The 109,352-nt window shown below is 73.6% G+C and carries 95 protein-coding genes and 1 pseudogene (1 of these 96 running past the window's edge); 38 read left to right on the plus strand and 58 right to left on the minus strand.

What is annotated here, in order from left to right:
* Nucleotides 1-764: the 3' portion of a sirohydrochlorin chelatase gene (locus BMY40_RS16270; RefSeq protein ID WP_093660148.1), read on the plus strand. Its footprint begins 31 nt before the window's first position; the window shows 764 of its 795 coding nt (coding positions 32-795); its start codon lies off the left edge, out of view; the stop codon is at nt 762-764.
* 22 nt (nt 765-786) lie between these two features.
* Here the strand turns inward: BMY40_RS16270 and BMY40_RS16275 are convergent, their stop codons facing one another.
* From BMY40_RS16275 to BMY40_RS16285, 3 genes are all read right to left on the minus strand, one after another.
* Entirely contained in the window at nt 787-1,452 is a 666-nt protein-coding gene (locus BMY40_RS16275) for a GPR1/FUN34/YaaH family transporter (protein ID WP_093660150.1), read from the minus strand.
* A gap of 114 nt (nt 1,453-1,566) precedes the next feature.
* Nucleotides 1,567-2,115 (minus strand): DUF1697 domain-containing protein, encoded by a 549-nt coding sequence (locus BMY40_RS16280; RefSeq protein WP_093660346.1) that lies wholly within the window; start codon nt 2,113-2,115, stop codon nt 1,567-1,569.
* A 41-nt stretch (nt 2,116-2,156) separates the two neighbouring features.
* Complete coding sequence (locus BMY40_RS16285) at nt 2,157-3,425, minus strand: SAV2148 family HEPN domain-containing protein (protein WP_093660152.1); 1,269 nt, start codon at nt 3,423-3,425, stop codon at nt 2,157-2,159.
* A 217-nt stretch (nt 3,426-3,642) separates the two neighbouring features.
* Here BMY40_RS16285 and glgX point away from each other — a divergent pair, with 217 nt between their 5' ends.
* The 3 genes from glgX to BMY40_RS16300 all read left to right on the plus strand — a co-directional run bounded on the left by glgX (nt 3,643) and on the right by BMY40_RS16300 (nt 9,714).
* Nucleotides 3,643-5,757, plus strand: a complete 2,115-nt coding sequence (gene glgX / locus BMY40_RS16290) for a glycogen debranching protein GlgX (RefSeq protein ID WP_093660154.1) — start codon at nt 3,643-3,645, stop codon at nt 5,755-5,757.
* A 120-nt stretch (nt 5,758-5,877) separates the two neighbouring features.
* On the plus strand, nt 5,878-8,370 hold the full coding sequence (gene treY, locus BMY40_RS16295) for a malto-oligosyltrehalose synthase (protein ID WP_093660156.1): 2,493 nt from the start codon (nt 5,878-5,880) through the stop codon (nt 8,368-8,370).
* A gap of 240 nt (nt 8,371-8,610) precedes the next feature.
* Nucleotides 8,611-9,714: a lytic polysaccharide monooxygenase gene (locus BMY40_RS16300; protein ID WP_093660158.1), complete on the plus strand. Its 1,104-nt coding sequence runs from the start codon at nt 8,611-8,613 to the stop codon at nt 9,712-9,714.
* 40 nt (nt 9,715-9,754) lie between these two features.
* On the opposite strand, the gene BMY40_RS16305 is transcribed toward BMY40_RS16300, so the two are convergent.
* Nucleotides 9,755-10,297, minus strand: coding sequence for an FHA domain-containing protein (locus BMY40_RS16305; RefSeq protein ID WP_093660160.1), 543 nt, complete (start codon nt 10,295-10,297; stop codon nt 9,755-9,757).
* A 241-nt stretch (nt 10,298-10,538) separates the two neighbouring features.
* Between BMY40_RS16305 and treZ the strand changes: the two genes are divergently transcribed.
* Nucleotides 10,539-12,278 carry a malto-oligosyltrehalose trehalohydrolase gene (gene treZ, locus BMY40_RS16310; protein ID WP_093660162.1) on the plus strand — a complete coding sequence of 580 codons (1,740 nt, stop codon included), beginning with the start codon at nt 10,539-10,541 and terminating at the stop codon, nt 12,276-12,278.
* Between the two features lie 73 nt (nt 12,279-12,351).
* Here treZ and BMY40_RS16315 read toward each other — a convergent pair whose 3' ends face one another.
* The 5 genes from BMY40_RS16315 to BMY40_RS16335 all read right to left on the minus strand — a co-directional run bounded on the left by BMY40_RS16315 (nt 12,352) and on the right by BMY40_RS16335 (nt 16,700).
* Complete coding sequence (locus tag BMY40_RS16315) at nt 12,352-12,993, minus strand: LysE family translocator (protein WP_093660348.1); 642 nt, start codon at nt 12,991-12,993, stop codon at nt 12,352-12,354.
* A gap of 138 nt (nt 12,994-13,131) precedes the next feature.
* Nucleotides 13,132-13,539, minus strand: coding sequence for a peptide-methionine (R)-S-oxide reductase MsrB (gene msrB, locus BMY40_RS16320; RefSeq protein WP_093660164.1), 408 nt, complete (start codon nt 13,537-13,539; stop codon nt 13,132-13,134).
* A gap of 10 nt (nt 13,540-13,549) precedes the next feature.
* Complete coding sequence (gene murC, locus BMY40_RS16325; RefSeq protein ID WP_093660166.1) at nt 13,550-14,962, minus strand: UDP-N-acetylmuramate--L-alanine ligase; 1,413 nt, start codon at nt 14,960-14,962, stop codon at nt 13,550-13,552.
* Between the two features lie 275 nt (nt 14,963-15,237).
* Nucleotides 15,238-15,723 (minus strand): indole-3-glycerol phosphate synthase, encoded by a 486-nt coding sequence (locus BMY40_RS16330; protein ID WP_093660168.1) that lies wholly within the window; start codon nt 15,721-15,723, stop codon nt 15,238-15,240.
* A gap of 140 nt (nt 15,724-15,863) precedes the next feature.
* Nucleotides 15,864-16,700, minus strand: a complete 837-nt coding sequence (locus BMY40_RS16335; protein WP_093660170.1) for a pyrimidine reductase family protein — start codon at nt 16,698-16,700, stop codon at nt 15,864-15,866.
* 141 nt (nt 16,701-16,841) lie between these two features.
* Here BMY40_RS16335 and zapE point away from each other — a divergent pair, with 141 nt between their 5' ends.
* Together zapE and BMY40_RS16345 are read left to right on the plus strand one after the other, a co-directional pair.
* Entirely contained in the window at nt 16,842-17,909 is a 1,068-nt protein-coding gene (zapE, locus tag BMY40_RS16340) for a cell division protein ZapE (RefSeq protein WP_245770141.1), read from the plus strand.
* A gap of 233 nt (nt 17,910-18,142) precedes the next feature.
* Nucleotides 18,143-19,534 carry an alkaline phosphatase PhoX gene (locus tag BMY40_RS16345; protein ID WP_093660174.1) on the plus strand — a complete coding sequence of 464 codons (1,392 nt, stop codon included), beginning with the start codon at nt 18,143-18,145 and terminating at the stop codon, nt 19,532-19,534.
* A gap of 27 nt (nt 19,535-19,561) precedes the next feature.
* Here the strand turns inward: BMY40_RS16345 and BMY40_RS16350 are convergent, their stop codons facing one another.
* Nucleotides 19,562-20,203, minus strand: a complete 642-nt coding sequence (locus BMY40_RS16350) for a GNAT family N-acetyltransferase (RefSeq protein ID WP_245770135.1) — start codon at nt 20,201-20,203, stop codon at nt 19,562-19,564.
* A 136-nt stretch (nt 20,204-20,339) separates the two neighbouring features.
* On the opposite strand from BMY40_RS16350, the gene BMY40_RS16355 reads away from it, so the two are divergent.
* Together BMY40_RS16355 and BMY40_RS16360 are read left to right on the plus strand one after the other, a co-directional pair.
* Nucleotides 20,340-21,065 carry a siderophore-interacting protein gene (locus tag BMY40_RS16355; RefSeq protein ID WP_093660178.1) on the plus strand — a complete coding sequence of 242 codons (726 nt, stop codon included), beginning with the start codon at nt 20,340-20,342 and terminating at the stop codon, nt 21,063-21,065.
* A 150-nt stretch (nt 21,066-21,215) separates the two neighbouring features.
* Nucleotides 21,216-22,355: a polysaccharide deacetylase family protein gene (locus BMY40_RS16360; protein WP_218158304.1), complete on the plus strand. Its 1,140-nt coding sequence runs from the start codon at nt 21,216-21,218 to the stop codon at nt 22,353-22,355.
* Nucleotides 22,356-22,389: 34 nt separating this feature from the next.
* On the opposite strand, the gene BMY40_RS16365 is transcribed toward BMY40_RS16360, so the two are convergent.
* Entirely contained in the window at nt 22,390-22,608 is a 219-nt protein-coding gene (locus BMY40_RS16365) for a hypothetical protein (protein WP_093660180.1), read from the minus strand.
* Between the two features lie 89 nt (nt 22,609-22,697).
* On the opposite strand from BMY40_RS16365, the gene BMY40_RS16370 reads away from it, so the two are divergent.
* Nucleotides 22,698-23,474, plus strand: coding sequence for a peptidyl-tRNA hydrolase (locus BMY40_RS16370; protein ID WP_093660182.1), 777 nt, complete (start codon nt 22,698-22,700; stop codon nt 23,472-23,474).
* Between the two features lie 4 nt (nt 23,475-23,478).
* On the opposite strand, the gene BMY40_RS16375 is transcribed toward BMY40_RS16370, so the two are convergent.
* The gene (locus tag BMY40_RS16375) at nt 23,479-25,200 is read right to left on the minus strand and encodes a BCCT family transporter (protein ID WP_177214029.1); all 1,722 of its coding nucleotides are present in this window, start codon (nt 25,198-25,200) and stop codon (nt 23,479-23,481) included.
* Between the two features lie 205 nt (nt 25,201-25,405).
* On the opposite strand from BMY40_RS16375, the pseudogene BMY40_RS16380 reads away from it, so the two are divergent.
* Nucleotides 25,406-26,810, plus strand: a pseudogene (locus tag BMY40_RS16380) (MbnB/TglH/ChrH family RiPP precursor modification enzyme).
* Nucleotides 26,811-26,878: 68 nt separating this feature from the next.
* On the opposite strand, the gene BMY40_RS16385 reads toward BMY40_RS16380, so the two are convergent.
* Together BMY40_RS16385 and BMY40_RS16390 are read right to left on the minus strand one after the other, a co-directional pair.
* A complete protein-coding gene (locus BMY40_RS16385; RefSeq protein WP_093660184.1) occupies nt 26,879-27,091 on the minus strand; it encodes a DUF397 domain-containing protein in 213 nt (70 codons plus the stop codon).
* The gene (locus tag BMY40_RS16390; RefSeq protein WP_093660354.1) at nt 27,088-27,936 is read right to left on the minus strand and encodes a helix-turn-helix domain-containing protein; all 849 of its coding nucleotides are present in this window, start codon (nt 27,934-27,936) and stop codon (nt 27,088-27,090) included. The genes BMY40_RS16385 and BMY40_RS16390 overlap by 4 nt, the downstream gene beginning before the upstream one ends.
* Nucleotides 27,937-28,352: 416 nt before the next feature.
* On the opposite strand from BMY40_RS16390, the gene BMY40_RS16395 reads away from it, so the two are divergent.
* Entirely contained in the window at nt 28,353-29,531 is a 1,179-nt protein-coding gene (locus BMY40_RS16395) for a hypothetical protein (RefSeq protein WP_093660186.1), read from the plus strand.
* 63 nt (nt 29,532-29,594) lie between these two features.
* On the opposite strand, the gene BMY40_RS16400 is transcribed toward BMY40_RS16395, so the two are convergent.
* Nucleotides 29,595-29,804 carry a DUF397 domain-containing protein gene (locus BMY40_RS16400; RefSeq protein WP_093660188.1) on the minus strand — a complete coding sequence of 70 codons (210 nt, stop codon included), beginning with the start codon at nt 29,802-29,804 and terminating at the stop codon, nt 29,595-29,597.
* Entirely contained in the window at nt 29,801-30,649 is an 849-nt protein-coding gene (locus BMY40_RS16405; protein WP_245770136.1) for a helix-turn-helix domain-containing protein, read from the minus strand. The genes BMY40_RS16400 and BMY40_RS16405 overlap by 4 nt, the downstream gene beginning before the upstream one ends.
* Before the next feature lie 164 nt (nt 30,650-30,813).
* On the opposite strand from BMY40_RS16405, the gene BMY40_RS27550 reads away from it, so the two are divergent.
* Entirely contained in the window at nt 30,814-31,404 is a 591-nt protein-coding gene (locus BMY40_RS27550) for an ATP-binding protein (protein ID WP_177214030.1), read from the plus strand.
* 88 nt (nt 31,405-31,492) lie between these two features.
* On the opposite strand, the gene BMY40_RS16415 is transcribed toward BMY40_RS27550, so the two are convergent.
* The gene (locus tag BMY40_RS16415) at nt 31,493-31,888 is read right to left on the minus strand and encodes a hypothetical protein (protein WP_245770142.1); all 396 of its coding nucleotides are present in this window, start codon (nt 31,886-31,888) and stop codon (nt 31,493-31,495) included.
* A 222-nt stretch (nt 31,889-32,110) separates the two neighbouring features.
* Between BMY40_RS16415 and BMY40_RS16420 the strand changes: the two genes are divergently transcribed.
* The 6 genes from BMY40_RS16420 to BMY40_RS16440 all read left to right on the plus strand — a co-directional run bounded on the left by BMY40_RS16420 (nt 32,111) and on the right by BMY40_RS16440 (nt 40,078).
* Entirely contained in the window at nt 32,111-32,551 is a 441-nt protein-coding gene (locus BMY40_RS16420) for a hypothetical protein (RefSeq protein WP_093660194.1), read from the plus strand.
* Entirely contained in the window at nt 32,548-33,216 is a 669-nt protein-coding gene (locus BMY40_RS16425) for a hypothetical protein (protein WP_093660196.1), read from the plus strand. Before BMY40_RS16420 ends, BMY40_RS16425 begins: the two co-directional genes overlap by 4 nt.
* On the plus strand, nt 33,216-37,958 hold the full coding sequence (locus BMY40_RS16430) for a putative T7SS-secreted protein (protein WP_093660198.1): 4,743 nt from the start codon (nt 33,216-33,218) through the stop codon (nt 37,956-37,958). The genes BMY40_RS16425 and BMY40_RS16430 overlap by 1 nt, the downstream gene beginning before the upstream one ends.
* Nucleotides 37,940-38,275, plus strand: a complete 336-nt coding sequence (locus BMY40_RS27765; RefSeq protein ID WP_143071779.1) for a hypothetical protein — start codon at nt 37,940-37,942, stop codon at nt 38,273-38,275. The genes BMY40_RS16430 and BMY40_RS27765 overlap by 19 nt, the downstream gene beginning before the upstream one ends.
* Before the next feature lie 168 nt (nt 38,276-38,443).
* A complete protein-coding gene (locus BMY40_RS16435) occupies nt 38,444-38,866 on the plus strand; it encodes a hypothetical protein (RefSeq protein WP_093660200.1) in 423 nt (140 codons plus the stop codon).
* Between the two features lie 519 nt (nt 38,867-39,385).
* Complete coding sequence (locus BMY40_RS16440; RefSeq protein ID WP_093660202.1) at nt 39,386-40,078, plus strand: glycoside hydrolase family 11 protein; 693 nt, start codon at nt 39,386-39,388, stop codon at nt 40,076-40,078.
* A 93-nt stretch (nt 40,079-40,171) separates the two neighbouring features.
* Here BMY40_RS16440 and hemQ read toward each other — a convergent pair whose 3' ends face one another.
* On the minus strand, nt 40,172-40,888 hold the full coding sequence (gene hemQ, locus BMY40_RS16445; RefSeq protein WP_093660204.1) for a hydrogen peroxide-dependent heme synthase: 717 nt from the start codon (nt 40,886-40,888) through the stop codon (nt 40,172-40,174).
* A gap of 4 nt (nt 40,889-40,892) precedes the next feature.
* Nucleotides 40,893-42,311 (minus strand): protoporphyrinogen oxidase, encoded by a 1,419-nt coding sequence (gene hemG / locus BMY40_RS16450; protein ID WP_093660206.1) that lies wholly within the window; start codon nt 42,309-42,311, stop codon nt 40,893-40,895.
* Between the two features lie 202 nt (nt 42,312-42,513).
* Here hemG and BMY40_RS16455 point away from each other — a divergent pair, with 202 nt between their 5' ends.
* Nucleotides 42,514-43,680: a DUF4349 domain-containing protein gene (locus BMY40_RS16455; RefSeq protein WP_093660208.1), complete on the plus strand. Its 1,167-nt coding sequence runs from the start codon at nt 42,514-42,516 to the stop codon at nt 43,678-43,680.
* Between the two features lie 74 nt (nt 43,681-43,754).
* Here the strand turns inward: BMY40_RS16455 and hemE are convergent, their stop codons facing one another.
* Nucleotides 43,755-44,762, minus strand: a complete 1,008-nt coding sequence (gene hemE / locus BMY40_RS16460) for a uroporphyrinogen decarboxylase (protein WP_245770143.1) — start codon at nt 44,760-44,762, stop codon at nt 43,755-43,757.
* Nucleotides 44,763-44,921: 159 nt separating this feature from the next.
* Here hemE and BMY40_RS16465 point away from each other — a divergent pair, with 159 nt between their 5' ends.
* From BMY40_RS16465 to BMY40_RS16495, 7 genes are all read left to right on the plus strand, one after another.
* Entirely contained in the window at nt 44,922-45,557 is a 636-nt protein-coding gene (locus BMY40_RS16465; RefSeq protein WP_093660212.1) for a DUF3000 domain-containing protein, read from the plus strand.
* A gap of 181 nt (nt 45,558-45,738) precedes the next feature.
* Nucleotides 45,739-46,401: a helix-turn-helix transcriptional regulator gene (locus BMY40_RS16470; RefSeq protein ID WP_093660214.1), complete on the plus strand. Its 663-nt coding sequence runs from the start codon at nt 45,739-45,741 to the stop codon at nt 46,399-46,401.
* A gap of 194 nt (nt 46,402-46,595) precedes the next feature.
* Entirely contained in the window at nt 46,596-47,867 is a 1,272-nt protein-coding gene (locus BMY40_RS16475; protein WP_093660216.1) for an HRDC domain-containing protein, read from the plus strand.
* 126 nt (nt 47,868-47,993) lie between these two features.
* Nucleotides 47,994-48,266, plus strand: a complete 273-nt coding sequence (locus BMY40_RS16480; protein ID WP_093660218.1) for a hypothetical protein — start codon at nt 47,994-47,996, stop codon at nt 48,264-48,266.
* Nucleotides 48,267-48,500: 234 nt separating this feature from the next.
* Complete coding sequence (locus tag BMY40_RS16485; RefSeq protein WP_093660220.1) at nt 48,501-49,745, plus strand: thiolase family protein; 1,245 nt, start codon at nt 48,501-48,503, stop codon at nt 49,743-49,745.
* Nucleotides 49,742-51,871 carry a 3-hydroxyacyl-CoA dehydrogenase NAD-binding domain-containing protein gene (locus BMY40_RS16490; RefSeq protein ID WP_093660222.1) on the plus strand — a complete coding sequence of 710 codons (2,130 nt, stop codon included), beginning with the start codon at nt 49,742-49,744 and terminating at the stop codon, nt 51,869-51,871. Before BMY40_RS16485 ends, BMY40_RS16490 begins: the two co-directional genes overlap by 4 nt.
* Nucleotides 51,872-52,039: 168 nt before the next feature.
* Complete coding sequence (locus BMY40_RS16495) at nt 52,040-52,435, plus strand: PIN domain-containing protein (protein ID WP_093660224.1); 396 nt, start codon at nt 52,040-52,042, stop codon at nt 52,433-52,435.
* A gap of 13 nt (nt 52,436-52,448) precedes the next feature.
* On the opposite strand, the gene BMY40_RS16500 is transcribed toward BMY40_RS16495, so the two are convergent.
* The 10 genes from BMY40_RS16500 to BMY40_RS16545 form a co-directional block, all read right to left on the minus strand.
* Nucleotides 52,449-54,053 carry an ArnT family glycosyltransferase gene (locus BMY40_RS16500; protein WP_093660226.1) on the minus strand — a complete coding sequence of 535 codons (1,605 nt, stop codon included), beginning with the start codon at nt 54,051-54,053 and terminating at the stop codon, nt 52,449-52,451.
* Between the two features lie 86 nt (nt 54,054-54,139).
* Nucleotides 54,140-56,080 (minus strand): 1-deoxy-D-xylulose-5-phosphate synthase, encoded by a 1,941-nt coding sequence (gene dxs, locus BMY40_RS16505; RefSeq protein WP_093660228.1) that lies wholly within the window; start codon nt 56,078-56,080, stop codon nt 54,140-54,142.
* Between the two features lie 254 nt (nt 56,081-56,334).
* Nucleotides 56,335-57,633, minus strand: coding sequence for a sugar ABC transporter permease (locus tag BMY40_RS16510; RefSeq protein WP_245770137.1), 1,299 nt, complete (start codon nt 57,631-57,633; stop codon nt 56,335-56,337).
* Nucleotides 57,630-58,418, minus strand: a complete 789-nt coding sequence (locus BMY40_RS16515; RefSeq protein ID WP_177214031.1) for an ATP-binding cassette domain-containing protein — start codon at nt 58,416-58,418, stop codon at nt 57,630-57,632. The genes BMY40_RS16510 and BMY40_RS16515 overlap by 4 nt, the downstream gene beginning before the upstream one ends.
* 96 nt (nt 58,419-58,514) lie before the next feature.
* Nucleotides 58,515-59,621 carry an ABC transporter substrate-binding protein gene (locus tag BMY40_RS16520; RefSeq protein WP_093660232.1) on the minus strand — a complete coding sequence of 369 codons (1,107 nt, stop codon included), beginning with the start codon at nt 59,619-59,621 and terminating at the stop codon, nt 58,515-58,517.
* 290 nt (nt 59,622-59,911) lie between these two features.
* The gene (locus BMY40_RS16525; RefSeq protein WP_093660234.1) at nt 59,912-61,132 is read right to left on the minus strand and encodes an ROK family transcriptional regulator; all 1,221 of its coding nucleotides are present in this window, start codon (nt 61,130-61,132) and stop codon (nt 59,912-59,914) included.
* A 350-nt stretch (nt 61,133-61,482) separates the two neighbouring features.
* Complete coding sequence (locus tag BMY40_RS16530; protein WP_093660236.1) at nt 61,483-62,451, minus strand: carbohydrate ABC transporter permease; 969 nt, start codon at nt 62,449-62,451, stop codon at nt 61,483-61,485.
* Nucleotides 62,452-62,473: 22 nt separating this feature from the next.
* Nucleotides 62,474-63,499 carry a carbohydrate ABC transporter permease gene (locus BMY40_RS16535; protein WP_093660238.1) on the minus strand — a complete coding sequence of 342 codons (1,026 nt, stop codon included), beginning with the start codon at nt 63,497-63,499 and terminating at the stop codon, nt 62,474-62,476.
* An 83-nt stretch (nt 63,500-63,582) separates the two neighbouring features.
* Entirely contained in the window at nt 63,583-65,001 is a 1,419-nt protein-coding gene (gene ngcE, locus BMY40_RS16540; protein WP_093660240.1) for an N-acetylglucosamine/diacetylchitobiose ABC transporter substrate-binding protein, read from the minus strand.
* Between the two features lie 403 nt (nt 65,002-65,404).
* Nucleotides 65,405-68,260: an aconitate hydratase gene (locus BMY40_RS16545; RefSeq protein ID WP_177214032.1), complete on the minus strand. Its 2,856-nt coding sequence runs from the start codon at nt 68,258-68,260 to the stop codon at nt 65,405-65,407.
* A gap of 343 nt (nt 68,261-68,603) precedes the next feature.
* On the opposite strand from BMY40_RS16545, the gene BMY40_RS16550 reads away from it, so the two are divergent.
* Nucleotides 68,604-70,133, plus strand: coding sequence for a helix-turn-helix domain-containing protein (locus tag BMY40_RS16550; RefSeq protein ID WP_093660244.1), 1,530 nt, complete (start codon nt 68,604-68,606; stop codon nt 70,131-70,133).
* 99 nt (nt 70,134-70,232) lie between these two features.
* Here the strand turns inward: BMY40_RS16550 and BMY40_RS16555 are convergent, their stop codons facing one another.
* The 5 genes from BMY40_RS16555 to BMY40_RS16575 form a co-directional block, all read right to left on the minus strand.
* On the minus strand, nt 70,233-70,805 hold the full coding sequence (locus BMY40_RS16555) for a hypothetical protein (RefSeq protein WP_093660246.1): 573 nt from the start codon (nt 70,803-70,805) through the stop codon (nt 70,233-70,235).
* Nucleotides 70,806-71,006: 201 nt separating this feature from the next.
* Nucleotides 71,007-71,828 (minus strand): hypothetical protein, encoded by an 822-nt coding sequence (locus BMY40_RS16560; RefSeq protein WP_093660248.1) that lies wholly within the window; start codon nt 71,826-71,828, stop codon nt 71,007-71,009.
* A gap of 280 nt (nt 71,829-72,108) precedes the next feature.
* Nucleotides 72,109-73,707: a CAP domain-containing protein gene (locus BMY40_RS16565; RefSeq protein ID WP_143071780.1), complete on the minus strand. Its 1,599-nt coding sequence runs from the start codon at nt 73,705-73,707 to the stop codon at nt 72,109-72,111.
* 126 nt (nt 73,708-73,833) lie between these two features.
* Nucleotides 73,834-75,291, minus strand: coding sequence for a sensor histidine kinase (locus BMY40_RS16570; RefSeq protein WP_093660252.1), 1,458 nt, complete (start codon nt 75,289-75,291; stop codon nt 73,834-73,836).
* Nucleotides 75,288-75,995, minus strand: a complete 708-nt coding sequence (locus tag BMY40_RS16575) for a response regulator transcription factor (protein ID WP_093660254.1) — start codon at nt 75,993-75,995, stop codon at nt 75,288-75,290. Before BMY40_RS16575 ends, BMY40_RS16570 begins: the two co-directional genes overlap by 4 nt.
* A 110-nt stretch (nt 75,996-76,105) precedes the next feature.
* Here BMY40_RS16575 and BMY40_RS27770 point away from each other — a divergent pair, with 110 nt between their 5' ends.
* Nucleotides 76,106-76,675, plus strand: coding sequence for a hypothetical protein (locus tag BMY40_RS27770; RefSeq protein ID WP_143071781.1), 570 nt, complete (start codon nt 76,106-76,108; stop codon nt 76,673-76,675).
* Between the two features lie 172 nt (nt 76,676-76,847).
* Here BMY40_RS27770 and BMY40_RS16590 read toward each other — a convergent pair whose 3' ends face one another.
* The 13 genes from BMY40_RS16590 to BMY40_RS16650 all read right to left on the minus strand — a co-directional run bounded on the left by BMY40_RS16590 (nt 76,848) and on the right by BMY40_RS16650 (nt 91,176).
* Nucleotides 76,848-77,720: an ABC transporter permease gene (locus BMY40_RS16590; RefSeq protein WP_093660260.1), complete on the minus strand. Its 873-nt coding sequence runs from the start codon at nt 77,718-77,720 to the stop codon at nt 76,848-76,850.
* Entirely contained in the window at nt 77,717-78,733 is a 1,017-nt protein-coding gene (locus tag BMY40_RS16595) for an ATP-binding cassette domain-containing protein (protein WP_093660262.1), read from the minus strand. Before BMY40_RS16595 ends, BMY40_RS16590 begins: the two co-directional genes overlap by 4 nt.
* Before the next feature lie 179 nt (nt 78,734-78,912).
* Nucleotides 78,913-79,617, minus strand: coding sequence for a pentapeptide repeat-containing protein (locus tag BMY40_RS16600; RefSeq protein ID WP_093660264.1), 705 nt, complete (start codon nt 79,615-79,617; stop codon nt 78,913-78,915).
* A gap of 126 nt (nt 79,618-79,743) precedes the next feature.
* Entirely contained in the window at nt 79,744-80,748 is a 1,005-nt protein-coding gene (argF, locus tag BMY40_RS16605; RefSeq protein ID WP_093660266.1) for an ornithine carbamoyltransferase, read from the minus strand.
* 202 nt (nt 80,749-80,950) lie between these two features.
* Nucleotides 80,951-82,207: an arginine deiminase gene (locus BMY40_RS16610; protein ID WP_093660268.1), complete on the minus strand. Its 1,257-nt coding sequence runs from the start codon at nt 82,205-82,207 to the stop codon at nt 80,951-80,953.
* Between the two features lie 46 nt (nt 82,208-82,253).
* A complete protein-coding gene (locus tag BMY40_RS16615) occupies nt 82,254-84,866 on the minus strand; it encodes a polynucleotide kinase-phosphatase (protein ID WP_093660357.1) in 2,613 nt (870 codons plus the stop codon).
* 8 nt (nt 84,867-84,874) lie between these two features.
* Nucleotides 84,875-86,392, minus strand: a complete 1,518-nt coding sequence (locus BMY40_RS16620; protein ID WP_093660270.1) for a 3' terminal RNA ribose 2'-O-methyltransferase Hen1 — start codon at nt 86,390-86,392, stop codon at nt 84,875-84,877.
* A 70-nt stretch (nt 86,393-86,462) separates the two neighbouring features.
* Complete coding sequence (gene mmuM / locus BMY40_RS16625; RefSeq protein ID WP_093660272.1) at nt 86,463-87,443, minus strand: homocysteine S-methyltransferase; 981 nt, start codon at nt 87,441-87,443, stop codon at nt 86,463-86,465.
* 7 nt (nt 87,444-87,450) lie between these two features.
* Entirely contained in the window at nt 87,451-88,374 is a 924-nt protein-coding gene (locus BMY40_RS16630; protein WP_093660358.1) for an LLM class F420-dependent oxidoreductase, read from the minus strand.
* A gap of 21 nt (nt 88,375-88,395) precedes the next feature.
* A complete protein-coding gene (locus tag BMY40_RS16635; protein ID WP_342745077.1) occupies nt 88,396-89,133 on the minus strand; it encodes a DUF6099 family protein in 738 nt (245 codons plus the stop codon).
* Complete coding sequence (locus BMY40_RS16640) at nt 89,063-89,458, minus strand: nucleotide pyrophosphohydrolase (RefSeq protein ID WP_093660276.1); 396 nt, start codon at nt 89,456-89,458, stop codon at nt 89,063-89,065. The genes BMY40_RS16635 and BMY40_RS16640 overlap by 71 nt, the downstream gene beginning before the upstream one ends.
* A 256-nt stretch (nt 89,459-89,714) precedes the next feature.
* On the minus strand, nt 89,715-90,257 hold the full coding sequence (locus tag BMY40_RS16645) for a hypothetical protein (protein WP_143071782.1): 543 nt from the start codon (nt 90,255-90,257) through the stop codon (nt 89,715-89,717).
* 295 nt (nt 90,258-90,552) lie between these two features.
* Nucleotides 90,553-91,176, minus strand: coding sequence for a DUF4352 domain-containing protein (locus BMY40_RS16650; protein WP_093660280.1), 624 nt, complete (start codon nt 91,174-91,176; stop codon nt 90,553-90,555).
* A gap of 291 nt (nt 91,177-91,467) precedes the next feature.
* Between BMY40_RS16650 and BMY40_RS16655 the strand changes: the two genes are divergently transcribed.
* Both BMY40_RS16655 and BMY40_RS16660 read left to right on the plus strand, forming a co-directional pair.
* The gene (locus BMY40_RS16655) at nt 91,468-92,298 is read left to right on the plus strand and encodes an inositol monophosphatase family protein (RefSeq protein WP_093660282.1); all 831 of its coding nucleotides are present in this window, start codon (nt 91,468-91,470) and stop codon (nt 92,296-92,298) included.
* A gap of 121 nt (nt 92,299-92,419) precedes the next feature.
* The gene (locus tag BMY40_RS16660) at nt 92,420-92,809 is read left to right on the plus strand and encodes a hypothetical protein (RefSeq protein WP_143071783.1); all 390 of its coding nucleotides are present in this window, start codon (nt 92,420-92,422) and stop codon (nt 92,807-92,809) included.
* A 59-nt stretch (nt 92,810-92,868) separates the two neighbouring features.
* On the opposite strand, the gene BMY40_RS16665 is transcribed toward BMY40_RS16660, so the two are convergent.
* On the minus strand, nt 92,869-93,891 hold the full coding sequence (locus tag BMY40_RS16665) for a hemolysin family protein (protein ID WP_093660286.1): 1,023 nt from the start codon (nt 93,889-93,891) through the stop codon (nt 92,869-92,871).
* Nucleotides 93,888-95,240, minus strand: coding sequence for a hemolysin family protein (locus tag BMY40_RS16670; RefSeq protein WP_093660288.1), 1,353 nt, complete (start codon nt 95,238-95,240; stop codon nt 93,888-93,890). The genes BMY40_RS16665 and BMY40_RS16670 overlap by 4 nt, the downstream gene beginning before the upstream one ends.
* A gap of 406 nt (nt 95,241-95,646) precedes the next feature.
* Between BMY40_RS16670 and BMY40_RS16675 the strand changes: the two genes are divergently transcribed.
* Entirely contained in the window at nt 95,647-96,102 is a 456-nt protein-coding gene (locus BMY40_RS16675) for a tellurite resistance TerB family protein (RefSeq protein ID WP_093660290.1), read from the plus strand.
* 46 nt (nt 96,103-96,148) lie between these two features.
* Here the strand turns inward: BMY40_RS16675 and BMY40_RS16680 are convergent, their stop codons facing one another.
* The 3 genes from BMY40_RS16680 to BMY40_RS16690 form a co-directional block, all read right to left on the minus strand.
* Complete coding sequence (locus BMY40_RS16680; protein WP_093660292.1) at nt 96,149-96,796, minus strand: hypothetical protein; 648 nt, start codon at nt 96,794-96,796, stop codon at nt 96,149-96,151.
* Nucleotides 96,797-97,008: 212 nt separating this feature from the next.
* Entirely contained in the window at nt 97,009-97,401 is a 393-nt protein-coding gene (locus BMY40_RS16685) for a DUF2267 domain-containing protein (RefSeq protein WP_093660294.1), read from the minus strand.
* Between the two features lie 113 nt (nt 97,402-97,514).
* The gene (locus tag BMY40_RS16690; RefSeq protein WP_093660296.1) at nt 97,515-98,864 is read right to left on the minus strand and encodes a wax ester/triacylglycerol synthase domain-containing protein; all 1,350 of its coding nucleotides are present in this window, start codon (nt 98,862-98,864) and stop codon (nt 97,515-97,517) included.
* Nucleotides 98,865-99,209: 345 nt separating this feature from the next.
* Between BMY40_RS16690 and BMY40_RS16695 the strand changes: the two genes are divergently transcribed.
* Genes BMY40_RS16695 through BMY40_RS16710 form a run of 4 tightly spaced genes read left to right on the plus strand, consistent with a single transcriptional unit; the run spans nt 99,210 to nt 103,415 of the window.
* Nucleotides 99,210-100,430, plus strand: a complete 1,221-nt coding sequence (locus tag BMY40_RS16695) for an aminotransferase class I/II-fold pyridoxal phosphate-dependent enzyme (RefSeq protein ID WP_093660298.1) — start codon at nt 99,210-99,212, stop codon at nt 100,428-100,430.
* The gene (locus BMY40_RS16700) at nt 100,427-101,674 is read left to right on the plus strand and encodes a GNAT family N-acetyltransferase (protein WP_093660300.1); all 1,248 of its coding nucleotides are present in this window, start codon (nt 100,427-100,429) and stop codon (nt 101,672-101,674) included. The genes BMY40_RS16695 and BMY40_RS16700 overlap by 4 nt, the downstream gene beginning before the upstream one ends.
* Nucleotides 101,671-102,738, plus strand: coding sequence for an NAD-dependent epimerase/dehydratase family protein (locus BMY40_RS16705; protein WP_093660302.1), 1,068 nt, complete (start codon nt 101,671-101,673; stop codon nt 102,736-102,738). The genes BMY40_RS16700 and BMY40_RS16705 overlap by 4 nt, the downstream gene beginning before the upstream one ends.
* Nucleotides 102,735-103,415 (plus strand): sterol desaturase family protein, encoded by a 681-nt coding sequence (locus BMY40_RS16710; protein WP_093660304.1) that lies wholly within the window; start codon nt 102,735-102,737, stop codon nt 103,413-103,415. Before BMY40_RS16705 ends, BMY40_RS16710 begins: the two co-directional genes overlap by 4 nt.
* Nucleotides 103,416-103,487: 72 nt before the next feature.
* Here BMY40_RS16710 and BMY40_RS16715 read toward each other — a convergent pair whose 3' ends face one another.
* From BMY40_RS16715 to BMY40_RS29070, 3 genes are all read right to left on the minus strand, one after another.
* Nucleotides 103,488-104,711 carry a beta-ketoacyl-[acyl-carrier-protein] synthase family protein gene (locus BMY40_RS16715; RefSeq protein ID WP_093660360.1) on the minus strand — a complete coding sequence of 408 codons (1,224 nt, stop codon included), beginning with the start codon at nt 104,709-104,711 and terminating at the stop codon, nt 103,488-103,490.
* Entirely contained in the window at nt 104,708-104,965 is a 258-nt protein-coding gene (locus BMY40_RS16720) for an acyl carrier protein (protein ID WP_177214033.1), read from the minus strand. Before BMY40_RS16720 ends, BMY40_RS16715 begins: the two co-directional genes overlap by 4 nt.
* 231 nt (nt 104,966-105,196) lie before the next feature.
* A complete protein-coding gene (locus tag BMY40_RS29070) occupies nt 105,197-105,505 on the minus strand; it encodes a con-10 family general stress protein (protein WP_093660308.1) in 309 nt (102 codons plus the stop codon).
* A 246-nt stretch (nt 105,506-105,751) separates the two neighbouring features.
* On the opposite strand from BMY40_RS29070, the gene BMY40_RS16730 reads away from it, so the two are divergent.
* Nucleotides 105,752-106,441, plus strand: a complete 690-nt coding sequence (locus BMY40_RS16730; RefSeq protein ID WP_093660310.1) for a formylglycine-generating enzyme family protein — start codon at nt 105,752-105,754, stop codon at nt 106,439-106,441.
* Between the two features lie 130 nt (nt 106,442-106,571).
* On the plus strand, nt 106,572-106,943 hold the full coding sequence (locus tag BMY40_RS16735; RefSeq protein ID WP_093660312.1) for a cupin domain-containing protein: 372 nt from the start codon (nt 106,572-106,574) through the stop codon (nt 106,941-106,943).
* Nucleotides 106,944-106,989: 46 nt separating this feature from the next.
* On the opposite strand, the gene BMY40_RS16740 is transcribed toward BMY40_RS16735, so the two are convergent.
* Entirely contained in the window at nt 106,990-108,108 is a 1,119-nt protein-coding gene (locus BMY40_RS16740) for an NADH:flavin oxidoreductase (protein WP_177214034.1), read from the minus strand.
* A 343-nt stretch (nt 108,109-108,451) separates the two neighbouring features.
* The coding region (locus BMY40_RS16745) for an Hsp70 family protein (protein ID WP_177214035.1) at nt 108,452-109,352 on the minus strand (901 nt) is incomplete at its 5' end.

A 109,352-nucleotide genomic window follows, 5' to 3' on the forward strand; every position in this document is an offset into this window, starting at 1 on the left:
ACCGTCCCGCCCTGCTGGTCGTCGCACACGGCAGCCGCGACCCGCGCCACGCGGCGACCGTGGCCGCGCTGTGCGCGCGGCTGCGCGGGCTGCGCCCGGAGCTGCGGGTCGAGGTGGGCCATCTGGACTTCAACGCCCCCTCGGTGCCGCAGGTGCTCGCCCGTCTCCACGCCGACGGCGTACGGCGTGTGGTGGCCCTGCCGCTGCTGCTCACCCGCGCCTTCCACGCCAAGGCCGACATCCCCGCGGTGCTGGGCGAGGCGGTGTCGCGGCTGCCGCGGCTGGCGGTGCACCAGGCCGACGTCCTGGGCCCGGACCGGCTGCTGACGGCCGCCCTGGAGCGGCGGCTGCGCGAGGCCGGGCTGCGGCCCGGCGACGAACGCTCGACCGGGGTCGTCCTGGCCTCGGCGGGCTCCTCCGACCCGGAGGCGATCGCGGTGATCGCAGATATCGCGCGGGAGTGGCGGCACATCTCCGGTTGGTGTGCCGTGCGGCCCGCGTTCGCCTCCGCATCCCTTCCCCGCACCGCCGACGCGGTGCGGGAGCTGCGCGCGCGGGGGGCGCGGCGGGTGGCCGTCGCCCCGTACGTCGTCGCGCCCGGCTTCCTCCCGGACCGCATCGCCGCCGGCGCCCGCGAGGCGGGTGCGGACCTGCTGGCGCCGGTGCTGGGCGACGCCCCGGAGCTGGCCCGCCTGATGGCGCGGCGCTACGACGAGGCACTGGTCCGGTGGGCCGGGCGCGCGAGCGTGCCCGTCGGCGCGTGAGCGCGGCCGGGATCCCGCGGCCTCACAGCCGCGGGCGCACCCCCGGCTCCTCGCCGGCCGGCTCCTTGCGCAGCACCGGCAGCACCGCACGTCCCAGGGAGTTCTCCAGCAGGAAGGCGAGCGCGGCGTAGCAGGCCAGCGCCGCCAGGACGAGACCGGTGACCCCGGCTGCGCTCTCCCATGCGGAGGACGCGGTCAGCTCGGCGATCCCGGTGACGGCGAAGCGGACCGCCGAGAGCGTGACCACCGCCGCCGCCAGGAGTTTCCCGGTGTCCGCCGCGGCCGCCACCAGCAGGGCGACGGCGGAGGCCAGCAGCGCCAGGCCCAGCGCGTCGCTGTGCGAGCCGGGGGGTGTCAGGGCGGTGGCGCCCGCGGCGGCGGCCCAGGTGCCCGCCAGCAGCCCCATCGCCGTCCCCGCGCCGGGGTCCCGGCACAGGAAGCCGAGCACCGACGCCAGCAGTTGCAGCGGCACCGTCAGCAGCAGGACGGCCAGGGCCACCAGGCGCCCCTCGTACGGCTGGAGCCAGCCGAGCTGGAGCCCGGCGAAGAGGAAGGTGGCGAAGCCCAGGGCGAGGAAGCCCAGGGGCAGCGGGGTGGCGGTGGGCCGCAGGAAGACCCGGGTGCTCCGCTCCTTCCCCGTCAGCCCCGCTCCCGTCCGCCCGGCCCCGGTCTCCTCCGTGTCCTCCACGGTCGTACCTCCGGTCGGTGTACTCCGCGACCGGGGGCGGGTGCCCGGACCGGCGCCGTTCACACCGCCCGCACGGGTGCACCGGGAGGCATCGGGAGGCACCGGCCGAAGGTGTCAGGGCACCATCTCCACAAGCCTGGTGACCGTGCGCCAGTTGCGGCCGGTGACGGTCGTGCCCCGGCAGGCCGTCTCCAGCGCGCCGGGCAGCCTGCTGCGCCCCATGCCGTCCGGAAACCAGCAGTACAGCTCGCGCTCCCCCACCCGGAACTCGTCGGGCGCGTACGCCGCCGCGTCCACCGCCGCCAGGCGCCCGCGGTCCGGTTCGCGGCCGAGGAAGAGGACCAGCAGCCTGGCCGGGTCGGTGCCGGCGGCCGGGTACGGGCAGGCGCCGACCACCGCGCGCAGTTCGCCGGCGGTGCGGACCAGGCAGGGGACGGTGAAGCCGAAGCGGCCGGCGATCGCCGCCTCCAGCTCGGCCGCCAGCTCGCCGGTGTCCCGGCGGCCGGCGGTGAAGACGGCGTTCCCGCTGTTGACGTAGGTGCGCACGTCCTCCCAGCCGAGCCCCGCCATCACCTCGCGCAGCTCGGCCATGGGCACCTTCTTGTTCCCGCCGACGTTGATCCCGCGCAGCAGCGCCGCGTACCTCTCCGGCCGTCCCGTCATGCCCGGCAGCCTAGCGGCGGGGTGTGACAGCACCTGCCGGGTCAGGACACCGGCCGGGAGTCGGCCCACACCGACTCCATCTCCTCGCGGTAGAGGTGGAACAGCCCGCCCTCGGCGCCCTCCCCCGGCGGGCCTCCCTGGACGGTCCCGTCCTGGACGATGTCCCGGCCGCCGCCGCGCAGCACGAAGACCGGGGCCTCCATCCCCCGGATGCGGCGCAGGTAGGACTGGACCACCGCTATGCCGTCCGGCCCGTCGCCGTCCACGAGGTAGGCGGTGAAGCGCGGGGTCTCGTCGAAGACGTGGATCTGGAAGGCGCCGACGTCCCGCAGCCGGGAGCGCACCCGCCGCATGTGGAGGATGTTCATCTCCACCGAACGGCTCAGCTCGCCCTTCTTCAGCCCCAGCTCCCGCTCCCGGCGGCGCACCGCGCTGCTGGCCGGGTTGAGGAAGAGCAGCCGCACCCGGCAGCCGGACTCGGCCAGCCGCACCAGGCGGCGCCCGGAGTAGTTCTGGACCAGCAGGTTCAGGCCTATGCCGATGGCGTCCAGCCGGCGCGCTCCGCCGAACAGGTCCTCGGCCGGGAGCTGGCGCTGCAGGCGCACCCGGTCCGGGTGGACGCCGACGACGTCGGCGAAGCGGTCGCCGACCAGCTCCTCCACCGCGTCCACCGGCAGCCGGTGGGCGGAGGGGATGTCGCGGCCGGCGCCCAGCAGGTCCAGCAGCCTGGCCGAGATCCGCTCGGCCTGGGCGAGGACGGCCGGGGACAGCGCGCGGTTGCGGGCCACCGCGCTGCGGGCGACCTCCAGCTCGTCCAGGGCCAGCTCCAGCTCGCGCCGCCCGTCGAAGTAGGGCTCGAAGCAGGGCCAGTGCTGCACCACCAGCTCGCGCAGCTGCGGCAGGGTGAGGAAGGACAGCAGGGTGTCGTCGGCCGGATCGAGCAGATAGCCCTTGCGGCGGCTGACCTCGCGTACGGCCGCGGCCCGCTGGACCCACTCCTGCCCGGTCGGGCCGGCCGCCGCCACGACCCACTCCTCGCCGTGCACCGGCTCGTAGATCGGCCGCAGCACCGCCGCGACCACGGCGCGCAGCCGCTGCTCGACGAGGTTGAGCCAGATGTAGGCCCGTCCCGCCCGCTGGGCGCGCAGCCGCACCTCGGCCCACTCCTCCGCGCCCCAGGCCAGATCGGCGCCGATCTCCATCGGCCGGGCCAGGGAGACCGTGCCGGGCGGCACCGCTCCGGGCGCCCCGGCGGCACCGCTCTCGCCGCCCCCGTCCCCCGAGGGGAGCTCAAGCCCTCCCGAGCCCACCTGTGCACCGCCTTCCGGACCTGCTGTTCGATCAAGGAGCCTACTGCCCTCCCGGGAGGGGATGCAGCAGTATCCCGCCACCAAGTTCCTTTGCCCGTACGCTCATCCGGGGGAAGATGGATGCTGTGCCCAGCCGGTGGCCGCCTCCCGCACCAGTACTGCGCAAGGATGCAGCGAAAACGGGTAACGGGTAGAGACCGCGACAGGAAGAGTCGACATGCAGGTCTGGCCTGGACGGGCTTATCCCCTCGGCGCCACGTACGACGGGGCCGGGACGAACTTCGCCGTGTTCTCGGAGGCGGCGGAGCGCATCGAACTGTGCCTGCTGCACGACGACGGGTCGGAGACGGCGATCGAGCTGCGCGAGTCCGACGCGTTCGTGCGGCACGCCTACCTGCCGGGCGTCATGCCCGGCCAGCGCTACGGCTTCCGCGTGCACGGGCCGTACGAGCCGGAGAAGGGCAAGCGCTGCAACAGCGCCAAGCTGCTGCTGGACCCCTACGCCAGGGCGATGAGCGGCGCCATCGACTGGGACGAGGCGGTCTACGGCTACCACTTCGACGAACCCGAACGGCGCAACGACCTGGACTCCGCCCCGCACACCATGGCGTCGGTGGTGGTCAACCCCTACTTCGACTGGGGCGACGACCGGCCCCCGCGCACCGACTACCACCAGACGGTCATCTACGAGGCGCACGTCAAGGGCCTGACCATGCTCCATCCGGAGCTGCCCGAGGACCTGCGCGGCACCTACGCGGCACTGGGCCACCCGGCGATCATCGAGCACCTGACGAAGCTGGGGGTGACCGCGCTGGAGCTGATGCCGGTCCACCAGTTCGTCACCGACCACCGGCTGGCCGACGCCGGGCTGGCGAACTACTGGGGCTACAACACCATCGGCTTCTTCGCCCCGCACAACGCCTACGCCTCCTGGGGCGACCGGGGCCAGCAGGTGCTGGAGTTCAAGCAGGCGGTCAAGGCGCTGCACCAGGCCGGGATCGAGGTCATCCTCGACGTGGTCTACAACCACACCGCCGAGGGCAACCACCTGGGGCCGACCCTGTCCTTCCGGGGCCTGGACAACGCCTCGTACTACCGGCTCACCGACGACCCCCGGTACTACATGGACACCACCGGCACCGGCAACTCGCTGCTGATGCGCTCCCCGCACGTCCTGCAGCTGATCATGGACTCGCTGCGCTACTGGGTCACCGAGATGCACGTGGACGGCTTCCGCTTCGACCTGGCGGCCACCCTGGCCCGCCAGTTCCACGAGGTGGACCGGCTGTCGTCGTTCTTCGACCTGGTGCAGCAGGACCCGGTGGTCAGCCAGGTGAAGCTGATCGCCGAGCCCTGGGACGTGGGCGAGGGCGGCTACCAGGTGGGGAACTTCCCGCCGCTGTGGACGGAGTGGAACGGCCGCTACCGCGACACCGTGCGGGACCTGTGGCGGGGCGAGCCGCGCACGCTCGCGGAGTTCGCCTCCCGGCTGACCGGCTCCTCCGACCTGTACCAGGACGACGGGCGCCGCCCGCTGGCCTCGATCAACTTCGTCACCTGCCACGACGGCTTCACCCTGCACGACCTGGTGTCGTACAACGACAAGCACAACGAGGCCAACGGCGAGGGCAACCGGGACGGCGAGAGCCACAACCGCTCGTGGAACTGCGGGGTGGAGGGGGCCACGGACGACGAGGACGTCCTGGCCCTGCGGGGCCGGCAGATGCGCAACTTCATCGCCACCCTGCTGCTCTCCCAGGGCGTGCCGATGCTCTCCCACGGCGACGAGTTCGCCCGCACCCAGAAGGGCAACAACAACGCCTACTGCCAGGACGGCGAACTGTCGTGGGTGCACTGGCCCAAGGCGGGCGAGAAGCATCCGCTGTGCGAGTTCGTGCAGGCCATGGTGGGGCTGCGGCGCGACCACCCGGCCTTCCGCCGGCGCCGCTTCTTCCACGGGCGGCCGGTGGAGGGCACCCACGACGAGCTGTCCGACATCGCCTGGTTCACGCCCGAGGGCGAGGAGATGACCCAGCGGGACTGGCAGGAGGCCCAGGCCAGGGCGCTGACGGTGTTCCTCAACGGCAACGCGATCTCCGAGCCCGGCGAGCGCGGCGAGCGGATCACCGACGACTCCTTCCTGCTGATGTTCAACGCGCAGCCGACCCCGCGCAAGTTCACCGTGCCGGCGGACCACGGGCGGGAGTGGCAGGTCGTGGTGGACACCTCGCGGGAGGACGGGGTGCCGCCGGGCACCGGCCCCATGGTGAGGGCGGGTTCCCGGATCACCCTGGTGGACCGCAGTCTGACGGTGCTCCAGCGCCCCGCCTGAACCGCCTGACCGCCTGACCCGCCCGGTACGCCCGCGGCCGGCCCGGCACGCGTCCCCTGGGCGGGGGCGTCGCCCGACAGGCGGCGGGTTCGGCGGGCACCCGGAGGGAACATGCACCACATGTCCCCTCAGTCCCCTTCCGCGTCCGCCGCGCCCGCCACGTCCGCCGCGCCGTCGGCGCCGCCCCCGCCCGCCGTGCCGACCGCCACCTACCGGCTCCAGCTCCAGCCCGGCTTCCCGTTCTCCGCCGCCGAGAGGGCCGTGCCGTACCTGGCCTCGCTCGGCATCTCGCACCTGCACCTGTCCCCGGTGCTGGAGGCCGCCCCCGGCTCCGCCCACGGCTACGACGTGACCGGGCACGCCCGGGTCCGCGAGGAGCTGGGCGGCGAGGAGGGGCTGCGGTCGCTGTCGCGCGCCGCACGGGAGCACGGCATGGGCATCGTGGTGGACATCGTCCCCAACCACATGGGCGTCCCCGTCCCCGAACGGCTCAACGAGGCGCTGTGGGAGGTGCTGCGCGAGGGCCCCGCCTCGCCGTACGCGCGCTGGTTCGACATCGACTGGGAGGCGGGCGTCGGTCGCCTGCTGCTGCCGGTGCTGGGCGGGCGGCTGGGCGAGGAGCTGGGGGCGCTGTCGGTCAAGGGCGGCGTCCTGGCGTACCACGACCACCGCTTCCCGCTGCGCGAGGGCACCGAGCACCTGCCGCTGCCCGAGCTGCTGGACGCCCAGCACTACCGGCTGGCCTGGTGGCGGCTGGCCCGCACCGAGCTGAACTACCGGCGCTTCTTCACCATCGCCGATCTGATCGGGGTGCGCGTGGAGGAGCCGGAGGTCTTCGCCGCCACCCACGCGTGCGTGCTGCGGCTGCTGCGCGAGGGCGTGGTCCACGGCCTGCGGATCGACCACCCGGACGGGCTGGCCGATCCGGGCGCGTACCTGCTGCGGCTGGAGGAGGAGACCGGCGGCGCCTGGACGGTGGTGGAGAAGATCCTCGGCCCCCGCGAGCGGCTGCCGGTGTCCTGGCCGGTGGCCGGGACGACCGGGTACGACGCCCTGCACCACGTCGACGGCCTCTTCGTCGACCCGGACGGGCTGGCGGAGCTGGCCGCCGTCTACCGCGGCTTCACCGGCGCCGCGCCGGACCTGGGCGGCGAGTGGGGGCCGACCGTGCGGCGGGCCGCCCGGGAGGTGGTCGCCCACGACCTGGCCGCCGAGGTCGGGCGGCTGACCCGCACCGCCGCCGCCGTGTGCGAGGCCGCCCCCGGTCTGGCGCTGCGCGACCATGCGCCCTGGGCGCTGCGCACCGCGATCGAGGAGGTGCTGGTGCGGGTGCCGGTGTACCGGCCGTACGTCACCGCGGGCGGCCCGGTGGGCGCGGAGGACCGGGCGATGCTGGAGGAGGCGGCCGAGGGCGCGCGGGCGGCGTTCGCGGTGCCGGAGGAGGCCGCGGCGGTGGCCGTGGTGCGGGACCTGGCGCTGGGCCGGCTGGGGGACGGCGGGGCCCAGCGGGACTTCTGCGCGCGGTTCGCGCAGGTCTGCGCGGCTCTGCGGGCCAAGTCGGAGGAGGACACCGCCTTCTACCGCTACGCGCCGCTGCTGTCGGCCGCCGAGGTGGGCGGGGACCCGGGGAGCCCGCAGGTGGCCCCGGAGGAGTTCCACGCGTACTGCGCCCGCCTCCAGCGCGACTGGCCGGCCACCGGCACCGTGCTGTCCACGCACGACACCAAGCGCAGCGCGGACGTGCGGGCGGCACTGGCGGTGCTGACCGAGTGCCCGGAGCGGTGGGCGGAGCTGCTGGAGCGGGTGACGCACGAGACGCTGCGCGCCTCCGGCGTGGAGGCCCCGGACCGCCATGTGGCGTGGGTGGCCTGGCAGACGGCGTACGGCATGGGCTTCCCCTACCAGGAGCGGCTGGTGCCCGCGCTGCTGAAGGCGGTGCGGGAGGCGGGTCTGCGCACGACGTGGACGGAGCGGGACGCGGCGTACGAGGAGGCCGTCGAGCGCTTCGCGGTGGCGGGACCGGGCGGGCCGCCGCTGTACACGGTGGCCGCCTTCGCGCGGGAGCTGGCCCGGCCGGTGCGGGCCAACGTGCTCGGCGCGGCGCTGCTGCACCTGACCATGCCGGGTGTGCCGGACCTCTACATGGGCACCGAGCGGGTGTACACCGCGCTGGTCGATCCGGACAACCGGCGGCTGCCGGACTTCCCGCCCTTCCGCACGGGCGTGCCGGAGGAGACCGCGGAGGCGCGGGAGGAGGCCGCCGCCTGGCTGCCGGAGTCCCTGCCCGAGGAGAAGCGGGCCCTGACCGAGGCGGCGCTGCGGCTGCGGCGGGAGCACCCGGCGTGGTTCGGCGCGTCGGCGTCGTACGAGCCGCTGCGGGCCGCCGGTCCGGCGGCCGGGCACTGCGTGGCGTACGCGCGCTCGGGTGCGGTGGTCTGCGTCGCGACGCGGCTCTCCCTGCGGCTGGCCGGTGCGGGCGGCTGGCGGGAGACCGCTCTGGAGCTGCCGCCGGGGCAGTGGCGGGACCTGCTGGGCGGCCGGGAGGCGGAGGGGAGCGTGAAGCTGGCGGAGCTGCTGGCCGAGCGGCCGGTGGCGCTGCTGGTGCGCGGCTGAGGGCACACCGCGAGGCGCCGGGCTTCGCGGCGGCGGTGCGCCGCTCCCTCGGCCGCGCGGCCCCCTCGGTAGGGAATTTCCGTCGTGATGTGAACAGAGCATTTACACACGTCGGGCCCCGCGCTACCTTCACCGGAGATGGGAGCGCTCCCATCGGTTGCGGACCCACCCCCCCACGTGCTTGAAGGGACCTCCGGCACGATGACATCACGCTTAGACGGCACGCCTGCCACGAATGGCATGCCCACGCCAAATACGAGCCGCCCCCGCAGAGGCGTCCTGCTGACGCTGCTGGCCGCGCTGCCGGCCCTGTGCCTGGTGTTCTTCCTCCCCGCGGGCAAGGCACAGGCGCACGGCGCCCCCATGAACCCGGGCAGCCGCACCTACCTGTGCTGGGAGAACGCGCACACCTCCTCCGGCGCGCTCCAGCCGGACAACCCGGCCTGCAGGGCCGCCCTCGACCAGGGCGGGTCCACCCCGTTCTACAACTGGTTCGCCGTGCTCCGCTCCGACGGTGCCGGGCGCACCGAGGGCTTCATCCCCGACGGCCAGCTGTGCAGCGGCGGCACCGGCGGCCCGTACGACTTCACCGCCTTCAACCAGGCGCGCTCCGACTGGCCGTACACCCGGCTGACCTCCGGTGCCCAGATGCGGTTCGCCTACAACGCGTGGGCCGCCCACCCGGGCACCTTCCACCTCTACGTCACCAAGGACGGCTACGACCCGAACCAGCCGCTGGGCTGGGACGACCTGGAGGACCGGCCCTTCGCCTCGGTGACCGACCCGCAGCTGTCCGGCTCGGTCGGCACGATCGACGGCAAGTACACCTGGACCAGCGCCCTCCCGGCGAACAAGAGCGGCCGCCACATCATCTACATGGTGTGGTCGCGCTCCGACAGCAACGAGACCTTCTACAGCTGCTCCGACGTCGTCTTCGACGGCGGCAACGGCGAGGTGGTCTTCCCCGGCACGGACGGCGGCGAGGGCCCGGGCGACCCGGGCGAGGAGCCGACCGACCCCGGTGAGGAGCCCACCGACCCGGGCACGGCCTCCTGCGCCGCCGTCATCCGCAAGGTCAACGACTGGGGCAGCGGCCACCAGGGCGAGGTGACCGTCACCAACCGCGGTGACACCGTCCTGCGCGGCTGGACCGTCCACTTCGAACTGGCCTCCGGCCAGCGGGTGGACAGCCTGTGGAACGCCACACCCACCTACGACGGCGCCAACGTCTACACCCAGAGCCAGCAGGGCTCGACCCTGGAACCGGGCAAGTCGGCGACCTTCGGCTACGTGGTGAACGGCGGAGCGGGCAACCCGTCCGCACCGCACTGCATGCCGCGCTGAGCACGGCACCCGCCCTCCACGGGCATCCGGTGAGGGCGGGTCAGCGACTGCCGAGGCGGAAGCTGACCTGCCCGAACCGCACATGATCCCCCGGACGCACGCTCACCGATCCGGTCACCCGGCGGCCGTTGACCCAGGTGCCGTTGGAGGAACCCAGATCGCGCAGTGTCCAACCCCGCGCCGAGCTGTGCAGCTGGGCGTGCGTCCGGGACACCGTCTCGTCGTTCAGCCGCAGCACCGAACCGGGCGCGCGGCCGATGCTCATCGGGTGCGGGCCGGGCGCGGGCAGCATCAGCTCCGGCAGCCGGGCCGTCTGCCAGGCCCGCCGCAGCCGGCCGGGCAGCGCCGAGACCGCGCCGACGAACCTGATGAGAACCGGCTCCGGCGGCCGGGGGCGCAGATCGTGCACTGCCGCCTCGATCTCGTCGAAGCGGCGCGCGGTGAGGAGCAGCTCCATCCGGTGCTCGAACGTCCGGTGCGACACGCGGCCGGCGACCGCGCTCTCGCGCAGCAGCTCCATGGCCCGTTCCCGGTCCTCGTCCGACGGACGCGGCGGGACCGCCCGGGACTCCGCAGATGCCATGACCCGTCATTCTCCGGACCCGCGCCGGGGCTGTCCAGCCCGCTCCGGGCGAGGGCCCCGGGCGGGGCCGCGCGAGGGCCGGGGCGGTCGCGGCGGCCACCGATGCGGGCAACACCCCGATGGCCGCCCACTTCGCCCGAGCCGGGTACCCGATGGTGCAGCGCCGCGTCTGCATGGGCTGACACGCACCGGAGCGGGCATGCTGGAGCCCTGAGGTGCCGTCGGCCGAAGGAGATCCCCGGTGTTGTTCGAGGTGTGGGCGCCACAGGCGCGACGGGTCGCGCTGCACGCGGGGGACGAGGAGCATCCCATGCACCGCGACCCGGAGCGCGAGGGGTGGTGGCGGGCCGAGGCGTCCGCCGGGCACGGGACCCGCTACGGCTTCTCCGTCGACGACGGGCCCGTGCTGCCCGACCCCCGCGCCCGCCGGCTGCCCGACGGCCCCGACGGGCTCGCCGCGGTGGTGGACCAGGGGGCGTACGCCTGGCGGCACGACTGGGAGGGGCGCGGCCTGGACGGCGCGGTCCTGTACGAGCTGCACGTCGGCACCTTCACCGAGGCCGGGACCTTCGACGCGGCGGCCGGCCGGCTGGGCCATCTGGCCGACCTCGGCGTCACCCACGTCGAACTGATGCCCGTCAGCCCCTTCCCCGGCACCCACGGCTGGGGCTACGACGGTGTGGCGCCCTGGGCGGTGCACGAGCCCTACGGCGGGCCCGAGGGTCTCAAGCGCTTCGTGGACGCCGCGCACGGCCACGGGCTGGGCGTGGTCCTGGACGTGGTCCACAACCACCTGGGCCCGTCGGGCAACCGGCTGCCGGAGTTCGGCCCGTACTTCACCGAGCGGCACCACACCCCGTGGGGCTCGGCGGTCAACCTGGACGCGCCCGGCTCGGACGAGGTGCGCGCGTACTTCATCGGCAGCGCGCTGGCCCTCCTGCGCGACCACCGGCTGGACGGGCTGCGGCTGGACGCGGTGCACGCGCTGATCGACGAGCGGGCCGAGCACTTCCTGGCCGAGCTGTCGGCGGCCGTGGACGCCCTGTCGGCCGAGCTGGAGCGTCCGCTGTTCCTGATCGCAGAGTCCGACCGCAACGACCCGCGCACCACCGCGCCGCGCGGGGAGCACGGGCTGGGCCTGGACGCCCAGTGGGACGACGACATCCACCACGCCCTGCACACCGCGCTGACCGGTGAGGCGCAGGGCTACTACGCCGACTTCGCCCGCGCCCCGCTGGCGGCCCTGGCCAAGTCGCTGACCGGGGCGTTCTTCCACGACGGCACCTACTCCTCCTTCCGGGGCCGCCGCCACGGCCTGGCGGTGGACCGCACCGCCACCGAGGCGCACCGCTTCGTCGCCTACGCCCAGACGCACGACCAGATCGGCAACCGGGCCCGGGGCGACCGGCTGGCCTCCCACCTCTCCCCCGGCCTGGCGGCCTGCGCGGCGGCGCTGGTGCTGTGCGGGCCGTACACGCCGATGCTGTTCATGGGCGAGGAGTGGGGGGCGCGCACCCCCTGGCAGTACTTCACCGACCACCAGGACCCGGAGCTGGCCGAGGCGGTACGGCGGGGGCGGCGGCGGGAGTTCGCCGCGCACGGCTGGTCGGAGGCGGACGTGCCGGATCCGCAGGACCCCGCCACCCGGCTGCGCTCCTGCCTGGACTGGGACGAGCCGCACCGCGAGCCGCACGCCGACCTGCTCGCCTGGCACCGCGCGCTCATCGCGCTGCGCCGCGCCCATGTCTCGCCCCGCACCCGGCTGGTGGACGTCCATGTCGCCTACGACGAGGAGCGGCGCTGGCTGTGCATGCGCCACGGCGGGCTGCACGTGGCGGTGAACCTGGCCGAGGAGGGCACCGCCGAGATCCCCCTGTCGGTGCACACCGCCGCCGAGCTGGCCTCCTGGGGCGAGTGCGAGGCCCCCGAGGGCGACGGCCTGCTGCGGCTGGGCCCGCACTCGGCGGCGGTGCTGCGGTAGTCCGGCAGGTGGCCCGGCCGATGGTCCGGCCCGTGGCCCGGCTCCCGCTCGGGGCCGGGCGCGGGAGGCGCGGTCAGCCCTCCAGTGCCATCCGCAGGCCCAGGGCTATCAGCACGCCGCCGGAGACCTGCTCCAGGCGGCGGCGTACGGCCGCGCGGTCGATCAGGCGCCGCATCCGGCCCACGCCCCACACGTAACAGGCGTAGTAGCCGGTCTCGAAGAGCGCCCACACCGCCGCCAGCGCCACCATCGCGGGCAGTTGCGGGGCCCCGGCGGGGACGAACTGCGGCAGGAAGGACAGGGCGAAGACCGCGGCCTTGGGGTTGGCGAGGTTGAGGGCGAGGCCGGCCCGGTACGACCGCCACGCCGACTCCCGTACGGGCGCGGGTGCGGACGCGGGCTCGTCGCCGTCCGCCACCGCCGCGCCCCGCGTCCGCCGGGCGGCGCGCAGCGCCTGGAGGCCGAGGACCACCAGGACCACCGCGCCCACCAGGCGCAGCGCGTCGTAGGCGAGCTGGGAGGCGGCCAGCAGCGCGGTGAGGCCGAAGGCGGCCACCACGCCCCACACGAAGACCCCGGTCTCGTTGCCGAGGACCGTCGCCATGCCGTGCCGGTGGCCGGTCAGCGACCGGCGGATGATCAGGACGGTGCTCGGTCCCGGGGAGGCGGCGATCAGCAGGCAGGCGCCCAGGAAGGGCAGCAGCGTCTGGTACATGGCCGCCATCATCCGCCCGTCCGCGCCGGGCGCGGCGGCGGGGTGCCGCGTTCGGCCCTCCGGACCTCGCGGGGGCCCGGAGGGCGGGCGCGGCGGGGTGCCGGAGGGCGGTGCGGGGTGCCGGTGGTGCCGGCGCGGTCAGCCCTCCTCGGGCACGAGCTTCAGGGAGACGGAGTTGATGCAGTAGCGCTCGTCCGTCGGGGTCGGGTAGCCCTCGCCGCGGAAGACGTGGCCCAGGTGGGAGCCGCAGCGCGCACAGCGCACCTCGGTGCGGACCATGCCGTGGGAGCGGTCCTCCAGCAGCTCGACGGCCGAGGAGTCGGCCGGGTCGAAGAAGCTGGGCCAGCCGCAGTGGGACTCGAACTTGGTGTCGGAGCGGAACAGTTCGGCCCCGCAGGCGCGGCACTGGTAGACGCCGGTGGTCTTGGTGTGGTTGTACTCACCGGTGAAGGCCGGCTCGGTGCCCGCCTCGCGCAGCACGTGGTACTCGGCGGGGCTGAGCTCCCGCCGCCACTGCTCCTCGCTCTTGTCGATCTCGTAACCCATGGGTGCCTCCTCAGTTCGCCGGGCGGGCGGCCAGCCGCTCCAGCACCGTCGCGCCGAGTTCGGTGACGTCGCCCGCTCCCATGGTGAGAACGAGATCACCGGGCTCGGCCATTCCGGCGATCAGGGCCGCGGCTGCCCCCTTGTCGGACTCGGGCCGCACCTGCGCGCCCGCGGCCAGGGCCGCGTCGGTGATGACGGCGCTGGTGACGCCCGGGATCGGATCCTCGCGCGCCGGGTAGATGTCCAGGACGACCGAGGCGTCGGCCAGCGCCAGCGCCTGCCCCATCTCCGCTCCCAGCTCCCGGGTGCGGCTGAACAGGTGCGGCTGGAAGAGGACCAGCACCCGGCCGCCCGCCGCGGCGCCCCGGATGGCCTCGATGTCGGCGGTCATCTCGGTGGGGTGGTGGGCGTAGGAGTCGATGACCCGCACCCCGCGCGCCTCGCCCTTGGGCTGGAGTCGGCGGTTGACGCCGGTGTAGGAGGCCAGCGCCGCGGCCAGGGCGTCGGCCGGCACGCCCAGCGCCGCTCCGGCGGCCAGGGCGGCGACGGCGTTGTGGGCGTAGTGGCGGCCGGGGACGGAGACGGTGAAGGTGTGCTGCGTGCCGTCGAGGACGGCGGTGACCTCGCTGGTCAGCCCCTGCGGGAGGACCTTGGCGATCCGTACGTCGGCGTCCTCGGCCTCGCCGTAGGTGGTGATCCGCAGGTCCCCGGCGCCGCGGGCGCGCAGGCGGGTGGTGAACTCGCGGGCGCCCCGGTGGTCGGCGCCGACCACCAGGGTGCCGCCGGGGCGGACGCGGCCGGCGAAGGTCAGGAACGACTCGTGGATCTCCTCCATCGAGGCGTAGTTGGCGTGGTGGTCCAGCTCCACGTTGAGGACGATCGCCACCTCGGGGGCGTACTTGTGGAAGCTGCGGTCGCTCTCGTCGGCCTCGGCGACGAAGATCTCCCCGCCGCCGTGGTGGGCGTTGGTGCCGGGGCCGTCGAGGTCGCCGCCGATGGCGTACGAGGGGTCCAGGCCCATCGCGTCCAGGGCGACGGCGAGCATCGAGGTGGTGGTCGTCTTGCCGTGGGTGCCGGCGACGGCGATGGGGCGCAGGCCCTCCATGAGGGCGGCCAGCGCGTCGGAGCGGTGCACCACGGGCACGCCGCGCTCGCGGGCGGCGGCCAGCTCGGGGTTGTCGTCGCGGATGGCGCTGGAGACGACGACGGCGGTGGCGTCGGCGGCGAGGTGGCCGGCGGCGTGGCCGATGTGGACGGTGGCCCCGAGGGCGCGCAGCGCCTCGGCGGTGGCGGACTCCCTGGCGTCGCTGCCCGCGACCTTCGCGCCGCGCTGGGCGAGGATCTTCGCGATGCCGGACATTCCGGCTCCGCCGATGCCGATGAAGTGCGGTCGTTCCATCGCGGTCGGCAGGCCGGGCGCCATGCGGTGTCCTTTCGAAGGGTGCTCCGGGCGGTGTGTCCGCCGGTGTCGTGTCCTGGAGGGCCCCGGGGTCCCGGGGGACCTGGGAGCCCGGAGGGTTGCGGGGTGTCCGTACGGCGGTGCGGCCGGGCCGCGCACGCCGTCCGCGGGCACCCGGCCCCAGCCTATGCGAGCGGGCCGGGTGACCGCGGACCGCGTGCGGCGGCGCAACGGGGCCGGCGCGCCCGGAGGCTGCCCCCGGCCCCCCGCCCGCTCCTTCACCGCCCGGTCTGCTCGCCCTACTCGCCGTGGGCGAACAGCTTGAGCACGGGGACGCCGACCTTGTGGCGGGCGCGGGAGGCCCAGTCGCGGTGGAAGAACTCCTCCACCAGGTGCGGCGCGGTCAGCACGATCACCTCGTCGGCACCCGTCTCCTCCACCACCGAGGTGAGCAGGTCCAGGGGGTGGTCCTGGACGATCTGGCCGACGGCCTCCGCCCCAGCCGCGCGCAGCGCGCCCAGCGAGTGCTCCAGTGCCCGTTCGGCCGGGGAGACCGGGCTGTCGGAACGGTCCTCCTCCTCGTCGTCGCGCCCGGTGGCCTCGCGGACGGCGTCGTCCAGCTCGCCGAGCGCCACGTCGTCCAGGGCGCGCAGCAGCCGGTCCTGGTCGCCGCGCGGCTGCATGAGCACGACGAACGAGACGGGCTCGTCGCCGTGGAGCGTGGTGACGAGTTCGACGTCGGTGGGCACCAGCGGCTTCTCGATCATCAGTACGGACGTGAACACGGCAGGTGCCCTTCCTCCTGACGGGTCGGCGACCCGTACGACGACTATCCCGTCCCGCCCTGATGCGGGACTGCACATTTCACTCTGCGCATCTCATTCTGTGCACGTCACACCTTGTTGGCGCAGACAAACAGATCCGGTCATTTCCGAACCGCCTCGCGGGGGCGGCGGTAGCGCGAGAAGAGGAACCCGTCCTCCTCCAGCAGGGAGGCCAGCTCGTACTCCACGGGGGTCTCGAAGCCGGGGCCGTCCAGGATCCGCGCCGCGTTCCCCGCCGTGATCCGGGGGGAGACGGTCAGGCACAACTCGTCCAGGACGCCGGCGGCCGCGAAACGGCCCAGCAGGCGCGGCCCGCCCTCGGTGAGCAGACGGGTGTGGCCGTGCCCGGCCAGCAGGCCCGGCACCCGCGCCGGATCCACCTCGGCGCCCTCCCCCGCGTGCACCACCACCGCGCCCGCCTCGCGCGCCGCCTCCTGGCGGCCGGCCGGGGCGGCGGCGCCGGTGAGCACGAGGGTGGGCACCAGCGGCTCGGTGAACAGCGGCAGGGAGAAGTCCAGGTCCAGGCTCGCGCTGACGACCGCGATGGCAGGGGCCGGCCCCTGCCCGGCGGCCTCGCGCCGGGCGGCGAACGCCTCGCGGCGGCGGGCCGGCCGGTACCCCTCCCGGCGTACCGTCTCGGCGCCGACGACCACGGCGTCCGCCAGGGCGCGCAGCACCCCGAAGATCCGCATGTCGGCGTCCGAGGACAGCGGCTGGGAGCGTCCGCCGTGGTGGGCGGCGCCGTCGAGGGAGGCGACCATGTTGCCGCGCAGCCAGGGCCGCCCGGCCTCCCCCGCCTCCCCCGCCGTCGCGGCGGGGTAGGCGTACGCGTCGGCGATCTCCTCGAGCGTCCAGGGTCGGTCGGCGGACGGCGGCTCCCGCCGTCCGGGGGCCGTGGGCGCCGCGGGGTACTCGAAAGGGGGGAACAGGCGTCGCATACGGCGCAGTGTGGCACGTGCCACCGGCGTGTTCCGTGCCCCGCCACGCCACGTACAGTGATAAGGGTGTCGTCCTCTCCCGCCCAGAAGCCCGACCCGAACGCCGGACCGAAGCGTCCGGCGGCCGGCGACGCCGCCCCGCTGTCCCTGTGCGCCCGCGAGCCGCACGTCCCCGCAGACCGGCTGGTCGCGGAGATGGTGCCGCCGCCGCGCTTCGACTCGGTGCGCTTCGACAACTACATCCCCGACCCGTCCCAGCCCAGCCAGTCCGAGGCGGTGAAGGTGCTGAGCGGCTTCGCGGACGGGCTCGGCGGGGAGCGGGCGGACGGCGAGGGCGGCGGCATCCGGCGCTGGTTCCGCCGCGGCGGGCGGCAGACGGCGCCGTCCGGGCCGCGCGGGGTGTACCTCGACGGCGGCTACGGCGTCGGCAAGACCCATCTGCTGGCCTCTCTGTGGCACGCCACCGACGCCCCGCCCGAGCGCAAGGCGTTCGGCACGTTCGTGGAGCTGACCAATCTGGTGGGCGCTCTCGGCTTCCAGCAGACGGTGGCCACGCTCGGCGGGCACCGGCTGCTGTGCATCGACGAGTTCGAGCTGGACGACCCGGGCGACACCGTGCTGGTCTCCACCCTGCTGGGCCGTCTGGTCGAGGAGGGCGTGGCGCTGGCGGCCACCTCCAACACCCTGCCCGGCAAGCTCGGCGAGGGCCGGTTCGCCGCCGCCGACTTCCTGCGGGAGATCCAGGGCCTGTCGGCGCACTTCCGCACGCTGCGCATCGACGGCGAGGACTACCGCCACCGCGGCCTGCCCGAGGCCCCGCCGCCGGCCGGCGACGACGCGGTGACCGCCGCCGCGCACCGCACGCCCGGCGCGTCCCTCGACCACTTCCCCTCCCTCCTGGACCACCTCTCCCGGGTGCACCCCAGCCGCTACGGCGCGCTGTGCGACGGCGTGGAGGCGGTCTGCCTCACGGATGTCCAGCCGGTGCCCGATCAATCCACCGCGCTTCGCCTGGTGGTCCTGGCCGACCGGCTCTACGACCGCGAGGTGCCGGTGCTCGCCTCCGGGGTGCCGTTCGACCGGCTCTTCGGGGAGGACATGCTCAGGGGTGGCTACCGCAAGAAGTACTTCCGGGCGATATCCCGGCTCACCGCGCTCGCCCGCGACGCGCGGCGCCTGACCGGGGAGAGCGGCGGCGGGGACGGCTGACGGGGGCGGCGCCCCACCGCGCCGGGGCCCGGCGGAAGCAGGGCCGGCGGCGGTGGGGTGCGACGGTGAAGTGCGGTGGCGGAGCCGGTCTCCCGGAAACGGCCGGATCCGTACGCCGGGAGGGTCGCGGCGCGGCACGGGCGGGTCCCCTCCGTGCCGCGCCTGGTTCCCGCTGAGCGGACAGCGTGGTACACAACCGGGTCATCAACCTGTCCGCCAGCAGGGAGTTGCCCATGTCAGCAACGCGACGCCGGATCCTGGGAAGTGCCGCCGCCGTCGGGGCGGGGATCGCCTTCGCCGGTTCCCTCTCCGAACTGTTCGCCGTTAAGGACGCCGCCCACGCCGCCCCGGCCGGCGGCCGGGACGGGTACGGCCCCCTCGTGCCCGACCCCGACGGCCTGCTCGACCTGCCGAAAGGTTTCCGCTACCGGGTGCTGTCGCGCGAGGGCGAACCCATGCTCTCCGGCCAGGGTCCGGTCCCCGGCAACCACGACGGCATGACCGCCCTGCCCGGTCCGCGCCCCGGGCACGTACAGCTGGTGCGCAACCACGAGAACCGCCACAACGCCCCCCGCCGCGTCCCCGCCGTGCGCGGGCTGACGTACGACCCGCAGGGCATGGGCGGCTGCACCGTGCTGGAGCTCTCCGGCAGCGACCGCGTACTGGACGAGCGGGTGGGCATCGCGGGCACCGCGGTGAACTGCGCGGGCGGCCCGACCCCCTGGGGCACCTGGCTGACCTGTGAGGAGACCGAGGACAAGGCCGGCACCAACGGGTACACCAGGGACCACGGCTTCATCTTCGAGGTCGGCCTGCGGCCCGGCCACCGCACCGTTCCCGAACCGCTGACCGCGATGGGCCGCTTCCAGCACGAGGCCATCGCCGTCGATCCGCGCGAGGGCGTGGTCTACGAGACCGAGGACGCCTTCGACCATCCCTTCGGCCTGTTCTACCGCTTCCTGCCGCACCGGCCCCGCGGCGGCTTCGACTCGCTGCGCGCGGGCGGGAGACTGGAGGCCATGCGGGTGCCCGGCGTCCCCGACCTGTCGGCCGTGACCGAGCCGGGCACGCACTTCGACGGCGTCGAGTGGCTGCCGGTGCCCGACCCGCTGGCGAAGCGGACGCCCATCCGCCTGCAGGACTTCGGCCGCGGCGGCGTCACCCACGCGCAGAAGCTGGAGGGCTGCTACTGGGGCAGCCACCGGGGCGAGGGAGCGGTGTACTTCGTCTCCAGCTACGCGCGCAGCTCCGAGGGCTCGGCGGCCGACCACTTCGGCCAGGTGTGGCGGTACGAGCCGGGCCGCCGCCGGCTGACGCTGGCGGTGATCTTCGGGCCGGACACCGGTGTGGACACCCCCGGCGAGTCGCCCGACAACATCTGCCTCGCCCCGGGCGGCGGTCTGATGGTCTGCGAGGACGGCGGCGGCGCCCAGCACGTCTACGGCCTCACGCGCCACGGTGAGATCTACGCCCTGGCGCGCAACGCCCAGAACACCGGCACCGCGCGGGAGCCGGAGTACGGCGAGTTCGCGGGCGTCACCTTCTCGCCCGACCGCCGCACCATGTACGTCAACTGCTACGAGCCGGGGACCACGTTCGCCGTCACCGGGCCGTGGCGCCACTGAGGCCGGCGGGACCGCGCCGGCCAGGGGTCAGCCGGCTACCGCCTCCCGCGGCAGGAAGGCCAGCCGGGCGCGCTTCTCGGGGAGGTTGACCTCCGGCAGCTCGACCGCGGGGAGCACCACCTCGGGCCCCTGCTCGAACCCGGTGCGCAGCATGCGCGCGATCGCCTTCCCGTTGCGGGCGTCCGGCTCGACGACGATCCGGCGGCAGTCCGGGTCGGTCAGCAGGTACTCCAGGATCGCGGACGCCAGGCGGCCGGTGAACCCCGGCTCGCCGGCGTCCGCGGCGGGGGCGAGCAGCAGGTGTGCCCCGACGTCACCGGGCCGGACCTCGTAGCACAGCCCCACCCGGTCCTCGGCGGGGTCGTACGTCTGGAGAAGCGCGACGGGCTCTCCGTCGCGGTGGACGAGGAAGGCGTGGTGGGTGGTGAGGGCGTCCATGTGGGCGTAGACCTCGCGGACCTCCCGGACGTCCATCCCGCCCATCCCCCAGAACGCGGCGCGCTCCCCGGTGACCCAGCCGTGGATCACGACGGCGTCGTGCTCGGGGTCCACGGGGGTGATCCGCAGGGTCCCGAAGCCCTCGACGGTCCGCTCGTGGACAGACCCGCGCGGGGCGTCGGGGGTGCCGGGGGCGGTCGGGACGGCGGTGGCGCCGGTGGGTCTGGACACGTTCTCTCCGAAGGGGGAGGGCGGGGTCGGGCAGGCCGGAGCAGGGGTGCCGCGAGCACCCCCGACCATTAGGTTAGGCTAACCTAACCAAAACGGCGGCTGTCCGGGGGCACCCCGGGACCGGGGAGGAGAGACCGTGGGGCATGGCTGGGAGGGCGTGGTCCTCAGACTGCTGCGGGGCAGGGACTTCGAGTTCACCGTGACCGGGACCGAACAGGTCACCGAGCACTATCGGAGGGTCCGGATGACGGACGGCGGGATGCTCGCCTCGACCGGCGTCCACCCGACGATGTGGGTCCGCCTCTGGTTCGAGAGCGGGGGCAAACCGCACCAGCGCGCCTACACCCTGGTCGATCCCGACCCCGCGGCCGGGACGTTCGCCCTGGAGTTCGCACTGCACGAGGGCATCGCCTGCGACTGGGCGCGCGGCGCGCGGCCGGGCGACACGATCGAGGCCACCGTCCAGGGCACGGGGTTCACCGCGCCGTCGCCCGAGCCCTCCCGGCTCCTGGCCGTCGGCGACCCGGCGTCCCTGCCGGCGGTCAACTCGCTGCTGGACGCCTTCCCCGGCACGCCCGCGACCGTCTGGCTCGAAACCGCGCATCCGCAGGACGCCGAACTGCCGCTGCGGCTCGGGCCCGGCCCGCACGAGGTGCGGTGGATCCCGCGCCGGGACTCCGGCGCCCACCTGGTGACCGAGGTGACCACGGCCCTGCCGAAGCTGCTGGAGGACGAGCCGGACCCCTACGTCTGGATCGCCTGCGACACCGCCACGACCCGCGCCCTCGCCTCGTACGCGCGCAAGGAGCTCGGCGTGCCGAAGGACAGGGTGCACGCGCTGGGCTACTGGCGCGCGACCTGACGCGCGGGCCGGCGTACGGGCCGGTGCGCGGGCCGGGGGCGAAGCCGACGCGCCGCCACCCGGCCGGGCGTCACCCGGGCCGGGGGTGGCGGTAGTCCGACAAGAGCAGCATCCCGCGCAATCGCCCCGGAACGTCGTTACGTTCCGATCATGACCGTCTCCGTGCGCCGTACCGCCCGTCCCCTGACCGCTCTCGCCCTGGTCGCCGCCGCGGCGGCGGGCTGCGCGGGCCCGGGTGGCGATACCACCCGGGCCGGCGCCTCCCCGGCCGCGCCCTCCTCACCGGCCGCTCCGGAGGAAGCCGGTGAGGGATCGGGGGAGGAGCCGGAGGAGAAGACCTCCGGGAAGGGCGACTTCTCCGCCTCCCCCCGCTCCTCCGTCTCCCGCCCCGAGGGCGACGACCGGGACGCGTCGTCCTCCGGCCGGTACGCCACCCTGCCCGCCTCCATCAGCGGCCGTGTGCCCGTCTTCCGGCACGGCCCGCGCGCCGAGGCTCCGCGGGACGCCCGCGGGGAGGAGAAGGCCGAGGAGGACGGCGAGAACCGCGAGAAGCGGGAGAAGAGCGAGAACGCCGAGAAGACGGAGAAAACCGAGAAGGCGGAGAAGGCAGAGAAGGCGGAGAAGAGCGGCGACAAGGGGGACAAGGTGGTGGCGCTGACCTTCGACGCCGCCCTGTCCGCCGAGGACCGCGAGCGCGCCGAGGAGGACGGCAAGCGCCACGACAACCCCGGGCTGATCGCCGCGCTGCGCCGCGAGAAGGTCCCCGCGACCGTCTTCATGTCGGGCCTGTGGGCGCAGACCTACAAGCACCAGGCGCGCTCCATCGGCCGTGACGACCTGTTCGAGGTCGGCAACCTCTCCTACTCCCACCGCGCCTTCACCCGCGACTGCCGCGACCTCCCCGCGCTCGCGCCCGGCAAGCAGCTCGCGGACGTGCGCAAGGGGCAGAAAGCCATCCGTGCGGCGGGGGTGAAGAACCTGACGCCCTACTTCCGCTTCCCCGGGGGCTGCTTCGACGACCGCTCCCGGCGGGCCGTCGCCCCGGCGAGGGTGACGGTGGTGGCCGGCGACGTCGTGGCACCGGACGCCGAGGAGAAGGATCCCGGGAAGGTGGCCGAGCGGGTGCTGAAGGACATCAGGCCCGGTTCGGTGGTGGTGCTGCACTGCGACCGCGAGAAGGCGCCGGCCACGGAGAAGGCCGTCCGCCGGATCGTCCCGGAGCTGCGGGAGCGCGGATACCGCATCGTGCACGTCTCGGACATGATCGCCTCGGCCATGGGCCGGGACTGAGTCCCGGCCCCCGGGCGGTCCTGTTCGGCTCCGTTCAGCAGGAGCAGGCCACGCGCTCGGCCTCTTGCCACTCGCACACCGGGCACAGCGTCGCGCCGCGCGTGCTCGCCGGGTACTCGGTCGGCTCGCCGCACTGCACACACACGGCCCGCTCCTCGCGCCCGGCGCCGTCGAGGGTGCCCTCGGCGCGCTCCTCGCCCCCGTCGCGGGCGGCCGCCGTCTCGGGTGGGGTCCAGCCGGATACGAACTCCATGGGGCCGAGGGTACTCCCGGCCCCGCACGCCCGGGACCTCGTACGGAAGCGGGCGCGGACGCCGGTGCGCCGGCTGGCACACTGGCCCCGTGAGCACCTCCGACTCCTCCTCCGACGCCTTCTCCGAGCCCGCCGCCACCCGTGGGGCGACCGCCCGGGACGCGGCCCCGCAGTACGTCCTGCCGCTCGTCGTCCGGATCGAGCGGTCCGCTCCCCCCGGCCCGCCCGCCCGCACCGACGCCCTCCGGACGGCGGCGCGCGCGGTGCTGGTGATGCTGTCGGACGAGCGCGCGACGGACCCCGGCGGCCCCTGGCACCAGGCAGTGCGCGACTGGCAGGACGGGCGCATCCGCAAGGTGGTGCGCCGGGCGCGCGGCGCGGAGTGGCGGCGGGCCTGCGCGCTGCCGGGTGTCACGGTGACCGGCGATGGCGGGCATCCGGCCGAGGTGCGGGTGTTCCCGCCCGTACCGCTGGACGGCTGGCCGAAGGACCTGGCCCGCCTCCAGGTCTCCGGCACCGAACTGGAGGACCCCGTACCGCCCGTAGCGCCGGAACCCGGCACGCCCGTGCTGTGGCTCAATCCGGAACTGGAGATGTCCGCAGGCAAGGCGATGGCCCAGGCCGGTCACGGCGCCCAGCTCGCCTGGTGGGCGCTGGACGGCGCGGCGCGGGCCGCCTGGCGCGCGGCCGGCTTCCCGCTCGCGGTCCGTACCGCCCCGCGCGGGCGGTGGGAGCGGCTGACGGAGTCGGGCCTGCCGGTGGTGCGCGACGCCGGCTTCACCGAGATCGCCCCGGGCTCGGCCACGGTCGTGGCCGAGCACCCGGCGCTCCCGGCGCGCCCGGTCCGTCCGGCGCCGCGCGGCTGAGGGACTACCGCCCGCCCTCGGAGGCCCCTCCCCCGGCGCCCTCCGAGGTCTCTCCCCCGGCACGCCCGGCACGCCCGGCGCCCCCGGTGCCTTCGATGCCTTCCGCGTTCTCACCGTCCCGCTTCCCCGCGCCCCACTCCCGCGTCCTGCGCTCGCGCTCCATCCGCCGCCGCAGCGCGGCGGGCGGGCCGGTGAGCTCGGGGAAGTCCGTCCGCAGCGCGCGGACCAGCGAGTACATCATCAGGAACGCCAGGACGAAGAACGGCAGGCCGAGCACCGTGATCACCTCGGCGAGCGCGTCCAGGCCGCTCTTGCCCGTCGCCGCGATGAGCGTCCCCGCGACCACGCCCTCGGTGATCGCCCAGAACACCCGCTGCCGCGTCGGCCCGCCCTCCTCCCGCTGCCCGGCGCTGAGCATGTCCACCACCAGGGACGCCGAGTCCGAGGAGGTGGTGAAGAAGATGACCACGATCAGCACCGAGAGGGCCGAGGCGAGTGTCGTGAGCGGGTAGTTCTCCAGGAAGGTGAAGAGCGCGCCGGGGATGTCGCCTTCCTCCACCACCTCCCGCACCAGCCCCCCCGGGCCGTTCAGCTCGATGTCGATGGCGGACATCCCGAAGACGCTGAACCAGACGATGGTGAAGGCCGTGGGCAGCGCGAGGACGCCCAGGACGAACTCCCGGATCGTGCGGCCCTTGGAGATACGGGCGATGAAGATGCCCACGAACGGCGACCAGGTGATCGTCCAGGCCCAGTAGAACACCGTCCAGGTGCCCTGCCAGCCGGTGTCGGCGAAGGTGTCGTTCCAGAAGGCCAGCGACACCAGCGAGGACAGGTAGACGCCGACGTTCTCGATGATCCCCTTGGCCAGGAACAGCGTCGCCCCGGTGGCGAAGACGAAGAGCATCAGCCCGATGGCCATGACGATGTTGATGTTCGACAGCCGCCTGATGCCCTTGTCCAGGCCGTAGACCACCGAGGTGGTGGCGATGGCGGTGATCACGGTGATCAGCAGCACCTGGACCAGCGAGTTCTCCGGCAGGCCGAACAGCCGCGCCAGTCCGCTGTTGATCTGCATCGTCCCCAGGCCGATCGAGACCGCGACGCCGAAGAGCGTTCCCATCACCGCCGCGATGTCCACGATCCGGCCCGCCGTGCCGTACACCCGGTCCCCCAGCAGGGGGTACAGGACCGAGCTGACCCGGAACGGCATCCCGCGCACGTAGACGAAGTAGGCGAACGTCAGCGACGGCAGGCAGAAGATCGACCAGGTGTGCAGCCCGAAGTGGTACAGCGAGTAGGCCATCGCCATCCGGGCGGCCTCGGTGCTCTGCGGCTCGACGCCCTGCTGGGGCGGCTCGGCGAAGTGGCTGATCGGCTCGGCCACGCCCCAGAACATCAGGATCGTGCCGATCCCGGCGGCGAACAGCATCGCGAACCAGGTCCGCCTGCTGTACTCCGGGCGGTCGTCCTGGGCGCCCAGGCGGATGTGGCCGTAGCGGCTGACGGCGATCCAGAGCAGATAGACCAGGAAGGTCGTCACGCCCAGGATGTAGAACCAGCCCAGATTGGTGAGCAGCCAGTCCGAGGCCGTGGCGAAGATCCGGTCCACCTGCTCCGTCAGCGAGATCGCCGCCACCACGAACAGCACGGTGAGCCCTGCGGAGGTGAAGAAGATGACCGGATCGGTACGGAGCCCCAGTAGGCGCTGCAGCTTTTCCAGCATGTACCTCTCCCTGGAGGACTGATCCGATTTTCGTCGTTCCCCGGCCCGATACGGGCGCGACACACGGGCGGCGGCCGCGAACGGCCCGGGGCGGAGCCCCGGCGAAAGCTCAGGTGAAGCTCTGAACTCCACCGCGCGGGATTGGTGATCCCTCTGCCCGGAGATGACAACCCCACACGGGGAGGAGCCGTCGAGGGGGGCGGGCGTGGCACGACTGGGTACGGGGATCGGCTGGCGGCCGAAGATCGCGGACGCGATCGAGTCGCTGCCGGACGTCGGCTGGGTGGAGGTGGTCGCGGAGAACGTCTGCCCCGACCACCTGCCGCCGGCGCTGGTACGGCTGCGCGAGCGCGGCACGACCGTGGTGCCGCACGGGGTGGGGCTCGGGCTCGGGGGCGCGCAGCGGCCCGACCCCGCCCGGCTGGCGGCGCTGGCGCGCCGGGCCGAGGCGCTGGAGGCACCGCTGGTCACCGAGCACATCGCGTTCGTACGGGCCGGGGGGCCGGGAGTCGAGGGGCCGGGAGTCGAGGGGCCGGGAGTCGAGGGGCCGGGAGTCGAGGGGCCGGGAGTCGAGGGGCCGGTGATGGAGGCCGGGCACCTGCTGCCGGTGCCGCGCACCCGCGACGCGCTGGACGTGCTCTGCGAGAACGTGACGATCGCCCAGGACGCGCTGCCCGTGCCGCTGGCGCTGGAGAACGTCGCGGCCCTGTTCACCTGGCCCGGCGAGGAGCTGACCGAGGCGGAGTTCCTGACCGAGCTGGTGGACCGCACCGGCGTCGGCCTGCTCATCGACGTCGCCAACCTCCACACCAACCGCGTCAACCGCGGCGAGGACCCGCTGGCCGTCCTGGACGGCCTGCCGCTGGACGCGCTGGCCTACGTGCACGTGGCGGGCGGCGTGGAGCGCGACGGGGTGTGGCACGACAGCCACGCCCACCCGGTGCCGGAGCCGGTGCTGGAGCTGCTGGCCGAGCTGTGCGCGCGCACCGATCCGCCGGGCGTGCTGCTGGAACGCGACGACGACTTCCCCGCCGCGGAGGAGCTGGCCGCCGAACTGGCCGCCGTACGGGGTGTGTTCGAGGGGACGGCGCGGGGCGCGGGAGGCACCCGTGTCTGACACCGGTCCTGGCTCCCGCCCTGTCACCGCCCCCGGCCTCGGCCCCGGCCCTGTCACCGACCCCGGCTCCGGCACCGACGCGGCACGCCGCCGCCTCGCCACCGTCCAGGCCGCCCTGCTGGGCGCACTGGTCGCGGACGGCCCCGTGCCCGCCGGCTTCGACCCCGAGCGACTGGAGATCCAGCGCCGGGCGCTGGTCGCCAAACGGGCCTCCGTCATCGCCGGCATCGCGCCCGAACTGCCGGACGTCCTGGGCGATCAATACCGCCCGGCATTCGCCGCCTACGCCCGCGGCCGCCCCATGACCGGCGGGTACCGCCCGGACGCCATGCGCTTCGTGGCCCACCTGCTGGACTCCGACCCCGCGCTGTCCCGGCGCCGGCGGCGCCGCCTGCGCCGCTGGTACCGCGAACGCTCCGGCCAGGCCCCTCGGGGGTGGGGCCTGGCCGGTCTCCTCCCCCGCCGCCTGCGCCGTACGCGGCCGGGAGCGTAGCGGGCGGCCCGCAGGCCCGTACCGCCCTGGCCGTCACCGGCCTCGCCGGCCGGGGACAACGGCTCTGATCAGCTCTGCTCCGCCGCGAGCACCAGGAACGCGGCCCATCCGCCCTGGCCAACCCGCACTATGGGCCCGTCGCCCGCAGCCTTGGAGTCCCGCACGTACACGGCATCCGGCCCTGCGGCCACCTCCACGCAGTCCCCACCGTCCGATCCGCTGTGGCTGCTCTTGAACCAGTACAGCTCGCCCGCGTTGTCGGTCACCTGTTCCACGCTCATGTCTCTCCCACCAGCCGCTCGATGAGTCGTGCAGACTCCTCGACGTTCAGGGCCTGCGATCGCAGCTTGCCATAACGCATGGAGAAGGCTCTGACCTCGGAGACATCCGATACGACGCACCCGACACCTTGGGACTCGAAGTAGCCGATGTCGCGGTGCTCCTTCGTCTCCAGGATCACGAACGGACCGTTCTTGCCCGGGTGGAATCCGCGTCCGGCGGGCATGATCTGGACCTCTACGTTCCGCAGCGCGTTGACCTCCAGCAGACGTCGCCACTGCTCGCGCATGACCTCCGGGCCGCCCACGGGATCGCGCAGCGCCTCCTCGCTGATGATGAACGACAGCTCCGCCATCGGTACGCGCGTCAGCAGCTTCTGGCGGCTGAGCCGGGCCTCGGTGTGCTGGTCGATGGTCTCCTCGCTCAGCGGCGGGCAGTGCCCGCCGAAGACCGCCCGTGCGTAGCCCTCCGTCTGCAACAGCCCCGGCACCAGCAGCGGATCGTAGGAGAAGCGGCTCAGCGCCTCCGACTCGATGAGCGCGAAGTTGCGGAAGAAGCGCGGCAGTTTGGCCCGTTCCACGTCGTCCTGGAGGACTTCCAGGACGCCCCGCGCTCCCAGCGCGCGGTCCGCCGCGATCGTGAAGGCGGCCTTCGCCGGCCGCCGTCCCTGCTCGACCGAGGCGACCTGCTCCAGCGAGTAGCCGATGGCGTCCCCGAGCTTCTGCTGGCTCAACCCGGCCTGCTTGCGGAGGTGTTGAAGCAGTCTGCCGTAGGCCGACCACACCCCCGGCGGGTCGCCGTTCTCCTCCTTCACCCGTACCGCGCGACCGTTCCGCGTGTCCCGCACCGCCCTCACGCCCCTTCGTCCCCGAGTCCGTCCCGCTCGTCGGCTCCCCCGGCGGCTTCCGCCGTCCGTCACCGCCGGGGCCGTGTCCAACGCGGCCCGCGCAGGCCGGGGCACGGCCCGAGACCCGTACAACACCCGTACAAGAGGCCGTTGTACGGCTCCCCATCGACCGGCGGAGACCCGGCCATACGTCCGCCGCCCGCCGCCTTCCACTTCGCGGGATCGGTAGGAAGGGGAGGGGCACATACGTCCAGGCCATCCCCCCTTCGGGAGCGCTGGGAGGTAACCGCCCAGCGTGAGGCCGTCCGTTCCGTGAACACCGGCGGCACGGAACGGTCTTGGCCGGAAAACGCCTGCGTCGCCCGATCGGCCCAGGGAAAGGATGCGCTCGTCACTCAAGGCGACAAGGGGGTTGCGTGCGGTTCACGCTGAGGCGGAAACAGCCGCTCGAAGAAGAGTCCGGTGCCTGCGGCAAGGGGCTCGGCGATCTCGGCGAGGGGATCGGCCGGATCAGCCGCGAGATCGCGGAGATCCGCACCGCGCTCGCCGAGGCGGCGGAGAAGCCGCCGTCGCAGGCGATGAGCGGAGAGCTCCACAGACTCCGGAGAACCGCCTCCGACGGGATCAGGATCCTCCAGGAGGAGAACCAGACGCAGCTACGGCGGCAGGAGGAGATCCTCGGCCGCCTGGGCGAACTGCGCCTGGAGATCACCGGCGGCCGCACCGGGGCACACCCGCCGCCCGCCCCGGGCTCCCCCGGCGCCGACGAACCCGGCGGGGCGGACGGCACCGGTGAGGCGGGAGACGGAACGGCGGGGACGGCCGGGGCCCAGTCATTGGCCCACTCTTCGGCCCCGTCGGACGAAGCCCCCGAGACACAGGACAGCCGACGGCAGGAGGAGCGCATGGAGCAGGAGCAGGACGGCGTACCGGAGCCCCCGGACGGGGCGGCTCCCTCCCGGGAGACCGAGGAGACGCCGGAAGAGCGCGTGAGGAAGGTGAAGGAGGCCGCTGAGCAAGCCCTCCGGAACCGTTCCGAGGACTCCCGCGGCCGTACCGACCGCACCGCAACGTCCCCGGTAGCGGACGACCGGCGGCTCCACGGCGTCCACGCGGACGGCACAGACGGCCAGCGGCCGGGACGGCAGGACGGCGGCCGGGCCGCGCCACGCGACCCGCTGGCCGAGCACGCGGAACTGCTGCTGAACGCCGCCGGGGTGTCGCGCGCCGAACTGGTCTGCCACCGCGACACCTGGGAGTTCCTGCTCGTACAGGCCGTCCGGCATCCTCGCTTCCGCGTTCCCGGAGAGGTCAAAGACATCGGTGACGGAAAGGTCGGGACGCACCTGTCCGGGCCGTCCCTCATCGCCGCCCTGATCAGCCTCTGGAAGACCCGCGAGGAGCCGAGCGAGGAGGTGGACGCGGACTGGGCGATGGCCGCCGTGCTCTACGACCGCATCCGCGACCGGCTGACCGAGGCCGGGCCCGGCGACGGACGCCGTACCGTCCGCATCGTGCTGGACGACGGGGACGGGCCGGAGGAGACGGCGGTGGCCGCCGAGACCTCCGCCGAGGAGGAGCCGGAGGCCGCGTAACCCCGCCCGCTCACACCGCTGCGGCCCGGACGGCGTCCGGGCCGCAGCGGTGCGGAACCGGGTTCAGCGCCCGGCCGCGAGCGCGACGAAAGCGGCCCACCCGTCGCGGCCGATCCACAGTACGGGCCCGCCGGCCGTCTTGGAGTCCCGCACGTACACGGCGTCCGCCCCGGCGGCCACCTCCACGCAGTCCCCGCCGTTCGGGCCGCTGTGGCTGCTCTTGGACCAGGACAGCTCACCGGGCGCGTCGCCGCCCTGCCGTTCGATGCTCATGTCTCCCCTGCCGCCCGCTTGATGAGATCGGCCGAATCCTCGGCGTTGAGAGCCTGTGAGCGCAGCATCCCATACTGGAGCCAGAACTCGCCGACCTCGCGGCAACCGGACCGGACGCTCACCACGCCCTGCGACTCGATCACCACGAACCTCTGCCGTACGTGCGTCTCCAGCAGGACCATCGGGCCGCTGAGCCCGCTGTGGGCGGCCCTGCTGTTCGGCATCACCTGGATGCCCACGTGCCGCATGCGGGAGCACTCCAGCAGGTGGGCGAGTTGGGCCCGCATCACCTGCGGGCCGCCCACCACGCGGTGCAGCGCCACCTCCTCGATGACGAACGCGAAGACGGTGAGGGGCGTCCTGCGCGTCAGGATGGACTGCCGTGCCAGGCGTGCCGCGACGCGCTGCTCGACGATCTCGTCGTCGAGCGGCGGGAAGTGGGTCTGGATCAGGGCGCGGGCGTACGCCTCCGTCTGGAGGAGTCCCGGGATCACGAGCTGGTCGTAGGAGAAGCGGCTGATCGCCTCCGACTCCAGTGCCGCCACGTCCTGGAAGAACGCGGGCGACTGGGCGCGGTCCACGTCCTCCTGGAGGGTGTTCAGCGCCCCGCCGGCCTTCAGCACCCGCTCCGCCGCGCCGGTGAACGCGGCCTTCGCCGGCCGCCGTCCCTGCTCGACCGAGGCGACCTGCTCCAGCGAGTAGCCGATGGCGTCCGCCAGGGACTGCTGGGTGAGGCCCTCGCGTTCGCGGAAGAGGCGGACGGGTTTGCCGTAGGCGCTCCACGCGCCGGGCCGGTCCCCACCGCCGTCTGCGGCGGGCCTGGCACTCTCGTTGTTCCTGCCCATCGTTGTCCCCCTGGCCCGTCGCGGGTGCACCTCCATGGCGAACCGCGCCGGTGCCGGACGGGGCACGGGCACCGGCCGTACAGCCGCCGTACAAGGGGCTTACGCAGGGGCGTGTACGGCGGTCCGACCTGGCCGCGCGCCCCGCGTGACGGGACGGTTACGGCATGCGACACCAGAGTTCCGCCGCCGGGCGGCCCACCACACGCCCCGACGACCGTCCCGCCGAACAGGCCGCCGGCGTACCGCGGTTCACCGCCCGTTTCAGCAGCACCCGGCGGGGCGCGCGGCTGGCGCGCAGGCTCGCCGTGCAGCAGTTCGCCGAGTGGACCGGCCTGCCGCACGGCTGCGACGCCGCGCACGCCGTCGCCCTGGTGACGGCGGAGCTGGCGGCCAACGCCGTCACCCACGGCAGCCTTCCGGGCCGGGACTTCCGGCTGACGCTGCTCCTGTCACACGAGCCGGCCGTGCATGAGCCCGTCCCGCACGAGCCGGCCGCGATGCGGATCGAGGTGACCGACACCCGGCCCGAGCGGCTCCCCCGCCACCCCGCGGCCGACCCGGGGCCGCCCGACGAGGTGTCGGGGCGGGGGCTGCTCCTGGTCGCGGTGTACGCCCGGCGCTGGGGGTGCGAGGTGCGGGACGCGTTCACCAAGACCGTCTGGGCGGAGGTGCCGCTGCGGCAGCCGTCCGCTTTCCCGACTCCCCACGCCGGGCAGGCGTCGGCACAAGCCGTCGGCCGCTCGGACGAGGTGTGACTTCTCCACCGGCCGTCCGCCGGCCGAGAAGGCTCGGCGGCGCGGCCGGGGTGCGGTGCCGCCATGTGCCGGACTCGGTAGGCAGGGCCTACTGCGCAGCCGTCCTGGTGAGTTCCAGGGTCGGCGGCCCGTCCGGATCGGAATTGAAGTACACCTTCTCCGGGCCGCTCGTGTAGAGCTGGACGCCGCCGATCCTGCCGAGTCCGCCGTCCTCGATCGACAGGTAGATGAAGTCGCTGGACGCCTGGTCGTCGAGGAAATCCCACTCGCCGCTGAAGTCGACGGGATCGGAGACCCCGTCCATCGACACATCGGTGGCGGAGAACGTCCCGTCGGAACCGAGCACGATCTGGGCGCCGGTCGCCTCGTTGCGGTACACGCCGGGCAGTTCGCCGGCATCGACCGAGGCCACGCACCCCGAGGTGAGTACCGCGGAGACCGCCAAGGCAGCGGCGAGCCACCGTCCACCCGCCCTCTTGCTCATCACGGTCTCAGCGTAATGCCGAGTTCGGCGACCTGGATCTCGGGGGCGTCGGCCCGGGTCGCCACCACGCCGCCGGAGCGAAGGGGCCGGCCCCGGAACTCTGGCACCGAGGCCACCTTGGCGCCGGGCGCACCGGTGCTGTCGTATTCCGATCGATCAACCGCTTTGCAGAAGTACAGTGTTGGCCGACCGGCCGGGGTAGGAGTCGAACGGGGGTACGGGGTGGGGCTCGTCGGGGAGATAGCCGCGGTGCGCGCGGGGCGGGGGAACCCCCGCGCGATGGTGGGCGAGTTCCGCCGTACCGCCGTGCTGGTGCCGCTGATGGACAACCGGCTGATGACGGCCGTGCACGGCGGGATCCGCTGGATCCACGCGTTCACCGACGAGGCGGCCATGGCCCGCCTCGCCCGCCTGAAGGGCGCCGCGCCCGGCGAGGAGTGGGAGTACGCGGCGCTGCTGGGGGCCCGGCTGCTGGATGTGGTCGTTCCCCGGATGGACGGTCCGGCCGGGGTGGCGGTCAACGCCGCCGACGAGGACGGCTCGATGCTGTTCCCGCCGGTGAGGGGCATCGTGCCAGAGGCTGCGGCGGTGGACACGGACGCGGGTGGCACGAACGGCGCGGGTGGCACGGACGGCGCGGAGCGGGACGGGGGCGCGCGATGAGCGGCGACGGGGACCTGAAGTTCTCCAAGGAGGCCCTGGATCTCATCGCCAAGGGCCTCAACGGGGCCATCGACGAGCTGAAGCAGGTGGGCGGTTCGGAGACCGACTCCCTCCAGGGCGCGGGCTTCGACTCGATGGTGCTGACGGCCATGGAGGCCGGCCACCCGGGTCTGGCCGGGGAGTTCGAGGGCTTCTGCGAGGACTGGGAGTGGGGCGTACGCGCCCTGGTCATGGACGCCAACGCACTGGCTGCCCGGCTGGACCTGGCGGCGGGCATGGTCCACGCCGAGGACCGGTACTGGGACGGCACCTTCAAGGTCGCGGCCAACTCGTTCGCCGGCAACCCGCACCTGTCCGAGCAGGAGATCACCCAGCGGGAGTGGGGCGAGCTGATCTCGCTGGACAACTACCGGCCCGACTACAGCACGGAGTCGTTCCGCACCGCCCAGCAGGAGATGGGGCAGACCTGGAAGGACACCGCCCGGAACGTGACCGGCCAGGGCCAGGGCGGCTTCCTGAACGACCTGGCGATGGACGCGGCCGGGGTCGAGGAGCACCAGCGCGAGACGGTGCGGGACGTGATGTTCGGGCCCTCCCCGGAGGAACGGGCCCAGCAGCAGGCGCAGCAGCAGGGCGGGCGGCAGGGTGACGGGGGCGAGGGCTGATGGGTTCGGACCTCTTCCCCGACTTCCTCGAGGACGGCTTCGAGAAGGGTGTGCAGAAGCTCGGCGACGGCGTCGAGTGGCTGGGCGGCAAGACGGCCGACGGGCTGGACAAGGTCGGCTGGGAGTCCGGCGCGGACTGGGTGCGCGACAAGTCCCGCTCCGCCGCGAACGCCATGGGCGCGGACACCGACGAACTCCAGCTCGGGCAGACCGAGGACCCCGAGAAGCTGGTCTACGGCAGCGCGGGCAAGCTCCGCTCGACCGCGGGCCATCTGAAGGACTTCGCCAAGGCCTTCGACAACGTCGGCAAGGGCATCAAGGGGCTGGACTCCTCGGGGATCAGGGGCGAGGCGGCCGACGCCTTCCGCGCGAAGGCGGCCAAGGAGCCTCCCCGGTGGTTCAAGGCCGCCGACGCCTGCGAGAAGGCCGCGGGCGCCCTGGAGGACTTCGCCGACACCGTGGAGTGGGCGCAGGGCCGGGCCAAGGAGGCGATCACCAAGTACAAGGCCGCCGTCAAGGCCTCCGAGGACGCGCGGACGGCGCACAACGAGAAGGTCGACGCGTACAACAAGGCCGTCGACGCCTACAACGCCAAGGTGAAGGCGGGCGACGACCCGGGTACGCCGCCGGTGTGCCCGGCCGCCTTCAAGGACCCCGGCCCGGCGAAGGCCGAGGAGGCCGAGGAGATCCTCGCCGAGGCGCGCAAGCAGCGCGACACGGCGGCGGAGAAGGCCCGTTCGGCCGTGAAGGCGGCGCGGGACGCGGCGCCGCCCAAGCCGTCGTACGCCGAGCAGGTCAAGTACGGCATGGCCGGGATGCACCTGGAGAACTCGCACGTGCTGGGCGGGATCATCAAGGGCACCACCGGACTGGTCTCCCTGGCCCGCAGCCTCAACCCCACCGACCCGTACAACATCGGGCACCCGGGCGAGTACGCCACCACCCTCAACAGCACGGTCGCCGGGCTGGTCCAGGCCGCCAACGACCCGTGGGGCACGGGCCGGCAGATGGTCACCGACTTCATGAAGGACCCGGCCGAGGGGCTGGGGCGGCTGGCGCCCGACGCGGCGCTGGCCGTCGCGACCGGCGGCGCCGGGGCGGGAGTCAAGGGCGTCCGGATCGCGGCCGACGCCGCCGACGCGGCCGCCGACGCAGGCAAGGCCCGCCGCGCCCTGGAGAACGACGGCCCGGAGCAGCACGGCAGCAAGCCGGAGGAGCGCAACTCCGGCGGCACGGACCCGGTGGACCTGGCCACGGGGAGGATGTTCCTGCCGCAGACGGACGTCTCCCTGCCCGGCGCGATGCCGCTGGTCTTCCGGCGGTACGTGGAGTCCGGGTACACCGCGGGGCGGTGGTTCGGGCCGTCGTGGGCCTCCACCGTCGACCAGCGGCTGGAGGTGGACGCCGAGGGCGTGGTGTTCGTCGCCGAGGACGGGCGGCTGCTGGCGTACCCGCACCCGGCCCCCGGCGTCCCCACGCTGCCGTCGGCCGGCTCGGCGCGGATGCCGCTGGAGCGCACACCGGACGGCGGCTACACCCTCACCGAACCGGACACCGGACGGGTGCGGCACTTCGCCCCGCCGGCCGGGGGCGAGGGCGGCGGGGCGGACGGTGTGGCGCGGCTGGAGCAGATCACCGACCGGGCCGGGCACCAGATCCTCTTCGTCCACGACGAGGCCACCGGCGCCCCGCTGCGGATCGAGCACAGCGGCGGCTACACCCTGCACCTGACCGTCGAGGAGGGCCGCGTCACCGCCCTGTCGCTGGGCGACCGGGTGATCAAGCGGTACGGCTACACCGACGGCCACCTCACCGAGGTCGCCGACTCCTCGGGGCGGCCGCTGCGGTTCGAGTACGACGACGAGGCCCGGGTGATCGCCTGGGTCGACTCCAACGACCGGCGCTACGACTACGTCTACGACAACCTGCACCGGTGCGTCGCCGAGGGCGGCACCGAGGGCCACATGCAGGTCCGCATCGCCTACGACGGGACCGACCCGGACACCGGCCGCAAGGTCACCACGCTGACCACCGCCGCCGGGCACGCCACCCGCCATGTGATCGACGACCGCTGCCGCACGATCGCCACCACCGACCCGGGCGGCCACACCACCCGCTACACCTACGGCGACCACCGGCAGCCGCTGACCGTCACCGATCCCCTGGGCCGTACCACCGCCTTCGCCTACGACGAGCACGGACGCCTCACCGGCCTGACCCGCCCGGACGGGCGGCGGGTCGCCGTCACCCGCGACGGCCTCGGACTGCCGGTCGAGGTCCGCGAGGCGGACGGGGCGGTGTGGCGGCACGCCTACGACGAGCGAGGCCTGCGCACCGCCACCACCGACCCGGCCGGTCACACCACCCACTACGCCTACGACGGGCACGGCCATCTGGCCTCGGTCACCGACGCCCTGGGCCAGATCACGTCCGTGCGCTGCGACGCGGCCGGGCTGCCGGTCGAGATCACCGATCCCCTGGGCGCCGTCACCCGCTACACCCGCGACGCCTTCGGCCGTCCCACCGCCATCACCGATCCCCTCGGCGCGGTCACCCGCCTGGAGTGGACGGTCGAGGGCAGACTCGCCCGCCGCACGGGCCCGGACGGGGCCGAGGAGTCGTGGGAGTACGACGGTGAGGGCAACCGCGTCCGCCACACCGACGCGGCCGGCGGGGTGACCACGTACGAGTACACCCACTTCGACCTGCTCGCCGCCCGCACCGGCCCGGACGGGGTGCGCCACACCTTCGAGCACGACGCCGAGCTGCGCCTGACCCGCGTCACCAACCCCCAGGGGCTGAGCTGGTCGTACGAGTACGACCCGGCCGGGCGCCTGATATCCGAGACCGACTTCGACGGCCGTACCCTCTCCTACTCCTACGACGCGGCCGGTCAACTGGCCGCCCGCACCACCCCGCTGGGCGAGACCGTCGCCTTCGCCCACGACGAGCTGGGCCGCCTGGTCCGCAAGGAGGCCGGGGGCCGGGTCACCACCTTCGCCTACGACGCGGCCGGACGGCCGGTGGAGGCCGTCGGGCCCGACGCGGAGGTGCGCTGGCACCGCGACCGGCTGGGGCGGGTGAAGACCGAGCTGGTGAACGGCCGGGCCCTGTCCCTCTCCTACGACGCGCTGGGCCGCCGCACCCGCCGCACCACCCCCACCGGGGCGGTGTCGTCCCTCGCCTACGACGCGGCCGGCAACCGCACCGCCCTGACCACCTCCGGCCGCACGCTGGACTTCACCCACGACGCCGCCGGGCGCGAGACCGCCCGCCGCATCGGCGAGCACCTCACCCTGGCCCAGTGGTGGGACCCGGCCGGGCGCCTGACCGGCCAGACCCTCACCGCCGGCCCGGATGCGGCCACCGTCCAGCAGCGCACGTACCACTACCGGCCGGACAGCTACCTCACCGCCGTCGACGACCTCCTGACCGGCCACCGCGCCTTCGACCTCGACCCGGCCGGCCGCGTCACCGCCGTCACCGCGGCCGACTGGAGCGAGACCTACGCCTACGACGCGGCCGGCAACCAGACCTCCGCCTCCTGGCCCGCCGGGCACGCCGCCGCCGACGCCACCGGCGAGCGCGCCTACACCGGCACCCGCCTCACCCGGGCCGGGCGCTTCCGCTACGAGTACGACGGAGCCGGCCGCACCGTCCTGCGGCAGCGCGTCCGGCTGTCGAAGAAGCCCGACACCTGGCGCTACGAGTGGGACGCCGAGGACCGCCTCACCACCGTCACCACCCCGGACGGCACCGTCTGGCGCTACCTGTACGACCCGCTGGGCCGCCGCATCGCCAAACAGCGTCTCGCCCCGGACGGCGAAACCGTGGCCGAGCAGGTGGACTTCACCTGGGACGGCCCGGTCCTCGTCGAGCAGACCACCACCTCACCCGATCTGCCCCACCCGGTCGCCCTCACCTGGGACCACGACGGCCTCACCCCCCTGGCCCAGACCGAGCGCCTCCTCGACCCAGGCGACCAGGCCGAGATCGACCGGCGGTTCTTCGCCATCGTCACCGACCTCGTCGGCGCCCCCACCGAACTCGTCGACGACACCGGCCGCATCGCCTGGCACACCCGCACCACCCTGTGGGGCACCACCACCTGGAACCGCGACGCCACCACCTACACCCCCCTGCGGTTCCCCGGCCAGTACCACGACCCCGAGACCGGCCTGCACTACAACCACTTCCGCTACTACGACCCGGCCACCGGCCGCTACACCACCCCCGACCCCCTCGGCCTGGCCCCCGCCCCCAACCCGGCCACCTACGTCCACAACCCCCACACCTGGTGTGACCCGCTGGGTCTGGCACCTGCCGATGGTGGGTGCGAGAACGGAGGCAGTTGGGATCCGGAGGAAGAGCCATACCTCTACCGCGGGGTCGGCTACGCAGATTCGTCGTCTCCGCCTGAGTGGCTGAAGATGTACGAGGATGCCCGCCGAGGAGTGGCGGAACCCCTCGGCGGGCATTCCGACCCCCAGCTTCATGCAGGCGGCCGGACAGATAGTGAATTCACTTCGTGGAGTACTTACTATGAAGATATGGCACTCGAGGAAAGTTATCGAGGAAACGGCCCTGGGGTAGTCTTGAGAATCCCCAACGCGGACACCCCGGACTATCACCGTGTTCCGGGCCTAAGATATCCATACCCCGAAGGGGAAGTGACAATCAGGGGCACTGTGCGCGGCGCAGAGATCAGCATAAACGGAGGACCATGGATGCGCCCAAGCTGAGGGAACTTCTCAGCGCCTATTCGACCAATGATCCGGATTTCCAGAAAAGCAACTGGCACGTACCCGATGACGCTGCCATCGAATGCGGCACCGTTAGCCGAGAATCTCTCCTACATACATACCGAAGACGCCTCAAAAGAACCGGAGAAAACCACACCCTGCACACCAAAACAGAAAATCTAGTGGCCTTCCTCCAAGATTATCCGGAAGAAGAGCTTACCATGGTCGACTATTACACGAGCGAAGGGGAGATGAGGCTATTTCTTGCAAATTACGAGTGCTCAAGAATCCTTTTTTGGATGTCCATGTTCAAGTGATGAAAAACCACATCTCCGACACCAGCCAGACAAGAAGCGAAAGCGTTCCGGCCTCCAGGCATCGGATAGCAGGCAGGGGCGGCATGGCCACTACATCCGGAATCAAGACCCAACGAGCTTCCGACTCTCCGGGGTGGGCTTCGCGCGAATGAGGTACGTGATTTCGGCATGCCGCAGGCGACCATGCTGCACTGCGACACCGAGGCAGCCGAGCTGATCTGCCTGCGGGACCCTGCGGTCCCGGACGCGCCCCTGGAGGCGCGCATCGGCATCGCCCCCGGACTGGCGCTGCTCGTTCAGGACGGCGCCGTCGTGGGATGGAGTCTGGCCGACCCGGCGCGCTACCTCACCAGCGGGTACACGGCCCCCGATCAGTCCCCGCCCTCCCCGGACACCCGGCGGCAGTTGGCCGAGTGCCTGGCCCTGCTCACCCGGCCCCTGGTCGACGAGGTGATGGACAAGGAACCGAGCGCCTGGCACCGGCTGCGTACGGCCGAGCGGGTCCTGCGCAACCAGCGGGAGGACCGGCGCAGGGCCGAGATCCTGCACCGGCTCGTCATCCGCATGATCGAGGACTACGAGAACTGGTGACGGACGCCGCTGTCGCCGGAGTAGGCAGGGCAGACAGGTCCGCGCGGTGGCGCGCCCTGCTCCCCGGCACCGGCTGGACGCGGGCTCATCGCGCCATGATCAGCACCCCGGAAGATTTCCGGAATTTTTGAAGGCGATGACCTTCCTGTTGCCTCTAGGCCTCAGGGCTTCGTCGAGCGGCCCCGGAGGCGAGGCGCCAGCAAGCCAGGCTGACCAGGTATGACTCTCCCCCTACGGGGACTCGACAGATACTCAACTCCCGTAAATTTTCCGGGAACTGTTGACAACCCAAAGGCCTCGGACCAACCTATCGGCATCGACAGGCCCCACCGCTGTCGAGCCGGGGCACCCGCCGTGTCCCGGACCTTCCGGCCGCCCGCCCCCACGGCGGCCGGCCGTCCCCCCACCGTCGTCGACACGACGCAGGCGCACGGTGGCCGCCCCACGGCCGCCGGCGGTACGCCGGGTCGTGTCGCGCTGCCCGGCCCCAGGCCGGCCTTCGCGAGGAGGAAGCGAAGCATGGACAGGAACGACGCCCCCACCCCCCAGCCGATGAGCCGCCGCGGCTTCATCGGCCGCGCCGGCGCCCTGGCGGTGGCCACCTCCGGGCTGATGCTGCCGGCCACCGGCATCGCCCACGCCCAGACCGTCACCTCGAACCAGACGGGCAACCACAACGGCTTCTACTACTCGTTCTGGACCGACGCCCCGGGCACGGTCTCCATGACCATGGGCTCCGGCGGCAACTACAGCACCTCGTGGCGCAACACCGGCAACTTCGTCTGCGGCAAGGGCTGGGCCAACGGCAGCCGCCGGACCGTGCGCTACTCGGGCAGCTTCAACCCGTCGGGCAACGGATACCTGTGCCTGTACGGCTGGACGTCGAACCCGCTGGTGGAGTACTACATCGTCGACAACTGGGGCACCTACCGGCCCACGGGAGAGTACCGGGGCACCGTCAGCAGCGACGGCGGCACGTACGACATCTACAAGACGACCCGGTACAACCAGCCCTCCGTCGAGGGCACCAGGACCTTCGACCAGTACTGGAGCGTCCGCCAGCAGAAGAAGACCGGCGGCACCATCACCACCGGCAACCACTTCGACGCCTGGTCCCGCGCCGGGCTGCGGATGGGCAGCTTCAACTACTACATGATCATGGCGACCGAGGGCTACCAGAGCAGCGGAAGCTCCAACATCACGGTGAGCTGACGGCGGTGTCCCGGCCCGGCCGGGACGCACCGAGCACCCCACTCGTGGCGCGGCGGCCCCCGGCCGCCGCGCCACGAGCGCGTGCCGCGGGCGCTACGCCAGCCCCGCCACCAGTTCCGCCAGGTCCTTGCGGCGGCCGGTGTAGAAGGGGATCTCCTCGCGGACGTGGAGGCGGGCGCGGGAGGCGCGCAGGTGGCGCATCAGGTCGACGATGCGGTGCAGCTCGTCGGCCTCGAAAGCCAGCAGCCACTCGTAGTCGCCCAGCGCGAAGGAGGCGACGGTGTTGGCCCGCACGTCCGGGTAGCCGCGCGCCATCTTCCCGTGCTCGGCCAGCATCTCGCGGCGCTCCTCGTCCGGCAGGACGTACCAGTCGTAGGAGCGCACGAACGGGTAGACGCACACGTACGCGCGCGGCTCCTCGTCGGCGAGGAAGGCCGGGACGTGCGAACGGTTGAACTCGGCGGGGCGGTGCAGCGCCATGTTGGACCACACCGGCTCCATCGCGCGGCCCAGCTTCGTGCGCCGGAAGAGGTTGTACGCCTCCTGGAGCGCGTCGGCGGTCTCCGCGTGCCACCAGATCATCACGTCGGCGTCGGCACGCAGCCCGGAGACGTCGTAGGTGCCGCGCACGGTGACGTCCTTGGCCGCGAGCTGGTCGAACAGCTCCCGGACCTCCTCGGCGTGGCCGGCGCGGTCCTCGGGGAGCGCCTCGCGCAGGCGGAAGACGGACCACAGGGTGTAGCGGATGACCTCGTTGAGGTCCTTGGCCTTCTTGCCCGCGTTGGGCGTCTTGCGGGGTTCAGCAGTCATGGTCTCATTCTCGCGCGGCGTCCGGGGCGGCCGCTGGCCGGGCCCTCGATCCGGAGTGGAGCACCGACTCGGCGGCGGTACGGGCGCTCGCGATGCACGCCGGGATGCCCACCCCGTCGTACGCCGCGCCGCACACCGCCAGGCCGGGCAGGGCGGCGAGGTCGCGGCGCACGCGGGCGACGCGGTCGAGGTGGCCGACGGGGTACTGCGGCAGTCCGCCGTTCCAGCGGGTGACGGTGGAGGCGACGGGGCGGGCGGTGAGCCCGATCGCGGTCCGCAGGTCTCCCAGGGACAGTTCCACCAGGTCGGCGTCGTCGCGGTCGAGGACCTCCTCCTCGCCGTAGCGGCCCAGGGAGGTGCGCAGGACGAACAGGCCGGGGTCCTGGGCGGCGTTCCAGCGCCACTTGTTGGTGGAGAAGGTGGAGGCCTTGATCGCCCGGCCGTCGGTGGCGGGGACGAGGAAGCCCCGGCCCTCGGGCACCCGGGCCAGGTCGCGGCGGCGGAAGGCCATGGTGACCAGGGCCATGGAGGCGTACTCGATCCGCTCCAGCTCGGCCGCGGCGGCCGGGGAGAGGCCGGCCAGCAGCCGTGCGGCGGCGGGGGCGGGTACGGCCAGGACCACCGCGTCCGCCTCCAGCCGGCGGCCCGCGGCGACCGCCGTCCAGCCGCTCCCGGTACGGCGCAGTTCGCTCACGGGGGCGCCGGTGCGGATGTCCGCGCCCGCGGCGCGGCAGGTGTCGGCGACGGCGCCGGGCAGCCGTCCCATGCCGCCCTCGATGCCCATGAAGACGGGCCCGCCCTGTTCGGGGCGGCCCGCCGCGGCGCGCTGCTGGACGCCGCGTACGGCGTCCAGCAGTGAGCGTTCCCGCCGGGCCGCCTCGAACAGGGCGGGCACGGAGGCGCGCATCGAGATCCGGTAGGCGTCCCCGGCGTACACCCCGCCCAGCAGCGGCTCCACGAGCCGGTCCACGACCTCGCGGCCGAGGCGGGCGGCGACGTACTCGCCGACGGCCACGTCCTCCCCGACCTCGGTGCGCGGCAGCTCGGCGTCCTCGGCGGCGCGGGCCAGGCCGTCGGGAGAGACGATCCCGGCGAGGACGGCCGGGTCGGCGGGTACGCCCATGACGTGGCCGGTGGGCATCGGGCGCACCTCGCCGCGGGTCCAGACCGCCGCGGTGCCCGTGGCGGGCGGCTGGAGGGCGTCGCCGAGACCGGCGGCGCGGGCGAGGTCGAGGCCCTCGGGGCGGCGGGCGAGCATCGACTCGGCGCCCAGGTCGACGGCGGCGTCCGCGATCCGTCCGGCGTACAGCTTGCCGCCGAGACGGGGGGAGGACTCCAGGACGGTCACGCGCGCGCCGCCCTCCAGCAGGCGGTGGGCGGCGGCGAGCCCGGAGATGCCGCCGCCGATGACGATGACGTGCATGGCTCCACTCTCGCAGACCGCCGCCGGCTCCCGCGCGCCGCCCCGGCCGGGAGGGCTCCGGCCGTGCGGTGGCCTTCCCGAGTCCCGACCGTGACCGCTTCGCTACCGGGGAACGGCAACCGGCCCGTATGGCAGGCCGTCCAACTCCCGACATCCACAGATGTGTTGGGGGGCTTTGATGTTCACACGCAGGTTCACGCCCATGGCCGGCGGCAGTGCGCCGGCGCGGCGCGGGGCGTCGGCCGCGGTGCTGCTGGCCGCAGCGCTGGCGGTCACCGGCTGCGGCGTGGCGGGGGACGGCGACGGTAGCGCCGGCGCCAAGGCGGACCGGGGCGTCGCGGCGCCCGAGGCGGCCCGCCAGGAAGCGGGGCAGGGAGCCGGACAGGAGGCAGGGGCCTATGAGCAGGGCGCCTCGCAGGCGGACCGCGGGGAAGCCGGTGACCGGAGGGCCGCCGACGACGCGCCCGACCTCGCCGCGACCCATGTCATCCGTACCGCGTCGCTCACCGTCACGGCCGAGGACGTGCCGGAGAAGCTGGACCGGGCCCGCGCGGTGGTGGAGACCGCGGGCGGCTACGTGGCCGACGAGGACACCGACAGCGACTCCGAGGGGCACGACCGCTCCCGTATGACGCTGCGGGTGCCGCCCGAGGAGTACCAGGGGGTGCTGGACGAGCTGGCCGGGCTCGGCAAGCAGGTCGAGCGGAAGGTCTCGGCCAAGGACGTCACCGACCAGGTGGTGGACGTCGAGAGCCGGATCAAGACGCAGAAGGCCAGCGTGGACCGGGTGCGCAAGCTGATGGACGAGGCCGGGGCGCTGTCCGACGTGGTGACGCTGGAGGCCGAGCTGAGCAGTCGGCAGGCGGATCTCGAGGCACTCCAGGCGCGTCTGAAGTCCCTGGAGAGCCGCACCGGGATGGCCACGATCACGCTGGTGCTGCGCGAGCCGGACGCGGAGCCGGCCGAGGGGGAGGACGACGGCGCGCCGTCCTTCCTGGACGCCCTGGCGGGCGGCTGGCAGGCCTTCGTCTCGACGGTCCGCTGGATCACGGTCGTCCTGGGCGTGCTGCTGCCCTTCGCCGCGGCGGCGCTGCTGGCGGTGCTGGTGTGGCGGCTGGTACGTCCCTGGCTGCCGCGGCGGCCGGAGGGGGCGCTGCCGCGGCGCACCGGGCCGGCCGTGCCGCCCCCGGTGACGGTTCCGGGGCCCGTGACGGCGCCGGGCACGGCGCCGGGCGCCGCACCTGGCACGGTGCGGGAGGACGGCGGCCGTGCGGAGGGTCCCGCAGAGGACCGGGGGACCCCGGCGGGTCCGGAGAGCCCTGAGGTCCCGGAGAAGCCCGAGGCCCCGGGGGCTTCGGAGAAGGGGTGAGGGGAACCCCGGCGGGCGGCCCTCTGCCCGAGGGCCGGCCCGCCGGGGTCCCGCTCCCGCTCCGTCCCGGCGGCTCAGCGCGCGGTCTGCTCGTGCACGTACTCCACCAGGCGGGTGAGCGCGTCGGGGTCGGTGTCGGGCAGCACGCCGTGCCCGAGGTTGAAGATGTGCCCCGGCAGGCCTCGGGCGGCGTCCAGCACCCGCCTGGCCTGGGTCTCGACGGCCTCGCGCGGCGCGAAGAGCACCGCCGGGTCGAGGTTGCCCTGGACGGCCTTGTCCGGGCCGATCCGGCGGGCCGCCTCGTCCAGCGGCACCCGCCAGTCCGCGCCGACGACGTCCGGGCCCGCCTCGGACATCGCGCCCAGCAGTTCGCCGGTGCCGACGCCGAAGTGGATGCGGGGGACGCCGTGGTGGGCGACGGCGTCGAAGACCTTGGCGGAGGCCGGCAGCACCGAGGCGCGGTAGTCGGCGGGGGCCAGGGCGCCGGCCCAGGAGTCGAAGAGCTGTACGGCGCTCGCGCCCGCCTCGATCTGCACCTTCAGGAAGGCGGCGGTGATGTCCGCGAGCCGGTCCAGCAGGTCGGCCCACAGCTCCGGGGCGCCGTACATCATCGCCTTGGTGTGCTCGTGGTTGCGGGACGGCCCGCCCTCCACGAGGTAGCTGGCGAGGGTGAAGGGGGCGCCGGCGAAGCCGATGAGGGGGGTGGCCCCCAGCTCGGCGGTGAGCATCCCGACGGCCTCGGTCACGTACGCCACGTCGTCCGGCTCCAGCGGGCGCAGCCGCTCCAGGTCGGCGCGGGAGCGGAAGGGCCGCTCGACGACGGGGCCCACCCCCGGCCTGATGTCGAGGTCGACGCCGATGGCCTTGAGGGGTACGACGATGTCGCTGAAGTAGATGGCCGCGTCCACCCCGTGGCGGCGGACGGGCTGGAGGGTGATCTCGGTGACGAGGTCGGGGCGCATGCAGGAGTCGAGCATCCCGATGCCCTCGCGCACCTTCCGGTACTCCGGCAGGGAGCGGCCGGCCTGCCGCATGAACCACACCGGGGTGTGCGGCACGGGCTCGCGGCGGCACGCCCGCAGAAAGGCGGAGTCGGCGACTGCGGGCTCGGCGGCCGCGGGGGCGGCGGATCCCGCGGCGGAGGGGGTCTGGGCTGCGGTTCGGTCGTCGGCGGTCACAACCAGAAGTCTCGCACGTGTCCCTACCCGTCCGGAGCACCCGTTCCGCCTACGCTGCCGCCCATGGCAGCGGCGCGAGCACACCAGGCGGACGGTACGGCGGGTCCCGGCGGTGAGGAGGCGCCGCGGCCCTTCCGGCAGGCCGTGGCGGCGCTGGCGGGGGTGCGGCCGCGCCCGGAGATCCGGCTGGGCCCGCTGCCGCCGCCGCGCAGGCTGGCGCCGTTCGCGCACGCGGTGGAGGCGTCGGTCGAGGCCGAGGGCGAGGAGCTGGCCGACGGGCGGTTCGTGCTGCTGCACGATCCCGCCGGGCAGGACGCGTGGCGGGGCTCGTTCCGGGTGGTGACCCTGGCCCGCGCCCAGCTGGAACCGGAGATGGCGGCGGACCCGCTGCTGCCGGAGGTCACCTGGTCGTGGCTGACGGGCGCGCTCGTCGCGCGGTCGGCGGGGTACGCCGCGGAGGGCGGCACGGTGACGCGGGCGGACTCCCACTCATTCGGGGAGCTGGCGGACCGGGCGGTGCGCTCGGAGCTGGAGATCCGCGCCTCGTGGACCCCGCGGGACGGGCTGGGGGAGGCGGCGGCCGGACATCTGGCGGCCTGGTGCGACCTGCTGTGCCAGTGCGCGGGGCTGCCGCCGGAGGAGGGCGGGGGGGCGGCCGTCGTACCACTGCCGCAGCGCCGCGGCCCGCAGCCACTCTGATGGTTCCCCGGATCGAGCCCCTGTCCGATTTGCCGGAATTTTCCACTCACTCATTCGTGATCATTCCCTAAAGACGGACCGGCGGAGTGCCGAAGGATTCTGTGACCCCTCACGGGGCTCATCCCATCCCGACTTCCCCCATAGTCGGCTTCCGTCCGCTCTCCACTCCCCAGGAGGCCCGGTGTCCGTTCTTCTTGAGCACCCCACAAGCCTGGTCGCCTACCGCCCGAACAAGCCGACGGCCATGGTCGTCGTCGCCGACCCCCGGGTCCGTTCCACCGTCACCCGCCACCTGTGGGCGCTCGGTGTCCGGGACGTGATCGAGGCGTCTTCGATCGCGGAGGCCCGCCCCCGTGTCGCCAACCCGCGCGACATCTGCGTAGCCGAGGTCCACCTGCCCGACGGCTCCGGCCTGACCCTGCTGTCCGAGACCCGGGCGGCGGGCTGGCCCAACGGCCTCGCCCTCTCCGCCGCCGACGACATCGGCGCCGTGCGCAACGCCCTCGCGGGCGGCGTCAAGGGCTACGTCGTCACCGGCACCCGCGGCACCCCCGGTCACCCCGGGCGCCCCGGCACCGCACCCATCGGCGCCGCCGCCGCCCGTATGCACCGCCGCCCGCCGGGCGCCCCCGGCCAGTCCGGTGGCTACCGCGAGCTCTCCGGCCGGGAGATCGAGGTGCTGCGGCTGGTGGCGGAGGGCCAGTCCAACAAGGCGATCGGCGTGTCCATGGGCCTGTCCGCCCTGACCGTCAAGAGCCATCTCGCCCGGATCGCCCGCAAGCTGGGCACCGGCGACCGCGCGGGCATGGTCGCGGTCGCCCTGCGCACCGGCATCATCCACTGACCGCCCACCGACCCCGGCTGCCCGCGGCGCTCCCCCGCCCCCACTCCCCCCACACACCGCGATCCCCTTCCCGCTCCGACCCCACCCGCCCGCCCGGCCGGCTCCCGGCCGGGCGGGCGGGTGCGCGTCGTCCGCCGACGTGACGTTCCGTCGACGGACGACGCGCATCGCGTGCGCATGGATACCCTTGTCGCGTGACCGACGCCCAAGAGACCTCCATAAGCAACGCAGCTCGGCCTCCCGCACGGGAGGAAGGTCCGGCGCCGGTCCCCTTGCTGGAACCGCGCGGGGGCATCCCGCCCGTGACCGCCACACCCGAGGCGCTCGCCGGGGTCGTGGAGGCGTTCGCCGCGGGCCGCGGCCCCGTGGCCGTCGACGCCGAGCGGGCGTCCGGATACCGCTACGGGCAGAGCGCCTACCTCGTCCAGCTGCGCCGCGCGGGCGCGGGGACCGCACTGGTCGACCCGGTCGGCTGCCCGGACCTGACCGCCCTCGGCGAGGCGATCGGGGACGCGGAGTGGGTGCTGCACGCCGCCACCCAGGACCTGCCCTGCCTGCGCGAGACGGGCATGCGCCCCACGCGGCTGTTCGACACCGAGCTGGCCGGACGGCTGGCGGGCTTCGCCCGCGTCGGCCTGGGCGCGATGGTCGAGAACGTGCTGGGCTACTCCCTGGAGAAGGGCCACTCCGCCGTGGACTGGTCCACCCGTCCGCTGCCCGAGCCCTGGTTGCGGTACGCGGCGCTGGACGTGGAGCTGCTGGTCGACCTGCGCGACGCCCTGGAGGAGGAGCTGGAGCGCCAGGGCAAGCTGGAGTGGGCGCGCCAGGAGTTCGCCGCCATAGCGGCGGCCCCGCCGGCCGCCCCCCGCAAGGACCCCTGGCGCCGCACCTCCGGCATGCACAAGGTGCGCAGGCGGCGGCAGATGGCGGCCGTGCGGGAGCTGTGGACGGCCCGCGACCAGGTGGCGCGGCGCCGCGACGTCTCGCCGGGCAAGGTGCTCACCGACGCGGCCATCGTGGAGGCCGCGCTGGCGATGCCCGCCACCGTGCAGGCGCTGGCCGCGCTGCCGGGGTACGGGCACCGGATGGGGCGCAGGCAGCTCGAGCAGTGGCTGGCCGCGGTCCAGCGCGCCCGCGCCCTGCCCGAGTCGGAGCTGCCGCAGCCCGCCCTGACGCCGGCCGGACCGCCGCCCCCGCGCGCCTGGGCCGACAAGGACCCGGTCGCCGCGGCCCGGCTCGCCGCGGCGCGGGCGGCGGTGACGGCGCGCGCGGAGGAGCTGAACCTCCCCCAGGAGAACCTGCTCGCCCCCGACACGGTGCGGCGGCTGTGCTGGGAGCCCCCGGACGAGGCGTCCGAGGCCGCGGTCGCGCGGGCGCTGCGCGCCCTCGGCGCCCGGCAGTGGCAGGTCGAGCAGACGGCGCCGCTGCTGACGGCCGCGCTGTCGGCCGTCCCCTCCGACGTCTGACGGGAGCCTCCGGCCCCCGGTCCCCGGCCCCCTCCCCCGCCCGGCGGAAGGAAGGGGCCGGACTTCCGCTCGCACACGGGTCCCACATAGGGTGATCCCCTGTTGACAACCCAGGGGGGATGAGGAATGTCCTATCCGAACTACCCGAACCAGCCGTACCCGCCGCAGCCGCCGCAGCCGAACCCGTCCAACACGCTCAGCATCGTCGGCATCGTGCTCGGCTGCGTCGCCTTCCTCTTCTGCCCGCCGCTCTTCGGCATCGCGGGGATCGTCTGCGGTGTGATCGCCAACTCCAAGGGCGAGCGGCTGGCCAAGACCGCCATCGGGGTCTCCGCCGCGGGCCTGATCGTCGGGGTGATCCTGGGCATCGTGGCCTTCCAGGGCGTGTACGGCGTCTGAGTTCCACGGGTGCGCACGGCGTCCGAGGCCGGCCGCGCACCGCTTCTCCGGGCCCGCCCCCTCCGGGGCGGGCCCGTGTTCCGCCACCCGGCGGACCGGCCCGCCGGACACCCGGAAGTGTGACGTGCGACTCCCTGGGAGAGGGGCTGTCCACCTTGGGGTTACCGGCAAGTAGCATAAGCTCCGGGAAGCGCGCCGTACGGCGTACCACCGCACCCCTGGAGGAGAGCCAACGTGCCTCGTACCGCTAGGGACGTCGTCTTCGTCGACGGCGTCCGGACCCCGTTCGGCAAGGCGGGCCCGAAGGGCATCTACCACGAGACGCGCGCCGACGACCTGGTCGTCAAGTGCATCCGTGAGCTGCTGCGCCGCAACCCGGACCTGCCCCCGGAGCGCATCGACGAGGTCGCCATCGCCGCGACGACCCAGATCGGCGACCAGGGCCTGACCCTGGGCCGCACCGCCGGCATCCTGGCCGGACTGCCGACGACGGTGCCGGGCTACTCCATCGACCGGATGTGCGCCGGCGCCATGACCGCCGTGACGACGACCTCCGGGTCGATCGCCTTCGGCGCGTACGACGTCGTGGTCGCGGGCGGTGTCGAGCACATGGGCCGCCACCCGATGGGCGAGGGCGTGGACCCCAACCCGCGCTTCGTCTCCGAGAAGCTGGTCGACCAGTCCGCCCTGTTCATGGGCATGACGGCGGAGAACCTCCACGACCGCTACCCGCACATCACCAAGCGGCGCGCCGACGAGTACGCCGTGCGCAGCCAGGAGAAGGCCGCCAAGGCGTACGCCGACGGCAAGATCCAGGCCGACCTGGTGCCGATCTCCGTGCGCCGCACCAACGAGGAGGCCATGGGGTCTCCCCAGCCCGGAGGGCGAGGGGAAGAGACCGGCTGGGGCCTGGCCACCGCCGACGAGCCCATGCGCCCGGGCACCACCCTGGAGCAGCTCGCGAACCTCAAGACCCCCTTCCGCGCGCACGGCCGGGTCACCGCCGGCAACGCCGCCGGACTCAACGACGGTGCCACCGCCTCCCTGCTCGCCGCCGAGGACGTTGCCCGCGAGCTGGGCCTGCCGGTCAAGATGCGCCTGGTCTCCTACGCCTTCGCCGGTGTGGAGCCGGAGGTCATGGGCGTCGGCCCGATCCCCTCCACCGAGAAGGCGCTGGCCAAGGCCGGTCTGTCGATCGGCGACATCGGCCTGTTCGAGGTCAACGAGGCCTTCGCCGTCCAGGTGCTGGCCCTGCTGGACCACTACGGCATCGCCGACGACGACCCGCGCGTCAACCAGTACGGCGGCGCCATCGCGTTCGGCCACCCGCTGGCCTCCTCGGGCGTGCGTCTGATGACGCAGCTCGCGCGGCAGTTCGAGGAGCAGCCGCACGTCCGCTACGGCCTGACCACCATGTGCGTCGGCTTCGGCATGGGCGGCACCGTGATCTGGGAGAACCCCCACTGGGAGGGCAAGTGAACAACACCGCCGAACTGCTGAAGGGCGCGGCCGAGCTCTTCCCCGACGAGGTCGTCACCAGCGCCCACGTACGCCACCTCGACCTCCCCCAGGGCGCGGGCCGCTTCGCGCTCATCACCCTGGACAACGGCCTGGACCACACCAAGCCCACCACCCTGGGCCCGCAGTCGCTGGTCAACCTCGACAAGGCGATCGACCAGGTCGAGGCCGAGGCCGCCAGGGGCGAGATCGCCGGCGTCGGCGTGACCGGCAAGCCGTTCATCTTCGCCGTCGGCGCCGACCTCAAGGGCGTGGAGGTCATCAAGCGCCACGAGGACGCGCTGGCCATCGGCAAGGGCGGCCACGACGTCTTCAAGCGGCTGTCCTCCCTGGCCGTGCCGACCTTCGCCTACTACAACGGCGCCTCGATGGGCGGCGGCGTCGAGGTGGGCCTGCACTGCACCTACCGCACCGTCTCGCGGGCCATCCCGGCCTTCTCCCTCCCCGAGGTCTTCCTCGGGCTGGTCCCCGGCTGGGGCGGCTGCACCCTGCTGCCGAACCTGATCGGCGCCGACCGCGCGGTCTCGGTGATCATCGAGAACTCGCTCAACCAGAACAAGCAGCTCAAGGGCGAGCAGGTCTTCGAGCTCGGCATCGCCGACGCGATCTTCGACGGCGCCGACTTCCTGGAGCAGTCGCTGATCTGGACCGCCTCGGTGCTCCGCGGCGAGCTCGAGGTCGAGCGCCCGGACGTCGACCGCGGCGAGGCCTGGGACCAGGCCGTCGCCCGCGGCCGCTCCATCGCCGACTCCAAGGTGCACGGCGCGGCCCCGGCCGCCTACCGCGCGCTGGACATCATCGCGGCGGCCAGGAACGGCGACCTGCGGCAGGGCTTCGACGCCGAGGACCGCGCCCTGGCCGACCTGATCATGGGCGACGAGCTGCGCAGCGGCCTGTACGCCTTCAACCTGGTCAACAAGCGCGCCAAGCGCCCGGCCGGCGCCCCGGACAAGAAGCTGGCCCGCCCGGTCACCAAGGTCGGCGTCGTCGGCGCCGGTCTGATGGCCTCGCAGCTGGCGCTGCTGTTCGCCCGCCGCCTGGAGGTGCCGGTCGTGCTGACCGACATCGACCAGGAGCGGGTCGACAAGGGCGTCGCCTACGTCCACGAGGAGATCGACAAGCTCCTGCTCAAGGGGCGCGTCAACCAGGACAAGGCCAACCGCCTCAAGGCCCTGGTCACCGGCTCGCTGGACAAGGCCGCCGCCTTCGGCGACGCCGACTTCGTCATCGAGGCCGTCTTCGAGGAGATGGGCGTCAAGCAGCAGGTGTTCGCCGAGGTCGAGGCGGTCGTGCCCGAGCACGCCATCCTGGCCACCAACACCTCCTCGCTGTCGGTCACCGAGATGGCGGGCAAGCTCAAGCACCCCGAGCGGGTCGTGGGCTTCCACTTCTTCAACCCCGTCGCCGTGCTGCCGCTGCTGGAGATCGTCCGCGCCGAGCAGACCGACGACGCGTCGCTGGCGACGGCCTTCGCGGTCGCCAAGTCGCTGAAGAAGACGGCCGTGCTGGTCAAGGACGCCCCGGCGTTCGTCGTCAACCGCATCCTGACCCGCTTCCTGGGCGAGGTGCTGCGCTCCATCGACGAGGGCACCCCCGTCGAGGTCGCCGACCGGGCGCTGGCTCCGCTGGGCCTGCCCATGTCGCCGATCGTCCTGCTGGAGCTGGTCGGCCCGGCCGTCGCCCACCATGTGGCGGGCACTCTCAACGCCGCGTTCCCCGACCGCTTCGGCGTCTCGGAGAACCTGGGCCGCATCGTCAAGGCGGGCAAGCGCAACCTCTACGTCTATGACTCCGGCAAGCCGGAGCTGGACCCGGAGGTCGCCGCCCTGTTCGAGACCGGTGACACGGTGCTGACCGAGGAGCAGGTCCGCGAGCGCGCGCTGAACGCGATCGCCGAGGAGATCCGCCTGATGCTCGACGAGGGCGTCGTCGCCGAGGCGCAGGACATCGACCTGTGCCTGATCACCGGCGCGGGCTGGCCCTTCCACCTGGGTGGCATCACGCCGTACCTGGACCGCGAGGGCGTCTCCGAGCGCGTCGCCGGCAAGCGGTTCCTGGAGCCGGGCGTGGCGAGCGTCCCGAACTGACGCACCGGGGCGGCTCCCCGCTGCCCCGCCCCACGGCGCCCGTCCGCACCCCGAGTGCGGGCGGGCGCCGTCGCGTGCGCGGGGACCAGGCGCGTGGACAGAGCTCCGGGACGGTGGCCGGGCGGTGCTCAGGCCGTGGCCGGGCGGTGGCCGTGGCACCCTTGGGCCATGCCCGAACGCCTGCGCCCCCTGCTTGTCGTGGACGCCGCCAATGTCGTCGGCTCGGTGCCGGACGGCTGGTGGCGGGACCGGCGCGGCGCCGCCGAGCGGCTGCGGGACCGGCTCGCGGCACGGGCGGCGGCCCCGGACGGCGCAACGGGCGAGGGCGAGGACGAGGACGGCGAGGAGATCGTGCTCGTCGTGGAGGGCGCCGCCCGCGGGGTGGCCTCCGTGCCCGGGGTACGGGTGGTGGAGGCGCCCGGCAGCGGGGACGACCGGATCGTCGAGCTGGTGGCGGCCGAGGGCCGCGGCAGGCGCTGCACCGTGGTCACCGCCGACCGCGGGCTGCGCGAGCGGGTGGCGGCGCTGGGCGCCCGGACGGCCGGTCCGCGCTCGGTGCGCTGACCCCCCTCGCGGCTCAGCGGGCGCCGGCCGCGCCTCCGCCCCCGCGCTCTTCACGCTCCGGCCGCAACACGTACACCACCGCCCCGTCCACCCGCTCCACGCGCTCGTAGTGCGCCGCGAGCAGGTAGCGCAGCGTCGGCATCCGGGAGGGGGCGTACGGCTTGCCGCGCGAGTCGTCGACGATCACCTTCGGCGGGTCCTCGGACAGCTCCGCGTGGAAGGTGCGCCAGCCGCCCTCGACGCCGTACCGCTGGCCCACCCGGTGCCCGTCCCGGCCGCCGCTGAAGTTGGTGAGCAGACCGGCGGTGAGATAGCGGCTGGCCGGGGTGCGGTCGGCCAGCCAGTAGCCCTCCGGGTGCATGCCCCACAGCAGGACCTTCTCCTGCGGTCCGGCGTGCCGCCGGGCGGCGTCGGCCACCTTCCGGGCGTGGTCCAGCTCCCCGCTGCCCGCGACCGTGCTCCAGCCCAGGAACAGCGCGCACGACAGCGCCGCGCACAGCGCGGACCGGAGCGCCCACCGGCCGCCCAGCAGATGCAGTGCGCCCGCCCCCAGCAGGGCCAGCGGCGGCAGCAGCTGGAGGTAGTAGTGGCCGAAGAAGTGGAAGCCGGAGACCACGGCGACCGCGGAGGCCGCCAGCCAGGTCCAGAGGTCCGCCGTCAGGACCTGCCGGCGTCCCGGCGGGCGCCGCCGCAGCGCCGCCGCCAGCGGCACCAGCAGCCCCGCGAACCCCGCCGCCGCGATGGCGGTGTTGCCCAGGCCCCGGCCGAGCACGTGCAGCTCCGAACCGGTGAAGGAGGCGTACGTACCGGAGCCGGTGACCGTCCAGAACAGGAAGCGGGACCAGCCGCAGGCCGCGGCCACCGCCGCCACCGGCAGTACGCAGCCCGCGCCCAGCCGGAGCAGCGCCGCCCGCCGCGGATCGCCGGACGGCACCGAGCGCCACAGCAGGAACAGCACCGGCAGCAGGACCGCGCCGCCCGTCTGCTTGACCAGGAAGGCGCCGGCGACCGCGAGGCCCGCGGCCGTCCAGCGCCGCCGGTCGGCGCACCAGAAGGCCGCCGCGGTGAACGGCAGCATGAAGACCTCGAAGTTCGCCGCCTGCGCGTCCTCGGGGTTCAGGCCCACCGAGGCCAGGACGAACAGCACGCCGGCGGCCCAGGCGGCCCGCTCGCCCCAGCGGCGGCGGGCCAGGGAGGCCAGCAGCGCGGCGGTCGCCGCCACGGCCGCCACCGCCGCCGCCTTGACCGGCCACAGCGAGGCGTCGCCGAAGAGGGCGAAGGCGCCCTGGTACAGCCAGGGCACCAGGGGCGGTTTGCGGTCCACGACGGTGTCGTAGAGCACTCCGCCGTCCGCGAGCATCCGGGCCTGGGTGGCGAGGAAGCCCTCGTCGGGGTTCCACAGCGGGCGCAGGAAGGACGGGAGGCGGGTGAGCGCGGCCAGCAGCACCAGCACGGGCAGCAGCCGGGGCCACAGCGGCCGGGGACGGCGCGCGGCCGCCGGCCGCTCCGCCCGCGGGGCCGGGGGCCGCAGGTCCGGGAGCCGCGCGGGCAGCGCGGACCGCGGGGCCGGGGGCCGCGCGGACAGCGTGGACCGCGGCGGTTCGGGGGCGGTCGGCATGGGCTCAACCTATCCGGATCCGTCCGGCCCGCTCCCGCGCGGCGGGAGCCGTGCGGGAGCGGGCCGGCGATCGGTCGCGGGCGGGGTCAGTCGCGGGTGCTCTCCGTGCCGAGGCCGGCCGTACGCTCGGTGCCGTAGCGGCCGTCGAGCTTGGCGACCAGGCCGGTGACCTGGCGGGCGATGTCCGGCGCGGTCAGGCCGATCTCGGCGAGCACCTCGCCGCGGGAGGCGTGGTCCAGGAACTTCGGGGGGATGCCGAAGTCGCGCAGCGGCACGTCCACGCCCGCGTCGCGCAGCGCCTGCGCGATCGCCGAGCCGACGCCGCCCACCCGGCTGTTGTCCTCCACGGTGACGACGACGCGGTGGCGGTCCGCCAGCGGCGGCAGCGCCTCGTCGACCGGCTTGACCCAGCGCGGGTCCACCACGGTGGCGGAGATGCCCTGCTTGTCCAGCAGGTCGGCGACCTCCAGGCACATCGGGGCCAGCGCGCCGACCGAGACCAGCAGCACGTCCGGCCGCTCGCCCTCCTCCGTCCGCGCCTCGCGCAGCACGTCCATGCCACCGACGGTGGAGACGGCGGGTACGGACGGGCCGACGGCGCCCTTGGAGAAGCGCACCACCGTCGGGGCGTCCTTCACCTCGACGGCCTCGCGGAGCTGGGCGCGCAGCTGATCGGCGTCGCGCGGGGCGGCGATCCGCAGCCCGGGGACGACCTGGAGGATCGACATGTCCCACATGCCGTTGTGGGAGGCGCCGTCGGTGCCGGTGACCCCGGCCCGGTCCAGCACGAAGGTCACGCCGCACCGGTGCAGGGCGACGTCCATCAGCACCTGGTCGAAGGCCCGGTTGAGGAAGGTGGCGTAGACGGCGAAGACCGGGTGCAGTCCGCCGGTGGCCAGTCCGGCCGCCGACACGGCGCCGTGCTGCTCGGCGATGCCCACGTCGTAGACGCGGTCGGGGAACGTCTCGGCGAACTTCTGCAGGCCCACCGGCTGGAGCATCGCGGCGGTGATGGCGACGACGTCCGCGCGTTCGCGGCCGAGCTTCACCATCTCGTCGCCGAAGACCGAGGTCCAGTCGGCGCCGGAGGCGGCCACCGGCAGCCCGGTGTCGGGGTGGATGACGCCGACGGCGTGGAAGCGGTCGGCCTCGTGCTGGACGGCGGGCTGGTAGCCGCGGCCCTTCTCGGTCAGGCAGTGGACGATGACCGGGCCGCCGAAGCGCTTGGCGCGGGTCAGGGCGGACTCCAGGGCCGCTATGTCGTGGCCGTCGATGGGGCCGAGGTACTTCAGGCCCAGGTCCTCGAACATGCCCTGCGGGGCGATGACGTCCTTGATGCCCTTCTTGGCGCCGTGCAGGGTCTCGTACAGCGGCCTGCCGACGACCGGGGTGCGGTTGAGCAGTTCCTTGCTGCGGGCGAGGAAGCGCTCGTAGCCGTCGGTGGTGCGCAGGGTGGCCAGGTGGTTGGCCAGGCCGCCGATGGTGGGCGCGTAGGAGCGCTCGTTGTCGTTGACGACGATCACCAGGGGGCGGTCCTTGGCGGCGGCGATGTTGTTGAGCGCCTCCCAGGCCATGCCGCCGGTGAGCGCGCCGTCGCCGATGACCGCGGCCACGTGGTGGTCCTCGCGGCCCAGCACCTCGTTGGCCTTGGCCAGTCCGTCGGCCCAGCCCAGCACGGTGGAGGCGTGGGAGTTCTCGATGACGTCGTGCTCGGACTCGGCCCGCGAGGGGTAGCCGGAGATGCCGCCCCTGGCCCGCAGCCTGGAGAAGTCCTGCCGCCCGGTGAGCAGCTTGTGGACGTAGCTCTGGTGTCCGGTGTCGAAGAGGATCCTGTCCCTGGGCGACTCGAAGACCCGGTGCAGGGCGATGGTCAGCTCGACCACGCCCAGGTTGGGCCCGAGGTGACCGCCGGTCTTCGAGACCGCCTCGACGAGGAAGGTCCGGATCTCCCGGGCGAGCTGGTCGAGCTCTTCGGGGGTGAGCCGGTCGAGATCGCGCGGTCCCGTGATGCGGGTCAGCAGAGCCACCCGTGCCTCCTTGCTGGTCGAGCCGTACGGGCTTGTGCCGATCCGATGAGTCTAATGTTCCGATCCTCCGGCCGTGCGGCGGCCACCGCGTTGCCGCCGTCCGGGTGTGTCGCGGCGTGTCGCGGTGCGGCACGGGGAGGTGCGGGGATGTACGGGGCGCCCCGGGCCCTCGTGGCGCCGGCGCGCGTACGCCCGGTGCCGGGCCCCCGGATCGGGGGCCCGGCACCGGGCGGATCGGGAGGGCGGGCGTGCGGTCAGCTTCGGCCCGCCGAGCGCTGGGTGCGCCGGGAGACCGAGTCGATGACGACCGCGGCCAGCAGCACCGCGCCCGTGATCATGTACTGGATGGCGGCGGCGATGCCCAGCAGTGCCATGCCGTTGGCGATCGAGCCGATCACCAGCATGCCCAGCAGCGCCGACCACACCGAGCCGCGTCCGCCGAAGAGGCTGGTGCCGCCGATGACCGCCGCGGCGATGGCCTCCATCAGCAGGTTGCCGCTGCCCGCGCCCTGGTTGGCGGCCAGGATGCGGGAGGCGATCATCAGTCCGCCGAAGGCGGCCATGGTGCCCGCGATGGAGAAGACCGAGATGCGCACCAGCTCGACGTTGATGCCGGCGCGGCGCGCCGCCTCGGTGTTGCCGCCGAGCGCGAAGACCTTGCGGCCGTAGGAGGTGCGCTTGAGGACGAAGTCCAGCGCCACCAGCACGACCAGGAAGATCAGCAGCGCCAGCGGCATGCCCCGGTACTGGTTGAGCATGTGGGCGGCGCCGAAGGCCAGCAGCGCCAGCACCGCGGTGCGCACGACGATCTCGCTCAGCGGGCGGGCGGGGATGCCGGCCGCGGTGCGGCGCCGGGCGCCGAGGAACTGGACGGCGAAGAAGACGCCGACCGCGACCGCCGCGGTGCCGTAGGCGACCGCGATGTCGGTGAAGTAGTGGTTGGAGAGGGTGCCGACCAGGCCGTCGCGGTCCAGGTTGATGGTGCCGTCGGTGCCGAGCACCCTCAGCATCAGGCCGTTCCAGGCGAGCAGGCCCGCCAGGGTGACGACGAAGGCGGGGACGCCGATCTTCGCGAAGAAGTAGCCGTGGAAGGCTCCGACCGCCGCGCCGGTGAGCAGCGCCAGGACGACCGCCAGCCACTCGTTCACCCCGTTGTTCACCGCGAGCACGGCGAAGACGGCGGAGGCCAGGCCGCTGACCGAGCCGACCGACAGGTCGATCTCGCCCAGCAGCAGCACGAAGACGATGCCGACGGATATCAGGCCGGTGCCGACGATGTAGACCGACAGGTTGGAGAGGTTCTCGGCGGACAGGAAGGCCGAGTCCTGCATCTGGAAGATCGCCCAGATGAGGATCAGGCCGACGACGACCGGGACGGAGCCCAGCTCGCCGGTGCGCATCTTGCGCTTGAAGTCGGTCCAGTAGCCCGCCAGGCCCTCCTCGCGTACGAGCAGCCGCGGGTCGACGGCGGGCGTGGCGCCCGCGGCGGCCGTGCCGTTGCCGGGGGCCGGGGCGGTGCCCTCGGAGTTCTTGGAAAGCTTGGTCTCACTCACGGTCGGCTCCCCGCGGTACGCGCCTTGCGGCGGGTCACGGCGTTCTCCGTGGCGCCGGTGATGGCGGAGATGATCTCTTCCTGGGACGTGCTGGCGACGTCGAAGACGCCGTTGTTGCGGCCGAGCCGGAGCACCGCCACCTTGTCGGCGACCGCCTTGACGTCCGCCATGTTGTGGCTGATGAGGATGACGGCCAGGCCGCGTTCGCGCAGCCTCTCGACCAGGTCGAGGACCTGGGCCGTCTGCTCGACGCCGAGGGCCGCGGTGGGCTCGTCGAGGATGACGAGCTTGGGCTCGCCCAGCATCGAGCGGGCGATCGCGACGACCTGCCGCTGTCCGCCGGAGAGGGAGGCGACGGGGATGCGGACGCTGGGGATGCGGATCGACAGGGTGTCGAGCAGTTCCCGGGCGCGGCGCTCCATCTCGATCTCGTCGAGGACGCCGGAGCGCAGGATCTCGCGCCCGAGGAACAGATTGCCGACCACGTCGAGGTTGTCGCAGAGCGCGAGGTCCTGGTAGACGGTCGCGACGCCCAGCTCCTGGGCGTCGTGCGGCCGGTTGACCTCGACGGCTCTGCCTTGCCACTCGAAGACGCCCTCGTCGGCGGGGCCGACGCCGGCGATCGTCTTCACGAGGGTGGACTTTCCGGCGCCGTTGTCGCCCACCAGGGCGACCACCTCGCCGGCGTGGACCTCCAGATCGACGTCGGTGAGCGCCTGAACGGCACCGAAGCGCTTGGAGATCCCGCGCAACGCCAGTACAGGCGTAGCGGACACGTGAACCAACTCCTAGGACAGGACGGGGGTGGGGACCGTCCGGTGCCCGCGCCCTGTGGGATCGAGGGGGCGCGGGCACCGGTGGGCCGGCGGACTGCCGGACCGTTACTTCAGGCCGGCCTTCTCGCACGCCTTGGCGTACTTGGCCGTGCAGATCTCCTCCACCGAGTAGAGGCCGTCCTTGACCACGGTGTCCTTCAGGTTCTCGACGGTCACCGCGATCGGCTCGATCAGGGTCGCGGGAACGTCCTTGGTGGTCGCGCTGTCGACGGTGGTCTCGGTCTCCGGCTTCTCACCGCGGGCCAGGGCGACGGCCATCTCGGCGGCGGCGTAGGCCTCGGGCTGGAAGGGCTTGTAGACCGTCATGAACTGGTCGCCGGAGACGATGCGCTGGACGCCCGCCAGTTCGGCATCCTGGCCGGTGACCGGCGGCAGCGGGTCGACGCCGGCGCTCTTGAGGGCGGTGATGATGCCGCCGGCCATGCCGTCGTTGGCGGAGTAGACGCCGACGATGTTCCCCTTGCCCAGGGAGGCGATGGCGCCGCTCATGTTCTTGTTGGCCTCTTCGGGCTTCCAGCCGGTGGTGTCGTAGGACTTGCCCACCTTGACCTTGCCGTCGAGGACGGACTTGGCGCCCTTCTTGAACATGGCCGCGTTGGGGTCGGTCGGCGACCCGTTCATCATGACGATCTGGCCGTCCTCGGCCTTGTCGCCGAGCTCCTCCAGCAGCGCGGTGCCCTGGACCTTGCCGACCTGCTCGTTGTCGAAGGAGGTGTAGGCGGAGATCGGGCCCTCGGCGAGGCGGTCGTAGGCGACGACCGGGATGCCGGCCTCGTCCGCCTTGGTGACCGAGCCGGCGATGGACTTGGCGTCCACCGCGTCCAGGATGATCGCGTCCACCTTCTTGGTGATCATCGAGTTCATCTGCTGCTGCTGCGTCGACGCGTCCTCCTTGGCGTTGACGTAGCTGACCTCGCAGTCGGAGCAGAGCTCCTTGATCCTCTTCTCGATGAGGGGCTTGTCGAAGTTCTCGTAGCGGGCCGTCTGGTCCTCCGGCAGCAGCAGGCCGATGGTCAGCGGGCCGTCCTTCTTCTCGTCGTCGCCGCCCGAGCCGTTGCCTCCGGCTTCCTTGGCACTGCCGCAGGCGGCGAGCGAGACGGCCATGGCGGTGGCGGCCACGGCCACGGCGGCACGGCGCAGTTGCGTGTTCATCCAGAACCTCCCTGACGAGGCCGCGTCACTGCGGCCGAGGTGGCAGGAAGTCAACTCGTAGTAACACCTGCCGTCAAGAAGTAAATTCTTAACGAGACAGCAACGATGCCATGCGTGAACAAAGTGAACGCAGAGTGGCAACGAGAGCGCTCTCGCCCTCATGACACGGGTACGGCGGCGCCTTCGGCCTCCATCCGCCCCGTCCTTCTCTTCGTTTGTTTTCCGCGTCCCCGGCCCGGAACCGGCTCTGAACCGGCCCCGGACCGCCCCGGAGCCGGCGTGAATCCGGCTCAGGCCCCGGCGGACGCCGCGACGGCCGGCACGCGCCCGGCGCCGTTCAGCGAACCGTCCAGCAGCGTCGAGTCGCCCATCTCGCTCAGCACCAGCGCCAGCGCGCCCAGCACCTCCGCACGGCCGCCCAGGGCTCCGGGCACCACCGTCAGCTGCCGGGCCGCGCTGGGGATGGCGTAGCGGGAGACCGAGTCGCGGATCGGGCCGAGCACCAGCTCGCCGGCCTCGGCCAGATCGCCGCCGAGCACGACGCGGCTGGGGTTGAGCAGGTTGCACAGGTTGGCGACGCCGCTGCCCACATGGCGCCCGATGTCGGCCACCACCCGGCGGCAGCCGAGGTCCCCGGACCGGGCGAGCCTGACCATCTCGGGCATGGTCAGGTCGGGCCCGTGGCTGGAGTGCAGCAGCGGCAGGACGTAGCGGGCCGCGGTGAACGTCTCCAGGCAGCCCCGGTTCCCGCACCGGCACACCGGGCCGGACTCGTCCAGCGTGATGTGGCCGATCTCACCCGCGGTGCCGCCCGGACCACGGTAGATCTGACCGTCGATCACCAGGCCCGCGCCCACACCGCTGGCGACCTTGATGTACGCCAGGTCCCGCGCGCCGCGCCCGCTGCCCCACACCAGCTCGCCCAGCGCACCGAGGTTGGCGTCGTTGTCGACGTGGACCTCCACACCGAGGCGGGAGGCCAGCTCCTCGCGCGGATTGGTCCCGGCCCAGCCCGGCAGGATGGTGCTGGAGCCCAGCACTCCGGTCTCGACGTCGATCGGACCGGGGACACCCAGGCCCAGCCCGATGACCTTCTCCCGGCAGAAGCCGGTCACCTCGATCAGCCGCTCCACCAGCCGCTCGGCCCGGTCGAAGCCCTGGGAGGCGGAGGCGTCCACGTCGATCGGCTCGGACTCCTCGGCGAGCACCTGGTGGGCCAGGTTGCCGACGGCCACGCGCAGGTGGGAGTGGCCGAAGTCGACGCCGACGACGATGCCCGCGTCCCCCGACAGCGAGACGCTGCGGGCCCGGCGCCCTCCGGCGGAGGTCGGGGTGACCTCGACCGTGCCGTTGTCCTTCAGCTCCCGGACGATGTTGGAGACCGTCGCGGCCGACAGCCCCGTGGTCCGCGCGATCTCCGCCTGGGTGAGCGAGCCCGCGATGCGCACGGCCCGTACCACCCGCTCCAGATTGGCCCGGTGCAGAGAGGACTGCGACCCCGGAGTCTCCACGACTCATCCACTCCCGCCTCGACGGGCGGCTCGACGACCTGCCCGTCGGCCGCACCACGCCGACGAGGTGCGGCTTGTCTCCAATACGTGAACCATAAGCACAGCCTGAAGCGTTATCTCCCGTCAAGACCTTGAGCGGGGCGGGCGCTCGGATGTTACCTGCGCACGGACGGTGACGCCCTCGGCGCGAAGAGGCACGAAGAGACGCGAGGGGAAGCGAGGAGAGGCGAGAGAGGGGTGAAGAGAGGCGAAGAGAGGCGAAGAGGCGGCCACCGGGACACGGTGGCCGCCTCGGGGGAGGGGACGGCGGGGACGGGCAGGTGCGACGGGGGCGGCAGCGGCGGGCGGGCCTACTTCAGCGCGCCCGCGGTCAGACCCGCCTGCACCTGGCGCTGGAAGACGACGTAGACGACGAGGATGGGCAGCACGGCCAGGGTCAGGCCGGCGAAGAGCCCGCCCCAGTTGCCGCGGTAGCCGGTCTGGGCCGCCAGGTTGGCCAGGCCCTGGGTGAGCACGTACTTGTCGGCGTCGCCTACGTGCACCACCTGGGGGATCAGGTACTGGTTCCACTGCCCCAGGAAGTTGAAGATCCCCACGCTTATCAGGCCGGGCTTGGCCATCGGCAGCATGACCTGGAAGAAGATCCGGCTGTGCGAGGCGCCGTCGATCTCCGCCGCCTCCGCGATCGAGGAGGGAAGGGTGCGGAAGAAGGCCGACATGAAGAAGACGGTGAACGGCAGCGAGTAGGCGATGTAGACCAGGATCAGGCCGTGGTAGGTGTCCAGCAGCGCGAAGTTCTTCATCACGAAGAACAGCGGCACCAGGGCGACGATGATCGGGAAGGCCATGCCGCCGACGAACAGGAAGTAGACCAGCCGGTTGCCGGGGAAGTCGTAGCGGGCCAGGACGTAGGCCACCATCGAGCCCAGCAGCATGGTGCCGACCACCGAGCCGCCCACCACGATCACCGAGTTGATCGTGTACTGGCCGATGTTCGCCTCGTTCCAGGCGAAGGACCAGTTGTCCCAGTTCAGGCTCTCCGGCAGCGACCAGGGGTTCTCCAGGATGGCGCCGGAGGACTTGAAGGAGTTCATCACCGCCCACAGCAGGGGCCCGGCGGCCATCACGGCCCACAGGACCAGGAAGGCGTGCGAGAAGGCGTTGAGGGTGCGCCCCTCCGTGCCGTCCCCGGCCCGCCCGGTGCCCGTGCCGGGCGGGCCGGCGGGCCGCTGCGGGCCGGTTGTGCCCTTGGTGAGGGCCACGGCGGTCTCCTCGGGGTCCCCCGGCCTCAGGGACGGCGACGGTTCGGCAGTGGTCATGGCTGGTTCTCCCGCTGGCCTGTCAGAACTCGATCCGGTCCTTGCTCCGCCCGAACGCCATCGCCGCCACGGAGAAGACCATGGTGACGATCAGCAGGGCCACGGCGACGGCGGTCGCGTAACCGGCCTGTCCGTCCTGGAACGCCTTGTTGTACAGGTAGACCGGCGCGACGATGGTCGAGTAGGCGGGGCCGCCCGCGTTCACCGTCAGGATGTGCACCACGGCGAAGGCGTCGAGCGCCATGATGCCCATGTACACCCAGCCGGTCTGCACGGTGTCGCGCATCAGCGGCAGGGTGACGCGGAAGAACGTGGTCGTCCGGCCGGCGCCGTCCAGCAGCGTCGCCTCGTAGATCTCGCGGGGGATGGAGCCCATGGCCGCGGAGAAGAGCACCACGTAGAAGCCGACGTTCGCCCACACCATCACGACCACGACGCACCAGAAGGCCAGCCGGGGGTCGCCGAGCCAGCTCTGCTGCCACTCCCCCAGGCCGACGGCCGACAGTATGCCGTTGAGCAGGCCGCCGGCGGGGTTGAAGATGTACTTCCACAGCACCACGACGATCGCGATCGACAGCGCCTGCGGGAAGAAGTAGACGATCTTGTAGAAGCGCGAGCCGCGCACCCCCGCCACCGCCTCGCCCCGCCGGTGCCGGCCGCCGACGTTGAGCATGAAGGCGAAGAACAGGCCCAGGCCGAGGGTGATGACGGGCAGGACCAGCAGCAGCAGGACGTTGTGCCACAGCGCCTTGCGGAAGATCTCGTCCTCCATCAGCCGGCCGAAGTTGTCCAGCCCGACGAAGGCGAAGTCGCTGCTGAGGCCCGTCCAGTCGGTCAGCGAGTAGTAGAACGTCTGGAAGAAGGGCGACACGACCAGGACGCCGTAGAGCACCAGGGGCACCGCGAGGAAGCCCGCGATGAACCGGTACTTCAGATAGGTCCGGTGGTGGGGGGAGACGCGCCGCCCGCCCCGGCCCCCGCCGGACCCTCCCGGCGGGGGCGCCGCTTCCTTGGTGGCCTCGGCAACCGCCGGGCTGTCACTGGCCATGCCGCCCTCGTCCCAATCTCCGTGTTCCGGCTGTTCCGGTTGCTCCCGGGGCTTGCCGGGAGCCGGCCCTCAGCGGGCCCGGCTCACGCGTGCTTGTACTTCCTGACGGAGTCGTCCTTGGCCGTCCGGTCGGCGTAGTCCTGGCACTTGTTCATGGCCTCGGCCGGCTTCATCCGGCCGGCCAGCAGCTCGGCGAGCACCGAGCCGATCTGCTCCTTGTGGAGGGTCTGGTACCAGTCGAAGATGCGCGGGTTGACCACGTTGTCCCCGGCGTCCTTGAGCGCCTGGCTGGAGGAGGCCAGACCGGGGGACATATCCATGCCGTCGGTGGCACCGGCCACACAGGTCAGCGACTTCACCAGCCGGGAGAAGTTCTGCGCCGACTTCTTGCTCAGCATGATCCGCAGCAGTTCCATGCCGCCGGCCGGGTTCTTGGCCTGCGCGGGCACGATGAACGGCTCGCCGGCCTGCGCCCACAGGGTGCCGAAGGGCATCTTGTCGGAGTCGTCCAGGCCGGTGACCGCGCCGCAGGCCATGCCGAAGTCGGCGGGCGTGGTGTCGGCGGCCTCGTTCTCCACCCAGGAGCCGTTGGGGATGAAGATGCACTTGCCCTTGGTCCACTGGGTCTGGGACTGGATGTGGTCCAGGCCGGGGGTGCCCCGCAGGATGTAGCCCTTGGCGGACAGCTCGTGGTAGGCCTCGAACGCGCTCTTGACCGCGCCGTGCTTCCAGGCGTTCGGCTCCAGGTTGTCGATGGCGTCCAGGACCTCCCGGCCGCCGATCTTCCCGATGAACGGGTAGAGGGTGAAGGGGATGTAGTACGGGTGCTGGCCGGCGTACGTCCAGCCCGCGATGCCCTTCTTCTTGGCCTTGGCGCACAGGGCCAGCATCTCGTCCCAGGTCTTGGGGTACTCCCAGTCGTTGTCGGCCAGCAGCTTCTTGGAGTACCACTGGCCGTAGACGGTGTAGGCGTAGTTCAGGCGCCAGACCTTCTCGTCGCCGTACTGGCCCATCTCGATGGTGCCCGGCAGGAGGGTGTCGCGGACCTTGGTGTCCGGGTCGTCGACGGAGGGGGCGTCCAGCAGGGGGCTCAGCTCGGCGAGCTGGTCCTTGGCGATCAGGGTGGCCGCGTCCATCTGCTCGGCGCCGGAGTTGTCGATGAGGTCGGGCGGGTTGCCGCCGACCATTCTGGGCTGGAGGACCGAGCGGATCTTCTGGGTGGCGGTCAGCTTGACCTTGCCGTAGCTCTTCTCGTAGATCTCGGCGGCGTCCTTGCCGTACTGGGTGCCGAAGCCGCCGTCGAAGATGACGAAGTCCAGGCCGGCGTCCTTGTTGACGCCCAGCGGGTTGTCCTTGGTCTTCTGGCCCTTGGCGACCTCGGTGTCGCTCCCGCTGTCGCTGCTGGCGCAGGCGGAGAGCGCGCTCATGGCGGGGACGGCGATCAGGCCGGCCGCGGTGGCCCGCTTGATCAGATCACGACGGTTGACATCGGTGGATCCCATGCTCAAGTCCTCGCCTTCTGTAAAGGACTCAGGCGGTGTGCCGGAACCCCCGGACACCGCTTGTGAGTTGAAGCTGAGTTGTGCGGGATGTAACGCCGGGTCGTGCGGAGCCGCGCCGGGTCTCGCCGATGCCCGCCCTCTCCCGGTGCCACGGCCCTCCGGCCTTCGTCTTCTCATATGACCGCTCGGACGCCGACAGGTATAGTCCACTTTCCTTCCGGTGGGCAAGATCGGTGCGCGTTCGGGTGCCAGTCTTTCCCGAGTTGAGACCTCCGGGAAACGCGGCGGGGCCGTACCTCCCACCATGGGAGGTACGGCCCCGCCGTCACCGCTTGAACGCTGCCCGCCGCCCGGCCAGCCGGGCGGCGGGCAGCGGCCTCTCACTCGCGGGTCGCCTTGCGGATCACTTGCGGATCAGCGAGCGCAGCACGTACTGCATGATGCCGCCGTTGCGGTAGTAGTCCGCCTCGCCGGGGGTGTCGATGCGCACCGTGGCGTCGAACTCCACGCCGGTGTCGGTGGTCACCTTCACCGTGCTCGGGATGCCGCCCTCGTTCAGCGCGGTGATGCCGCTGATGGAGAAGGTCTCCTCACCCGACAGGCCCAGCGACTCGGCCGAGGCGCCCTCGGGGAACTGCAGCGGCAGCACGCCCATGCCGATCAGGTTCGAGCGGTGGATGCGCTCGTAGCTCTCGGCGATGACGGCCTTGACGCCCAGCAGCGCGGTGCCCTTGGCCGCCCAGTCGCGCGAGGAGCCCGAACCGTACTCCTTGCCCGCCAGGACGACCAGCGGGATGCCGGCGGCCTGGTAGTTCTGGGAGGCGTCGTAGATGAAGGAGACCGGCCCGCCCTCGACGGTGAAGTCGCGGGTGTAGCCGCCCTCGGTGCCCGGCGCGATCTGGTTGCGCAGGCGGATGTTGGCGAAGGTGCCGCGGATCATGACCTCGTGGTTGCCGCGGCGCGAGCCGTAGCTGTTGAAGTCGCGGCGCTCCACGCCGTGCTCGGTGAGGTACTTGCCGGCCGGGGTGTCGGCCTTGATGGCGCCGGCCGGGGAGATGTGGTCGGTGGTGACCGAGTCGCCCAGCTTGGCCAGGACGCGGGCGCCGGAGATGTCCTGCACCGGCTCCGGGTCCATGCCCATGCCCTCGAAGTACGGGGGCTTGCGGACGTAGGTGGACTGCGGGTCCCACTCGAAGGTGTCGCCGGTCGGGACCGGCAGCGCCTGCCACTGGGCGTCGCCCGCGAAGACGTCCTGGTAGGAGGTGGCGAACATGTCCTCGCCGATGGCGGAGGCGACGACGTCGTTGACCTCCTGCTCGGAGGGCCACACGTCCTTCAGGAAGACCGGGTTGCCGTCCTTGTCGGTGCCCAGCGGCTCGCGGGTGATGTCGGTCTTCATCGAGCCCGCGATGGCGTACGCGACGACCAGCGGCGGGGACGCCAGGTAGTTCATCTTGACGTCGGGGTTGATGCGGCCCTCGAAGTTGCGGTTGCCCGAGAGCACCGAGGTCACGGCCAGGTCGTTGTCGTTGACGGCCTTGGAGACCTCCTCCGGCAGCGGGCCGGAGTTGCCGATGCAGGTGGTGCAGCCGTAGCCGACGAGGTTGAAGCCCAGCTTGTCCAGGTACGGGGTGAGGCCGGCGCGGTCGTAGTAGTCCATGACGACCTTGGAGCCCGGGGCCAGGGTGGTCTTGACCCACGGCTTGCGGGTCAGGCCCTTCTCCACGGCCTTCTTGGCCACCAGGGCGGCGGCGACCATGACGTACGGGTTGGAGGTGTTGGTGCAGGAGGTGATCGCGGCGACGGTGACGGCGCCGTGGTCCAGCTCGTAGGTCGTGCCGTCGGGGGCGGTGACGGTGACCGGGTCGGAGGGCACGTCGTCGGCCGGGCCGTCGGCGTGCTGCGGGGCGCCGGCCCCGTTCTCCTGGTGGCCGTAGGCCGGGGCGTCGGAGGCGGGGAAGGACTCGGCGCTCGCCTCGTCCACCGGGGAGGCCACGCCCTTGGGCTGCTCCTGCTGGGGGACGCCCGGCTTGCGGTCGTCACCGCCGGTGACGCCGGCGGAGACGTAGTTGCGCACGTCCTTCCTGAACTGCTGGGCGGCCTCGGCCAGGACGATGCGGTCCTGCGGGCGCTTGGGGCCGGCGATGGAGGGCACGACGGTGGAGAGGTCGAGCTCCAGCCTCTCGGAGAAGTCCGGCTCGGCGGCCGGGTCCAGCCACAGTCCCTGCTCCTTGGCGTACGCCTCGACCAGCGCGATCTGCTGCTCGGAACGGCCGGTCAGGCGCAGGTAGCTCAGGGTCTCGCCGTCGATGGGGAAGATCGCGGCGGTGGAGCCGAACTCCGGCGACATGTTGCCGATGGTGGCGCGGTTGGCCAGCGAAGTGGCGGCCACGCCCTCGCCGTAGAACTCCACGAACTTGCCGACCACGCCGTGCTCGCGGAGCATCTCGGTGATGGTCAGCACCAGGTCGGTGGCGGTGGTGCCGGTGGGCAGCTCGCCGGTCAGCTTGAAGCCGACCACGCGCGGGATGAGCATGGAGACCGGCTGGCCCAGCATCGCGGCCTCGGCCTCGATGCCGCCGACGCCCCAGCCCAGCACACCGAGGCCGTTGACCATGGTGGTGTGCGAGTCGGTGCCGACCAGGGTGTCGGGGTAGGCCTGGCCGTTCCGCACCATGACGGTGCGGGCCAGGTGCTCGATGTTCACCTGGTGGACGATGCCGGTGCCGGGGGGTACGACCTTGAACTCGTCGAAGGCGGTCTGGCCCCAGCGCAGGAACTGGTAGCGCTCGCGGTTGCGGCCGTACTCCAGCTCCACGTTCTGCGCGAAGGAGTCCGGGGTGCCGAACTTGTCGGCGATGACGGAGTGGTCGATGACCAGCTCGGCCGGGGCGAGCGGGTTGATCTTCGACGGGTCGCCGCCGAGTTCCTTGACGGCCTCGCGCATGGTGGCGAGGTCCACCACGCAGGGCACACCGGTGAAGTCCTGCATGATCACGCGGGCCGGCGTGAACTGGATCTCCTGGCTGGGCTGGGCCTGGGAGTCCCAGCCGCCCAGCGCCCGGATGTGGTCGGCGGTGATGTTCGCGCCGTCCTCGGTGCGGAGGAGGTTCTCCAGGAGGACCTTCAGGCTGTACGGCAGCCGGGCGGAGCCCTCGACCTTGTCCAGCCGGAAGATCTCGTACGACTCGTCGCCCACCTGCAGCGTGCTGCGGGCGTCGAAGCTGTTCGCCGACACGACAGTCTCCTTCAAGTGCATGGGTTCGCGCGTACCACCGCGATCCTGCCGCCCCGGGCCCCGACCGCTTCGCTCAGGCTCACCTAAGTCGGGGGTCGCCCGGCGAAGCCTCGGCGGACGCGGCGGCGGTACGCCTCTCGGTAGATATCTCGATGTCGAGATAACTCTAGTACATGGCGGCTCCACGGTCATGCCCCGCCCCGCTCCGGGTACCCGTGCAACCGACCCCAAGCGCCGGCGCGGACACGAGTCGGCCATGGAGCGGACCGCCGCGTGCCCGATAAACGGGTGAAAGTACGAAGAAAGCATGAAGAAACACAGGCCACAGAGGTTGACATCTCATATCTGAGATAACATCACCCTCATGACCGACGACTACCTCATGCGCATCGGCAAGCTCATCCGCGACGCCCGCCAGCACCGAGGCTGGACCCAGGCCCAGCTGGCGGAAGCCCTGGCCACCAGCCAGAGCGCGGTCAACCGCATCGAGCGCGGCAACCAAAACATCAGTCTTGAGATGATCGCCCGTATCGGTGAAGCCCTGGACAGTGAGATCGTCTCACTGGGCTACTCCGGTCCGATGCATCTGCGGGTCGTCGGAGGCCGTCGTCTGTCCGGCGCCATCGACGTCAAGACCAGCAAGAACGCCTGCGTCGCCCTGCTGTGCGCCTCCCTGCTGAACTCCGGCCGCACCGTGCTGCGCCGGGTCGCCCGCATCGAGGAGGTCTACCGGATCCTGGAGGTGCTCGGCTCCATCGGGGTGCGCACCCGCTGGATCAACGACGGCGCCGACCTGGAGATCGTCCCGCCCGCCGAGCTGGACCTGGACGGCATCGACGCCGACGCCGCCCGCCGCACCCGCAGCATCATCATGTTCCTCGGACCCCTGCTGCACCGGATGGACCACTTCCGCATCCCCTACGCGGGCGGCTGCGACCTGGGCACCCGCACCGTGCAGCCGCACATGAGCGCACTGCGGCACTTCGGCCTGGAGGTCACCGCCACCGAGGGCACCTACCACTCGGTGGTGGACCGCTCCGTCCGCCCCACCCGCCCGATCGTGCTGACCGAGCGCGGGGACACCGTCACCGAGAACGCCCTGCTGGCCGCCGCCCGGCACGACGGCACCACCGTCATCCGCAACGCCTCCTCCAACTACATGGTCCAGGACCTGTGCTTCTTCCTGGAGGAGCTGGGCGTGCGGGTGGAGGGGGTGGGCACCACCACGCTGACCGTCCACGGCGTCCCCCACATCGACCGCGCCGTGGACTACTCCCCCTCCGAGGACCCGGTGGAGGCGATGAGCCTGCTGGCCGCGGCCGTGGTCACCGAGTCGGAGCTGACGGTGCGGCGGGTGCCGATCGAGTTCCTGGAGATCGAGCTGGCCGTGCTGGAGGAGATGGGGCTGGACCACGACCGCGGCGCGGAGTACCGCGCCGACAACGGCCGCACCCGCCTGGTCGACCTCACCGTGCGGCCCTCCAAGCTGGAGGCGCCGATCGACAAGATCCACCCGATGCCGTTCCCCGGCATCAACATCGACAACGTGCCCTTCTTCGCGGCCATCGCCGCCAGCGCCCAGGGCAAGACCCTCATCCACGACTGGGTCTACGACAACCGCGCCATCTACCTGACCGACCTCAACCGGCTCGGCGGACGCCTCCAGCTCCTGGACCCCCACCGCGTCCTGGTCGAGGGCCCCACCCGCTGGCGCGCGGCCGAGATGATGTGCCCGCCCGCGCTGCGCCCGGCCGTGGTGGTGCTGCTGGCGATGATGGCGGCCGAGGGCACCTCGGTGCTGCGCAACGTCTACGTCATCAACCGCGGCTACGAGGACCTGGCCGAGCGGCTGAACTCGGTGGGCGCGCGCATCGACATCTTCCGCGACATCTGACGGGCGGATGCCGTGCCGGCGCGGGAGGCCCCGGCGCGCGGGGCATCCCGCGTGGCACCCCGCGGGGAAGCGGGGTGCCACCGGTGGACCGGCGGTCCGTCAGCCGCGGCCGGTCGAGAACCTCAGCACCATGAGGTCGAACGCGAAGGCGGTGGAGCAGGACAGCGGCACCTCCCGTCCGAGCACCTCCACGGTGGCGGAGGCGTCGAGCGGTGTGTTGGTGCCCCTGGTGATCACGTAGTGACCGGCCGGGTCCTCGACGACCTCGTGCACACGGGTGGGCTCCCCCGCGGCCGTGTAGGTGCCGGTGACGGTCGCGTCGCCGGCCGGTTCCCCCGTGCCGTCCAGCTTCCTGAGCGGGATGTCGGCCGCGATCGCGCCGCCGGAGAACAGCGTGGCGCCCCCCGGGCCGTAGCCGCCGCCGTACTCCCCCTCCGGCGTCTCCACGACCACGCCGGTGTGCGTGCCGTACGCGGAGTTCTGGTACAGGTCCACCGCGACGAACACGTCCCCGGAACGCCCGGAGCAGTTCACCGCGTACCCCTTCTCGACCGTCCGGGTCGGTTTGGTGCCGCCCTCCGCGGAGGGAGCGGCCTGCGCCGCCCCGGGGACGGCGGTCAGTGTTCCGACCGCGGCCAGGCAGGCCAGCGCGGCTCGTGTCGTGGTCCTCAACTCGGTTCTCCCCTCGGGCCCCGGCGGGCCCCGCCTCCGGCGCCGTCTGGCCGGCGCCGGAGCACAGAAGACACCCGGGGCGGGCCTTCGGTTGTACCGGACGGGCGCGGCACCCGCCGCGAGAGCCCCGGCTCCGGGCGCGGGGGCGCCGGGAGCCGGGGCGGGGCAGGGCGGGAGGGGGCGGAAGGGCGTGCCGGAGCGTCAGGCGAGCTTCTCCGCCTGGGCCTCGATGACGGCGGCCGGGAGGTCGAAGTCCTCGCCGCTGCCGGCGGCGGCGATGTTGAAGGAGGAGAAGACGGCCAGCGTGGCGCCCTGCCGCACCACGGCCAGCTTGAACGGGACCTTCTCGCCGTCCTGCTCGCTGGTCACCGTCCAGGCGGCGGCCTCCTCGCCGCTGGCGACCTTCTCCTCCTTGACGCCGGTCACCTTCTGCTCGTCGCCCTTGACGCCTCCGGTGAACCCGCCGGAGCAGGACTCGGCGGCGGTGCGCAGGTCGGCGAGGGTCTTCTCCGCGCCCCCGTCCTCGTAGGAGGCGAGGGTGACCATCGTCGTCGTGGCGTCGAGGGCGCCCTGGATCGCGTCCTCGAAGTTCTCCAGGTCCTCTTCGGTCAGCTCCTCGGAGCCCTCCGTGCCGCTGTCGGCCGGCTTCTCGGGCTCCTGGGTGACGATGCGCCGGGCGGTCGCCGCCGGGTCGCCGACCGGCACGCCGAGCTGGGCGTGCGCCAGGGGCGTGCACTCGTCGTTGTCGGAGGAGACCTCCTTGGCGGAGACGCTGTCGCCGGGGCCCAGCTCGTCGACCTTGTGGCCCTCGACGTCGCCGTCGGCGAGGATGAGCTTCTCCAGTTCGGCGGAGGTCCTGGCCCCGGCGGCCGGACCGGAGGAGGCGGACTTCCCGGCCTTGTCGGCCTTGCCCTTCTCCCCGTCCCCTCCGCCGGAGTCCGAACCGCCGCAGGCGGTGGCCAGCAGGGCCAGGCAGGCCGCCGAGGCGGCGAGGGCGGTACGGCGTACGGCGGTGGATCGCATCGTGTGTTCTCTCTGCTCCGTTGGCGGGCCCTGTTCCGTCGGCGGGCCCCGGCGCCGCCCGGAGGTTTTGCCCGGCACCGGCCCGCCACAGGTCCCTGTGGCGGGCCAACTCTAGGAGTTCACGCCTCGGCGGAGACGGGAAGCTTCGGACCGGCGTTCGATCGTGACTGTGATGTGATCATTCCGGACCCGGCCCGTGGAGGCCGGGCCCGCACGCTCCCACCGCCGCCCCCCACCGCGGTCCGACGGGGCGGCGGTGGGTGGTGGCGGGATCGGCGGGTCAGCGGCGCTTGCCGAAGTTCTGGACCCACCAGGGGCCCCCGGCCTTCTCGCTCACCCCGATGCCGATGTCCTGGTAGGCGCAGTTGAGGATGTTCCTGCGGTGGCCGGGGCTGTTCATCCAACCGTTCATCACCTGCTCGGGGGTCTTCTGCCCCCTGGCGATGTTCTCCGCCAGCGCGGACCAGGAGTATCCGGCGGCCTCGACCCGCGAGGCCATGGTGGAGCCGTCGGGGCCGACGTGGGAGAGCACGCCGCGCTCGGCCATGGTCCCGGCGTAGGTCTGGGCGGCGCGGGCCAGCCTCTCGTCCGCCGTCAGCGGTCGGCAGCCGGCCTTCGTCCGCTCGGCGTTGACCAGCCGGAGCACCTGCCGCGCGGCCGCACCGCCCGTCTCCGGCTCCGGCTCGGCGGGCCGGGAGGCGGTCGGCTCGGGCGCGGGGGTCTGCTCCGGTGCGGTGGGCCGCGGGGTGCCGGCCCCGCCGTCCGCCGGGGGCCGCGAGCCGGGGCCGACGGTCAGGCCGAACTTGTCCAGGACCTCGGTGACGGGCTGGAAGAAGGTGGTGCCGCCCCTGCTGCAGTCGCCGTTGCCGCCCGAGGTGAGGCCGACGGCGACGCCGCCCGCGAAGAGCGCTCCGCCGCTGTCGCCGGGCTGGGCGCACACGTTGGTGCGGATGAGGCCGTGGACCCTGCCCTGCGGGTAGTTGACCGTGGCGTTCAGCCCGGTGACGGTGCCGCCGTGCAGGCCGGTGGTGCTGCCGCTGCGCTGGACGCGCTGGCCGACGAACGCCTCGCCGGCACTGGTGATCTCCTGGGTGCCGCCGTTGTAGAGGTTCACGGCGGCGGGGCGCGGGACTTCGGGGTTGTCGTAGCGGATCAGCGCGTAGTCGTCGCCGGGGAAGCTGCTCTCCACGGCCTTGCCCACCCGCTGCCGCGAGGAGTCCCCGCTGCTCCAGGTGGCGCCCTTCTTCGTGCAGTGGCCCGCGGTGACGACGAAGTACTCGTCCCCCTTGCGGGCGTTGAACCCGGCCGAGCAGCGGGACCCGCCGGAGGTGATGGCGTCCCCGCCCGCGACGAAGGGCTCGAAGACGCCCTCCACCCGCTCCATTCGCGCCTTGCCGCCCAGCTTCGCGACCTTCTCGCGCAGCTCGCGCCACTCGTCCCCGGTCACGGTCGAGTCCACCGTGACCAGCACCTTGTTGGTGCGGGGGTCCACCGCCCAGGAGGTGCCCGGGGTGCGCGTGCTGCGGTCCAGCGACGACTTGGCCCTGGTCAGCTCCTCGGTGGTGCTGTCGACCTCCTTCGCGACCGCCCCCGCCCTGCGGACCGCCGTCAGGTCGCCGCCGTCGACGACGTTGACGACCAGCTTCCTGGTGGCGGGGTCGTAGTAGGACCCGGCCGCCTCCTCGCCCAGCTTCGCCTCCAGCCGGTGGGCCAGGGCGCTCGCCTGGGCCGCGCTGAGGAGCGAGGGCGCGGGGATGGCGTCCGCCTCGGGCTGCAGCACGACGATCGTGGTGGCCGCCACGGACGCGGCGGCGGCGCCGATGGCCGCCTTCAGGACCATCGGCCGTCTGCGCGCCCGCCGTCCTCGCTGCTGCTTCACCTTCACAGATCCGCTCCGTTCACTTGTGGGGGGATCGCCCTGCGGCGACGTCCGGGGGGACGCTATCGCCGCAGATCAGCGAGGTGAGCGGGTTTCAAAGAGCCCTCAGGGGCAGCTAAGGAACAGCTAAGGCGGGCCGCCCGCCCCCGGCTTCCCCGCCTGCGCTCCCCGCGGCCTTCCGGGACGGGGGGAGCGGGTACGGGAGAGCCCGGGAAGGCGGAGCCAGGCACGGCGCCGCCTCCCGTGGGAGGCGCGCTCGCCGCCGGGGGCGCGTTCGGAGGCCAGTTCCAGCTCCATCAGCACCCGCGCCCCGCCCAGCGGCGCGCGGCCGACCTCCAGTCGGCCGCGTCCGGTGTCGGCGGCGCGGTGGGCTATGTCCAGGCCCAGGCCGGTGGAACCGCCGACGCTCGCGCCCCGGGCCAGGGCACGCTCGGGGTCGGGGATGCCGGGGCCTGCGTCGTCCACGGTCACCACCACCGCGTGCGCCGTGCGGTGCACTCCCACCGCCAGTGCCGTGCTCTCCGGGGTGTGCCGGAAGACGTTGCCGACCAGGGCGTCGACGGCCGCGGCCAGGTCCTCCTCCGGCAGCAGGACGGGGGTGGGCTCGTCCGTCACGGTCACCGCGCACTCCCGGCCCTGCTGCGCCGCCAGGACCGACCAGAAGTCCATCCGTGCGGACACCACGCGCGCCGCCTCGCACGGTGCCTTCGGCCCCGGTGGGGCCGGGGCGGCCAGGGCGGCCGACAGGGGGGTGCGCGCCGCCTTGATGATGGAGTCGAGTTCCTCCTCCAGGTGCGTGACGGCCGCCTCCAGCCGGTCGGCGTCCTCCCGCCGCAGGCCGGAGGCGATGCGCTCGGACTCCAGGTGCAGCGCCGTCAGCGGCGTTCTGAGGCGGTGCGAGAGGTCGGCCACCAACTCGCGCTCCATCGCCAGCAGTTCGACGACGCGGTCGGCCATGGTGTTGAACGCCGCCCCCGCCTCCTGCAGTTCGGGAGGTCCCTTCGGCTCCAGCCGCCTGTCGAGGTCTCCCTCGCCCAGGGCGTTGGCGGCGCGCGAGAGGTCCCGCGAGGCGCGGACCACCCGTGCGCCCAGCCGGTCGGCGACCAGTACCGATCCCGCCACCAGGGCCAGCGCCAGGGCCGACATCACCAGCCAGGAGGTGCCCACCCCGCGCTCGAACTCGGCGCGCGGCACGAAGGACTCCACCACCGCCACCCGGTCCCTGGCCAGCACCACCGGCTGCAGGTGGACCCAGCCGTCCCCGGTGTCCTGGGCGAAGGTGCGCTGCTGCCGGGCCGCCCGCCGCCACGCGTCGGCGGGCGCGTACGCGGTGCCCACCAGCCGTCCGCCGGGGAGGTGGACGCCCAGCCGGCCGGTGCCGTCGAGTTCGGCCACGGCCTGCTGGACCTCGTCCGGGCGGGTGGTCAGGGCGAGCACGGGGGCCAGCGCCGCCGCCCGCTGCTCGGCCACCGTGATCGCCCGGGACCTCACCTCGGACTTGACCAGCAGGGCCAGGGGGATCAGGAAGGACAGCGCGACCATGGAGGTGACGGCCAGCGCGACGCCGGCAAGCGTCCGTCTCATCGGGGCGTCACCAGCTTGATGCCCACGCCCCGCACGGTGTGCAGATAGCGGGGCCGGCTCGCCCGCTCGCCCAGCTTGCGGCGCAGGGAGGACACGTGCACGTCCAGGGTCTGCTCCTCGACGTAGGACTGCCGCCACACGTCGGCCAGGACGCGGCGGCGCGGCACCACCCGGTCCGCGCGCTCGGCGAGATAGGCCAGCAGGTCGAACTCGCGCCGGGTCAGGCGCAGTTCGTGACCGTCCAGGGAGACCGACCGCGCCTGCCGGTCGATGGCGAGGCCGCCCACGCGTATCGCGCCGTCCCGGGGCCCCGCCTCAGGGGCGGCGGAGCGTTCGGCCGCGGCGGCGGAGCGGCGCAGCACCGCCCCGAGCCGGGCCGCCAACTGGCCGCCGGAGAAGGGCTTGACCAGGTAGTCGTCGGCACCGGCGTTGAGCAGCCGGATGATCTCGGCCTCGTCGTCGCGCGCGGTGGCGACCAGCACCGGCACCTGCGAGATGCTGCGCAGCATGCGCAGGACGTCGACGCCGTCGAGGTCGGGCAGCCCCAGGTCGAGCACCACCGCGTCCGGCGGCTGCCGCGTCACCTCCCGCAGGGCCTCGAATCCGTAGGGGGAGCTGCGCACCACGTGGTCGTGCCGGGACAGGACGTCGATGAGCCTGGCCCGTATCACGGGGTCGTCCTCGACCAGAAGTACCGATGCCATGGCCAGGGACGGTAACGGGTGCCGCCGGCGCACCGGCGACCGCCGTCCCGCCCGGGGGTCTTCACCGGCCCTCGCACGGGCCGCCGCGGACGGTCGGGCAGTATGGGGCGGTGCCCCGCTACCTGCGTTACGTACTGCTGTGGCTGTCGTGCACGTCCCTCAGCGTGACGACGGTGAGCCTCACCGTCCAGTTCGTGGTCGGGACGACCCGGCCCACCCCGCCCGTCGCCCGCGACACCCCGGGGACGGTCGTCTCCTCGCCGACGGCGAGCGCCGAACCGAGCAGGTCCCCCACCCCCTCGCCCACTCCCTCGCCCACCCGGCGCGCCTCCTCCCCCGCTCCCCCGCCGAAGCCGGCGGCCTCCCCCACCGCCCGTCCCGCCGCCCGCCCCACCCCGTCCCCCTCCGCGAACACCGGCGGCGAGGAGGGCTGCCACACCGCCGGTGCCGAGGTGCGCACCTTCCAGACCACGGGGGGACGGGCGTCCATACGGTTCGGAGGCAGCGGCGCCTGCCTGGTCTCGGCGCTGCCGGCCGGCGGCTTCACCGCGGCGACGCAGCGCGGTGGGCCGCGGGAGCTGACCGTGGTCTTCACCGGCGAGTCCTTCCGCTCGCAGATCGAGGTCACCTCGCCCACGCCCTCCAGTTACAGCGTGGCGATCAGGGAGTCGACCGTCTGAGGACGGCCGGAGCCTTCTCCGGCCGGAGCGTTTCGGTGCCCGCCGACGACGGCACCAGAGCCCTGTTCCGTCCGGCGCCGCTGCCCTTCCGCGGCCGGGGCGCGCGCCCCGGCCGTCCCCGGGACGGACGGGGACTGGCGGCACGCCCCCCGCCCGGGGATGGCAGGAGGGCCTACTTGCGGTTGTACAGGCGCATGGTGGCCGTTCCGAAGACGGCCACCAGCGCCGCGCCCCACCCCAGCGACCAGGCGATCTCGGTGGCGGGCCAGTCGCCGGCCATCAGGCCGCGCACCGCCGAGGCCAGATGGGTCACGGGGCTGTTGTTGACGAAGGCCTGGAGCCAGCCGGGCATGGTGGCCGGGTCGACGAAGACGTTGCTGAGGAACGTCAGCGGGAAGATCACCATCATGCTGACGCCCATCACCGACTTCTCGGTGCGCAGCATCAGGCCGAACATCGTCCAGATCCACGAGAAGGCGAACGCGAAGACGATCAGCAGCGCCACCCCGGCCACCACCCCGGTGACGCCGCCGGCCGGGCGGAAGCCCAGCACCAGGCCCAGGGCCAGCATCACCGCGCAGGCGATCGTGTAGCGCAGCATGTCGCCGAGCAGGTAGCCGACCATCGCCGAGGGGCGCCAGATCGGCAGGGTGCGGAACCGGTCGAAGACGCCCTTGGCGATGTCGATGTTGACCGCCACCCCGGTGTACATCGTGATCATCACGATGTTCATCACCAGGATGCCCGGCAGCAGGAACTGCACGTACTGGTCGGTCGATCCGGCCAGCGCGCCCCCGAAGAGGTAGGTGAACATCAGCACCATCATGATCGGGAAGACGGTGACGTCGAAGAGCTGCTCGGGCACGTGCTTGATCTTCAGCACCGCTCGCCAGCCGAAGGCGGCGGAGGCGGCCCAGGCGCTGGGGCGGGGCGGGCGCTCCCCGGACACCAGCAGGCCGGCCAGGGCGTCGGCCGCCGCGGGAGCCTGCTCACCGGTCTCGCCGGTCTCGCCGGTGCGTTGTCCACGGGTCGTGGCGGTGCTCATGCCGGGATCTCCTCTTCCTCGTTCGCGGGGGCGCCGGTGCGGTCGGCGGGGCGGTCGGTGAGGGCGAGGAAGACCTCGTCCAGGCTGGGCTGGCCCAGCGAGAAGGTGTCGACGGTGATGCCGGACCGGGCCAGCTCCGCCAGCGCCCGGGAGGCCTGTTCGGCCGCGCCCGCACCGTCGCCGTGCAGGCCGACGCGGGCGGTCAGGGCCACCGGGTCGGGGTCGAGCTGGACCCGCGCCCCCAGGACGCGGGCGAGCAGCCGCTCGGCCTCGGGCCGCCGGTCGGCGTCCCGCAGCCGCAGGTGCACCGCGCCGGCGCCCACCGAGGCCTTCAGCTCGCCCTTGGTGCCCTCGGCGATGACCTTCCCGTGGTCGATGACGGCGATGCGGGAGGCGAGCTGGTCGGCCTCGTCGAGGTACTGGGTGGTCAGCAGCACCGTGGTGCCCCGGGCGACCACCGCCCGCACGATGTCCCACACCTGGTTGCGGCTGCGCGGGTCCAGGCCGGTGGTCGGCTCGTCCAGGAAGAGCAGGTCGGGGGTGTTGAGGATGGAGGCGGCGATGTCGATGCGGCGCCGCATGCCGCCCGAGTAGTTCTTGACCTGCTTCCCCGCCGCCTCGGCGAGCCCGAACGCCTCCAGCAGCTGCTCGGCCCGACGCCGGGCCGCGGGCTTGCGGTGGCCCAGCAGCCTGCCCAGCAGGACCAGGTTCTCCGCCCCGGTCAGGTCCTCGTCCACCGACGCGTACTGCCCGGTCAGGCTCACCCGGGCGCGTACGGCGTCGGCCTCGTGCAGCACGTCGTGCCCGAAGACCCGGGCCCGGCCGCCGTCGGGGCGCAGCAGGGTGGCGAGCATTTTGACCGTGGTGGTCTTGCCCGCCCCGTTGGGGCCGAGGACCCCGTAGACCGTGCCCGCCGGCACGGCGAGGTCCACGCCGTCCACCGCGCGGGTCTCCCCGAACACCTTGACCAGCCCCGATGTCTCGATCGCCAGGCCGGATGCGTTCTCGCCCATGTTCCGTCGTCCTCGTCGCTCGGCAGTTCTGCGGTTTCCCTCGACCATCGGACCGTCCGGGGGCTCCGGACTCATCGCTTCCCGGGGATTTCTCCCGCCGGGTCTCCCGGATCTCCCGGGAGACCCGGGTCTGCCCGGTCTCCGGGCTCGTAACGGATGTGCCGGCACAGTGCGCCTCCTCAGTCGTCGCGGACCTCGATGCCGAGCGCCCGGGCGAGCGCGGGGGCGAGGTCCAGTAGCTGCGCCGCGCCGACGATCGCGCCCCTGAGCGAGTCGTGGCCCGCCGTGATCCCCAGCCCGGCCGCGCCGCGCAGATCGACCCGCGCGAGCCTCGCCTTCTCCAGCCGCACCCCGTCCAGGACCGAGCCGGGGAAGGCGACACCCTCCAGGGCCGCCTCCCCGAAGTCCACGTCGCGCAGCAGGCAGTCCACGAAGCACACGTCGCGCAGGCGCGCGGCACGGAGGTTGACCGAGTCGAACTTGCAGTTGAAGAACGTCACGCGGCGCATCCGCGCCTCGAACGCCTCCACCCCGGCCAGCGCGCCGGAGACGGCCTCGGCGTCCGTCCAGTCGGTCTCGGCCAGGTCCGCGCCCACCCAGCGCACGGTGTGCAGCCACACGTCGTTGAAGCGCGCCCGCCGGTAGCGGCCGCCGTCGAACTCCACCGAGGTGAGGGCGGATTCGACGAAGCCTGCGCCGCCGGCGTCCGCGTCCTGGAAGGTCTCCCCGTCGAAGTGGACGGTGTCGTAGGTGCGCTCCCGCTCCAGCCGCCCGCCGCCGCCGAAGGGCTGGAGGTACTCCGCGTAGGGCAGGTCGGCCAGTTCGCGCGGGGCGGGCGGGGGCGGCGGGGTCCGTGAGGTCCGCGGGCTTCGCTGGGCGGGCATGGGGGCCTTTCCGGTCCGGACGGAAGGTGTCGTCCGCAGCCTAGGCGCACCCTCTGACAACGCCCGCCGACAAGGCCCGTGCCCCCGCGAGAGTGGCAGCGCCTGTGTCCCCGAGAGTGGAAGCGCCTACGCCCCCGCGAGGGTGGCGACCATGACGGCCTTGATGGTGTGCATGCGGTTCTCCGCCTCGTCGAAGACGACCGAGTGCTCCGACTCGAACACCTCGTCCGTCACCTCCAGCGACTCCAGGCCGTACCGCTGGTGGATCTCCCGGCCCACGGCCGTGCCCAGGTCGTGGAACGCGGGCAGGCAGTGCAGGAAGCGGACGTGCGGGTTGCCGGTGGCGCGCAGGACGTCCATGGTCACGGCGTACGGCCGCAGCAGTTCGATGCGCTCCTCCCAGACCTCCTTGGGCTCGCCCATCGACACCCACACGTCGGTGGCGACGAAGTCGGCCCCCAGCACGCCCTCCTCCACCTTCTCGGTGAGGGTGAGGCGGGCGCCGGTGCGCTCGGCCAGGGAGCGGGCCGCGGCCACCACGGACTCCTCCGGCCACAGGCTCCGCGGCGCGGCGATGCGGACGTCCATGCCGAGCAGGGCGCCGGTGACCAGGTAGGAGTTGCCCATGTTGTTGCGGGCGTCGCCGAGGTAGGCGTAGGCGGTCCCGTTCAGCGGCTTGTCGCAGTGCTCGGTCATGGTGAGCACGTCGGCGAGCATCTGGGTGGGGTGCCACTCGTCGGTGAGCCCGTTGTAGACGGGGACGCCGGCGTGGGCGGCCAGTTCCTCCACCGCCTCCTGGCCGCTGCCGCGGTACTCGATGGCGTCGTACATCCGCCCCAGCACCCGGGCGGTGTCCCGCACCGACTCCTTGTGGCCGATCTGGGAGCCGGACGGGTCGAGGTAGGTGGTGTGGGCGCCCTGCTGGGCGGCGGCGACCTCGAAGGCGCAGCGGGTGCGGGTGGAGGTCTTCTCGAAGATCAGCACGATGTTGCGGCCGCGCAGCCGCTGCTCCTCGGTGCCCGCCCGCCGGGCCGCCTTCAGCTCGGCGGCCAGCTCGACCAGGTGGCGGAACTCCTCGGGAGTGAAGTCCAGCTCCTTGAGGAAGTGGCGGCCCGTGAGATCGATCGCCATGGGGGCTCCTAGGGACTGTCGCGTCGGATACGGCGGGAAAGACGGAAGTATATACACACTCTCGCATCACTATGCAGACAGGGTGCCCCCCGGCCGCACCATACGCCGCCAGGCGCCCCCGTACGCCTCAAGGCCCTCCGGACCCTCCGCGGGCCGCGGGCCGCGGCCTGCGGTCGCGTCCGTGCCCGCACCCGTGCCGCGCCTACACCGCGTCGCGCTCGACCGGGCAGCTCATGCAGCGCGGCCCGCCCCGGCCCCGGCCCAGCTCGCTGCCGGGGATCGTGATGACCTCGATCCCGCATTCGCGCAGATGGGTGTTGGTGGTGACGTTGCGCTCGTAGGCGATGACCACCCCCGGCTCGACGGCCAGCACGTTGCAGCCGTCGTCCCACTGCTCGCGCTCGGCGGCGTGCACGTCCTGGGTGGCGGTCAGCACGCGGATGCCGTCCAGGCCCAGGGCCGCGGCGATGGCGCGGTGCATGTGCTCGGGCGGGTGGTCGGTGACCTTCAGCTCCGACTCGGCCGCGCCGGGCTCGATGGTGTAGGAGGGGAGCATGCCCAGGCCCGCGTACTGGGTGAAGGTGTCGCCGTCGACCATCGTCATCACCGTGTCCAGATGCATCAGGGCACGCTTCTTGGGCATGTCCAGGGCCACGATGGTGCGGGCCGAACCCACCGCGAACAGGCCGCGGGCGAGCATCTCCACCGCCTGCGGGGTGGTGCGCTCGCTCATCCCGATGAGCACCGCGCCGTTGCCGATGACCAGCACGTCCCCGCCCTCGATGGTGGAGGGGTAGGCGCCCTGGCCCTCGGACCAGATGTGGAAGCCTTCCCGCGAGGGGCCGGAGTCCGGTGCGCCGGAGGGCCGGGCGAACAGCGGGTGGTGGTGGTAGATCGCCTCGAAGTGGATCGTCTCGCGCTGCCGGGCGGGCCAGCGCATGGCGTTGATAGAGACCCCGTCGTAGATCCAGGCGGAGGTGTCACGGGTGAACAGGTGGTTGGGCAGCGGGGCGACCAGGAAGTCGTCCGGGTCCATCACGTGGAAGCGCACCGAGACCGGCTCGGGGTGCCGTTCCAGGTACTCCCGCTTGGTCATCCCGCCCACCAGCGCCTCGGCCAGCTCCGCCCCGGACATCTCGTCGAAGACGGCCCGCAGGTGGTCGGCGGCCAGCGGCCCGTACTCCTTCTCGTGGAAGGTGCGGTCCAGGACGAAGGCGCGGGCGGCGGGGATCTCCAGGGACTCCGCCAGCAGGTCGCCGAACAGGTGGACCTCCACGCCCCGGTCGCGCAGGACGCCGGCGAAGCCGTCGTGCTCCTGGCGGGCCCGCCGCACCCACAGCACGTCGTCGAAGAGCAGGTCGTCCCGGTTGGTCGGGGTGAGCCGTTTCAGTTCCAGGTCGGGGCGGTGCAGGATGACGCGGCGCAGCCGCCCGGCCTCGGAGTCGACGTGGAATCCCATGCCACCATCCTCACCCCGAGCCGGGCGGCTACACCCCGGGACGCGGTCACAGCCTGGGGTCGACCGGCTCCGACTCCAGGGCCAGGACGGCGAAGACCGCCTCGTGCACCCGCCACAGCGGCTCGCCCCGCGCCAGCCGGTCCAGCGCCTCCAGGCCGAGCGCGTACTCGCGCAGCGCCAGGGAGCGCTTGTGGCCCAGGTGGCGCACCCGCAGCCGCCGCAGGTTCTCCTCGCGGACGTACTCCGGGCCGTAGACGATCCGCAGGTACTCCCGCCCCCGGCACTTCACACCCGGCTGGACCAGCCGTCCGTCCGGGCCGCGCACCAGCGCGTCCAGCGGCTTGACGACCATGCCCTCGCCCCCGGCCGCCGTCAGCTCCAGCCACCATTCGGTGCCCGCCGCGACGGAGGCCTCGTCGCCGGTGTCCACCACCAGCCGCCCGGTGCGGCGCAGCAGCCCGGTGCCGTCGGCGTCGGCCAGCCGGTCCAGCCAGGCGAGCTGGTCGCCGTGCGGTACGGCGGCCAGGCTGCGGCCGCGGCAGGCGAGGATCTGGAAGGGTGCGAGCTCCACGCCCTCCAGCCCGTCCACCGGCCGGCAGTACCGGCCGTACGCCTCGGTGAACGCCGCCGCGTCCGCCGCGCGCTCCCGCTGCCGCGCCAGCAGCCCGTCCACCTGGGCGCCCCGGGAGGCCGCCGCCTCCAGAGCGGCCAGCGCGCCGGGGAAGGCGGCTTTCGCGGCGGCGCCGACCGCCGCGTACTGCCGGCGCAGCAGCCCGGCCGACTTCAGCGACCAGGGCAGCAGTTCGGCGTCCAGCAGCAGCCAGTCGGTGTCCAGCTCCCGCCACAGCCCGGCGCCGTCGGCGGCGGCGCGCAGGCGCGCGAGGACCTCCTCGGTGACGGCCCGGTCGTCGAAGAACGGGCGTCCGGTGCGGGTGTGGAGCGCGCCCGTCTCCCCGCCGGTCACGCCGAACCGCTCGGCCGCGGCGGCCGCGTCGCGGCAGACCAGGGCGACGGCGCGCGAGCCCATGTGCTTCTCCTCGCACACCACCTTCGCCACGCCCGCCGCCCGGTACTCGGCGAACGCCTCGGCCGGGTGCTCCAGGTAGCCCTCCAGCTTCGAGGTGGCGCAGGGCGCCATCGTCGGCGGGAGGTAGGGCAGCAGGCGCGGGTCGATCGCGAAGCGGCTCATCACCTCCAGCGCGGCGGCGGCGTTCTCCTCGCGCACCGCGACGCGGCCGGCGTGGCGGGTCTCCACCACGCGGCGGCCGTGCACGTCGGCCAGGGCGAGCGGGCGGCCCTCGTGCCCGCCGGGCGCGTCCGCCGTCAGCGGTCTCACCGGCTCGTACCAGACCCGCTCGGCGGGGACGTCCACCAGTTCGCGCTCGGGCCAGCGCAGGGCGGTCAGGGCTCCGCCGAAGACGCAGCCGGTGTCCAGGCAGACGGTGTTGTTCAGCCAGGTCGCGCGCGGGGTGGGGGTGTGGCCGTAGACGACGGCCGCCCGGCCCCGGTAGTCCTCGGCCCACGGGTAGCGCACGGGCAGGCCGAACTCGTCGGTCTCGCCGGTGGTGTCTCCGTACAGCGCGTGCGAGCGGACCCGGCCGGAGGTGCGGCCGTGGTACTTCTCGGGCAGCCCGGCGTGGCAGACGACCAGCGCTCCGCCGTCGAGCACGTAGTGGCTGACGAGCGAGCCGATGAACTCCTCCACCCGCGCGGGGAACTCCGGGTCGGCGGCGGCCTCCCTCTCCAGTTGCTCGATCGTCTCGGCGAGTCCGTGGGTGTGCCGGACGTTGCGTCCCTTCAGGTATCGGCCGAGCTTGTTCTCGTGGTTGCCGGGAACGCACAGCGCGTGCCCGGCGGCGACCATGCCCATGACCAGGCGCAGCACCCCGGGGCTGTCGGGGCCGCGGTCGACGAGGTCGCCGACGAAGACGGCGGTGCGCCCCTCGGGGTGGCTCGCGTCCACCGCGCGGCCGGCCGCGTCCCGCTCGATCGCGTAGCCGAGCCTGCCCAGCAGGGCCTCCAGCTCGGCGCGGCAGCCGTGGACGTCGCCGACGATGTCGAACGGGCCGGTCAGGTGCCGCAGGTCGTTGTAGCGCCGCTCCAGCTCGATCCGGGCGGCGGCCACCTCCTCCACTCCGCGCAGGACGTGCACCTTGCGGAAGCCCTCGCGCTCCAGGGAGCGCAGTGAGCGGCGCAGTTCGCGCCGCTGGCGCGGGATGACGTGGGCGGGCATGTCCGCGCGGTCGGGGCGGGCGGCGTTGCGCTCGGCGCAGACGCGCTCCGGGACGTCCAGGACGATCGCCACGGGCAGCACGTCGTGCTCGCGGGCCAGCCTCACCAGCTGCCGGCGGGCCTCGGTCTGCACGTTGGTGGCGTCCACCACGGTCAGGCGCCCGGCGGCCAGCCGCTTGCCGGTGATGTAGTGCAGCACGTCGAAGGCGTCGGAACTGGCGCTCTGGTCGTTCTCGTCGTCGGCGACCAGGCCCCGGCAGAAGTCGGAGGAGACGACCTGGGTGGGCGCGAAGTGGGTGCGGGCGAAGGTGGACTTGCCCGCGCCGGTGGTGCCGACCAGCACCACCAGGGACAGGTCGGGCACGGCGAGGGCCTTCGTACGGGCCGGGGCGGGTTCCGCCGTACCGGCCGGGGCGGGCGCCGGGATGCGGTCCGTCACGCGGCTTCCTCCTTCGCGGTGTTCGGAGCCCCGGTGTTCGGAGCCCCGGTGGCCGGTGCCCCGCTGTTCGGAGCCTCGGTGACGAGGCGGAAAAGGGCGAGCTGGGTGGGCGGGCCGACCTCGGGGTCGTCGTCGCCGACGGGCCGGAACTCCACCGTGTAGCCGTGCCGTTCGGCCACCGCGCGCGCCCAGGCGCGGAACTCCTCGCGGGTCCACTCGAAGCGGTGGTCGTGGTGGCGCACCTCGCCCGCGGGCAGGGTCTCCCAGCGCACGTTGTACTCGGCGTTGGGGGTGGTGACCACGACGGTCCCCGGCCGGGCCGCGCCGAAGACGGCGTACTCGGCAGCGGGCAGACGCGGCGGGTCGATGTGCTCGATCACCTCGCTGAGCACGGCCGCGTCGTAGCCGGACAGCCGTGGGTCGGTGTACGTCAGCGAGCCCTGGGTGAGGGTGACGCGGGCGGCCTGCCGCTCGGACATCCGCTCCGGGCGCAGTCTGCGCCGTGCCTCGTGCAGGGCGCGCATCGACACGTCCACGCCCGTGATCCCGGTGAAGCGGGCGTCCTTCAGCAGCGCCCGCACCAACTGGCCCTGTCCGCAACCCAGGTCCAGGACACGGGCGGCACCCGTCTCGCGCAGGGCGGCCAGGATCGCCTCGCGGCGCAGGACGGCCAGCGGTGCGGGGCGCTCGTCGGTGTCGGCGCTCTCGTCCACGGCGTTGTCCAGTTCCTCGGGATCGCTGCCGTCGGCCTCGGCCAGACGGGCGAGCTCCAGGCGCTCCAGGGCCTCGCGGGTGAGGCTCCGGCGGCGGGCGAGGTAGCGGCCGGCGATGAGCTCCTGCTCGGGGTGGTGCTCCAGCCAGCCCTCGCCGGCGCGCAGCAGCTTGTCCACCTCGTCGGGGGCGACCCAGTAGTGCTTGGCGTCGTCCAGCACCGGCAGCAGGACGTACAGGTGGCGCAGCGCGTCGGCCAGCCGTGCCTCGCCCTCCAGCACCAGCGACACGTAGCGGGAGTCGCCCCAGTCGGGGAAGCGGGCGTCCAGCGGCACCGGTTCGGCGCCCACGGTCCAGCCCAGCGGCCGGAAGAGGCGGTGGACCAGCTCGGTGCCGCCGCGGGCGGGCAGCACGGGCACCTCGATCCGCAGGGGCAGCTCGCGCCCGGGCAGTTCGGGGCGGGCCCGGCACTGGCCCTTGAGCGCGCTGGAGAACACCGCGCCCAGCGCCACGGCCAGCAGCGAGGAGGCCGCGTACGGGCGGTCGTTGACGTACTGGGCCAGGGCCGAGTCGGGCGCGCCGCCGCGCCCCTTGCCACGGCCGCGGCGGACCAGGGCGACGGGGTCGACCTCCAGCAGCAGCGCCGCGGTGCAGCGCTCGGTCCCCGCCTCGGGGTAGAAGACGTGCGCGGTGCCGTGGGAGGTGGAGAACTCCTGCGCCCGGTCGGGGTGTTTGTGCAGCAGGAATCCGAGGTCGGTGGCGGGCCGCTCGGCGCTGCCGGTGGTGGTCATCGTCAGGAACACCCGAGCGAGTATGGCCCGTTCGGGTGGGCCGTCCCACCGGTTTTCCGGCGTGGCGGAGCGCCCGGCCCGGCTACCCTTCCGGCTCCGCTCCCCGCTCCTTTCCCGGTTCGGTCTCCCGCCCCGGCCCCGTCCCGAGTTCCGCCGCCAGGGCGGCGATCTCCGCCGGGCCCACCCGGCAGCAGCCGCCGACCAGCCGGGCGCCGTCGCGTACCCATGCGCGGGCGGCGGCCGGGTCGAAGGCGGCCTCGCCCGTCCAGGCGCCGCGCGCCGCGTCCCAGCCCTCGCCGCTGTTGGGATAGACGACCACCGGCTTTCCCGTGGCCCGCGCCGCCAGGCGTACGGCGGGCGCGGCGTCGCGCGGATCGCAGCAGTTGACGCCGACCGCGATCACCTGGTCGTTCCCCGCGGCGACGGCGAAGGCGTCCGCCAGCGGCTGGCCGGCGCGGGTGCGCCGGCCGGCGACGGTGTACGACAGCCACACCGGCACCCCGCAGCCGGCCGCGGCGCGCAGCAGGGCCTCGGCCTCGTCGGCGTCGGGCACCGTCTCCAGTGCCAGGACGTCCGGGGCGGCCGCCGCCAGCGCCTGGACGCGGGGCCGGTGGAAGCGCTCCAGCTCGGCGACCGTCAGCCCGTACCGGCCGCGGTACTCGCTGCCGTCGGCGAGCACCGCGCCGTACGGGCCGACCGAGGCGGCCACCCACACCGGCTCCCCGGCCTTGTCCGCGGCGGCGCGGGCCAGGGACATGCTGCGGCGCAGCAGGGCGTCGGTCTCCGCCCGGCCCAGCCCGCGCCGGGCGAAGCCGGGGTGGGAGGCCTGGTAGCTGCCGGTGATGAGCACCCGCGCCCCCGCCCGTACGTAGGCGGTGTGGGCCGCCCGGACCTGGGCGGGGTCGTCGGCGAGCAGCCGGGCCGACCACAGCTCGTCGGACAGGTCGCAGCCCTGTGCCTGGAGCTGGTTGGACAGCCCGCCGTCGAGGACGAGGGGACCGCGTGCCAGGGCGTCCGCGAGCGGAAGCCCCGGCACGGGCGGCGGCGCGGGCGGTGTGCTCATGCCGGGCTCACCCCAGTTGGCTCTGCACCTGGGAGGAGATCAGCTCCAGGTGGTCCAGGTCGTGCAGGTCCAGGATCTGGAGGTAGATCCGGGAGGAGCCCGCCTCGGCGTAGCGGCCGATCTTGTCGACCACCTCGGCCGGGGAGCCGGCCAGTCCGTTCTCCTTCAGCTCCGCCACCTCGCGGCCGATGGCCGCCGCGCGCCGCGCCACCTCGGCGTCGTCCCGGCCCACGCAGGCGACCAGGGCGTTGGAGTAGATCAGATCGCCCGCGGCGCGGCCGTGCTCCTCGGCGGCGGCCCGCACCCGGCCGAACTGCCGCTCGCTGTCCTCGACGGAGACGAAGGGGACGTTGAACTCGTCGGCGAAGCGCGCGGCCAGAGCCGGGGTGCGCTTGGCTCCCATGCCTCCGATGAGCACGGGGACCTTGGCCTGTGCGGGCTTGGGCAGCGCGGGCGAGTCGGTGAGCTTGTAGTGGGCGCCGTCGTAGGTGAACGTCTTGCCCGGCTCGGTGGCCCACAGCCCGGTGACGATCTCCAGCTGCTCCTCCAGCCGGGAGAACTTCTCCCTGGGGAACGGGATGCCGTACGCGGTGTGCTCGGCCTCGAACCACCCGGCGCCCAGGCCGAGTTCGACGCGTCCGCCCGACATGGCGTCGACCTGTGCCACCTGGATGGCCAGGACGCCCGGCAGCCGGAAGGTGGCCGCGGTCATCAGGGTGCCCAGCCGGATGCGCCTGGTCTCGCGGGCGAGGCCGGCCAGGGTGATCCAGGCGTCCGTCGGGCCGGGCAGCCCGTCGGCATCGCCCATCTTCAGGTAGTGGTCGGAGCGGAAGAAGGCGTCGAAGCCCAGGTCCTCGGTGGCCTTGGCGACCGCGAGGAGGGTGTCGTAGGAGGCGCCCTGCTGGGGTTCGGTGAAGATGCGCAGATCCATGTCCTCCATCCTGCACCTTCGCTACGCGCCCTCCCGTACCGGCAGGCCGTCCTCGCACACCGGCGCGGCATCCCCGCCCACGGGCCGGGCCCCGGCCGTTCCGCCGGGCCCTGCCGGCGGGGCCCGGCGGAACGGCCGGGGTCTGAGGGCGAGCCGTCTGAGGATCGCCGTCACCCTGTCACCGCACTCGTCGGCGGCGTCGATGCCCTCGATGCACCTCCAGTAGAGCCCTTCCTCCTCCGCGTCGACCGCCACCCGCACCAGGGCGCCCCCGGCCTCGCCCAGCAGATCGCCCAGTTCGTGCAGGGCCGACAGGGGGTCGCTCATCTCCGTCAGGTGAGCGGCACGCGCCCCGTCGGACCGCTGCCCGGGGCCGCGCAGCGAACCGCAGGCGCGTCCGCTCGCCTCGCGCAGTCCACCGGCCTGGGCCCGCACCTCGGGCGGGCCCGTCATGGCCAGGTGGACTCCTACCGCCTCCGCGAGCGCCTGCGCCTGCCACGCCTCGGTAACGACGTCAGCCGCTTCCTCACTGTGTGCGAGCGCTCGCCGCGTGATCTCAATGAGTGGTACCGCATCCATCCACCTTTTCCCTCCGCGATAATTCGCTACCCAGCGTGATACCCGCAGTCGCGTTTGGCTAGGGGGTTCGGGAAAACTGTGGAAAAACTCGACACTGTGGAGAACGCCTTCACTCCGAAGAGTGACGATTGGCCTTCCCCTGCTCGCCGCCGGGGCCGTCCGTCTCACCGGCTCCGCCATCGGCCCGCCCGTCACTCTCCGCAACGGGAAAGCGGCGTTCGTTCCGCTCGATCTTCGCTTCCAGCGCGGCCAGTGCGTCGATCCCCAGCACCTCGCAGAACTGCAGCAGATAGGCGAGGACATCGGCGACCTCGTCCGCGACCCGCCCCGCCGCACCCGGGTCGTCCATCACCCGTGCCGACTCCTCGGGCGTCATCCACTGGAAGATCTCGGCCAGTTCGGCGGCCTCCACGCCCAGCGCCATCGCCAGGTTCTTCGGCGTGTGGTAGGGCTCCCACCGCCGCGCGGCTGCGAACTCGGCCAGCCTGCGCTGGAGTTCACCCACTCTGCCTCCGGGCCGCCCGTACGGCGCCGGGTGGTGCGCCTCCCCCCGGCCGTCTCCGGCGTTCCCGCCGGTCCCGCCGCTTCCGTGCACCTGTCCGTCGTTCACGCCCCCAGGTCTACCAGCCGGGCCCCGGCCCCCCAGCGGCTCGGCGGCCGGCCCGCCGCGGACCGTCCGCGGCGGCCACCGGTTCGCGCACGACCGGGGGGACGCGCCCGGTGCCGGACCGGCGGTGCGGCAGACCGGCGGTGCGGCAGGTCTACGGGGCGGCGGTGCCGACGGGCCTGGCGCTCAGCACGTACGTGCCGGTGTGGTCGGCGACGGCGAGGTGGAACGGCTCTCCCCGCGCCAGCAGTTCGGCCGCGGCCCGCTGCCGCCCCTCGTCCTCGTGCCACCGGCGCAGCCGCTCGGGCGCGTCGGCGGCCCCGGCGGGACAGCCCCGCAGGAGGACGAACGCACCGCCCGGCGCCCAGCGGGCCGTTCGCGGATCGGGGTCGAGCCCGTCGGCGATCCGGCGGGCCTGCCCCCGCAGCCAGTCCAGCGCCCGGTGGTGGTCGGCCGCCTCGCAGGCGCCGAGTTGCACGGCGACCGCGCCGCCGTTCACCGCCCCCACGGCGACGGCCTCGGCCCGGTAGGCCGGGAGCCGGGCGCCTCCCCCGCCTCCGGGGCGGCCTCGGAGGCCCGAACGGCCCGCCGTCCGTGCGGAGTCGCGTACGACCAGGCGCGCGCCGCGCCATGAGAAGTTCCCCGCGGCCCCGGTGGGGTGGCCGGTGCGGGTGCAGGATCCGAGAACGTCGATCACGCCCTCCACCGTGGCTCCCGCCACCGGGAGGGACAAGTGATCACGCACGTCCAGGCGGGTGGTGTACGCATCCGCGGGCGGCGCTGTACGCGCTGTCCACCGCAGCCGTCCGCCCGGCGCCGGGCGGACGGCCGGTCAGCGCCGTCCTCCCGGGCGGGCCCCCGGTCGAGCGCCCCCCGGGGCACCACACCAGCGTGTCCACCGCCGGTTCTCGCACCACTTGTCCGTCACCGCCCGGGACCGGGACCGGGCCCGGTTCCGGTCCCGGCTCCGCGCTCGTGGCGCGGCTCGGCCGCTATCCGACGTCCGCCCTGACCGAGTCGCCGAAGAGACCGTTGGTGAAGGTGACCGTCTTCGGTTCGATCTTCCCCTTGACCGTGACGGTGCCGGTGACCTTCTCGCCCTTGGCCAGTTCGACCGTGTCGATCTGGCGCTCGTCCGCGGCGAGTTCGACGTCGTACTTGGAGCCGTCCGCGGCCGTGACGTCGAAGTACAGCGGGTTGACGTCGACCTTCTCCGCGCTGTTGTTGACGACCGTGACCAGCACGGAGGTGTGCTCCTCACCGTTGGTGAGGATGGTGGGCCGGAAGTCGGTGGTCTCCGCCGTGATCCGGATCGGCGCGGGAGCCTCCTCCTCGGGCTCCTCCCGCGGCTTCTCCTCGCCCTTCCCCTTCCCCTCCTCGCCACCGGGCTCCTTCGGGGCCGACGACGCGGGAGGCTTCGCCGCGTTCTCGTCACCGCCCGCGCCGAGAGCCGCACCGATGACGCCGATCACGACGAAGAAGGCGACGACGCCGAGGCAGCCGAAGCCGATGATCTTCCCCGCGCCGGACTTCTTCGGCGGCGCCGGCGGCATCGGCTGCTGCGGCCGGCCGGGGCCCCACTGCTGGTGCTGGGGACCGGGATTGTGCTGGGCCATCAGACCCCCCTCTTCTCATGCTGCTGCCTCCGGACCTCAGAGGCATGGCGCTCGGCCGGGGTGGACCCCGGCACGCCCCACCGGGCCGGGTCGACCGACGGACTATGGGCGCGCGCTCCGCGAACAACCATATGGCACGGAAACTGAGTTCACAACTAACTTGGAAGCGCGCTTCATCAATCACGCCTCGATGGGGTCGGCGTGCGCACGCAGAACCACGCGCCGGGCCTCCCTCGCTCATACGGCCCGCCCGCCGCGGATGGGAGACGAGTCCGCGGAAACACTGGGGGAATGCGCACCGAACCTGTTGTGGGATCCGACCGTGAGCCGCTCGCCCGTCTGCTCGGCGTCGCCGAAGCGGCCGTCGACGCCGGGGTCCGGTGGCTCGCGGAGGCGGGGGACGAGTGGTCGCGGCGACGGTTCAAGGCCTCGGGCGAGGAGGTCACGGCCGCCGATGCCGAGGTGGAGCGGCGCATCACGCGTGTGCTGCGGGAGCACGCGCCCGGCATCCCGGTCGTCGGCGAGGAGACGGACCGGGAGGAGGGGGGTTCGGTGCCGCCTCGCTGCTGGCTGCTGGATCCGATCGATGGCACGATGAACTTCACGCGCGGCGCCCCGCTGCACGCCGTCTCCCTGGGGCTGGTGGACGGTGGCGAGCCCGCGCTGGGCGTGGTCCACGCCCCGGCCCTGGACCGCCGTTGGAGTACGGACACCGACACGGACACGGCCCCGGACACCGACACGGCGGGCCGGGACGTCCCGGAGCCGTCCGGCGCCCGGGAGCTGTCCCGGGCGGTGGTCGGCGTCACGGGGGCGGGAGGGGGCGACTCCCCGTCCGGGAGACTGCTGGCCGCCCTGCTGGAGCGGGCGTACCGGGTGCGGATGCAGGGCTGCATGAGCCTGGACCTGATCGGTGTGGCCGAGGGCTGGCTGGACGCCTGCGTGTGCGTCGGCGCCAAGCCCTGGGACGTGGCCGCCGGGGCGGCACTGCTGCGCCGCCGCGGATGGACGGTGCTGGACGGGGACGGGCGGCCGTACGCCTTCGGGGCCCCGGTACTGGTGGCGGGGAGCGGGCCGCTGGCCCGGGAGCTGGCCGCCCTGTGCCGGGCGCGGATCCGGTAGCCGGGCGCCGGTTCGGACAGCCGGGCGCGGATCCGGTAGCCGGGCGCGGGCTCGGTGACGGTGCGATACGGATGAGGGCGTTCCCGTGGCGGAGCGCGCGGCGAGCCCCTACCGTACGCGCATGCGCCACCCCGCCGAGTTGTACTACGCGCCCGGTCTGCCGCCCGACGAGGTGCGGGCGCTGCTCCGCCGCGACCAGTTACTGCTGCGCACCTGCCAGGCCGCGCTGGGCCGTGTCGGCGGGGACGTCCTGGGGTTGTCGGTGGAACCGCGCCCCGGCGAGGTGGTCATCCACGCGGCGGTGGCCAGGGAGACGCCCGAGGTGGCCGAGGACCTGTGCGACATCGCCTCCGAACTGGAGCTCCTGCTGATGGGCGGGCCCGACGACCGCTCCGACATCACCGTCCAGGTCCATGTCGGGCCGCCCTGCCCCACCGACTGGCCCGGTTACGGCCACGCGGTGATCCACCTGGCGAAGACCGGGGGGCCGTGGGAGGAGGAGGACGGCTGACGGTGGCCGGTACGGGCCGGCCCAGAACCGGCTCGGGACGGTGCGCCCGGAACGGCCGCTCAGTGCGCGGCCGGGGCCGGGCCGACCAGCTTCTCCAGGACGTCCTCCATGGTGACGAAGCCCAGCAGCTCGCCGCGGTCGCCGGTGACGGCGGCCAGGTGGGTGCCTGCGGCACGCATGGTGGTGAGGACGTCGTCCAGCGGGGTGCCGGCCTCCAGGCGTACGACGGTGCGCAGGGCCTCGGGCGGGAAGGGCCGGTCGCGGTGCACGACGCCGATGGCGTCCTTGACGTGCAGGTAGCCCAGCACGGTGCCGCCGGGGCCGGTGACCGGCAGCCGGGAGAAGCCGACCGTGGTGGCGGTGCGCTCCAGTTCGTCGGGGGTGACGGTGTGGCCGACGGTGTGCATCTCGGCCAGGGGCACCAGCACCTCGGCCGCCGGGCGGCTGCCCAGCTCCAGCGCCTCGCGCAGCCGCTCGTGACCGCCCGGCTCGATCAGCCCGGCCTCGCTCGCCTCCCGCGCCATGCGGGCGAGTTCGGCGTCGGTGAAGATCGAGGCGACCTCGCCCCTCGGCTCGACCCTGAGCAGGCGCAGCAGGGCGTTGGCGAAGGCGTTGATACCGAAGATCACCGGCCGCAGGGCGCGGGTGAGGGCGACCAGCGGCGGCCCCAGCAGCAGGGAGGTGGGCACGGGGGCGGCCAGGGCGATGTTCTTGGGCACCATCTCGCCGATGAGCATGTGCAGATAGGTCGCCAGGGCCAGCGCGATGACGAAGGCGATCGGGTGGACCAGGGCGTCGGGGACGCCGACGGTCTCGAAGGGCGGCTCCAGCAGGTGGGCGATCGCCGGTTCGGCGACCGCGCCCAGCACCAGGGAGGAGGCGGTGATGCCCAGCTGGGCGGTGGCCATCATCGCCGACAGGTGCTCCAGGCCCCACAGCGTGGTGCGGGCCCGCCTGACGCCCTTCTCGGCGTGCGGCTCGATCTGGCTGCGGCGCACCGAGATCAGGGCGAACTCGGCGCCGACGAAGAAGGCGTTGACCAGGATCATCAGGGCGCCGATGGTCAGTTGCAGGGCGGTCATCGGGCGTCCTCCCGGTGGGTGCGGACGGCCGCTCCGGCGGAGGCGGCCCCCGCGGGTGCGGTGATCCGTATGCGGTCGGCGCGATGGTGCTCGACGTCGAGGACGCACAGCTCCCAGTCGCCGACCTCGACGGTGTCGCCGGGTACGGGGATGCGCTCCAGGCGGGCGGCGATCAGGCCGGCGGCGGTCTCGTAGGGGCCTTCGGGCGCGGCCAGTCCGATCGCGGCCAGCACGTCCAGGCGGGCGCCGCCGTCGGCCTCCCAGCGCGCCCTTCCGTCGGGCGCGGGGGCGGCGGGGCGCAGGTCGGGTTCCTCCAGCGGGTCGTGCTCGTCGCGGACCTCGCCGACGACCTCCTCGACGATGTCCTCCACGGAGGCGACTCCCGCGGTGCCGCCGTACTCGTCGATGACGACCGCGATGGTGCGGCGGGCGCGCAGGCGCTCCAGCAGCCGGTCCACCGGGAGGGTCTCGGGCACCAGCAGCGGCTCGCCGAGCAGTTCGGTGACGGGGGTGAGGGAGCGCCGGTCGGCCGGAAGGGCCAGGACGTCGCGGATGTGGACGGTGCCGATCACCTCGTCCAGGGTGCCGCGGTAGACGGGGAAGACCGACAGACCGGTGGCCAGGGTGAGGTTCTCGGCGTCGGCGGCGGTGGCGTGCGCGTCCAGGGCGCGTACGTCCACCCGCGGGGTCATCACGTTCTCCGCGCTCAGCTCGCTCAGGTGGAGGGTGCGTACGAACAGTTCGGCGGAGTCCTCCTCTATCGCGCCCTCCTTGGCGGAGCGGCGGGCCAGGGAGACCAGTTCGTCCGGGCTGCGCGCGGAGGCCAGCTCCTCGGTGGGCTCCAGGCCGAAGCGGCGCACGAAGCGGTTGGCGGTGCCGTTCAGATGGCGGATGAAGGGCCCGAAGACGGCGGTGAAGCCGCGCTGCGGTCCGGCGACGACGCGGGCGACGGCCAGCGGGCTGGAAATCGCCCAGTTCTTGGGCACCAGTTCACCGACCACCATCAGCACCACCGTGGAGACGGCCACGCCCAGCACGGTGGCCACCGAGGAGGCGGCCGGGCCCAGCCCGACGTCGCGCAGTGGTCCGCGCAGCAGCGCGGCCAGGGACGGTTCGGCGAGCATGCCGATGACCAGCGAGGTGACGGTGATGCCGAGCTGGGCGCCGGAGAGCTGGAGGGTGAGCTGGCGGACGGCCTTGAGCGCGCTCCCGGCGCCGCGCTCCCCCTGGCGGGCGGCGCGTTCCAGCTCGCCCCGCTCGACGGTGGTCAGGGAGAACTCGGCGGCCACGAAGACCGCGCAGGCCAGGACGAGGGCCAAGGCGGCCAGCAGGAGCAGGACCTCGGTCACCGTGCCACCCCCGCTCCCGGACTCGTCGCGGAGCGGCCGCGGGTGGCACGGCTGGTACTGGGGGGTTCGCCCATGGTGGGTGCGCTGCTCCTTCTGGATCGGTCGGGGGCCGGGTACCTCGGGTCGGGCCGAGGCCTCCCGATGAAGTGTAAAGGATTGGCAAAGCGCCACCGTCGCGGCCGGAACCCTGCCCCGGCTCCGGTCCCGGCCTCGCGCCCCGGGCGACCCCGGAGCGCGGGGGCGCACTCCGCCCCCTCCGGACCCCCGCGGCACCGGGGCGTTCCCACGATTCTACAATTTTGTAGAACCATTGGAAGCGGGGACGACGGGGTGGGGCCGGGCCCTTACGATTTCCGTCCGGGCCGCGTCGGCACGGCCCGAGATCCTCCCGACACCCGGAGTGTTCATGGCCCTGTGGAACCGCCTCGCGGAGTCCGCCCGGACGGTGCGGGGGCGGCTGGCGGCGAAGAGGAACGAACTCAGAGGCGGCGCGTTCCGCGACGCGAGCATGGCGATGTGCGCGCTCGTCGCCGCTGCCGACGGGACGATCGACCCGGCCGAACGCCGTCGCGTCGCCCAGCTGATCGAACACGACCAGGTGCTCAGGGTCTTCCCCGCCGGCGAACTGCGCGGCCGCTTCGAGGGCTGGCTGGACCGGCTCACCACGGACTTCGACCTCAACCGGGCCGAGGCCCTGCGGGAGGTCGCCAAAGCCGCGCGCAGACCCGCCGAGGCACGCGCCGTCGTCCGGATCGGCATAGCCGTCGGCGCGGCCGACGGCTACTTCGACGCCGCCGAATTGGTGGTGGTCCGCGAGGTCTGCCACCTGCTCGACCTGCCGCTCCACGAGTTCGGGCTCTGACCGGCCCGCCACTCGGTCCGGGCGGCGGACGCCGGGCCCGCCCCGGTCACCGGGACAGGGGGTGCGAGCCCGCCCCCCGGTGCGGGGAGGCCGCGGCGGGACGGGGCTCGGGCGACCAGGGCGGGAGCTGGTGGGGCCAGCGCACATAGGTGAGCGGCGACGTGCCCGAGCGAGGGACGACCACGCCGACGGGCCACACCCGCAGTGCGTAGCTTCCGGTGTGGTCGGCGGCGGTGAGCCGGAACGACAGCCCCTGGGCGAGCCGTTCGGCCGCAGCCCGCTGCCGCTCCTCGTCCGCGCACCACCGCCGCAGTTCCGCGGGCACGTCGGCGCTGCGCCCGGGCCGGTCCGGCACGCGGCCGAGCGTGCCCTCCGCCGCCCAGCGGGCCGTCACCGGGTCGGGGTCGAGCCCGTCGGCGATCCGGCGGGCCTGACCGCGCAGCCACCGCAGCGCGAGGCCGCCGCTGGGACCGGTGTACCTGCCCAGCAGCACGGCGACGGGGACGCCGCCCACCGGCCCCTCGGCGGTGACGTCGGCCCGGTAGGCGCGCACGCGCCCGTCCCACCGGCCCGGGCGGAGCACGGCCCGCGCCGGGCCGGGCACGGCGGGGCGCACACCGGGGCACGGCAGGTGCCGTACGGGCCCGGCGGGGCGGTCGGAGCGGACGGGGGCGGTCGCGGATTCGTTCGTCACGCCCCCACGGTGACTGTGATAGCTCAGCGTTACAAGTGATTACGCAGAGCGAATGAGGTTGTTGTGTGCGCCGGGAGGTGGCGCGGTACGCGCCGCGCGCCGTCGCACCGCGACTCCGCCGCCTCTCACCTCCCGCCGCCGCGGCCCGGGCGGAAAGCCCGGGACCCGGCGCCCGGCGGCCCGGGTCGCCCGGCCGCGGCTCGGCCGCGGGCTCAGTCGCTCAGCTCCGGCTTGCCGAACAGCGCGGCGTAGCCGGAGGGGAGCTGGCTCAGGACCTGGTTGAGCTCTCCCCCGGAGATCGCCCCGGCGGTGGTGGACAGCACGGCGCTGGCGTCCCACTCCGCGGTCCTGGGCCGCGACCCGGTCCGCTCGCCCACCCGCCGGCAGAACTCCTCCACGCCGTACGTCTCGGGCCGTTCCGGGCTGCTCTCCATCAGGAAGTCGCCCAGCGGGCCGGGCAGCTGGGCGGCCAGGTCCTCGGTCTCCCCCGGGGTGATCCGGGAGGCGAGCACCTCCAGCACGGCCGTGGTCACCTCCTCGGCCTCCTGCCGGTCCCTGTACTCCCCCAGCTCGCGGACCCGGGCGAGGAACTCGTCGTACCTCATCGGCCACCCCTCCTCATCGGTCGGCGGACATCATCTCGGCGGCCCGTTCCGCGTTCCACGGATCGCGCCGGCGAACCCGCCCGGCGCGGAACATTCGGCCCGGAGCGGGGCCGTCAGCGCTTCGGCGCGCCGGGCACGGGCTCCGGCTCCGGCTCCGGCTCCGGCTCCGGCGGCCGGGCGAGGCCGGTCAGTTCGCGGGCGAGTGCGTCGGCCAGCGGCCGGGCGAGGCCGGGGAGGGTGTGGGTGACCGCGGTGAGGGTGTACGCGCCCGCGTGGTCGGTCAGGGCCAGGCAGACGCTGCCGGGGGCCAGTACGGGCGGCAGGGGGACGATCCGCTCCAGCGGCCGTCCGTCCAGGGACCACGGGCCGCGCGGCCAGCCGAAGGCCAGGCAGGTCACGGGGCAGAAGCCCGGCGAGCAGCTCAGCGCGGCCAGCAGGCGCACCGCCCAGGGGCCCAGCCGTGCGGCGGCGCCGACCGCGCGGCGGACGGTGTCCGCGCCGCCGTGGACCGGGCCGAAGGCGGCCAGCGCGCCCCGGCAGGCCGCCAGCCGCTCCCCGGGGTCCGCGGCCGTCACGGGAAGCGGTACCCGCACCGCCGAGACGGCGGTGCCGAGCATCCGGTCCTCCCGCGGCGTGCGCAGGTCCACCGGGAAGGCCCCGTACAGCGGGCGCGGTGCGCCGGGCCAGCGCTCCGGGTCCCCGTGGACGGTGCGCAGGGCGCCCGCGGCCGCGGCCAGCAGCACCTCGTTGAGGGTGGCGCCCAGGCCCGGCAGGGCGCGGCGGGCGGCCCGTACCGCGTCCGCGTCCACCTCCGTCCAGGCCAGGTCCGGCTCCGGGCGGCGGCCTCGGGGCAGCGGCAGGGCCCGTCCCGGGCCGAGCGCCGCGGAGGGGCGGGGCAGGCCGGGTCGGACACGGTCCGGGTGGGCGGCGCTGAGCGCCTCCACCGCCCGCACGCCGGTGCCGCTCCGGCCGCCGCGCCCGGGGGTGCCGTCGAACAGGGAGCTGAGCAGGATCTCCAGGGACCGGCCGTCCAGCAGGGCGTGGTGGGCGGTCAGCACGACGGCGAACCGCCCCCGGTCCGCGCCCGCCACCAGCGTCAGCCGCCAGGGCGGCAGTCCGACGGGCAGGGGGCGGGCGACGAGCCGGCCGAGCAGCGCGGTGAACGCCGCGCGGTCACCGCCGTCACCGCCGTCGGCGGCGTGGACGGCGTGGACGTGGCGGCGGGTGTCGAAACGGTCGAGCGGCAGCCAGCGGTGCCCGCGCAGCCGGGCCGGCGGCGCCGGGTCCAACAGCACCCGCCGCAGCCGGGGAAACCCGCCCCATCGCTCCCCGACCCGGGCGCGCAGCGCGTCCGCCCCCGGCGGCCGGCCGGTGAACAGCGCCGCCATCCCGACCGTTTCGGGAACTCCGCGCGCACCGCAGTGGACTTCCTCCACCGGTGACAGGGCGATGCTTCTCTCCATACGCCTTCTCGCTCACTCATCGAGAACTCGCGCAGATCTTCGACGGCTCGCCCGGAAAACGCACGAGTCACCTGTCCGCGCCTTTTCTGATCCTGTGTCAGTATTCTGGCGGAACGCCCGGCGAGAAAAGGACCGACGCCCCTCCGGCCCCGGACGGCTCAGCGATCGGACCGGCGAACGCGCGGCCGGGAGCGCCCCGCGGAAGCCGCCCGCCGCCGCACCGGCCCCGGTCCGCGGATCCATCGGAGGGAATTCGGGGCCGTTTCCCCGTGGAATCGCGGACGCCGGTCGCACAAGAACACGAAAACCTGTCGGATAACCGACGCAACCTTCTCGGGGAACAGCATGGCGGATGTCTTCGGCAAAGAACGGTCGGCTCTCCACCGCCTGGTGGCGCAGAGCGCCTCCCGGCCCTACTACCGCCCCCTCACGGCCCGGGGCGCGGAGGTCGAACTCGACGGCCGCACGGTGGTCATGGCCGGGTGCAACGACTACCTGGGGCTGTCGGCCGACCCCCGGGTGACCGAGGCCGCCGCCCGCGCGCTGCGCCGGTACGGCGTCTCCTGCTCGGGCTCGCGCGTGCTCAACGGCACGCTCGCGCTCCACGAGGAACTGGAGGGCCGGCTGGCCGCGTTCGTCGGCGGCGAGGCCGCGCTGGTGACCACCACCGGCTTCCAGGCCAACCTCGCGCTCGCCGCCCTGCTGGACGAACGCGACGCCGTCTTCGCCGACATGTCCAACCACGCCTCGCTGGTGGACGCCGTACGGCTGGGCGGCGCCGCCCACCACCGCTACCGCCACCGCGACCTCGGGCATCTCGGCCGTCTGCTGGCCGCCTCCGAGCCCGGCCGCGGCAGGCTGATCGTCACCGACGGCATGTTCTCCATGGAGGGCGACCTGTGCCCGCTGCCGGGCATCGTGGAACTGGCCCGGCGCCACGGCGCCCGGCTGGTGGTGGACGGCGCCCACGACATCGGCCTGCTGGGCGCCCGCGGACGCGGCGTGAGCGAGCACTTCGGGCTGATCGGCGAGGTGGATCTGGTCACCGGGACGCTGTCGAAGTGCTTCGGCTCCGTCGGCGGAATGCTGGTCGGCCCCGCCTCCGTCGTCGAGCACCTGCGCCACAGCGCCCGCTCCGTCCTCTTCTCGGCCGCGATGCCGCCGGCCTCGGCGGCCGCCGCCCTGGCCTCGCTTCGCATCATCGAGTCCGAACCGGAGCGCCGGCGGCGGGTGTTCGGCCACGCCCGGCGGCTGCTCGCGGGGCTGCGGTCGCTCGGCTGGGACACCGGCGACTCCACCACCCCGGTGGTGCCGGTGTACGTGGGCGACTCGCGGCTGTGCCTGCGGGTGTGGCAGGAGCTGCTGGACGCCGGGGTGTTCACCAACGCCGTGGTGGCGCCGGCCGTGGCCCGCAACCGGGCGCTGATCCGGGTGACCCCCCAGGCGATCCACACCGACGACCACATCAGCCGCGTACTGGACGCCTTCGCCAGGGTACGGCGCGGGCTGGGCCCGCTCCTGCCGGCGCCGGGCGTCCCGGGGCGGCCCGAGGCGGTGGTGGCGTGAGCACCTCCCCCGCGCGCCCTGCGCGCCCCGCGCCCACCGCGAGCGCCCCTCCCGTCTCCTCCGCGCCCCTCACCGTCCGCCCGGTGCGCGGCCGTGCGGACACCGCCGCCTTCGCCGCCCTCCCCGGCGCCCTGCACCGCGGCGACCCGTACCGGGTGCCGTCCGCCGGGAGCGACCAGCGGGCCCTGATCGACCGGCGGCGCAACCCGTTCTTCGAGGTCGGCACGGCCGAGCTGTTCCTCGCCCGCCGGGGCCGGAAGGCGGTCGGACGGATCGCCGCCGCGGTCGACTCCCGCTACCAGGCTCTCCACGACGCGCGCGGCGGCCTGTTCGGCCTCTTCGAGTGCGCCGACGACCCCCGCGCGGCGGCCGCCCTCTTCGACGCGGCCGCCGCCTGGCTGCGCGAGCGCGGACTGGAGACGATGCTCGGCCCGCTGGGCTTCTCCGTCCACGACGAGTGCGGGGTCCTCGTCGAGGGCTTCGACGGCCCGCCCACCGTGATGATGCCGTACAACCCCGCCTACTACCCGGCCCTGTACGCCGCCTGCGGTCTGGCCAAGGCCAAGGACCTGCTGTCCTGGCGCGTCCCGGTGCCGCCCGGCGGCGAGCCGCCCGAGGCCGCCGCCCGCGCGGCCCGGTGGGCCGCGGACGCGCCGGACGTACGGCTGCGGCCGCTGGACCCCCGCCGCCGGGAGGCCGACCTGGCCGCCGTCCGCGACATCTACACCGACGCCTGGTCCGGCAACTACGCCTCCGTCCCCATGACCGGCCGCGAGTTCTCCCACGCGATGGAGCGGCTGCGGCCGCTGGTACGGCCGGAACTGGTGTGGTTCGCCGAGGTGCGCGGCGAACCGGTCGCCTTCACCTTCTGGCTGCCCGACGCCAACCAGGCACTGCGCGCCGCCCGCGACATGCTCCTGGGACGGTTGCGCACGGCCCGGGCCGCCCGCCGCATCGACCGGGCCCGGGTGATCCTCACCGGTGTCAGGGCCGCCCACCGCGCCCGCGGGCTGACCGCCGCGCTGCTCGCCGAGGCCCAGCGGGCGGCCTTCCGCCTGGGGTACACCGAGAGCGAGTTCTCCTGGCTCCTGGAGGACAACCGCGACGCCAACCGCTACGCCGAGGCCTTCGGCGGCGTCCTCCACCGCAGGCACCGCCTCTACCGGCGCGATCTCGCCCCGCGCCCGGCCCCCGCGGCCGTCCCCGCGCCGGCCGCCCCGCACGTCCCCGGAGCCCGCCGGTGAGATACCTGGTCACCGGCGCCACCGGCTTCGTCGGCACCCGTCTGGTGCGCCGGCTGCTGGAGGAGGGCCACACCGTCGCCGCACTGGTACGGGACCCGGCCCGGGCCCGGCTCCCGGCGGCGGTGGAGCCGCTGGGCGGCGACCTCGCGGACGGCCGCGGCCTGAGCCGGGCCGCCGCCTGGGGCGCCGACCGCGTGATCCACCTGGCCGGCGCCGTCCGGGCCGCACCGGGGAGCGGCTGCGGCGGTTACGCCTCCGTCAACGCCGGCGGCACCCGCCGCCTGTGCCGGGCCCTGGCCGCCCTGCCGCGCCCGCCCCGCCTGGTCCACTGCTCCTCCCTGGCCGCCGCCGGGCCCTCCCCGCCCGGCCGGCCGCGCCGCGAGGACGACCCGCCCGCACCGGTGTCGGCGTACGGCCGCAGCAAGCTCGCCGGCGAGGAGGAACTGCGCGCCGTGTCCGCCGCCGTGCCCGGCACCGTCGTCCGCCCGCCGATCGTCTACGGCCCCGGCGACGCCGACTTCCTGCCCGCACTGCTCGCCACGGTGCGCGGCGGCGTGCTGCCCGTGTGCGGCTTCGGCCCGCGCCGCTGCTCGCTGATCCACGTCGACGACCTGTGCCGCGTCCTGCTCGCCGCGGCCGACCGCGGCTCCACCGTCGGCCCCCGCCCCTCCTCCCGCGGGATCTACCACGCCGGCGACGGCACCGGGCACCGCTGGCAGGACCTCGCGGCGGCCGTGGCGAAGCTGACCGGCCACCGCCCGCCCACCACCGTCCCCCTCCCCCGCCCGGTGGCGTACGCCGCCGCCTGGGGCGCCGAGACGGCCGCGCGGGTACGGGGGCGGCCGTCGGTGCTCTGCCGCGACAAGGTCCGCGAACTGGCCCGCCCCGCCTGGATCTGCGGCCACGAGCGGGCCGCCCGCGAACTCGGCTTCACCCCCGAAGTCTTCTGGCCCGCGGGCCTCGCCGACGCCCTGCGCACCGTGCCCGGCGCCTGGCCCGACCGGCCCGGCCGGCCCGGCACCACCCCCGCACCGGCATCCGCCCCCGAGAGGAACCAGCGTTGACACCCCGGCTCCGCACCACCCAGCCCCGCACCACCCGGCCCCGCAGCCGCCGAGCCGAACACCTGCGGGCCTCCCCGCCCCTGTTCCGCTCCCCGTTCCTGGACCGCCTCACCCGCGTCCACCCGGCCGTGCCCGCCGCCCTGTACGGCCCCCTGGCCGTCCTGCTCGCCGTCCTGGCCGCACCCCGCCTGGGCTGGGCGGCCCTGGCCGGGCACGCCCTGCTCGGCTACGTGCTGTGGACGCTGACGGAGTACTGGGTGCACCGGGCCCTCTTCCACCTGACCCCCCGCAGCGCGCGCGGCAGACGGCTGCACTGGCTGGTGCACGGCGTCCACCACGACCACCCCGACGACCCGCGCCGCCTGGTCATGCCGCCCCTGGCCAGCCTGGTGCTGACCGGCATCCCCTTCGCCGCCCTCCACCTGGTCCTGGACGGCGGCGCGGCCAACGCCGTCGCCGCCGGGTTCACCGCCGGATACGTCCTCTACGACGAACTGCACTTCCTCCTGCACCGCCCCGGCCCGCCCACCGCGCTCGGACGCCGTCTGCGCAGGCACCACCTGCGGCACCACTTCCAGGACGACAGCCGCGGCTTCGGGGTGAGCTGCCCCTACTGGGACCACGTCTTCGGCACCGCGCCGGAGGGTACGGCGGCGGGCGGGGCGGCGGCGCGCTGACGCCGGGCCCGCGCCAGGCGGCGGACGCGGGCCCGTGACGGAAGCCGGAGCGAGGAGCGCGGCCGAGAGGCCTCAGACCGCCCGGAGCACCACGGACACGTTGTGGCCGCCGAACCCGAAGGAGTTGCTGACGGCCGCGCCGACGCGCTGCTCGCGCACCGCCTTGGTCACCAGATCGATGTCGAACTCCGGCGCCGGCGCGTCGGTGTTGGCCGTCGGCGGCACGGCGGACCGTTCGATGCTCAGGACCGTGAGCACCGCCTCCACCGCGCCCGCGGCGCCCAGCGAGTGCCCCAGGACCCCCTTGGCCGACGTAACGCTCGGACCGTGTCCGAAGACCCTGGCGATCATGCTCGCCTCCGCCGCGTCGCCCAGCGGGGTGGAGGTGGCGTGCGCGTTGACGTGGTCGACGTCCCCCGGCCCCAGGTCCGCGTCCGCCAGCGCCGCGGTCACCGCCAGTTCCGCGAACCGGCCCTCGGGGTGCGGCGCGGTGGGGTGGAGCGCGTCGGTGCTGGTGCCGCAGCCGGCCAGCAGGGCGCGTGGGCGCACACCGCGCGCCCGCGCGTCCGCCGCCCGCTCCAGCACCAGGACGGCGGCGGCCTCGGCCATGACGAACCCGTCGCTGTCCGCCGCGAACGGCCGCGACGCCGCCGCCGGATCACCGGTGCGGGCGGACAGCGCCCCGGCCCGCTGGAACCCGGACACCACCAGGGGCGTGACCGCGGCCTCCGTACCGCCCGCCAGAACGACGTCGCACAGACCGGCGGCCAGCCAGTCGCGCGCCACCGCCAGCGCACTGGCCCCCGAGGCGCAGGCCGTGGAGACCGCCAGGCTCGGCCCGCGCGCCCCCAGGGCGAGCGCGACCTCCCCGGCCGCCATGTTCGGCAGCAGCCTCGGGATGACCACCGGCGACACCGCCTCGGCCCCCTCCCGCCGCATCCGGGCGAACTCCGCCTCCCAGGTGCCGGCGCCGCCCAGGCTGCACCCGACGGCCGTGCCCACCCGGACCCCGTCCCAGGCGGACGGGTCCAGCCGCGCGTCCCGCAGCGCCTCGTCGGCCGCCGCCAGCGCGATCCGCGTGAACCGGTCCTGACGCCACAACTGCCGCCGCCGCGCCCGGTCGGCGACCTCCACCTCGGGGGCGCGGCAGCTGAAGTCGACCGGTAGACCGGCCAGTTCGGCGTCGCGGGACGCCGTGGGAGCGGCGGCGCAGACCCGGCGCCAGGTCTCCTCCACCCCGGCCCCGGCCGGGGTGACCGCACCCAGGCCGGTCACCGCGATGTCCGCGCGGGTCACCGCGGAGCCACCGCCGTACCCGCGCCCCACGCGGCCTCGACCGCGTCGGCGATCTCCCCCAGCGTCGTGTCCAGGGTGATCTGGTCGTCGCCGAACGGCACGCCGGTGCTCTCCCGCAGGGTCAGGGCGAACTCGACCCGCCCCAGGGAGTCCAGGTCGATCTCCTCCAGCGTGGCGCCGGGCGACAGCTCGCCCTCGGTGAACTGGAACTTGCCGACCAGGATGTCCGCAACGACGCCGTATGCCTTGCCCATCGGGCCTCCTCGCGCGCTCAACTCGGGCCGGCCGGAACCGGCCCCCTTCCGCGCCCCATCCTTGTGGCTCGGCACGGCCCGGCCGGGAGCGGAGCGGCCCGGTAAGCGCATTTCACCCGTACGAGGCAGCAGGCTCCGGCGGACACCGCTCGGGCCCGGCCCTCCGGTCTGCCGGAGGGCCGGGCCCGAGCGGTGTCCGCGCCCGCGGGCGCGGTTCGAGCGAGGCGGGAGTTACCGCTGGCCGCCGCCGCTGTTCTGGCCGCCCTTGCGGCCGGCCTCGGAGGCCTTCTCGCGGTCGTTGGCGAAGTTGCCGCCGCTCTCGTGGCCACCCTGGCGGCCCGCCTCCGCGGCGCGCTGCGGGTCGTTGGCGAAGTTGCCGCCGCTCTCGTGACCGCCCTTGCGACCGGCCTCGGCCGCACGCTCACGGTCGTTGGCGAAGTTACCGCCGCTCTCGTGACCGCCCTGGCGGCCCGCCTCGGCCGCACGCTCACGGTCGTTGGCGAAGTTACCGGGGTTGTTGGAGTTGCTGGACGCAGCCATGACTGCTCCCTTCACTCGTTGTCTTGCAGGTCCCTTCGCAACATCGGGTGCCCGACCGGATCCGGCGCAATCACCACAAACCACACTAAATGTGGTCCATGTTCAGGATTGCCGCCTCCCACATGCCGTCAACTCCCGCGCAGTACACGGAACCCTGGGTTCCGCAGCGAGCGGCGGCCGAAACCGTCGCGCGCGGCATCCGCTGGGGCACCGGCCCCGACAAGGGCTTGCTAGGCTCGCCCGCCCATGGACACCGACACGGAGGACGGCACGCCGATCGCCGTACCGCCGGGGCGGGTGACGCTGTCGGACCGCCGCACACAGCGCAGTTGGCCGGTCGACCTCGCGCCCTACCGGATCGCACCCCTTCCCGTCACCCGGGCCCGGTACGCGCAGGTCACCGGCTCGCCGCCCGAAGCCGCGCACGGCGGCCGCCTGCCCGTCGAGGGCGTCTCATGGCTGGACGCGGTCCGGTTCTGCAACGCCCTGTCCCTGCGTGAGGGGCTGGCCCCCGCCTACCGCCTCCCCCCGGACGGCGACGGGGACGGCACGGGCGTCGAGTGGGACGAGCGCGCCGACGGTTACCGGCTGCCGACCGAGGCCGAGTGGGAGTACGCCTGCCGCGCGGGCACGGCCGGTCCGCGCTACGGCCCACTCGACGAGATCGCCTGGCACCGCGGCAACTCCGGCGGGCGCGTCCGCGCCGTGGGCGGCAGGCGGCCCAACGACTGGGGCCTGTACGACATGCTCGGCAACGTCTGGGAGTGGTGCTGGGACCGCTACGACCCCGAGGTCTACGGCGCCTACCGGGTACTGCGCGGCGGCGGGTGGTTCGACGAGCCCTGGAGCTGCCGGGCATCGGTGCGCCGCCGCAGTCACCCGTCCCTGCGGATCGACGACGTGGGCTTCCGCCTCGCCCGCTCCCTTCCTCGCTGACGCGCGGCGCGGGAGGGACGCGGCCGCTGCCCGCCGAGGGATCTTCAAAGTATTATGAGCTGCTTGGCACACTTTTCTGGAGAGTGGCGGAGAACCGGTCCGCCCGGCACGGCTGTTAGCGTCCGAGCACATGGACGACAACGTGTACACGGGCAAGGCCGGGCCGGACGCGGCGCTGGACCGGGGCTGGCTGCTGGGCCACTTCAAGGACGCGGGCGATCCCCGGCACAGCGAGGCGCTGGAGATCAAGTGGGGCGTCCACCCGCGCGGCGAGCGGCGGCGGCAGTGGGTGCGCGGCGAGGAGCGCACCACCTTCCAGATCCTGGTCGAGGGCCGTTTCCGCGTCGAGTTCCCCGGCCGCAGCGTCGTCCTGGCCGAGCGGGGCGACTACGTGGTGTGGGGCCGGGGCGTGGACCACTCCTGGGTCGCCGAGGAGGACTCGACGCTGCTGACGGTCCGCTGGCCGTCCGTCCCCGGCTACGCGCTGCCGCCGCAGGAGTGAGCCCCCTCCCCCGCCCGGCCGCCGCCCGGCCCGCGCCCGGCGGGCCTCAGTGGAGGACGGCGAGCCCGGCCGCGTCGAAGGGACGCAGGTCGCCGAAGCGGCCGGACAGCACCTTCGCCGCCCACTCCGGGTCGCCGAGCAGGGACCGGCCGACCGCAACGAGGTCGAACTCGTCGCGCTCCAGCCTCTCCAGCAGCGCTTCGATGTCCGTGACGCCGCCGTCCGCTCCCTGGAACGCGGCGAAGAACTCGTTGTCCAGACCGACCGAACCGACGGTGATGGTGGGGCGGCCGGTCAGCTTCTTCGCCCAGCCCGCCAGGTTGAGGTCGGATCCCTCGAACTCCGGCAGCCAGTAGCGGCGCGTGGAGCAGTGGAAGACATCCACCCCCGCCTCGGCCAGCGGGGTCAGGACGGCCTCCAGTTCATCGGGCGTCTCGGCGAGTCTGGCCTGGTAGTGGCCCGCCTTCCACTGGGAGGTGCGGAAGCTGATCGGGAAGTGCGGGGAGACGGCCTCGCGGCAGGCTGCCACGATCTCCGCGGCGAAGCGGACGCGGGAGGCCGGGTCGCCGCCGTAGGCGTCGGTGCGCCGGTTGGTGTGCGACCACAGGAACTGGTCGACCAGATAGCCGTGTGCGCCGTGGATCTCGACACCGTCGAAGCCGCGGGCCTCGGCCGCGGCGGCTCCGGCGGCGAACGCGGCGACCACGTCGTCGATGTCGGCGCGTGTCATCGCACGGCCGGTCTCGGTGCCTTCCAGGGGGATGCCGGAGGGACCCGTTCTGGGTGCGTCGGGGAACGGCGGCGCCCCGGCGGCGCGCACCATGCCCACGTGCCACAGCTGCGGCATGACCGCCCCGCCCGCGCGGTGAACCGCGTCGGCCACCTTCTCCCAGCCCGCGAGCGCGTCCTCGCCGTGGAAGCGGGGCACCCGGTCGCTGGTGCCGGCCGACGGGTGGTCGACGTAGGTGCCCTCGGTGACGATCAGGCCCACCTCGGCGGCGGCCCGGCGGGCGTAGTACTCGGCCACGTCCGGGCCCGGTACGCCGCCGGGCGAGAACTGGCGGGTCATCGGCGCCATCACGACGCGGTTGCGGAGGGTCAGGCCACCCAGGGAGAAGGGGCGGCCGAGTGTGTTCCGGGCGCGCGCGGACGGGCTGTCGGTCATGGGGATCCGCCTTCGGTCGTCGGAGGGCCGCGCCCGGGTGCGGCGCGGCACGGCTCGTGCAACCGATGCCGCACCCCGCCAAATTCCCCTGCGAGGAAAGGTTTTCCGGCATCCGTGCGCGGCCCCGGCGACACGCCGGGGACGGCCGCCGGCAGGGCGGTCAGCGGGTGGTCGACGGGCGGTTATGACCAGCGCCGCGCTGTCGTCCTCGCTGGGGGCGGCGTCGTCCGAGAACCGGTCGACGGAGGCGACCACCTCGTCGAGGAGTTCCCGGGCGTCCGCGCCCGTCCGGGCGGGCCGACAGGTTCCGGTCCGCCCGGCCACGGGCGCGCGGCGGGCGGGGCTAGGCGGCCTTGCCCTTGTCGTCGCGGTCCTCGTCGACGATCTCGGCGTCCACCACGTCGTCCTCCGCGCCGCCGGCCTTGGCACCGGCACCGGCACCGTCTGCGGCACCGGCGCCGCCGGCGGCCTGCTGGCCCTGGGCGTCGGCGTACAGGGCCTGGCCCAGCTTCTGGCTGGTGGCCGCGACCTTCTCGGAGGCCTCACGGATGGCGGCGGTGCTGTCGCCCTCGGCGGACTCGCCCTTGAGCTTCTCCTTCAGCTCCGCCACCGACGCCTCGACCTCGCTCTTCACCTCACCGGGCACCTTGTCCTCGTTGTCCTTGAGGAACTTCTCGGTGGTGTACACCAGCTGCTCGGCCTGGTTGCGGGTCTCGGCCGCCTCACGGCGGCGGTGGTCCTCCTCCGCGTACTGCTCGGCCTCCCGCATCATCCGCTCGATGTCGTCCTTGGGCAGCGCCGAACCGCCGGTGACGGTCATCCGCTGCTCCTTGCCGGTGCCCAGGTCCTTGGCGGACACGTGCATGATGCCGTTGGCGTCGATGTCGAAGGTGACCTCGATCTGCGGCACCCCGCGCGGCGCCGGCGGCAGCCCGGTCAGCTCGAACATGCCCAGCTTCTTGTTGTACGCGGCGATCTCCCGCTCGCCCTGGTACACCTGGATCTGCACGCTGGGCTGGTTGTCCTCGGCGGTGGTGAAGATCTCCGAGCGCTTGGTCGGGATCGTGGTGTTGCGCTCGATCAGCTTGGTCATGATGCCGCCCTTGGTCTCGATCCCCAGGGACAGCGGGGTGACGTCCAGCAGCAGGACGTCCTTGACCTCGCCCTTGAGCACACCGGCCTGCAGCGAGGCGCCGATGGCCACCACCTCGTCCGGGTTGACGCCCTTGTTCGCCTCCTTGCCG

Source organism: Streptomyces radiopugnans (assembly GCF_900110735.1).
In the GTDB taxonomy this organism is placed as follows: Bacteria; Actinomycetota; Actinomycetes; order Streptomycetales; family Streptomycetaceae; genus Streptomyces; species Streptomyces radiopugnans.

Excerpts from the sequence above, each read along its gene's own strand:
- BMY40_RS16280 (WP_093660346.1), bottom strand. The coding sequence starts at position 2,115 with ATGACGGGACGGCCGGAGAGGTACGCGGCGCTGCTGCGCGGGATCAAC.
- glgX (WP_093660154.1), top strand. The coding sequence starts at position 3,643 with ATGCAGGTCTGGCCTGGACGGGCTTATCCCCTCGGCGCCACGTACGAC.
- treY (WP_093660156.1), top strand. The coding sequence starts at position 5,878 with ATGTCCCCTCAGTCCCCTTCCGCGTCCGCCGCGCCCGCCACGTCCGCC.
- BMY40_RS16300 (WP_093660158.1), top strand. The coding sequence starts at position 8,611 with ATGCCCACGCCAAATACGAGCCGCCCCCGCAGAGGCGTCCTGCTGACG.
- BMY40_RS16305 (WP_093660160.1), bottom strand. The coding sequence starts at position 10,297 with ATGGCATCTGCGGAGTCCCGGGCGGTCCCGCCGCGTCCGTCGGACGAG.
- BMY40_RS16315 (WP_093660348.1), bottom strand. The coding sequence starts at position 12,993 with ATGTACCAGACGCTGCTGCCCTTCCTGGGCGCCTGCCTGCTGATCGCC.
- msrB (WP_093660164.1), bottom strand. The coding sequence starts at position 13,539 with ATGGGTTACGAGATCGACAAGAGCGAGGAGCAGTGGCGGCGGGAGCTC.
- murC (WP_093660166.1), bottom strand. The coding sequence starts at position 14,962 with ATGGCGCCCGGCCTGCCGACCGCGATGGAACGACCGCACTTCATCGGC.
- BMY40_RS16335 (WP_093660170.1), bottom strand. The coding sequence starts at position 16,700 with ATGCGACGCCTGTTCCCCCCTTTCGAGTACCCCGCGGCGCCCACGGCC.
- BMY40_RS16345 (WP_093660174.1), top strand. The coding sequence starts at position 18,143 with ATGTCAGCAACGCGACGCCGGATCCTGGGAAGTGCCGCCGCCGTCGGG.
- BMY40_RS16360 (WP_218158304.1), top strand. The coding sequence starts at position 21,216 with ATGACCGTCTCCGTGCGCCGTACCGCCCGTCCCCTGACCGCTCTCGCC.
- BMY40_RS16365 (WP_093660180.1), bottom strand. The coding sequence starts at position 22,608 with ATGGAGTTCGTATCCGGCTGGACCCCACCCGAGACGGCGGCCGCCCGC.
- BMY40_RS16375 (WP_177214029.1), bottom strand. The coding sequence starts at position 25,200 with ATGCTGGAAAAGCTGCAGCGCCTACTGGGGCTCCGTACCGATCCGGTC.
- BMY40_RS16385 (WP_093660184.1), bottom strand. The coding sequence starts at position 27,091 with ATGAGCGTGGAACAGGTGACCGACAACGCGGGCGAGCTGTACTGGTTC.
- BMY40_RS16400 (WP_093660188.1), bottom strand. The coding sequence starts at position 29,804 with ATGAGCATCGAACGGCAGGGCGGCGACGCGCCCGGTGAGCTGTCCTGG.
- BMY40_RS16405 (WP_245770136.1), bottom strand. The coding sequence starts at position 30,649 with ATGGGCAGGAACAACGAGAGTGCCAGGCCCGCCGCAGACGGCGGTGGG.
- BMY40_RS27550 (WP_177214030.1), top strand. The coding sequence starts at position 30,814 with ATGCGACACCAGAGTTCCGCCGCCGGGCGGCCCACCACACGCCCCGAC.
- BMY40_RS16415 (WP_245770142.1), bottom strand. The coding sequence starts at position 31,888 with ATGAGCAAGAGGGCGGGTGGACGGTGGCTCGCCGCTGCCTTGGCGGTC.
- BMY40_RS16425 (WP_093660196.1), top strand. The coding sequence starts at position 32,548 with ATGAGCGGCGACGGGGACCTGAAGTTCTCCAAGGAGGCCCTGGATCTC.
- BMY40_RS16430 (WP_093660198.1), top strand. The coding sequence starts at position 33,216 with ATGGGTTCGGACCTCTTCCCCGACTTCCTCGAGGACGGCTTCGAGAAG.
- BMY40_RS27765 (WP_143071779.1), top strand. The coding sequence starts at position 37,940 with ATGGATGCGCCCAAGCTGAGGGAACTTCTCAGCGCCTATTCGACCAAT.
- BMY40_RS16435 (WP_093660200.1), top strand. The coding sequence starts at position 38,444 with ATGCCGCAGGCGACCATGCTGCACTGCGACACCGAGGCAGCCGAGCTG.
- BMY40_RS16440 (WP_093660202.1), top strand. The coding sequence starts at position 39,386 with ATGGACAGGAACGACGCCCCCACCCCCCAGCCGATGAGCCGCCGCGGC.
- hemQ (WP_093660204.1), bottom strand. The coding sequence starts at position 40,888 with ATGACTGCTGAACCCCGCAAGACGCCCAACGCGGGCAAGAAGGCCAAG.
- hemG (WP_093660206.1), bottom strand. The coding sequence starts at position 42,311 with ATGCACGTCATCGTCATCGGCGGCGGCATCTCCGGGCTCGCCGCCGCC.
- BMY40_RS16455 (WP_093660208.1), top strand. The coding sequence starts at position 42,514 with ATGGCCGGCGGCAGTGCGCCGGCGCGGCGCGGGGCGTCGGCCGCGGTG.
- BMY40_RS16465 (WP_093660212.1), top strand. The coding sequence starts at position 44,922 with ATGGCAGCGGCGCGAGCACACCAGGCGGACGGTACGGCGGGTCCCGGC.
- BMY40_RS16480 (WP_093660218.1), top strand. The coding sequence starts at position 47,994 with ATGTCCTATCCGAACTACCCGAACCAGCCGTACCCGCCGCAGCCGCCG.
- BMY40_RS16495 (WP_093660224.1), top strand. The coding sequence starts at position 52,040 with ATGCCCGAACGCCTGCGCCCCCTGCTTGTCGTGGACGCCGCCAATGTC.
- BMY40_RS16500 (WP_093660226.1), bottom strand. The coding sequence starts at position 54,053 with ATGCCGACCGCCCCCGAACCGCCGCGGTCCACGCTGTCCGCGCGGCCC.
- BMY40_RS16520 (WP_093660232.1), bottom strand. The coding sequence starts at position 59,621 with ATGAACACGCAACTGCGCCGTGCCGCCGTGGCCGTGGCCGCCACCGCC.
- BMY40_RS16530 (WP_093660236.1), bottom strand. The coding sequence starts at position 62,451 with ATGACCACTGCCGAACCGTCGCCGTCCCTGAGGCCGGGGGACCCCGAG.
- BMY40_RS16535 (WP_093660238.1), bottom strand. The coding sequence starts at position 63,499 with ATGGCCAGTGACAGCCCGGCGGTTGCCGAGGCCACCAAGGAAGCGGCG.
- ngcE (WP_093660240.1), bottom strand. The coding sequence starts at position 65,001 with ATGGGATCCACCGATGTCAACCGTCGTGATCTGATCAAGCGGGCCACC.
- BMY40_RS16545 (WP_177214032.1), bottom strand. The coding sequence starts at position 68,260 with ATGCACTTGAAGGAGACTGTCGTGTCGGCGAACAGCTTCGACGCCCGC.
- BMY40_RS16550 (WP_093660244.1), top strand. The coding sequence starts at position 68,604 with ATGACCGACGACTACCTCATGCGCATCGGCAAGCTCATCCGCGACGCC.
- BMY40_RS16560 (WP_093660248.1), bottom strand. The coding sequence starts at position 71,828 with ATGCGATCCACCGCCGTACGCCGTACCGCCCTCGCCGCCTCGGCGGCC.
- BMY40_RS16570 (WP_093660252.1), bottom strand. The coding sequence starts at position 75,291 with ATGAGACGGACGCTTGCCGGCGTCGCGCTGGCCGTCACCTCCATGGTC.
- BMY40_RS16575 (WP_093660254.1), bottom strand. The coding sequence starts at position 75,995 with ATGGCATCGGTACTTCTGGTCGAGGACGACCCCGTGATACGGGCCAGG.
- BMY40_RS16590 (WP_093660260.1), bottom strand. The coding sequence starts at position 77,720 with ATGAGCACCGCCACGACCCGTGGACAACGCACCGGCGAGACCGGCGAG.
- BMY40_RS16595 (WP_093660262.1), bottom strand. The coding sequence starts at position 78,733 with ATGGGCGAGAACGCATCCGGCCTGGCGATCGAGACATCGGGGCTGGTC.
- BMY40_RS16600 (WP_093660264.1), bottom strand. The coding sequence starts at position 79,617 with ATGCCCGCCCAGCGAAGCCCGCGGACCTCACGGACCCCGCCGCCCCCG.
- argF (WP_093660266.1), bottom strand. The coding sequence starts at position 80,748 with ATGGCGATCGATCTCACGGGCCGCCACTTCCTCAAGGAGCTGGACTTC.
- BMY40_RS16610 (WP_093660268.1), bottom strand. The coding sequence starts at position 82,207 with ATGGGATTCCACGTCGACTCCGAGGCCGGGCGGCTGCGCCGCGTCATC.
- mmuM (WP_093660272.1), bottom strand. The coding sequence starts at position 87,443 with ATGAGCACACCGCCCGCGCCGCCGCCCGTGCCGGGGCTTCCGCTCGCG.
- BMY40_RS16630 (WP_093660358.1), bottom strand. The coding sequence starts at position 88,374 with ATGGATCTGCGCATCTTCACCGAACCCCAGCAGGGCGCCTCCTACGAC.
- BMY40_RS16635 (WP_342745077.1), bottom strand. The coding sequence starts at position 89,133 with ATGGCGGAGCCGGTGAGACGGACGGCCCCGGCGGCGAGCAGGGGAAGG.
- BMY40_RS16650 (WP_093660280.1), bottom strand. The coding sequence starts at position 91,176 with ATGGCCCAGCACAATCCCGGTCCCCAGCACCAGCAGTGGGGCCCCGGC.
- BMY40_RS16655 (WP_093660282.1), top strand. The coding sequence starts at position 91,468 with ATGCGCACCGAACCTGTTGTGGGATCCGACCGTGAGCCGCTCGCCCGT.
- BMY40_RS16660 (WP_143071783.1), top strand. The coding sequence starts at position 92,420 with ATGCGCCACCCCGCCGAGTTGTACTACGCGCCCGGTCTGCCGCCCGAC.
- BMY40_RS16665 (WP_093660286.1), bottom strand. The coding sequence starts at position 93,891 with ATGACCGCCCTGCAACTGACCATCGGCGCCCTGATGATCCTGGTCAAC.
- BMY40_RS16675 (WP_093660290.1), top strand. The coding sequence starts at position 95,647 with ATGGCCCTGTGGAACCGCCTCGCGGAGTCCGCCCGGACGGTGCGGGGG.
- BMY40_RS16685 (WP_093660294.1), bottom strand. The coding sequence starts at position 97,401 with ATGAGGTACGACGAGTTCCTCGCCCGGGTCCGCGAGCTGGGGGAGTAC.
- BMY40_RS16690 (WP_093660296.1), bottom strand. The coding sequence starts at position 98,864 with ATGGAGAGAAGCATCGCCCTGTCACCGGTGGAGGAAGTCCACTGCGGT.
- BMY40_RS16695 (WP_093660298.1), top strand. The coding sequence starts at position 99,210 with ATGGCGGATGTCTTCGGCAAAGAACGGTCGGCTCTCCACCGCCTGGTG.
- BMY40_RS16720 (WP_177214033.1), bottom strand. The coding sequence starts at position 104,965 with ATGGGCAAGGCATACGGCGTCGTTGCGGACATCCTGGTCGGCAAGTTC.
- BMY40_RS29070 (WP_093660308.1), bottom strand. The coding sequence starts at position 105,505 with ATGGCTGCGTCCAGCAACTCCAACAACCCCGGTAACTTCGCCAACGAC.
- BMY40_RS16730 (WP_093660310.1), top strand. The coding sequence starts at position 105,752 with ATGGACACCGACACGGAGGACGGCACGCCGATCGCCGTACCGCCGGGG.
- BMY40_RS16735 (WP_093660312.1), top strand. The coding sequence starts at position 106,572 with ATGGACGACAACGTGTACACGGGCAAGGCCGGGCCGGACGCGGCGCTG.
- BMY40_RS16740 (WP_177214034.1), bottom strand. The coding sequence starts at position 108,108 with ATGACCGACAGCCCGTCCGCGCGCGCCCGGAACACACTCGGCCGCCCC.